95 protein-coding genes and 1 pseudogene (2 of these 96 only partly in view) are annotated in these 114,435 nt (G+C 66.5%); 64 read left to right on the top strand and 32 right to left on the bottom strand.

Going from position 1 to position 114,435, the window contains the following annotated elements; genetic code table 11:
- Positions 1-3,087 carry the beginning of a DUF4347 domain-containing protein gene (locus ACSVDO_RS25700; protein ID WP_489597890.1) on the bottom strand. 4,221 nt of this gene lie to the left of the window's left edge, so only the first 3,087 of its 7,308 coding nucleotides appear in the window; it begins with the start codon at positions 3,085-3,087; its stop codon lies beyond the left edge, outside the window.
- 469 nt (positions 3,088-3,556) lie between these two features.
- Between ACSVDO_RS25700 and ACSVDO_RS25695 the strand changes: the two genes are divergently transcribed.
- The 3 genes from ACSVDO_RS25695 to ACSVDO_RS25685 are packed head-to-tail and all read left to right on the top strand — an operon-like array spanning position 3,557 to position 6,081.
- Complete coding sequence (locus tag ACSVDO_RS25695; RefSeq protein ID WP_489597889.1) at positions 3,557-4,621, top strand: Rieske 2Fe-2S domain-containing protein; 1,065 nt, start codon at positions 3,557-3,559, stop codon at positions 4,619-4,621.
- Positions 4,618-5,577, top strand: coding sequence for a PDR/VanB family oxidoreductase (locus tag ACSVDO_RS25690; RefSeq protein WP_489597888.1), 960 nt, complete (start codon positions 4,618-4,620; stop codon positions 5,575-5,577). Before ACSVDO_RS25695 ends, ACSVDO_RS25690 begins: the two co-directional genes overlap by 4 nt.
- Entirely contained in the window at positions 5,578-6,081 is a 504-nt protein-coding gene (locus ACSVDO_RS25685; protein ID WP_332537160.1) for a MarR family winged helix-turn-helix transcriptional regulator, read from the top strand.
- Positions 6,082-6,084: 3 nt separating this feature from the next.
- On the opposite strand, the gene ACSVDO_RS25680 is transcribed toward ACSVDO_RS25685, so the two are convergent.
- On the bottom strand, positions 6,085-6,603 hold the full coding sequence (locus ACSVDO_RS25680) for a MarR family winged helix-turn-helix transcriptional regulator (protein WP_489597887.1): 519 nt from the start codon (positions 6,601-6,603) through the stop codon (positions 6,085-6,087).
- Positions 6,604-6,697: 94 nt separating this feature from the next.
- Here ACSVDO_RS25680 and ACSVDO_RS25675 point away from each other — a divergent pair, with 94 nt between their 5' ends.
- The 13 genes from ACSVDO_RS25675 to ACSVDO_RS25615 all read left to right on the top strand — a co-directional run bounded on the left by ACSVDO_RS25675 (position 6,698) and on the right by ACSVDO_RS25615 (position 23,020).
- A complete protein-coding gene (locus tag ACSVDO_RS25675; RefSeq protein ID WP_489597886.1) occupies positions 6,698-7,834 on the top strand; it encodes an ABC transporter substrate-binding protein in 1,137 nt (378 codons plus the stop codon).
- 30 nt (positions 7,835-7,864) lie between these two features.
- Positions 7,865-8,902 carry a branched-chain amino acid ABC transporter permease gene (locus ACSVDO_RS25670; protein WP_489597885.1) on the top strand — a complete coding sequence of 346 codons (1,038 nt, stop codon included), beginning with the start codon at positions 7,865-7,867 and terminating at the stop codon, positions 8,900-8,902.
- Entirely contained in the window at positions 8,903-10,729 is a 1,827-nt protein-coding gene (locus ACSVDO_RS25665; RefSeq protein WP_489597884.1) for a branched-chain amino acid ABC transporter ATP-binding protein/permease, read from the top strand.
- The gene (locus tag ACSVDO_RS25660) at positions 10,726-11,484 is read left to right on the top strand and encodes an ABC transporter ATP-binding protein (protein WP_489597883.1); all 759 of its coding nucleotides are present in this window, start codon (positions 10,726-10,728) and stop codon (positions 11,482-11,484) included. The genes ACSVDO_RS25665 and ACSVDO_RS25660 overlap by 4 nt, the downstream gene beginning before the upstream one ends.
- A 23-nt stretch (positions 11,485-11,507) precedes the next feature.
- Positions 11,508-12,302, top strand: a complete 795-nt coding sequence (locus ACSVDO_RS25655) for a crotonase/enoyl-CoA hydratase family protein (RefSeq protein WP_332537150.1) — start codon at positions 11,508-11,510, stop codon at positions 12,300-12,302.
- 33 nt (positions 12,303-12,335) lie between these two features.
- A complete protein-coding gene (locus ACSVDO_RS25650; RefSeq protein WP_489597882.1) occupies positions 12,336-14,483 on the top strand; it encodes an acetate--CoA ligase family protein in 2,148 nt (715 codons plus the stop codon).
- 30 nt (positions 14,484-14,513) lie between these two features.
- Complete coding sequence (locus ACSVDO_RS25645; RefSeq protein WP_332537146.1) at positions 14,514-15,281, top strand: SDR family NAD(P)-dependent oxidoreductase; 768 nt, start codon at positions 14,514-14,516, stop codon at positions 15,279-15,281.
- 5 nt (positions 15,282-15,286) lie between these two features.
- Positions 15,287-17,041, top strand: coding sequence for an acyl-CoA dehydrogenase (locus ACSVDO_RS25640; protein ID WP_489597881.1), 1,755 nt, complete (start codon positions 15,287-15,289; stop codon positions 17,039-17,041).
- Between the two features lie 17 nt (positions 17,042-17,058).
- A complete protein-coding gene (locus tag ACSVDO_RS25635; protein ID WP_489597880.1) occupies positions 17,059-18,246 on the top strand; it encodes a thiolase domain-containing protein in 1,188 nt (395 codons plus the stop codon).
- Between the two features lie 2 nt (positions 18,247-18,248).
- Positions 18,249-18,635: a Zn-ribbon domain-containing OB-fold protein gene (locus ACSVDO_RS25630; protein WP_489597879.1), complete on the top strand. Its 387-nt coding sequence runs from the start codon at positions 18,249-18,251 to the stop codon at positions 18,633-18,635.
- 44 nt (positions 18,636-18,679) lie between these two features.
- The gene (locus ACSVDO_RS25625) at positions 18,680-19,990 is read left to right on the top strand and encodes a LysR family transcriptional regulator (RefSeq protein ID WP_489597878.1); all 1,311 of its coding nucleotides are present in this window, start codon (positions 18,680-18,682) and stop codon (positions 19,988-19,990) included.
- A 135-nt stretch (positions 19,991-20,125) separates the two neighbouring features.
- Complete coding sequence (locus ACSVDO_RS25620) at positions 20,126-21,808, top strand: tannase/feruloyl esterase family alpha/beta hydrolase (protein ID WP_489597877.1); 1,683 nt, start codon at positions 20,126-20,128, stop codon at positions 21,806-21,808.
- Positions 21,809-21,988: 180 nt separating this feature from the next.
- Positions 21,989-23,020 carry a porin gene (locus tag ACSVDO_RS25615; RefSeq protein WP_489597876.1) on the top strand — a complete coding sequence of 344 codons (1,032 nt, stop codon included), beginning with the start codon at positions 21,989-21,991 and terminating at the stop codon, positions 23,018-23,020.
- A gap of 45 nt (positions 23,021-23,065) precedes the next feature.
- Here the strand turns inward: ACSVDO_RS25615 and ACSVDO_RS25610 are convergent, their stop codons facing one another.
- Positions 23,066-23,758, bottom strand: coding sequence for a GntR family transcriptional regulator (locus ACSVDO_RS25610; RefSeq protein ID WP_489597875.1), 693 nt, complete (start codon positions 23,756-23,758; stop codon positions 23,066-23,068).
- A 214-nt stretch (positions 23,759-23,972) separates the two neighbouring features.
- Between ACSVDO_RS25610 and ACSVDO_RS25605 the strand changes: the two genes are divergently transcribed.
- The 4 genes from ACSVDO_RS25605 to ACSVDO_RS25590 are packed head-to-tail and all read left to right on the top strand — an operon-like array spanning position 23,973 to position 28,163.
- Positions 23,973-24,947 carry a PDR/VanB family oxidoreductase gene (locus ACSVDO_RS25605; protein WP_489597874.1) on the top strand — a complete coding sequence of 325 codons (975 nt, stop codon included), beginning with the start codon at positions 23,973-23,975 and terminating at the stop codon, positions 24,945-24,947.
- A 20-nt stretch (positions 24,948-24,967) separates the two neighbouring features.
- Complete coding sequence (locus ACSVDO_RS25600; protein WP_332549630.1) at positions 24,968-26,068, top strand: aromatic ring-hydroxylating dioxygenase subunit alpha; 1,101 nt, start codon at positions 24,968-24,970, stop codon at positions 26,066-26,068.
- A 39-nt stretch (positions 26,069-26,107) separates the two neighbouring features.
- Entirely contained in the window at positions 26,108-27,169 is a 1,062-nt protein-coding gene (locus ACSVDO_RS25595; protein ID WP_489597873.1) for an aromatic ring-hydroxylating dioxygenase subunit alpha, read from the top strand.
- 10 nt (positions 27,170-27,179) lie between these two features.
- Positions 27,180-28,163: a PDR/VanB family oxidoreductase gene (locus ACSVDO_RS25590; RefSeq protein WP_489597872.1), complete on the top strand. Its 984-nt coding sequence runs from the start codon at positions 27,180-27,182 to the stop codon at positions 28,161-28,163.
- 34 nt (positions 28,164-28,197) lie between these two features.
- Here the strand turns inward: ACSVDO_RS25590 and ACSVDO_RS25585 are convergent, their stop codons facing one another.
- Positions 28,198-28,515 carry a DUF4148 domain-containing protein gene (locus ACSVDO_RS25585; RefSeq protein ID WP_489597871.1) on the bottom strand — a complete coding sequence of 106 codons (318 nt, stop codon included), beginning with the start codon at positions 28,513-28,515 and terminating at the stop codon, positions 28,198-28,200.
- 141 nt (positions 28,516-28,656) lie between these two features.
- Entirely contained in the window at positions 28,657-30,117 is a 1,461-nt protein-coding gene (locus tag ACSVDO_RS25580; RefSeq protein ID WP_489597870.1) for an efflux transporter outer membrane subunit, read from the bottom strand.
- A gap of 90 nt (positions 30,118-30,207) precedes the next feature.
- Between ACSVDO_RS25580 and ACSVDO_RS25575 the strand changes: the two genes are divergently transcribed.
- The 3 genes from ACSVDO_RS25575 (at position 30,208) to ACSVDO_RS25565 (ending at position 35,112) form a co-directional block, all read left to right on the top strand.
- Entirely contained in the window at positions 30,208-30,825 is a 618-nt protein-coding gene (locus ACSVDO_RS25575; protein WP_489597869.1) for a TetR/AcrR family transcriptional regulator, read from the top strand.
- A gap of 74 nt (positions 30,826-30,899) precedes the next feature.
- Entirely contained in the window at positions 30,900-32,012 is a 1,113-nt protein-coding gene (locus ACSVDO_RS25570; RefSeq protein ID WP_489597868.1) for an efflux RND transporter periplasmic adaptor subunit, read from the top strand.
- Positions 32,005-35,112 (top strand): efflux RND transporter permease subunit, encoded by a 3,108-nt coding sequence (locus tag ACSVDO_RS25565; RefSeq protein ID WP_489597867.1) that lies wholly within the window; start codon positions 32,005-32,007, stop codon positions 35,110-35,112. Before ACSVDO_RS25570 ends, ACSVDO_RS25565 begins: the two co-directional genes overlap by 8 nt.
- A 97-nt stretch (positions 35,113-35,209) precedes the next feature.
- Here the strand turns inward: ACSVDO_RS25565 and ACSVDO_RS25560 are convergent, their stop codons facing one another.
- The 4 genes from ACSVDO_RS25560 to ACSVDO_RS25545 form a co-directional block, all read right to left on the bottom strand.
- On the bottom strand, positions 35,210-36,181 hold the full coding sequence (locus ACSVDO_RS25560) for a Bug family tripartite tricarboxylate transporter substrate binding protein (protein ID WP_489597866.1): 972 nt from the start codon (positions 36,179-36,181) through the stop codon (positions 35,210-35,212).
- 40 nt (positions 36,182-36,221) lie between these two features.
- Positions 36,222-37,211 carry a Bug family tripartite tricarboxylate transporter substrate binding protein gene (locus tag ACSVDO_RS25555; protein WP_489597865.1) on the bottom strand — a complete coding sequence of 330 codons (990 nt, stop codon included), beginning with the start codon at positions 37,209-37,211 and terminating at the stop codon, positions 36,222-36,224.
- 76 nt (positions 37,212-37,287) lie between these two features.
- Positions 37,288-38,970 (bottom strand): bifunctional 3-(3-hydroxy-phenyl)propionate/3-hydroxycinnamic acid hydroxylase, encoded by a 1,683-nt coding sequence (locus ACSVDO_RS25550; RefSeq protein ID WP_489597864.1) that lies wholly within the window; start codon positions 38,968-38,970, stop codon positions 37,288-37,290.
- A 49-nt stretch (positions 38,971-39,019) separates the two neighbouring features.
- Complete coding sequence (locus ACSVDO_RS25545; RefSeq protein ID WP_489597863.1) at positions 39,020-39,571, bottom strand: VOC family protein; 552 nt, start codon at positions 39,569-39,571, stop codon at positions 39,020-39,022.
- A gap of 250 nt (positions 39,572-39,821) precedes the next feature.
- On the opposite strand from ACSVDO_RS25545, the gene ACSVDO_RS25540 reads away from it, so the two are divergent.
- Positions 39,822-40,625, top strand: a complete 804-nt coding sequence (locus ACSVDO_RS25540; protein WP_489597862.1) for an IclR family transcriptional regulator — start codon at positions 39,822-39,824, stop codon at positions 40,623-40,625.
- A gap of 23 nt (positions 40,626-40,648) precedes the next feature.
- Here the strand turns inward: ACSVDO_RS25540 and ACSVDO_RS25535 are convergent, their stop codons facing one another.
- From ACSVDO_RS25535 to ACSVDO_RS25525, 3 genes are read right to left on the bottom strand one after another with little or no spacing between them, the layout of a single operon-like run.
- Positions 40,649-42,433: an FAD-dependent monooxygenase gene (locus ACSVDO_RS25535; protein WP_489597861.1), complete on the bottom strand. Its 1,785-nt coding sequence runs from the start codon at positions 42,431-42,433 to the stop codon at positions 40,649-40,651.
- A gap of 21 nt (positions 42,434-42,454) precedes the next feature.
- On the bottom strand, positions 42,455-43,414 hold the full coding sequence (locus tag ACSVDO_RS25530) for a PDR/VanB family oxidoreductase (protein ID WP_489597860.1): 960 nt from the start codon (positions 43,412-43,414) through the stop codon (positions 42,455-42,457).
- Positions 43,415-43,419: 5 nt separating this feature from the next.
- Positions 43,420-44,475 carry a Rieske 2Fe-2S domain-containing protein gene (locus ACSVDO_RS25525; RefSeq protein WP_489597859.1) on the bottom strand — a complete coding sequence of 352 codons (1,056 nt, stop codon included), beginning with the start codon at positions 44,473-44,475 and terminating at the stop codon, positions 43,420-43,422.
- Between the two features lie 617 nt (positions 44,476-45,092).
- Between ACSVDO_RS25525 and ACSVDO_RS25520 the strand changes: the two genes are divergently transcribed.
- The 13 genes from ACSVDO_RS25520 to ACSVDO_RS25460 all read left to right on the top strand — a co-directional run bounded on the left by ACSVDO_RS25520 (position 45,093) and on the right by ACSVDO_RS25460 (position 58,745).
- Positions 45,093-45,965, top strand: coding sequence for a VOC family protein (locus ACSVDO_RS25520; RefSeq protein ID WP_489597858.1), 873 nt, complete (start codon positions 45,093-45,095; stop codon positions 45,963-45,965).
- Entirely contained in the window at positions 45,962-47,392 is a 1,431-nt protein-coding gene (locus ACSVDO_RS25515) for an aldehyde dehydrogenase family protein (RefSeq protein WP_489597857.1), read from the top strand. Before ACSVDO_RS25520 ends, ACSVDO_RS25515 begins: the two co-directional genes overlap by 4 nt.
- Before the next feature lie 27 nt (positions 47,393-47,419).
- The gene (locus ACSVDO_RS25510; RefSeq protein WP_489597856.1) at positions 47,420-48,283 is read left to right on the top strand and encodes an alpha/beta hydrolase; all 864 of its coding nucleotides are present in this window, start codon (positions 47,420-47,422) and stop codon (positions 48,281-48,283) included.
- A 65-nt stretch (positions 48,284-48,348) separates the two neighbouring features.
- The gene (locus tag ACSVDO_RS25505) at positions 48,349-49,614 is read left to right on the top strand and encodes an FAD-dependent monooxygenase (protein ID WP_489597855.1); all 1,266 of its coding nucleotides are present in this window, start codon (positions 48,349-48,351) and stop codon (positions 49,612-49,614) included.
- A gap of 62 nt (positions 49,615-49,676) precedes the next feature.
- On the top strand, positions 49,677-50,603 hold the full coding sequence (locus tag ACSVDO_RS25500; protein ID WP_489597854.1) for a LysR family transcriptional regulator: 927 nt from the start codon (positions 49,677-49,679) through the stop codon (positions 50,601-50,603).
- Between the two features lie 363 nt (positions 50,604-50,966).
- Positions 50,967-51,920 (top strand): SphA family protein, encoded by a 954-nt coding sequence (locus tag ACSVDO_RS25495; RefSeq protein ID WP_489597853.1) that lies wholly within the window; start codon positions 50,967-50,969, stop codon positions 51,918-51,920.
- 69 nt (positions 51,921-51,989) lie between these two features.
- Complete coding sequence (locus ACSVDO_RS25490; protein ID WP_489597852.1) at positions 51,990-53,180, top strand: MFS transporter; 1,191 nt, start codon at positions 51,990-51,992, stop codon at positions 53,178-53,180.
- Positions 53,181-53,224: 44 nt separating this feature from the next.
- Positions 53,225-53,953, top strand: coding sequence for a dienelactone hydrolase family protein (locus ACSVDO_RS25485; protein WP_489597851.1), 729 nt, complete (start codon positions 53,225-53,227; stop codon positions 53,951-53,953).
- A 38-nt stretch (positions 53,954-53,991) separates the two neighbouring features.
- On the top strand, positions 53,992-54,906 hold the full coding sequence (locus ACSVDO_RS25480) for a cupin domain-containing protein (protein WP_489597850.1): 915 nt from the start codon (positions 53,992-53,994) through the stop codon (positions 54,904-54,906).
- A 21-nt stretch (positions 54,907-54,927) separates the two neighbouring features.
- On the top strand, positions 54,928-55,710 hold the full coding sequence (locus ACSVDO_RS25475; RefSeq protein WP_489597849.1) for an SDR family oxidoreductase: 783 nt from the start codon (positions 54,928-54,930) through the stop codon (positions 55,708-55,710).
- Positions 55,710-56,108: a nuclear transport factor 2 family protein gene (locus ACSVDO_RS25470; RefSeq protein WP_489597848.1), complete on the top strand. Its 399-nt coding sequence runs from the start codon at positions 55,710-55,712 to the stop codon at positions 56,106-56,108. Before ACSVDO_RS25475 ends, ACSVDO_RS25470 begins: the two co-directional genes overlap by 1 nt.
- A gap of 20 nt (positions 56,109-56,128) precedes the next feature.
- Positions 56,129-56,974: a fumarylacetoacetate hydrolase family protein gene (locus tag ACSVDO_RS25465; RefSeq protein ID WP_489597847.1), complete on the top strand. Its 846-nt coding sequence runs from the start codon at positions 56,129-56,131 to the stop codon at positions 56,972-56,974.
- Positions 56,975-57,125: 151 nt separating this feature from the next.
- Positions 57,126-58,745, top strand: a complete 1,620-nt coding sequence (locus ACSVDO_RS25460) for a methyl-accepting chemotaxis protein (protein WP_489597846.1) — start codon at positions 57,126-57,128, stop codon at positions 58,743-58,745.
- A 146-nt stretch (positions 58,746-58,891) separates the two neighbouring features.
- Here the strand turns inward: ACSVDO_RS25460 and ACSVDO_RS25455 are convergent, their stop codons facing one another.
- A complete protein-coding gene (locus tag ACSVDO_RS25455) occupies positions 58,892-59,833 on the bottom strand; it encodes a helix-turn-helix domain-containing protein (protein ID WP_489597845.1) in 942 nt (313 codons plus the stop codon).
- A 156-nt stretch (positions 59,834-59,989) separates the two neighbouring features.
- Between ACSVDO_RS25455 and ACSVDO_RS25450 the strand changes: the two genes are divergently transcribed.
- The 4 genes from ACSVDO_RS25450 to ACSVDO_RS25435 are packed head-to-tail and all read left to right on the top strand — an operon-like array spanning position 59,990 to position 63,943.
- Positions 59,990-60,820, top strand: a complete 831-nt coding sequence (locus ACSVDO_RS25450) for an SDR family NAD(P)-dependent oxidoreductase (protein ID WP_489597844.1) — start codon at positions 59,990-59,992, stop codon at positions 60,818-60,820.
- A gap of 20 nt (positions 60,821-60,840) precedes the next feature.
- On the top strand, positions 60,841-62,571 hold the full coding sequence (locus ACSVDO_RS25445; protein WP_489597843.1) for an FAD-dependent oxidoreductase: 1,731 nt from the start codon (positions 60,841-60,843) through the stop codon (positions 62,569-62,571).
- On the top strand, positions 62,568-62,903 hold the full coding sequence (locus ACSVDO_RS25440; protein WP_332538264.1) for an NIPSNAP family protein: 336 nt from the start codon (positions 62,568-62,570) through the stop codon (positions 62,901-62,903). The genes ACSVDO_RS25445 and ACSVDO_RS25440 overlap by 4 nt, the downstream gene beginning before the upstream one ends.
- A 44-nt stretch (positions 62,904-62,947) precedes the next feature.
- Positions 62,948-63,943: a Bug family tripartite tricarboxylate transporter substrate binding protein gene (locus ACSVDO_RS25435; RefSeq protein ID WP_489597842.1), complete on the top strand. Its 996-nt coding sequence runs from the start codon at positions 62,948-62,950 to the stop codon at positions 63,941-63,943.
- A gap of 17 nt (positions 63,944-63,960) precedes the next feature.
- Here ACSVDO_RS25435 and ACSVDO_RS25430 read toward each other — a convergent pair whose 3' ends face one another.
- Positions 63,961-64,905, bottom strand: a complete 945-nt coding sequence (locus tag ACSVDO_RS25430) for a LysR family transcriptional regulator (RefSeq protein WP_489597841.1) — start codon at positions 64,903-64,905, stop codon at positions 63,961-63,963.
- A gap of 94 nt (positions 64,906-64,999) precedes the next feature.
- Here ACSVDO_RS25430 and ACSVDO_RS25425 point away from each other — a divergent pair, with 94 nt between their 5' ends.
- From ACSVDO_RS25425 to ACSVDO_RS25405, 5 genes are all read left to right on the top strand, one after another.
- Positions 65,000-65,524 (top strand): carboxymuconolactone decarboxylase family protein, encoded by a 525-nt coding sequence (locus ACSVDO_RS25425; protein ID WP_489597840.1) that lies wholly within the window; start codon positions 65,000-65,002, stop codon positions 65,522-65,524.
- A gap of 91 nt (positions 65,525-65,615) precedes the next feature.
- Positions 65,616-66,578: a Bug family tripartite tricarboxylate transporter substrate binding protein gene (locus ACSVDO_RS25420; RefSeq protein WP_332548473.1), complete on the top strand. Its 963-nt coding sequence runs from the start codon at positions 65,616-65,618 to the stop codon at positions 66,576-66,578.
- Positions 66,579-66,772: 194 nt separating this feature from the next.
- Positions 66,773-68,542 carry a DEAD/DEAH box helicase gene (locus ACSVDO_RS25415; RefSeq protein ID WP_489597897.1) on the top strand — a complete coding sequence of 590 codons (1,770 nt, stop codon included), beginning with the start codon at positions 66,773-66,775 and terminating at the stop codon, positions 68,540-68,542.
- A 312-nt stretch (positions 68,543-68,854) separates the two neighbouring features.
- Positions 68,855-69,322: an RDD family protein gene (locus tag ACSVDO_RS25410; RefSeq protein WP_489597839.1), complete on the top strand. Its 468-nt coding sequence runs from the start codon at positions 68,855-68,857 to the stop codon at positions 69,320-69,322.
- Positions 69,323-69,523: 201 nt separating this feature from the next.
- A complete protein-coding gene (locus ACSVDO_RS25405) occupies positions 69,524-69,931 on the top strand; it encodes a GFA family protein (RefSeq protein WP_489597838.1) in 408 nt (135 codons plus the stop codon).
- Positions 69,932-70,043: 112 nt separating this feature from the next.
- Here the strand turns inward: ACSVDO_RS25405 and ACSVDO_RS25400 are convergent, their stop codons facing one another.
- The 5 genes from ACSVDO_RS25400 to ACSVDO_RS25380 form a co-directional block, all read right to left on the bottom strand.
- Positions 70,044-71,333 (bottom strand): DUF3526 domain-containing protein, encoded by a 1,290-nt coding sequence (locus tag ACSVDO_RS25400; RefSeq protein ID WP_489597837.1) that lies wholly within the window; start codon positions 71,331-71,333, stop codon positions 70,044-70,046.
- Entirely contained in the window at positions 71,330-72,742 is a 1,413-nt protein-coding gene (locus ACSVDO_RS25395; RefSeq protein ID WP_489597836.1) for a DUF3526 domain-containing protein, read from the bottom strand. Before ACSVDO_RS25395 ends, ACSVDO_RS25400 begins: the two co-directional genes overlap by 4 nt.
- Positions 72,739-73,476 (bottom strand): ABC transporter ATP-binding protein, encoded by a 738-nt coding sequence (locus tag ACSVDO_RS25390; protein WP_489597835.1) that lies wholly within the window; start codon positions 73,474-73,476, stop codon positions 72,739-72,741. The genes ACSVDO_RS25395 and ACSVDO_RS25390 overlap by 4 nt, the downstream gene beginning before the upstream one ends.
- A complete protein-coding gene (locus tag ACSVDO_RS25385) occupies positions 73,476-75,587 on the bottom strand; it encodes a TonB-dependent receptor (protein WP_489597834.1) in 2,112 nt (703 codons plus the stop codon). The genes ACSVDO_RS25390 and ACSVDO_RS25385 overlap by 1 nt, the downstream gene beginning before the upstream one ends.
- A 120-nt stretch (positions 75,588-75,707) precedes the next feature.
- Positions 75,708-76,058: a DUF2946 family protein gene (locus ACSVDO_RS25380; RefSeq protein ID WP_489597833.1), complete on the bottom strand. Its 351-nt coding sequence runs from the start codon at positions 76,056-76,058 to the stop codon at positions 75,708-75,710.
- 246 nt (positions 76,059-76,304) lie between these two features.
- On the opposite strand from ACSVDO_RS25380, the gene ACSVDO_RS25375 reads away from it, so the two are divergent.
- The 4 genes from ACSVDO_RS25375 to ACSVDO_RS25360 all read left to right on the top strand — a co-directional run bounded on the left by ACSVDO_RS25375 (position 76,305) and on the right by ACSVDO_RS25360 (position 81,907).
- On the top strand, positions 76,305-76,775 hold the full coding sequence (locus tag ACSVDO_RS25375; RefSeq protein WP_489597832.1) for a cupin domain-containing protein: 471 nt from the start codon (positions 76,305-76,307) through the stop codon (positions 76,773-76,775).
- Between the two features lie 504 nt (positions 76,776-77,279).
- The gene (locus ACSVDO_RS25370; RefSeq protein ID WP_489597831.1) at positions 77,280-78,479 is read left to right on the top strand and encodes an efflux RND transporter periplasmic adaptor subunit; all 1,200 of its coding nucleotides are present in this window, start codon (positions 77,280-77,282) and stop codon (positions 78,477-78,479) included.
- Between the two features lie 41 nt (positions 78,480-78,520).
- Entirely contained in the window at positions 78,521-80,500 is a 1,980-nt protein-coding gene (locus ACSVDO_RS25365; protein ID WP_489597830.1) for a MacB family efflux pump subunit, read from the top strand.
- Positions 80,501-80,512: 12 nt separating this feature from the next.
- A complete protein-coding gene (locus tag ACSVDO_RS25360) occupies positions 80,513-81,907 on the top strand; it encodes an efflux transporter outer membrane subunit (protein ID WP_489597829.1) in 1,395 nt (464 codons plus the stop codon).
- 74 nt (positions 81,908-81,981) lie between these two features.
- Here the strand turns inward: ACSVDO_RS25360 and ACSVDO_RS25355 are convergent, their stop codons facing one another.
- Positions 81,982-83,559 (bottom strand): Fic family protein, encoded by a 1,578-nt coding sequence (locus tag ACSVDO_RS25355; protein ID WP_489597828.1) that lies wholly within the window; start codon positions 83,557-83,559, stop codon positions 81,982-81,984.
- Between the two features lie 116 nt (positions 83,560-83,675).
- A complete protein-coding gene (locus tag ACSVDO_RS25350) occupies positions 83,676-84,281 on the bottom strand; it encodes a TetR/AcrR family transcriptional regulator (protein ID WP_489597827.1) in 606 nt (201 codons plus the stop codon).
- Positions 84,282-84,420: 139 nt separating this feature from the next.
- On the opposite strand from ACSVDO_RS25350, the gene ACSVDO_RS25345 reads away from it, so the two are divergent.
- Both ACSVDO_RS25345 and ACSVDO_RS25340 read left to right on the top strand, forming a co-directional pair.
- Complete coding sequence (locus ACSVDO_RS25345) at positions 84,421-85,461, top strand: MBL fold metallo-hydrolase (RefSeq protein WP_489597826.1); 1,041 nt, start codon at positions 84,421-84,423, stop codon at positions 85,459-85,461.
- Between the two features lie 114 nt (positions 85,462-85,575).
- Complete coding sequence (locus tag ACSVDO_RS25340) at positions 85,576-86,439, top strand: EamA family transporter (RefSeq protein WP_332548458.1); 864 nt, start codon at positions 85,576-85,578, stop codon at positions 86,437-86,439.
- 87 nt (positions 86,440-86,526) lie between these two features.
- Here ACSVDO_RS25340 and ACSVDO_RS25335 read toward each other — a convergent pair whose 3' ends face one another.
- Positions 86,527-87,030 (bottom strand): hypothetical protein, encoded by a 504-nt coding sequence (locus ACSVDO_RS25335; RefSeq protein ID WP_489597825.1) that lies wholly within the window; start codon positions 87,028-87,030, stop codon positions 86,527-86,529.
- A 2-nt stretch (positions 87,031-87,032) separates the two neighbouring features.
- The gene (locus ACSVDO_RS25330) at positions 87,033-87,758 is read right to left on the bottom strand and encodes a putative Ig domain-containing protein (RefSeq protein WP_489597824.1); all 726 of its coding nucleotides are present in this window, start codon (positions 87,756-87,758) and stop codon (positions 87,033-87,035) included.
- A gap of 116 nt (positions 87,759-87,874) precedes the next feature.
- On the opposite strand from ACSVDO_RS25330, the gene ACSVDO_RS25325 reads away from it, so the two are divergent.
- Both ACSVDO_RS25325 and ACSVDO_RS25320 read left to right on the top strand, forming a co-directional pair.
- Complete coding sequence (locus tag ACSVDO_RS25325) at positions 87,875-88,861, top strand: Bug family tripartite tricarboxylate transporter substrate binding protein (RefSeq protein WP_489597823.1); 987 nt, start codon at positions 87,875-87,877, stop codon at positions 88,859-88,861.
- 134 nt (positions 88,862-88,995) lie between these two features.
- Positions 88,996-90,282, top strand: coding sequence for a lytic murein transglycosylase (locus ACSVDO_RS25320; RefSeq protein ID WP_489597822.1), 1,287 nt, complete (start codon positions 88,996-88,998; stop codon positions 90,280-90,282).
- A gap of 55 nt (positions 90,283-90,337) precedes the next feature.
- Here the strand turns inward: ACSVDO_RS25320 and ACSVDO_RS25315 are convergent, their stop codons facing one another.
- The gene (locus ACSVDO_RS25315; protein ID WP_489597821.1) at positions 90,338-91,609 is read right to left on the bottom strand and encodes a type II toxin-antitoxin system HipA family toxin; all 1,272 of its coding nucleotides are present in this window, start codon (positions 91,607-91,609) and stop codon (positions 90,338-90,340) included.
- Positions 91,606-92,211, bottom strand: coding sequence for a helix-turn-helix transcriptional regulator (locus tag ACSVDO_RS25310; RefSeq protein ID WP_489597820.1), 606 nt, complete (start codon positions 92,209-92,211; stop codon positions 91,606-91,608). The genes ACSVDO_RS25315 and ACSVDO_RS25310 overlap by 4 nt, the downstream gene beginning before the upstream one ends.
- A gap of 467 nt (positions 92,212-92,678) precedes the next feature.
- Between ACSVDO_RS25310 and ACSVDO_RS25305 the strand changes: the two are divergent.
- Positions 92,679-93,026 (top strand): annotated as a pseudogene (locus ACSVDO_RS25305) (adenylyl-sulfate kinase); the annotation flags it as partial.
- Between the two features lie 216 nt (positions 93,027-93,242).
- Here the strand turns inward: ACSVDO_RS25305 and ACSVDO_RS25300 are convergent.
- From ACSVDO_RS25300 to ACSVDO_RS25285, 4 genes are all read right to left on the bottom strand, one after another.
- The gene (locus ACSVDO_RS25300; protein ID WP_489597819.1) at positions 93,243-98,822 is read right to left on the bottom strand and encodes a DUF4347 domain-containing protein; all 5,580 of its coding nucleotides are present in this window, start codon (positions 98,820-98,822) and stop codon (positions 93,243-93,245) included.
- A gap of 443 nt (positions 98,823-99,265) precedes the next feature.
- Positions 99,266-101,425 (bottom strand): bifunctional 2',3'-cyclic-nucleotide 2'-phosphodiesterase/3'-nucleotidase, encoded by a 2,160-nt coding sequence (locus ACSVDO_RS25295; protein ID WP_489597818.1) that lies wholly within the window; start codon positions 101,423-101,425, stop codon positions 99,266-99,268.
- Positions 101,426-101,624: 199 nt separating this feature from the next.
- Positions 101,625-102,230, bottom strand: coding sequence for a glutathione S-transferase family protein (locus ACSVDO_RS25290; RefSeq protein ID WP_489597817.1), 606 nt, complete (start codon positions 102,228-102,230; stop codon positions 101,625-101,627).
- Between the two features lie 47 nt (positions 102,231-102,277).
- The gene (locus tag ACSVDO_RS25285; RefSeq protein ID WP_489597816.1) at positions 102,278-103,516 is read right to left on the bottom strand and encodes a CaiB/BaiF CoA transferase family protein; all 1,239 of its coding nucleotides are present in this window, start codon (positions 103,514-103,516) and stop codon (positions 102,278-102,280) included.
- Between the two features lie 175 nt (positions 103,517-103,691).
- Between ACSVDO_RS25285 and ACSVDO_RS25280 the strand changes: the two genes are divergently transcribed.
- The 7 genes from ACSVDO_RS25280 (at position 103,692) to ACSVDO_RS25250 (ending at position 110,152) form a co-directional block, all read left to right on the top strand.
- Positions 103,692-104,660, top strand: a complete 969-nt coding sequence (locus ACSVDO_RS25280; protein WP_489597815.1) for a Bug family tripartite tricarboxylate transporter substrate binding protein — start codon at positions 103,692-103,694, stop codon at positions 104,658-104,660.
- Positions 104,661-104,673: 13 nt separating this feature from the next.
- On the top strand, positions 104,674-105,741 hold the full coding sequence (locus ACSVDO_RS25275) for a mandelate racemase/muconate lactonizing enzyme family protein (protein WP_489597814.1): 1,068 nt from the start codon (positions 104,674-104,676) through the stop codon (positions 105,739-105,741).
- Positions 105,742-105,800: 59 nt separating this feature from the next.
- On the top strand, positions 105,801-106,829 hold the full coding sequence (locus ACSVDO_RS25270) for a Bug family tripartite tricarboxylate transporter substrate binding protein (protein ID WP_489597813.1): 1,029 nt from the start codon (positions 105,801-105,803) through the stop codon (positions 106,827-106,829).
- A gap of 10 nt (positions 106,830-106,839) precedes the next feature.
- The gene (locus ACSVDO_RS25265; protein WP_489597812.1) at positions 106,840-107,649 is read left to right on the top strand and encodes an alpha/beta fold hydrolase; all 810 of its coding nucleotides are present in this window, start codon (positions 106,840-106,842) and stop codon (positions 107,647-107,649) included.
- A 54-nt stretch (positions 107,650-107,703) separates the two neighbouring features.
- The gene (locus ACSVDO_RS25260; protein ID WP_489597811.1) at positions 107,704-108,672 is read left to right on the top strand and encodes a LysR family transcriptional regulator; all 969 of its coding nucleotides are present in this window, start codon (positions 107,704-107,706) and stop codon (positions 108,670-108,672) included.
- A 77-nt stretch (positions 108,673-108,749) separates the two neighbouring features.
- On the top strand, positions 108,750-109,325 hold the full coding sequence (locus ACSVDO_RS25255; RefSeq protein ID WP_489597810.1) for a carboxymuconolactone decarboxylase family protein: 576 nt from the start codon (positions 108,750-108,752) through the stop codon (positions 109,323-109,325).
- Entirely contained in the window at positions 109,322-110,152 is an 831-nt protein-coding gene (locus ACSVDO_RS25250) for an amidohydrolase family protein (protein WP_489597809.1), read from the top strand. The genes ACSVDO_RS25255 and ACSVDO_RS25250 overlap by 4 nt, the downstream gene beginning before the upstream one ends.
- A 33-nt stretch (positions 110,153-110,185) precedes the next feature.
- Here the strand turns inward: ACSVDO_RS25250 and ACSVDO_RS25245 are convergent, their stop codons facing one another.
- On the bottom strand, positions 110,186-110,971 hold the full coding sequence (locus ACSVDO_RS25245; RefSeq protein WP_489597808.1) for an enoyl-CoA hydratase/isomerase family protein: 786 nt from the start codon (positions 110,969-110,971) through the stop codon (positions 110,186-110,188).
- Positions 110,972-111,228: 257 nt separating this feature from the next.
- Between ACSVDO_RS25245 and ACSVDO_RS25240 the strand changes: the two genes are divergently transcribed.
- Positions 111,229-112,212 carry a Bug family tripartite tricarboxylate transporter substrate binding protein gene (locus ACSVDO_RS25240; protein ID WP_489597807.1) on the top strand — a complete coding sequence of 328 codons (984 nt, stop codon included), beginning with the start codon at positions 111,229-111,231 and terminating at the stop codon, positions 112,210-112,212.
- A gap of 27 nt (positions 112,213-112,239) precedes the next feature.
- Here ACSVDO_RS25240 and ACSVDO_RS25235 read toward each other — a convergent pair whose 3' ends face one another.
- Together ACSVDO_RS25235 and ACSVDO_RS25230 are read right to left on the bottom strand one after the other, a co-directional pair.
- Entirely contained in the window at positions 112,240-113,901 is a 1,662-nt protein-coding gene (locus ACSVDO_RS25235; RefSeq protein WP_489597806.1) for an FMN-binding glutamate synthase family protein, read from the bottom strand.
- The gene (locus ACSVDO_RS25230; protein ID WP_489597805.1) at positions 113,898-114,098 is read right to left on the bottom strand and encodes a hypothetical protein; all 201 of its coding nucleotides are present in this window, start codon (positions 114,096-114,098) and stop codon (positions 113,898-113,900) included. Before ACSVDO_RS25230 ends, ACSVDO_RS25235 begins: the two co-directional genes overlap by 4 nt.
- A gap of 179 nt (positions 114,099-114,277) precedes the next feature.
- Here ACSVDO_RS25230 and ACSVDO_RS25225 point away from each other — a divergent pair, with 179 nt between their 5' ends.
- Positions 114,278-114,435, top strand: partial view of a GNAT family N-acetyltransferase gene (locus ACSVDO_RS25225; RefSeq protein ID WP_489597804.1) — the beginning only. 307 nt of this gene lie beyond the right edge of the window; only the first 158 of its 465 coding nucleotides appear in the window; it begins with the start codon at positions 114,278-114,280; its stop codon lies off the right edge, out of view.

The raw sequence follows: 114,435 nt of genomic DNA, 5'->3' as shown, positions 1-114,435 counted from the left end.
GACGTTCTCGCCGTTGACTGCGTCCGGCAGGTAGCGGACCTGGGTCTCGGTTGTCAGCAGCAGAGCGCTGGTATTGGAGACGGTGCCGAAATCGGTCCAGATAGTGCCATCGGCGGAGTACTGCCAGATGCCGCGACCGGTGGTTGCGGTCACGGCGATGCCGGCAAGCGCGCCGGTATCGACGTCGCCATGGCTGAGGCCGCCGAGCAACGTGCTCACCTGGTAGCCCGGGGTGGCGGTGTCTTCATTGACGCTGGCCATCGAGAACGGGCCGCCGCTGAGGGTCGGTGCATCGTTGACCGAGATGACGCTCACGGTGCTGGTGATGCCCGGACTGGCCATCCCGTTGCCGCCGTAGTCAACGCCGCCGCTGTCGCGCAAGCCGATCAGGGTGACCACTCGCGCCGATCCCGACGGTCCTTCGCTGTCGTTGCGGTAGGCGGTGTTGTTGACGATGGTCTGCGCCGCGAGCGCCGACAGGCCGGCATGCGCCAGCGTCACGATGGCGGTGTTGCCGGCGACCGAGACCGAGACGGTCGCGCTGTTGCCGGCGGTGACCACAAAGGAGCTGTTGGTCAGGGTCACAGTGCTGCCGTCGATCACCAGCTTTTCGGCAGCGCCGTCGGCCAGGTTGGTGACGGTGTAGGTCATCATGTTCACCGTCTGCCCTGACTCGATGGTATTGATCGAGGTGCCGGTGAACAGTGCGACCGCGCTGGCGTTTTCGGTGTAGGTCGGGTTGGTGCCGGTGCTGCTGACCACGGGCGCATCGTTGACGGCCAGAACATTCACGTGGACCAAGGCCGCTGCGCTGGTGCCGCCGGCGCCGTCTGACAGGCTGATGGAAACTTCGCGCTGCGTGGTGGACGGGTCGGCCGTGTTGCTGTTGCGATAGGCCAGGTTCTGCAGCACCGCGGACACGGTGGTCGGCGTCGCATTGGCCGTCAGTGTCAGTTCCAGCGAATTGCCGTTGCTGCCGCCTGTGAATGTGCCAATGACCAGTCCGTTGTACATGACCGAGGCCCCGCTGACAGTCACCAGATTGGCGCCCGCACCCTGGTCGCGTATCAGCAGAATATCTTCGGCGGAGTTGCCGCCATTGGCGATCTGAACGGTCAGCTTGCCACCACCGAAGTTCGCGGAGTCGAGGTCGGTGACGACGGCATTGCCGCCCGCGTCGATCAGCACCAGCGGGCTGTCCTCGAGGTAGCTGACGGTATCGGTGTTGAGGTTGCCGATGACGGGTGGCTGCACGCTCGAGGTGGTGAAGTTCAGCGTGGTGTTGTCGCTGATTCCAGCGAAGACCTTGCCGTCGGCATTGGCGAAAGTCTTGCTGTCGATACGCAGCGCATAGGACTTGCCCTGTTCCAGATCGGCCGGAGCATCGATCGTCCAGGTGGTGCCCGAGCCGGTGACCGATGCGCTGCCCACGGCAATGGTCTGCACCACGGCATTGTCCGAAGTGCTCACGATATAGATATTGCCCGTGCCTTTGCTGACCCCCTGGTCGAATGTCAGCACGATGTTGGCGGTGGGGGCGACATTCAGGCTGTTGTCGGCAGGAGTGGCGCTGAGCAGTTTGGGCCGGCTGCCGCTTTGCAAGTAGACGGTGCCCTGGCTGCCTGCGGTCGCGAAGAAGATGTCGATATTGCCATCACCGTTGAAATCGCCTGTGCGGTAATTTGTGCCGGTGTGGTCCGGAAGTGTCACTCCGTAAAAAGGCGACGACGCTTTGTTCAAGTAGGTGAAGCTGCCATCGCCGTTGCTTTGTGCGTAGGCAAAGGCGCTGCCGTTGCTGCCTGTCTGGTAGAGGATGTCGGCGTCGCCATCGCTGTCGAAGTCGCCTACCAGCATGCGGCCGGCGGCCGCGTTTACAGGGAAAGTCGCATTGTTTGCGACACTGAAGCTGCTGCCGTCGTTGCGCAGGAATGTGCCGGCTTGGTTGTTGATTGCGGCGAGGATGTCCTGGTCGCCATCGCCATCGAAATCTGCTACGTAGTAGTTTGTGCCTGTATGGTCCGGTAGTGTGAGGCCCGCAAATGGCGAGCTGCTTAATGCCATGTTGGTGAAACCGCCATTGCCTTCGCTGCGGGCATAGGCCCAAGCCGAACCGTTGGCTGCTGTCTGGTACAGGATGTCGGTGTCGCCATCTCCATCGAAGTCGCCGACGACCATTCGCGCTCCCTGGCCCGGGGCTGGGAAAGCACTGTTGGGGACCAAGGTGAAAGACGCGTTGTCGTTGCGCAAGTAGTTGCCTGATGTGGAGTCGATTCCCACCAGCACATCCTTGTCGCCGTCACCATCGAAATCCCCAACGAAATAATTGCTGCCGCTGTGGTTGGGGAGCGCAAGCCCGGCGAAAGGCGAGCCACTCTGGTCCGAAGCGCTGAAAGTGCCATCTCCATTGCTGCGCGCATAGGCCCAGGCGCTGCCATTGCCGCCGGTCTGGTAAAGAATGTCGGTGTCGCCATCGTTGTCGAAATCGCCCACGGTTACACGGCCTGCGCCAGCGATGGGTGTAACAAACGGCGTATAGGCCTGACTCCAGGGATCCAGCAGCAGGCCCTGGTAGGCTTCAACGGATAATGCGGCCGCCGCGATCTCCCCGCTGCTTTGCTCCAGCGCCCAATTGCCACCCAGAGCCAGCGTACCGGTCGCGTCCGTCGAGGCCGCCACGTCGGCGCCCGTGAGCGCCGCTAACTGGTCAATAAAGGCCTGGCCCTCTCCATCCGCTCCCGTGCTGCAGCCATACAGCAGCAGATCGCCGTCTTCACCCAGCGCCGCGCCTATGCGTTGCAAGGCGGCCTGGTGTTCCGCCAAGTTGGCGCTGCTGAGCCAGGTATTGCCCACCTGCACCGTGCCCGGCGCGCCATGCGACAGCAGGTGGATGGCCTGCAGTCCGTCGCGGCCCTGCAGGTAATCGGCCATTTGCTGCAGGCCGTCCTGGGTTTCGTCGAGCAGCACCACTTGCATGTCGGGCGGCAGGCCCTGCAGAAGGCCGGAAAGATCGGCAAGGCCGGCATTCACGAAAACGACTTGGCGTGAGGAATCCGGCGCAGCGGCGGCAGCAGTGGTGGAGCGGTCCATGAAAAGTACCTTTGAATAGGAATCAGCCACTGGTGTGGTCGGTGACAGCGGCTGTTTTTGCTTGCAGTTGCAACCGTGCAGCCGTGCTGCGCTTGTGGAAAAGCCCCGCGGCGGAAGGGGCTCATAAAGGTTGCGGCTTCGATGAAACCCAATAGAAACCGATGGCCAGAGCATTTAATGCTGGCTGTGTAAACTAAAGAAAATTATACAAAAAACACAAATTCACACAACTGGATGCAAGTGACTTTTACGCATAAGAAGCCACCTGCAATGGGCTGAAGTCCCGGACCGCCACGGGGGCTGCGGCAGCGCTACGGCAATCCACAGAAACCGGTGAATAGTTTCTTCCATAGATGTCAATAGGGAAATCCGCAGGCTTTGACGCCTTCAATTTTGGCTGTTCATTCAGTACACTGAATCATATTCAGCACACTCAATGAGCTGACCCATAAAGACAAGGAGCCTCACGATGTTTCCCAAGAATGCCTGGTATGTGGCGTGCATGTCCGACGAAGTGGGCGCCAAGCCGCTGGGGCGCAAGATCTGCAACGAGCCCATGGTGATCTACCGCAATGCCGCGGGCGCGGCGGTGGCGCTGGAGGACTTCTGCCCGCACCGCGGCGCGCCGCTGTCGCTGGGCACGGTGGTCGACGGCAAGCTGGTCTGCGGCTACCACGGGCTGGAAATGGGCTGCGACGGCAAGACGGTTTCCATGCCGGGCCAGCGCGTGCGCGGCTTTCCGCCGGTGCGCGCGTTTGCCGCGATCGAGCGCTATGGCTTCATCTGGGTCTGGCCGGGCACGGGCGTGCCCACGCCGCTGCACCATCTGGAATGGGCCGAAAGCCCCGACTGGGCCTACGGCGGCGGCCGTTATCACATCCATTGCGACTACCGGCTGATGGTCGACAACCTGATGGACCTGACGCACGAGACCTATGTGCACGCCAGCAGCATCGGCCAGAAGGAGATCGACGAGGCGCCGGTCAATACCAAGGTCGTGGGCGACGAGGTCGTCACCAGCCGCTTCATGGAGAAGATCCATGCGCCGCCGTTCTGGCGCATGGCGCTGCGCGGCAACGGCCTGCCCGACGACCAGCTGGTCGACCGCTGGCAGATCTGCCGCTTCACGCCGCCCAGCCACGTGATGATCGAAGTCGGTGTGGCGCTCGAAGGCAAGGGCGGCTACGACGCGCTGCCCGAGCACAAGGTCTCGAGCATCGTGGTCGACTTCATCACGCCCGAGACCGACACTTCGCACCATTACTTCTGGGGCATGGCGCGCAACTTCAAGCCCCAGGACCAGGCGCTCACGGACACCATACGCGAAGGCCAGGGCAAGATCTTCGCGGAAGACATGGAAATGCTCGAGCGCCAGCAGCAGAACCTGTTGCGCTACCCCGAGCGCAAGCTGCTGATGCTCAACATCGACTCCGGCGGCGTGCAGTCGCGCCGCGTGATCGACCGCTGGCTGCAGGCCGAACGCAATGCGCCCGGTGTCGTTGCCGCGATCGCGACCGCGGGAGCCGCGGCATGAGCGCTGAACTGCTCACCGTGCGCGTGGCGCGCAAGACGCTGGAAACCGAGACCATCTGCCGGCTCGAGCTGGTGGCCGAGCGTGATCAGCCGCTGCCCGCATTCACCGCGGGCGCGCATATCGATGTGCACGCGCCCGGCGGCTTTGTGCGCCAGTACTCGCTGAGCAACCCTCCTGCCGAGACCGGCAGGTATGTGATCGGCGTGCTGCGCGAGAGCGCCTCGCGCGGCGGCTCGGTCGCCATGCACGACGCCGTGGCCGAAGGCGATGTGCTGCAGATCAGCGCGCCGCGAAACCATTTCGAGCTCGCCCAGACCGCGCAGCAGCATCTGCTGTTCGCGGGCGGCATAGGCGTGACGCCCATCCTGAGCATGGCGCGCCACCTGGGCAGCACAGGCCAGGACTTCCGGCTGCACTACTGCACGCGTTCGCGCGCGCACACCGCGTTTGCCGATGCGCTGGCCGCGCCCGAACTCGCGCCCCATGTGGCGCATTATTTTGCCGACGCCGGGCCGGCGCTCGATCCGCTCGCGGCGTTCGGCCCGGTGCGCGCCGGCGTGCATATCTATGCCTGCGGGCCCAAGGGCTTCATGGACTGGGTGCTGGACAGTGCGCGCCAGGCGGGCTGGCCCGAATCTCAACTGCATTGGGAGTTCTTCGCGGGCGAGGCGGTGGACCTGTCGGACGCAGGAAGTTTCGCCGTGAAGATCGCGAGCACCGGCCAGGTGATACCGATCAGTGCGCAGCAGACCGTGACCCAGGCGCTGGCGCTGTGCGGCATAGAGATCCAGATGTCGTGCGAGCAAGGGGTCTGCGGCACCTGCCTGACGCGCGTGCTCGAAGGCATTCCCGAACACAAGGACATGTACCTGACCGAGGAGGAGCAGGCCTTGAACGACCAGTTCACTCCCTGCTGCTCGCGTTCGCGCTCGCCGCTGCTGGTGCTGGACCTGTAGATGGCGGTGCAACCGGCCATGTTCCAGGACCCGGGCGCGGCCCTGGCGCTGGACGACCAGCCCGGGCACCTGATACGGCGCGCGCACCAGATCGCGGTGTCGGTGTTCCACAGCACCATGGGCGGCGACATCACGCCGGTGCAGTACGCGATTCTCAAATGCCTGCAGGCCCAGCCCGGCATAGACCAGGTGACCTTGGCGCAGGAAGTGGCGCTGGACACCTCGTCGGCCGCGCTCACCGCCGTGCGCCTGGAGACCAAGGGCTGGATCGCGCGCCAGCTCGCGCCCAAGCGCCAGCGCTGCCTGTTCCTGACCGCGCAGGGCAGCGACATGCTGCGGCAGATCGACTCCCGCATGCATGCCATGCAGAAGACGTTGCTTGACGATTTCAGCCCGCACGACCAACGCGAATTTCTGCGCCTCCTGCGGCATTTCACCGCGAGCAAGAACGCCATGAGCCGGGCACCTTACCGTCCCCAGGCACGCGAACAGAGCCGGGCGTGACGCCTATGTGGATGGTTTGTCGGACAGCGCCACGCGGTCGAGCAGCGAGATCAGCAAGGCGCGCTCGTCAGGGCTCAGGTCTTGCGCAATGCGCACTTCGTAGCGGCGCGTCTTCTCGTACAGGCTGAGCAGCTCCTGGCGGCCCTTCTCGGTCAGCCGCAGCGAGTAGCTGCGCCGGTCGCCCGGGATGGAGCAGCGCTCGACCAGTTCCAGCGCCTCGAGGTTGTCTATCACCTTGACGATGCTGGCGCGCGTGATGCGCAGCTGCTCGGCGAGCGCGGACTGGTTGGTGCCGGGTTGGGTGCCGATGATCGACAGCGCGGTCATGCGCGCGGGCGAGATGGTGTCCTCGCCATAGGCGGCGAACAGCATTTCGTAGGTGCGGACCTTGGCCCGCTGTATCGCATAGCCCAGCGAATCATGAAGTATGTCGGGCACGTCGCCGGAGGCCGGATTCTTCTGGGCTGCAGCCAGGCTGTTGTCGGCGTTTGGTTTTGCGGCTACGGGATGCGCAGTTTTCAAGGGTTACCTCTAGTTTTTGATCTCAGGCTTTAGATTAGCATGAACTAACTGTTTGCTAGGTAAACAGATTTGCAGGCTAACAAAAGGAGATGACATGAAGTTCACGACCGCGTTGAAACTGTCGCTGGGTGGCCTGGTGCTGGTCAGCCAGGCCACCTGGGCCGATATCCGCATAGGCATCAGCACTTCGTTGACCGGCCCCGGCGCTTCGCTGGGCATTCCGGTGCGCAATGCCTTCGCGATGTGGCCGCAGGAGATGGGCGGGCAAAAGCTGGTGCTGCAGGTGCTCGACGACGCCGGCGACCCGACCATCGCGACCAAGAACGCGCGCCGCTTCTTGGAGGAAAAGGTCGACGTGATCATCGGCGCGGCCAACACGCCGGCGACCATCGCCATCGCCCAGGTGGCCAACGAAGCCGGCGTGCTGCATCTCGCGCCCAACCCGGTCGAGCTGCCGCCGGGCCGCGACACCTGGACGTTCCGCTCGACCATGGATTCGGGCTTCTTCACCGAGGGCCTGCTGGCGCACATGAAGCGCGCGGGCGTCAAGACCGTGGGCTTTCTGGGACTGTCGGATGCCTACGGCGAGGTCTATCTGAAGTCGCTGAACCAGCAGGCCGAGCAGGCCGGCGTGAAGGTGGTGGCGGTGGAGCGCTTCACGCGCGCCGACACCAGCGTCGCCGGACAGACGCTCAAGGTGCTGGCCGCGCGGCCGGACGCGGTGCTGGTGGTGGCCGTGGGCGGTGGTGCGGCCTTGCCGCAAAAAGCCCTGGCCGAGCGCCGCTACAAGGGCAAGGTCTACCACACGCCGGCTTCGGTCTCGGGCGATTTCCTGCGCCTGTCGGGCAAGGATGCCGAAGGCGCGCTGGTCATCTCCGGCCCCGAGCAGGTTCCCGAGCAGCTGCCGGCGTCGCACCCGGGCCGCAAGATCGCCCAGGCGTTCGTCGATGAGTACGAGACCAAGTACGGCGCGGGCTCGCGCACCCAGTTCGCGGCCCATGTCTATGACATCGGCCTGGTGCTGGAAAAGATCATTCCCGTGGCGCTGAAGAAGGCCCAGCCCGGATCGCCGGCCTTTCGCGAGGCCTTGAAGGATGCGCTGGAACACACCGACGGCATCCCGGTGACCAAGGGCGTGCTGCGCTACACGGCGACCAACCACTGGGGCCATGGTCCGGACGCGCGCGCGCTGCTGCGCGTCGACAAGGGCCAGTGGACGCTGATTCCCTGATCTGCGCGCTGCTGCAAAGGAGTCAGATCCATGAATTCGTTTGAGCTGGGCGCGCTGCTGGTGCAGGACGGCGTCACGACCGGCGCCATCTATGCGCTGCTGGGCGTGGCGCTGGTGCTGGTGTTCTCCGTGACGCGCATCATATTTTTCGGCCAGGGTGAGTTCGTCACTTTCGGCGCCTTGACGCTGGCCTGGCTGCAGGCGGGCCAGATGCCCGGCACGGTCTGGCTGCTGCTGGCGATGGCGCTGATCGCCGGCGCGCTCGAGGCTGCAGCCGCGCTGCGCGAAGGCCAGCCGCGCCGGCTGGCGCGCATTGCGCTGTACTACCTGGTGGCACCGGGCGCGCTCAGCGCGCTGATGGTCTGGGCCGCGCCGCGCGGCCTGCCGCTGCTGCTGCAGTGCCTGCTGAGCGTGGCCATCGTCACGCCGCTGGGGCCGCTGCTGTACCGCCTGATCTACCGGCCCATGGCCAATGCCAGCGTGTTGGTGCTGCTGATCACCTCGGTGGGCGTGCATTTCGTGCTCGCCGGCATTGGGCTGTGGCTGTTCGGCGTCGAAGGCTACCGCACGCCTGCGCTGTGGGACGGCGATCTGCTGCTGGGCAATTGGGCGATCAACGGCCAGGGCGTGATCGTGCTTGCTGCGGCTGTTGCGCTGATCGTGCTGCTGGCGCTGGTGTTCGGCTACACCCTGTCCGGCAAGGCCTTGCGCGCCGCCGCCTCCAATGCCACGGGCGCCAAGCTGCTGGGCATCTCGGTCGCGTTCTCGGGGCAGATGTCGTTTGCCATCGCGGCCTTCATCGGCGCGCTGTGCGGCATCCTGATCGCGCCCATCGTGACCATCTACTACGACTCGGGTCTGTTGATCGGACTCAAGGGCTTCGTCGCCGCGATTTTCGGCGGCATGGCCAGCTACGGCTTCACCCTGCTGGGCGCGGTCACCATCGGCATCGTCGAGGCGTTCTCGTCCTTTCTGGCCAGCGCCTACAAGGAAAGCATCGTGTTCCTGCTGGTGATTCCGGTGCTGTGGTGGCTGTCCAGGCGCGGCGGCGCAACCGAGGAGCATTGAATGAAACCCGATTCCTTTTCCCCGGCTGGAGCTGCTGCCGTGGCCGCGGCCCCCGGGCCACGCGCCGGCAGCGTCCGACTGCTCGCGGGCGCGCTGGTGCTGCTGGCTGCGGCCCTGCCGCTGGCGCCCGTGCCCGATCTGTTCATCACCCAGGCCAACTACGTGGGGCTGTACGCGCTGGTGGTGCTGGGCCTGGTGCTGCTGACCGGCATCGCCGGCCTGACTTCGTTCGGCCAGGCGGCGTTCGTGGGCATAGGCGCCTACGCGACCGCCTACTGCACGCTGACGTTCGGCTGGTCGCCCTGGATCACGCTGTTCGTCGGTCTGGGCGCGACCGGCGTCAGCGCCTGGCTCATAGGCACGATCACCATGCGCATGTCGGGCCACTACCTGCCGCTGGCGACCATTGCCTGGAGCATTGCGCTGTATTACCTGTTCGGCAGCGTAGAGGCGCTGGGCAAGTATGACGGTCTGTCCGATCTGCCCAGCATAGGCCTGTTCGGCTGGGACCTGGGTGGCTCGCGCGCCATGTATGCGCTGATCTGGCTCAGTGTCGCGCTGTCGGCCTGGGGCGCACTCAATCTGCTGGACTCGCGGCCCGGGCGCGCCATCCGCGCGCTGCACGGCGGCGTGCAGATGGCCGAGGCCATGGGCGTGGACACCGCGCGCCTCAAGGTCACGGTGTTCGTCCTTGCCGCGCTGCTGGCTTCGGTCTCGGGCTGGCTGTTCGCCCACCTGCAGCGCGCGGTCAACCCCACGCCTTTCGGCCTCGAAGCCAGCCTCAAGTACGTGATCATGCTGGTCGCGGGCGGCATGTCGCACGTGGGCGGCGCGGTGCTGGGCTCCTCTGTCATGACGCTGCTGCAGGACCAGTTGCAGGTGCTGCTGCCGCGCGTGTTCGGTAGCGCGGGCAACTTCGAGGTCATCGTCTTCGGCCTGGTGCTGGTGCTGCTGCTGCGCTTCGCGCCCGGCGGCATGTGGCCCGGCCTGGGCCGCTGGCTGCCCGCGCGCCGCATCGCCGTGGTGCCGGGCGCGCAGGCGCTGGCGCGGCGCACGCCCGTGCCCGCGGGCGAGGCGCTGCTGCAGGTGCGCGGCGTGCAAAAGCGCTTTGGCGGATTGCTGGCGGTCGACGGCGTAGACCTCACGGTCAAGGCCGGCGAGATCGTCGGCCTGATCGGGCCGAACGGCGCGGGCAAGTCGACGACCTTCAATCTGGTCACCGGCGTGCTGCCGCCCAGCGGCGGCGAAGTGCATCTGCGCGGACTGCGCATAGACGGCCGGGCCGCGCGCGAGATCTCGCGCCTGGGGCTGGCGCGCACCTTCCAGCATGTGAAGCTGGTCGCCGACATGAGCGTGCTGGAGAACGTCGCGCTGGGCGCCTACCAGCGCGCCCGGGTGGGCGTGGTCGCGGCCGTGCTGCGGCGCGACCGGCGCATCGAGGCCGCGATGCTGCAGGAGGCCGAGCGCGCGCTGCGCCGCGTCGGTCTGGCCGAGCTGATGCACCGCCCCGCGGGCAGCCTGGCCCTGGGCCAGCAGCGGCTGGTGGAGATCGCGCGCGCGCTGTGCTGCGACCCCGCCGTGCTGCTGCTCGACGAGCCCGCGGCCGGCCTGCGCGCTTTCGAGAAACAGGCCCTGGCCGTGCTGCTGTCGGAGCTGCGCGACGAGGGCATGGGCATTCTGCTGGTGGAGCATGACATGGAATTCGTGATGAAGCTCACCGACCACATCGTGGTGATGGTGTTCGGCCGCAAGATCGCCGAAGGCGCGCCGCAGGTCATACAGACCCACCCGGCCGTGCTCGAAGCCTACCTGGGAGCCGCGCCATGACCGCACCGCTGTTCCAGATCAAGAACTTCGGCGTCTGCTACGGCCAGGTCAGCGCGCTGCAGGACGCCGACCTGGTGCTGGCCGCGGGCAGCGTGGTCACCGTCATCGGTCCCAACGGCGCCGGCAAGTCGACGCTGCTCAACGGGCTGATGGGCCTGCTGCCCAGCACGGGCGAAGTGATCTTCGACGGCCGGCCGCTGGCCGGCATGGGCACCGAGGAGCGCGTGCTGGCCGGCATTTCTCTGGTGCCCGAGCGCCGCGAGCTGTTTGCCGACATGCCCGTGATCGACAACCTGCTACTGGGCAGTTTTCGCCGCCACCGCCTGCGCGACAAGGCGCCGGCCGACCAGCTTGACTGGGTCTACGACCTGTTCCCGCGCCTCAAGGAGCGCTCCAGCCAGCTGGCCGGAACGCTGTCGGGCGGCGAGCGCCAGATGCTGGCCGTGGGCCGGGCCCTGATGGGCAAGCCGCGGCTGCTGATGCTCGACGAGCCCAGCCTGGGCCTGGCGCCGCGCATCGTGCAGGAAATGCTCGATGTGATCGGCGGCCTGCGCGCCCACGGCGTGTCCACGCTGCTGGTCGAGCAGAACGCGCGCGCCGCGCTGGCCCTGGCCGACTACGGCTATGTGCTGGAGAACGGCCGCATCGCGCTGCAGGGGCCGGCCGGCGAACTCGCCAACAACCCGCGCATCGCGCAGAGCTACATGGGCATGACGACCAGCGACGCCGTCGCGCCGGCCGCCGTGCCGAACTGAAACCCCATCGGAGCAAACCAAGCATGAACACCAATACCCTGCAAGAACCGCGTCTGGTCACCCTGGAAATCGACGGCGCCGTCGCCACCATCACGCTCAACCGCCCCGAGAAGCGCAATGCGCTGAGCCTGCGCGTGATCGAGCAGCTGCGCGATTGCTTCGCTGCGCTGCCGGCCACGGTGAGCGTGGCCATCCTGGCCGGCGCCGGCACCCATTTCAGCGCCGGGCTCGATCTGTCCGAGCTGTCCGAGGCCACCGCGGCCGAAGGCATGCAGCATTCGCTGGCCTGGTACGACGCGTTCTCCAAGATCCAGTTCGGCCGCGTGCCGGTGATCGGCGTGCTGCAGGGCGCGGTCGTCGGCGGCGGGCTGGAGCTCGCGTCGTGCCTGCATGTGCGCGTGGCGGAAGAGAGCGCCTACTTCGGCCTGCCCGAAGGCCAGCGCGGCATTTTCCTGGGCGGCGGCGGCTCGGTGCGCGTGAGCAAGCTGATCGGCTTCTCACGCGTCGCAGAAATGATGCTCACCGGCCATGTGGTCAACGCGCAGGAAGGCCATGCCATCGGCCTGGCGCACTACGTGACCCCGGCCGGCGAAGGCATGCGCAAGGCGCGTGAACTGGCCGAGCGCATTGCCGGCAACGCGCCGCTGTCGAACTTCGCCATCCTCAACGCGCTGCCGCTGATCGCCGAGCAGCCCATGTCGCACGGCCTGATGACCGAGGCGCTGATGGCCACCGTCACGCAAAGCGCGCCCGAGGCCAAGCAGCGCGTGGCCGCCTTCCTGGAAAAGCGCGCCGCCAAGGTCGTAAGCCCCGACTGAGCCCATCCCTTCCTTTTCATCGAGTCCCTTGCCATGACCCAACTTCCTCCTTCCATTGGCGGCGCTGCGCGCCTGTCTCTCGATCCCATTTTCCGGCCGCGCTCGGTGGCCATCATCGGCATGTCCGCCAAGCCCGGCTCGGCCGGCCAGGTGGTGCTGGGCAACATGCTCCAAGGCGGCTTCACCGGCACCGTGCACCTGGTGGGGCGCAGCGGCGGCGAGATCATGGGCCGTCCGGTGCTCACCGACGTGGCGCAGCTGCCCGAAGGCGTGGACCTGGCCATCCTGATGCTGCCGTCCGAAGCCGTGCTGGCCAACATCGAGGCCTGCGTGGCGCGCGGCGTGCGCGGCGCGGTCTGCTTTGCGTCCGGCTTTGCCGAGATGGGCGACGCCGGCCGCGAACAGCAGCGGCGCATAGGCGAAGTCGCGCGCGCCGGCGGCCTGGCGCTGCTGGGCCCGAACACCGTGGGCTACTTCAACTATGTGGACGCGTTCACCGTCTTCATGGTCGAGCAGAACATTCCGCCGCCGCTGGACCGCGACGCGGGCCAGGCGGTGGCCGTGGTCGCGCAAAGCGGCGGCATAGGCGCGCACCTCGCGGCCTCGCTGCGCATGCGCGGCGTGCCGCTGTCGTACATGATGACCACCGGCAACGAGGCCCAGCAAGGCCTGGCCGAAATGATCGACTTCTTCGTCGCTGACCCGTACACCGGCGTGATCGTGGTCTATGCCGAGCAGATCCGCAGCGCGCCCGACTTCCTGGCCGCCGCCGGCCGCGCGCGCCAGGCCGGCAAGCCCGTGGTGCTGCTGCACCCCGGGCGCAGCGAGCGCTCGCAGGCCGCGGCCCAGTCGCATACCGGTGCGCTGGCCGGCAACCACGCAGCCATGCACCTGATGGTCGAGCATGCGGGCGTGGTCAACGTCGATACGCTGGAAGAGGCCATCGATCTGGGCCAGCTGCTGCTGCGCTATCCGCAGGCGCCCACGGGCGGCCTGGGCCTGGTCACGGCCTCGGGCGCGCTGTGCGGCATCACCCAGGACTATGTGGAGCCGCTGGGCCTGGACCTGCCCGCGCTGTCGGCCGAGCAGACCGAACGCCTGCGCGAGCATCTGCCCGACTTCACGCCGCCGCGCAACCCGCTGGACCTGGGCACGCTGGTTGCGTGGAAGCCCGAACTGATCTCGCTGGGCACGGCGTCGCTGCTGGCCGACGCGGACCTGGGCAGCGTGCTGGTGTCCCTGCCCATGCCGGGCCCCGAGACCGCCGTGGTCTGGCTGCGCCACTACCTGCAAGGCATCAGCGCCAGCGCCAAGCCCGCGATCCTGGTGATGCAAAGCGAGGACGAGCCGCTGCCGCCGGCGTTCATCGAGGAGGCGCAGCGCAGCGGCGCCATCGTCATGCGTTCGCCCGAACGCGCGCTGCGCGCACTGTCGCGCATCACGCGTTTCGGCCGCGCGCGCGCCGCCCAGGCCGCGCCCGATACCGCGCCCGCGCTGCGCCTCGACGGCCCGCTGGGTCTGGGCAGCGGCACGCAGGCCGAATGGGTGGGCAAGCAGCTGCTGGGCCGGCTGGGCCTGCGCGTGCCTGCGGGCGCGCTGGCGACCACGCCCGATGAAGCCGTGCGCATTGCGGCCGACATCGGCTACCCCGTGGTGCTCAAGGCCCAGGCCGCGACGCTGGCGCACAAGAGCGAGGTCGGCGGCGTGCTGCTGAACATCGCCGACGCGGCCGCGCTGCGCGCCGCCTGGCAGCGCCTGCATGACAACGTGCGCCGCGCCGAGCCGCAGCTGGTGCTCGATGGCGCGCTGGTCGAGAAGATGGGCGAGCGCGGCCTGGAGCTGGTCGTGGGCGCGAGCCGCGACCCCAACTGGGGACCGATCCTGATGGTCGGCCTGGGCGGCATCTGGGTCGAGGCGCTGGGCGATGTGCAGCTGCTCGCGCCCGATCTGCCGCGCAGCGCCATCGTCCAACGCCTGCGCAGCCTCAAGGCCGCCAAGCTGCTCGACGGCTTTCGCGGCGCGCCCGCGGTCGATCTGGACGCGGTCGCCGAGGTGGTCGCGCTGCTGGGCCAACTGATGCTGCAGCACCCCGAGATCACCGAAGTCGACATCAACCCGCTGGTCGCCTACGGCAAGGGCCAGGGCGTCGTGGCGCTGGATGCGCTGATCGTCACGCAGTGAGCGGCGAGCAATCTACAAAGGACTGACAACATGGAACTCCAAGGAACTCCCGTTCTGGTGACGGGCGGCGCGCAAGGCCTGGGCGAGGCCACGGCCGTGCACTTGGCTTCGCTGGGCGCGCGCGTCACGGTGCTCGACATCCAGCTGGAACGCGCCCAGGCCGTGGCCGAGCGCATAGGCGGGCTGGCGCTGCACTGCGACGTCACCGACGCCGACAGCGCCCAGGCGGCGATCGCCGCGGCGCGCGCACGCCACGGCGTGGCGCGCCTGCTGGTGAACTGCGCGGGCGGCGGCGCGGCGCGCCGCGTCGTGGGCAAGGACGGCCCCATGCCCATGGCCGACTTCATCAAGGTGGTGAACCTGAACCTGTTTGGCGCGTTCAACATGACGCGCCTGGCCGCGGCCGAAATGATGGCCGCCGAGCCCGCAGACGCTGTAAATGGCGAGCGCGGCCTGGTGCTGTTCACCGCTTCGGTCGCGGCCTTCGAAGGCCAGGTCGGCCAGGCGGCCTATACCGCGTCCAAGGGTGCGCTCGCGGCGCTGACGATACAGCTGGCGCGCGAGTTCGCGCCGCAGGGCGTGCGCGCCATGGCGGTGGCGCCGGGCATTTTCCACACGCCGCTGCTCGAGACCCTGCCGCTGCCGGCCCAGCAGGCGCTGGCCGACAGCATTCCGTTTCCACGCCGCCTGGGCCGCCCCGAGGAGTTCGCGCAGCTGGTGGCCGACATCGCGCGCAACAGCTACCTCAACGGCGAGGTGATACGCATCGACGGCGCGGTGCGCCTGGCGCCGCGCTGAGCACTATGCTGCACTACACGCCCCCCCTGCGCGAGCTGCGCTTCGTGCTGCACGAAGTGCTGGACGCCGCCCGCCAGCTGCAGGCCCTGCCGGACCACGCCGCGATCGACACCGCGACGCTGGACGCGCTGGCCGAGGAAGCGGGCCGCTTTGCCGCGCAGCGCATCCTGCCGGTCAATGCCGCGGCCGATGCCGCGGGCTGCCGCTGGGCCGACGGTGAAGTGACCATGCCTGCGGGCTTTGCCGACGCCTACCGCGCCTACTGCGAACTGGGCTGGCCGGCGATCTGCGCCGACGCCCGCGTGGGCGGCCAGGCCTTGCCCACGCTGGTGTTCAGCGTCGTCAACGAACTCGTGGCCTCGGCCAGCCATGCGTTCGTGATGATTGCCGCCATCAACCACTGCGCCGCCGCCTGCCTGCGCCATTCGGCCAGCGCCGCGCTGCAGGCGCAATGGCTGCCGGGCCTGGCCAGCGGACGCGTGCTGGCGTCGATGTGCATGACCGAGCCCCAGGCCGGCTCGGACATAGGCCTGCTCACCACGCGCGCCGTGCCGGGCGACCAGGGCAGCTACCGCGTCAGCGGCAGCAAGATCTTCGCCAGCGGCGCCGAGCATGACCTCAGCGACAACATCGTGCATCTGGTGCTGGCGCGCACGCCGGGCGCGCCCGCGGGTTCGCGCGGCATCAGCCTGTTTCTCGTGCCCAAGCGCCTGGAAGGCGGCGAGCGCAACGGCGTGCACTGCGATGGCATAGAGCACAAGATGGGTCTGCATGGCAGCCCGACCTGCGCGCTGCGTTTCGAGCACGCGCGCGGCTGGCTGGTCGGCGAGCTGAATGCGGGCCTGCCCGCGATGTTTCCGATGATGAACGAGGCCAGGCTGCTGTCGGGCCTGCAGGCCGTGGGCCTGAGCGAGCTGGCGCTGCAGAACGCCCGGGGCTATGCGCTCGAGCGCCGCCAGGGCCGCTCGCCCGCGGGCCGCCAGCCCTGCGCGCTGGTCGAGCACCCCGACGTGCAGCGCATGCTGCTGACGCAAAAGGCCTGGACCGAAGGCGGGCGCGCGCTGGTGCACTGGGCGGCGCTGCTGATCGACCAGGCGCGAAGCCATCCCGATGCCGACCAGGCGCGCGCCGCCGGCGAGCTGCTGGGTCTGCTCACTCCCATCATCAAGGGCTTTCTGAGCGAGAACGCGCAGCAGTCCATCAGCCTGGCGCTGCAGACCTTCGGCGGCCACGGCTACATGCGCGACACCGGCATCGAGCAGCTGGTGCGCGATGCGCGCGTGATCACGCTCTACGAAGGAACGACCGGCATCCAGGGCCAGGACCTGCTGCTGCGCAAGGTGCTGGGCGATGGCGGCCGGCGGCTGGAGCTGCTGCAGGCGCAGGTGCGCGATTGGCTCGCGGGCCCCGGCAGCAGCGCCGCCATGGCTGAGTTCGCCGCGCCGCTGGCGCGCCTGCGGGACGAGCTGCAGTCGCTGACCGCGACCCTGGGCGCGCGCGAGCGCGAAACCCCGGGCGCCGCGCTGGCCGCGAGCACGGTCTTCCTGCGCCTGGCCGGCCACCTGGTGCTGGCCTGGCTGTGGGCGCGCATGGCGCAGGCCAGCCTGGAGGGCGCGGGCCGGGGCGATGCCTGGTACGCGCTCAAGCTCGAAACCGCGCGCTTTTATTTCACCCAGATGCTGCCCGAGACGCAGGCGCTGCGCGCCGCGGCGCTGGCACCGGCGACCGACACCGGCGCGCTGCTTGCGGCATCGCACTGACAGGAAAACTCCCCACCATGCAACTCAAAGGACAAGCCTACATCGTGGGCGCTTATGAACACCCGACCCGGCATGCGCTGGACCGCTCGCTGGGCCAGCTGCACGTGGACGTCGCGGCCGGCGCGCTGGCCGACGCCGGCCTGACGTGGGCGGATGTCGATGGCTACTTCTGCGCCGGCGATGTGCCCGGCTGGGAAGCCCAGGGCGCGGGTCCGCTGTCCATGGTCGAGTACCTGGGACTGAACCTGCGCCATCTGGACACCACCGAAAGCTGGGGCTCGGCCTATCTGAACCATGTGGCACATGCGGTCCAGGCGATTGCCGCGGGCAAGTGCCGCGTGGCGCTGATCACCCAGGCGGGCCGGCCACGTGCGGAGAAGTTCTCGCCCGAGGCCAGCCACCGCCTGCAGGCCCAGTCGGCGGCCGAGTCGCCGTTCGAGGCGCCCTATGGTCCGGTGGTGACCAATGTCTACGGCATGTGCGCACAACGCCACATGTACGAGCATGGCACCACCTCCGAACAGCTGGCCTGGATCAAGGTCGCGGCCTCGCACCATGCCCAGCACAACCCGCATGCCATGCTGCGCCAACCGGTGACGGTGCAGGATGTGCTCGATTCGCCCATCGTCGCCACGCCGCTGCACCGGCTCGACTGCTGCGTCATCAGCGACGGCGGCGGCGCGCTGGTCGTGGCCCACCCCGAAGTGGCGCGAAGTCTCAAGCGCCCGCTGGTCACGCCCATAGGCGCGGGCTTTGCGGTCAAGCACCTCAACGGCGGCCATTTCGACATCCTCGCCTCGGGCGGCGTGCAGACCGGGCGCGAGGCCTTTGCCCAGGCGGGCGTGGGCCCGGCCGACATCCAGTACGCCTCGCTCTACGACAGCTTCACCATCACGGTGCTGATGCAGCTGGAGAACCTGGGCTTTTGCGCGCCCGGCAAAGGCGGGCGCTTCGTCGCCGACGGCGGGCTGATCAGCGGCGTCGGCCGCCTGCCCGTCAACACCGACGGCGGCGGCCTGTGCAGCAACCACCCGGGCAACCGCGGCGGCATGACCAAGGTGATAGAGGCCGTGCGCCAGCTGCGCGGCGAAGCCCATCCCCAAGTGCAGGTGCGCGATTGCCGGCTCGCGCTGGCGCACGGCACCGGCGGCCAACTTGGCGCGCGCCACGGCAGCGCCACCCTGATCCTGGAACGAGAGGCCTGAACATGCAAGACCGCATCCCCCCATCGCCGCAAATCTGGCCCGAGACCGCCGCCTATTGGGACGCGGCCAATGAAGGCCGGCTAATGCTGCGCCGCTGCCTCGACACCGGCCGCGCCTACCACTATCCGCGCCCGCACAGTCCGTTCACCGGCAGCGACAACACCGAATGGATGCCGGCCAGCGGCAAGGGCACGGTGTATTCGCTCAGCGTGCTGCCGCGCGCCCAGCCGCCGTACTGCATCGCCTATGTTGCGCTGGCCGAGGGTCCTATCATGCTGAGCAATCTCCTGGCCGATGACCTGTCGAGCCTGCGCATAGGCCAGCCGGTGCAGGTGCGCTTCGTGGCCAGCGCCGACGGCCAGATGGTTCCCATGTTCGAGCCCTGCTGAAAGGGCGCGCCATGCTTGCCAGCGTCACTTCTTTGCGCCCCGCGATGCCGGCCCCGCCCGCCCTGGCGCGGGTCACGCCAACTGCCGACGACGACGGCGCCTGCGCGCCCGGTTGGCTGCCGCACTTTCGCGGCCTGCGCGCCATGGTGGCCGTGGCCGAGCAGGGCACGGTGGTGCGCGCGGCCGAAGTGCTGCACCTGTCGCAACCCGCGGTCACGCGCGCGCTGCGCGGTCTGGAAGATGTGCTGGGCTTTGCGCTGTTCGAGCGCTGCGCGCGCGGCATGCTGCCCACGCCGGCCGGGCGCATCCTGACCGAGCGCGCGCGCCGTGCATTCTCCGAGCTGGAGCAGGCCAGCGCCGCGATCACCATGCTCGCCGGTGCGGGCCGCAAGGCCCAGGGCCAGCGCTTCGCCGCCATGGTGGCGCCGCATCTGCTCGACAGCCTGGTGGCCGTGGCCGAGCAGGGCAGCGGGCCGCAGGCAGGCCACAAGCTGGGCCGCAGCCAGCCCACGGTGCACCGCAATCTGGCCGAGCTGGAACACCTGGCCGGCGTGGTGCTGTTCAATCGCACGGCGTTCGGCACGCGGCTGACCGAGGCCGGCGAGACCCTGCTGTGCGGCGTCAAGCGCGCGCTGGCCTCGCTGGCCGTGGCGCACGAGGAACTCGCGCCCTTCGGCGGCCGGCCCACGGCCCAGGTGCGCATCGGGGCCCTGCCATTGTCCATAGGCGTGCTGGTCCCGCAGGCCGTGGACCGCCTGCTGAGTGCCTGTCCGCACCTTCAGGTGACCATCGTCGACGGCACCTATGACGCGCTGGTGCAGCAGCTGCGCCGCGCCGAGATCGACCTGATCGTCGGTGCGCTGCGGCCTCTGGGGGCGCCGCGCGACCTGGTGCAGGAGCCGCTGTTCCAGGACCGGCTGATGCTGGTCGCGCGTGCCGGCCATCCTTGCCTCTCCCAGCCGCCGCGTTGCCTGGCCGAGTTGATGGGCCACGCCTGGATCGTGCCGTTGCCGCAGACACCGGCGCGGCTGGTGTTCGAGCGCCTGTTCCGGAGCGCCGACCTGCCGCTGCCGGCCGCGCGCCTGCAGGTCAACAGCCCGGCCCTGGTGCGCACGCTGCTGCTGGGCAGCGACCGCCTGGCGCTGCTGTCGCCGCTGCAGATCGAGGCCGAACTGCGCAGCGGCCAGCTGGCCGTCGTGCCGCTGCCCGGCCTCGATGCCAGCCGCACCATAGGTGCGTCCACACGCCTGGGGGGCAGCCTCTCACCCGCGGTGCTGGCCTTGCTGGACGAGCTGCGCGCGGTGGCCGGGCAGTTTGCCGCGACCCTGACCGATACGCGCCTGCCCGCGGCCTGATGCCCGCCCCGGCGGCTGTCCGGGTCATTGCGGATATCGGCAATAAGCATGGCGCGCGGGTCGAATCGCATTGGCCGTCCCTGGGGTGAACTGAGATGCTGCGATGCATCACAGCCCCAAGAGGAGACCGCTTCCATGAACCTGCCCCGCCACTTTCTTTGCAGCGCCGCGGCGCTTCCCCTGCTGCTGAGCGCCTGCGGCGGCGACGGCGCACCGCAGGCGAGCGCGCCGCCGCCCCAGTTATCGAAGGCCCAGGGCGGCGCGCTGCAGGCCTGCGCCACGCTCAGTGCCGTATCCCTGCCCAACACGCGTTTCACTTCCGCCGCTGTCGTTCCGGCCGGCGCGTTGGCCGGCCAGCAGGCGCCTGAGCACTGCCTGGTGCAGGGCCTGATGCACGAACGCACGGGCGTCAACGGCAACTACGCGATAGGCTTCGAGATGCGCCTGCCCAAGGCCTGGAACGGGCGCTTCTTCTACCAGGCCAACGGCGGCGGCGACGGCGTGGTGGCCACGGCCGTGGGCGCGTCCGGCCCAGGCACGGACACCACGGCGCTGTCCATGGGTTTTGCCGTGCTCAGCTCGGACGCGGGCCACAACGGCGCGCAGAACAATGCAGGCCCCGGGCATTTCGGGCTGGACCCGCAGGCGCGGCTGGACTACGGCTACCAGGCCGTGGCCAAGCTCACGCCCATGGGCCGCAAGGTGGTGAACGCGGCCTATGGCAAGGAGCCGGACCGCATGTACCTGGGCGGCTGCTCCAACGGCGGGCGCCACGCCATGGTTGCGGCCAGTCGCTATGCCGCGCAATATGACGGCATTCTGGCCGGCAACCCGGGCTTCAACCTGCCCAAGTCGGCGGTGCAGGGCGCCTGGGACACGCAGTGGCTCAACACCGTGGCCGATTCCACGGCCGCGCTGTCCAGCGCTTTCACGTCCGCCGAACTGAACCTCGTGGCCGACCGCGTGCTGGCGCGCTGCGACGCGCTCGACGGCCTCAAGGACGGCATGGTGCTCGACGTGCAGGCCTGCCAGACCACGTTCAAGCTGGACCTGGACGTGCCCACCTGCAGCGGCGCGCGCGACGGCAGCTGCCTGAGCGCGGCGCAGAAAACCGCGATGGGCAAGATCTTCGGCGGCGCCAAGAATGTCGCAGGCACGGCGCTGCATGCAAGTTTCCCCTATGACCCGGGAATGCGCAGCGGCGGCTGGTCGGTCTGGAAGTACTTCATCAACACCACGCTGGGCGCGGGCTCGCTGCCCTACATCTTCACCACGCCGCCCAACGCGCTGGCGCCGACGGCGCTCGTGGACGGCCTGCTGAACTACAGCATGGACAAGGACGCGCCCAAGATCGGTACCACGGGCGGCCTGTTCACCGAATCGGCGCTGGCGTTCATGACGCCGCCCGACGCCGACCGGCTGTTCACGCTGCGCGAGCGCGGCGCCAAGCTCATGGTCTACCACGGCACGGCCGACCCGGCGTTTTCGTCGGACGACACGGCCAACTGGTACACGGCGCTGCGCAAGACCCATGGCGAGGACACGCCCAACTTCGCGCGCTACTACCCCGTGGCCGGCATGAACCACTGCTCGGGCGGGGTCGCCACCGACCGCTTTGACATGCTCACGGCGCTCGTCGACTGGGTCGAGGACGGCCGTGCGCCCGACCGCATCACAGCGTCCGTGCGTCCGGCCAATGCCGATCTGGCCGCGACCGGCTGGTCCAGCGCCCGCACCCGGCCGCTGTGCCCTTTCCCCAAGGTCGCGCGCTACCAGGGCGGCAATACCGAATCGGCCGCGAGCTTCGCCTGCGAATGACGCCCGCCACCGGCCCGGGGCATGGGCCGGTGATTGGGGTTAGTCCGGGGCTATCGACAAAACGAATGGGTCGCGATGCGAATGGCATTGGTCGCGCAGCCGGCTTGCTGAGAAGCTGACGGCAGTGCCAATGAGCACCTATTCCTACGAATCCATACTTATATTTCAGGAGACAAAAACATGGCATTGCGCAAACTCACCCTCATCGCCGCGGCTTCGCTGGGCGCGCTGGCCAGCCTGGGCGTGCAGGCCCAGACCGCCGCGTCTAGCTCGTCGGTGACCATCTGGGGCGTGGTCGACGCCTTTGCGGGACGCCAGCAGCTGTCGGGGCGCGACGCAACCACGGTCGTGGGCTCGGGCGGCCTGACGACTTCGCGCGTGGCTTTCCTCGGATCCGAGGACCTGGGCGGGGGCCTGCGCGCGAACTTCAACCTGCAGATGTTCCTGCGCCCCGATTCGGGCGACCTGGGCCGCTTTCCCGGCGATGTCGCGTTTGCGGGCCGCTCCACCGTGGGCCTGAGCGGCAACTTCGGCGAGTTCAACATGGGGCGCATGAATTCGCCGCTGTTCTTCACGCTGATGCGCCAGGACGTGTTCGGCCTGGCCGCGCTGGGCCCTATGTTCCAGCACATGTTCCCCGGCGGCCAGCCGATTGCGGCGCCGCAGGCCGTGACCGACAGCACCATCAACAACGGCCTGCAGTACGCCACGCCCAACTTCGGCGGCTTTCGCGGCGCCGTGCATTACGGCATGTCCGAGACCAGCCCGCACAGGGGCCGCTCCGGCTACAGCCTGAGCTATATCAACCAGGGCCTGGACGTGGCGATCGCGGGCGACCACATCAAGGCCGGTCCGCTGGTCGCGGGCGAGTCCAAGCAGACTTCGCAGCTGGTCAGCGCGTCCTATGACTTCGGCAGCTTCAAGCTGGTGGGCATCGCCCAGCGCCAGAAGCAGGAAGTGCTGCGCAACACCTACAAGATCTACAACCTGGGCGCGAGCATTCCGGTGATGGGCGCGCACAAGGTGCTGGTGTCGTACTCGCATACCGACCTGGACGCCGTGGTCGGCGACCGCACGCGCAAGACCCTGGCCCTGTCCTATAACCACTATCTGTCCAAGCGCACCGACCTCTACGTGCTCGCGAGCTCGGACAAGGTCAGCGACCTCAAGCGCGGCACGACGCTGGTCGGCGGCATCCGCCACCGTTTCTGAACGGTGGGGCCCGTGTCCGGTCTTGCGCCAGGCCGACGCGGGCGTTCAAAGGTTCATGCTGTGGCGCTGGATGGTCGCGTGTTCGCGCAGCAGCATCTCGGCGCGTGACGATTCCCTGCGCTCCAGTGCCTCGACGATGTAGTGGTGCTGGCGATGCGCATAGACCAGGTCCGCGAGCGCGACCGCATCGGGCGCGTCGCCTGACGGCGCGTCGCCAAACGCAATCGTCGCCGGCGAGACGAACGGCACCACGGCGCAGCGCTCCACGAGTTCGGAAATCAGCGGCCGGTCCGCGGCCTGCAGCAGCAGCCGGTGGAAGCGGGCATTCATTTCGCCATACGCGTAGTTCGATGCCGAGATGTCGTCTCTGTCGGCCAGGATGGCATCGCCCTGGGTCAGGCAGGCATGGAACTCGGCCTGGATGTCCGCGCGCAGGCCGCGCTCGGCCGCGATCTTTGCCGCCATCCCTTCAAGCGTTCCCCGGGTTTCGAGCGCCGTGAGACTTTCTTCGTGGGTGAACGCGCGCACGGCGAAGCCGCGCTTGCCCACCGGCGTCAGCAGCCCGTCCTTTTCCAGCGCGGGCAGTGCCTGGCGCACCGGCGTTCTCGACAGCCCCAGCATTTCGGACAGCGCGGCCTCGGTGATGCGCGTGCCCGGCGCCAGCCGTCCCTGAAGAATCAGTTCGCGGATCTTGATCGCGGCATTGAGGTGCAGCTTCTGCAGGCTGGCCTGGGTCATGGGTCGCAGTGGATGTGATTTGGGATTCCAAGTGTAGCCAAGTTGTGTTGCGGCGCGCAGCCTTGGTGGAATTTGGAGTCCCAAAGCATTGAATCTTGCCAATATTTCCCGGGTTTTTACCTATTTGGAATCCCAAATGGCCTAATAACAATACAGGAAACCCAAAAAATCGTTGTTTGGGATTCCAAATGCCAAAGACCCACGGAGAATCGAATTGAATCCCACCACCATGACCGTCGAGGTCGCCGGTGTGCGCGAGCTCACGCCCCGGGTGCGCGAATACCAGCTGGTCGCAGCGCCCGGCCAGGCCCTGGCACGCTATGACCCGGGCGCGCATATCGCGCTGCATCTGACGTCGCCCGAACTCGGCGCGTTCGTGCGCCACTACTCCCTGGTGGGCGGGCCTGCCGACGGTGTGGCGTGCTATCGCATTGCCGTGCAGCGCGAGGACCGCGCCCAGGGCTCGGATTTCATCCATCGCACTTTCGCCCAAGGCACGCGGCTGCAGATTTCCGCGCCGCGCAACAACTTCCTGCTGGGGCGCAACGACGCGCGCAGCCTGCTGATTGCCGGCGGCATAGGCATCACGCCCATCTACGCCATGCTGGCCAGCGTGGTGCGGCGCAACAAGGACTTTGCGTTCGTCTACAGCGGCCGCACGGCCGAGCAGCTCGCCTACCGCGACGAGGCCATGCAGCTGGCGGGCGCGCGCGGCCGGCTGCACCTGAGCGGCGAAGACGGCGCGAACCTGCTGGACCTGCGCGCCTTGCTGGCCGCGCAAGGCCCCGACACCACGGTCTATGTCTGCGGCCCCGCCGGCATGGTGCAGGCCACCCACGAGACCGCGGCCGCACTCGGCTGGGAGGCGGGCCGCGTGCGCAGCGAGTTCTTCGGCGTGGCCGGCAGCCCGCACGACGTGGCGTTCGAGGTGCACCTGGCGAAGTCGGGCCGCTGCATCTCCGTGGGCAGGAACAGCTCCATCCTGGAAGCGCTCACGGCCGCGGGCGTCGAGCTGCTCTACGACTGCCGGCGCGGCGAGTGCGGGCTGTGCCCGCTGACCGTGCTTGCAGCCGACGGGCCCATAGAGCACCGCGACCGCTACCTGAGCGCCGAGGAGCGCGCCGCCGGCAACACGCTATGCCTTTGCGTATCCCGCATCCAGGGCCAATCCCTGACCCTGGACGCCTGAGCCCCGTTGGAGAAAAATTCATGAGCAATATTCACGCCCTCAAGTCCGCGGGCGACGTCGCCGCACTGCGTCCCGGCTACGCGGATCAGGACACGCCGCTGGTGCGCAACTGCTGGTATGTGGCCGGGCGCAGCAGCGAAATCGGCCGCGAACTGCTGCAGCGCCGGATTCTCGGCGTCGACGTGGCGCTGTACCGCACGCTCGCGGGCGCGCCGGTCGCCGTGCGCAACCGCTGCCCGCACCGCTCCTTTCCGCTGGCCAAGGGCAAGCTCGAAGGCGACATCCTGGTCTGCGGCTACCACGGCATGCAGTTCGATGCCTCGGGGCGCTGCGCCAAGATGCCCTCCATGCCGATCTCGCCGAGCAATGCCAACGTGCGCAGCTTTGCGCTGGTGGAACGCTTTCCGCTGGTGTGGATCTGGATGGGCGAGCCCGATCTGGCCGACGAGTCGCTGGTGCCCGATACCTCCTGGCTGTCGGACCCCGCGCAGCGCAGCGTGACCGGCGCCTTCTTCATGCGCTCGGACTATGTGGCCATGCACGAGAACCTGCTGGACCAGACGCATTTTCCCTTCCTGCATCCGGGCACGGTCGGCACCCCCGAGTACGCGCGCTCCAAGCTCGATGTGCGCGAAGACGGCGAGCAGATCGTCATTGACCGCGCGCTGCGCAATTCGCCGCCTCCCGGCATCTATGGCGTGCCGGCCGGCATCATGCACAAGCGCGTGGACCGGCTCTCCGAAGCACGCTTCATCTCGCCGGCCATGCACGTGGCCTTCGCGCAGATCCTGGACCATGCGCCCGACGGCGACGCGCCGGGCCGCTACCGCTTCAACATCACCCACCTGATCACACCCGAGACCCAGCACACCATCCACTACTGGTGGTTCAACACGCGCGACTTCAAGCTGGACGACGCCCAGGCCGACCACCACCTGCAGACCGCCTCGGAGCAGGCCTATCTCGAGGACGTGGATGCGCTCGAATGGATTTCGGAGGTGGTGCGCAAGGACGCCGAGCCGCAGTTCGACCTCAACTTCGCACCCGACAAGCCGGGTCTGCTGATGCGCAGAAACCTGTATCGCATGGCGGCGCGGGAAGCAGCTGCGGCGCTGCGCTGAACGCGCGACACGATGAATGCCCACCCACAGGATTTGACCATGAACACCGATGCCGCCACCTTTCCCCAGAACGCCTGGTATGTCGCCGGCTGGGACGCCGAGATAGGCCGGAACCTGCTGGCCAGAACCATCTGCGACCATGACATGGTGTTGTACCGCAAGCTCGACGGCCAGGCCGTGGCGCTGGCCGACAGCTGCTGGCACCGCCTGCTGCCGCTGTCGCAAGGCCGGCTCGCGGGCGACGAGCTGGTCTGCGGCTACCACGGCCTGCGCTTCAACGCGACCGGGCGCTGCACGCACATGCCTTCGCAGGAGACCATCAACCCGTCGGCCTGCGTGCGCTCCTACCCGGTGGTCGAGCGCCACCGCTTTGTCTGGGTCTGGCCCGGCGACCCGGCCCAGGCCGACCCGGCGCTGGTTCCCGATCTGGGCTGGTTCGACGATCCCGCATGGGTGGGCGACGGCCGCATGACGCCGGTGCAGGCCGACTACCGGCTGGTCATAGACAACCTCATGGACCTGACGCATGAAACCTTCGTGCATGCCTCCAGCATAGGCAACGAGGCCTTGACCGAAGCGCCGTTCGAGGCCTTCCACGGCGAGCGCACCGCGACCGTGGAGCGCTGGATACTCGACCAGGAGGCGCCGCCTTTCTGGGCCGCCCAGCTCGGCCGGCCCGGACCCGTGGACCGCTGGCAATACATCTACTTCCTGTCGCCCGCGGTGGTGGTGCTCGACGTGGGCGTGGCCGTCGCGGGAACGGGCGCGCCCCAGGGCGATCGCAGCCAGGGCGTGGGCATGTGGGTGGTGCACATTCCCACGCCTTCGACGCGCAACAGCTGCTACTACTTCTGGTGCCATCTGCGCAACTACCAGCTGCACGACCAGGGCCTCACGCGCCGCATCATGGAGGCCGCGTCTGCCATCCTCAAGGAGGACGAGGACGTGATCGAGGCGCAGCAGCGCGCGCTGGCGCGCAACCCGCAGCGCGGCTTCAACAACCTCAACATCGACGCCGGATCGCTGTGGGCGCGCCGGCGCATAGACCAGATGATCGCCCAGGAACAGCCGCGCGCGATCCGTCTCGTCACGGCCGCGTGAAGGAGTGGCCATGCACAAGCTCGCTACCTGGCTGCCAGTGCGCGTCGATGCAATGCGTGATCTCACGCCGTCGATACGCGAGTTCAAGATCGTCGGACTGCCACCCGCAACCTGCACACCCGGCGCACATGTCAATGTGCGCGTGCTGATCGGCGGTGCGCCCGACCACCGCTCGTACTCGGTGACGCGCCAGCTGCCGGACGGCAGCTTCTTCATCGCGGTCAAGCGCGCGCCGCAAAGCCGTGGCGGCTCGGCCTACATGTGGGCGCTGGAAGTGGGCAGCCCGCTGCAGATCACGCCGCCGGCCTGCGATTTCGCGCTCCAGTATGGGCAGGCGCACTACCTGCTGATTGCGGGCGGCATAGGCATCACGCCCATCTACAGCATGGCGCTGGCACTGGCCGCGCGCGGCGCCGTGGTGCGCCTGCTCTATGCCGCGCGCAGCGCCGAGGAGTTTGCATTCCGCCAGGAACTCCAGGCCGCGCTGGGCAGCGGCGTGGAGTTCGTGTGCGCCGCCGCGGGCCAGCGCCTGGACATCGCCGCCGAGGTGAACGCGCTGCCGGCTGGCGCCGGACTCTATGTCTGCGGTCCCATCGGGCTGATGGACGCGGTCAGGGAGGTCTGGGCCGCAAGCCGGCGCGCGCCCACGCAGCTGCACTTCGAGACCTTTGGCGCCGGTGGTCGCCACGCCACGCAGGCGTTCACGGTCCATGTGCCGCGTCTGGGCCTGCGTCTGCAGGTGCCCGGCACCCAATCAATGCTGGATGCGCTGACGCAAGCCGGTGTGCCGCTGCTGTCGGACTGCCGGCGCGGCGAATGCGGACTGTGCGCCGTCGACATCCTCGAGCTGCACGGCGAACTCGATCACCGCGATGTGTTCTTCAGCGCGCAGGAGCAGCGCAGCGCGCGCCGCATGTGCGCCTGCGTCTCGCGCCTGGCGGGCGGCGAAGTCAGCATAGAGGCGGCCTGGCGCCCGGACCCGGTGCTGCGCTAGCGCCTGCGCGGCGTCGGCCCCGGGCCGCACAGCCTCAATCCTGCAGCGCCTTGCGCACTTCGATCTGGAACTGCTCGCTGCTGCGCAGGCGCTGGTATTCGCGGTAGGCGGCGCGGTACGCCGGGGTCTCCAGGCCGTGCGAGGTCGCCAGGACTTCGTAGCGGTCCAGGCCGGCGCGCCGCCAGAGCACCAGATCAGCGACCACTTCGGCGCGCGACAGGCCCGCAGGTTCCGGCGTCGCCGGACGGTCCGCAGGGGCTGCGGCGCTGGCCGCGAACGAGGCCAGCAATGCCGCGGCGCAGGCAATGGATGCAAGGCCACGCAGGGCGGTATGGGGATGGGAGTTCAACATGGTGTTCCGGTAAAAATGAGGGAAGGGAAACGGCCTGGGGCCGGCGGAGAAAGCACGGGAAAGAGCGGGGTGGTTCACAACCTCCTTGTTGGCGAGGTGACGGGCAGCGATGCCGGCTGCGCCGGCGCCATTGGCGGGCAATTAGAGGGGGGGCGGCGGTGGCGGTGTCCAGCCGCCGCCCAGCGCCTTGAAGAGGGCCACGGCCGCGCGCGCCGACTCGGTACGGGCCTGGGCCTGCGCATCGCGCACGCTCAGCAGGCCTTCATCGGCCTGCAGCACTTCGATCAGGCTGACCACGCCCTTGTCATAGGCCGCGCCAGAAGCTTCGCGTGCGCGTGTCAATGAATGCAGGCCTTGCGCCAGCACCGTCTCCAGTTCTTGCCGGCGCGCGCGCGCCAGCAGGGCGTTTTCCACATCCTCCGTGGCGCGCAGCAACGCTTGCCGGTAGGCGGCAAGCGCCTGCGCTTCCTGCGCCTGGGCCTGGTCTATCTGGGCGTTGATGCGGCCGAAGTCAAACAGCCGCCAGCGCAGCCCGGCCACGGCAGCGGCCTGGGTCGCGCCGCCGCTGAAAAGCTGGCCGCTGCCCATCGATGTCGCACTGCCTATCAGGCCGCTGAGCGAAAGCTTGGGGTAATACTCCGCCATCGCCACGCCAATGCGCGCATTCGAAGCCGCCAGCCGCCGCTCGGCCGCAATGATGTCCGGGCGGCGGCGCAGCAGCTCACCCGGCGCGCCGCCGGGCAGCATGGCGGGCAGCGCGGGCAAGGCCTGACCGCCGGCAAGTTGCGCCCTGTGGGTGCCGGGCATCTCGCCCAGCAGCACATCCATGGCGTTCATTGCCGTTTCGAGCGCGGCTTCGAGCATGGGGAGAGTGGCCTGGGCGCGTGACAGCGCGGCTTCGACCTGCCTGACCTGCAGTTCGGCGGCCAGCCCCTTGTCCCAGCGCAGCGCGATGGTGGAGCGCAACTGCTGCTGGGTGCGCACCTGCTGGCGTGCGATTTCCAGCCGGTTTTGCAGCCCGCGGATGTGGAAGAAAGTGTCTGCGGTCTGCGCAGCCACCGCGAGCCGCACGGCCACGGCAGCGGCGGCCGTGGCCTGGTAGTCGGCCTGCGCTGCCTGCCTGGCGCGCTTCAAGCCACCAAACACATCGATTTCCCAGCCCACGGCCAGATTGGCTTCGTGGGCATTGCCGTAGCGGGCGAAGTCCGGCGTCGCGCCGAGCACCTGCCCCAGGGGCGTCTGCAGCGAGTGGTAGGCACGCGACGTCTGGGCGCTGACGCTGCCCGAAGGCAGCAGCGCGGCGCCGGCGGCGTCCAGCCCGGCCCGGGCCTCGCTCACCCTGGCCGACGCCTGGGCGAGATCCAGGTTCTGCGCCAGGGCCAGGGCCACGAGATGCGTGAGCTGCGGGTCGCCGAAAGTCGTCCACCATGCCGAAAGCGCGCTGTCGGTCGCGAAGCTGGACGCCGTTTCCTCGCCCGCTGCCGGGCCTCTGGTGAAAGCCTGGGGCGTGGGCGCTGCGGGCGGCCGGTAGTCGGGGCCGACCGCACAGGCCGCGCAGAGGCTGGAAACGATCAGGGCGCAAAGCAGGGGAAGACGGGGCATGGTCAATGAAAGCAAGGAAATGACGCTGTGACTATATTATGATTTGGTCACTCGTTGTAGGTTTTTTTTGCCCGGGGTAAGCTTGTGACCATGAATACCCCCAACGTCTATCCCGTTTCGGCGCGCGGACCCGTCGAACACGATGTGCGTGCGCAGATCGTCACTGCAGCCAAAGAGCACTTCAGCCGCTACGGCTATGAAAAGACGACGGTTTCCGACCTGGCCAAGTCGATTGGTTTTTCCAAGGCCTACATCTACAAGTTCTTCGAATCAAAGCAGGTGATAGGCGAGTTGATCTGCTCCAACTGCCTGATCGAAATGGAAGCCGAAATCCGCCAGGCCGTGGCCGACGCCGGGCGCCCGCCCGAGCAGCTGCGCCGCATGTTCAAGGCGATAGTGACAGTGACACTGCGGCTTTTTTCCGAGGATAGAAAGCTCTACGAGATCGCCACCTCGGCGTCCGCCGAGCGCTGGCAGGCAACGGTTGCCTATGAAAGAAACATGCACCAGCTGCTGCTGGAAATTCTTGAAGCCGGCCGGCAGTCGGGCGACTTCGAGCGCAAGACGCCGCTGGACGAGGCGGGCGAGGCGATCTTCCTGATCATGCGTCCCTTCCTCAATCCCCTGCTGCTGCAGCACAGCCTCGAGCATGCGGAACAGGCGCCGGCGCAGCTTGCGGGACTGGCATTGCGCAGCCTGTCGCCTTGAATTTTTCTTTGTGACTATTGACAAAATTAGTCACTAGTCAAAAAATCGGGTCCTGCTCAATTCTCGGGACTCCCATGCTTAGGCACCGCCATCTGTCTGTCGCAGCGCTCTGCACGCTGCCGCTTGCACTCATCGCCTGCGGAAAAACCACCGCCCCCGATCCCCGCACCGGCATTCCCCTGGTGCGCACCGTCGAGGTCGCGCCCGGCGCCTCCTCCGAGCGGGCCTTTACCGGCATCATTGCCGCGCGGGTGCAAAGCGATCTGGGCTTTCGCGTCTCCGGCAAGGTCCTGGAGCGTCTGGTGGATGCCGGACAGTCCGTGAAACGCGGCCAGCCCCTGCTGCGCATCGATCCCGTGGACCTGCAGCTGGCCGCCCAGGCGCAGGACGACGCCGTGGCCGCCGCCACGGCCCGGGCACTGCAGGCCGGCGAGGAAGAGGCACGCTTTCGCGACCTGCGCGGCACGGGCGCCATCTCGGCCTCGGCCTACGACCAGGTCAAGGCGGCGGCGGACAGCGCCACGGCACAGCTCAGGGCGGCGCAAGCCCAGGCACAGGCGGCACGCAACGCCAGTGGCTACGCGGAACTGCGCGCCGACGCCGACGGCGTGGTAGTCGAAACCCTGGTCGAGCCTGGCCAGGTGGTCAGCGCCGGCCAGGTGGTGGTGCGGCTGGCACAGGCGGGCCGGCGGGAAGCGGTGGTCCAGCTGCCGGAGACGCTTCGCCCGCCCTTGGGCTCGCCGGCCCTGGCCAGCGTCTACGGCAAGGAGGACGCCGCCGTTCCCGCCAGGCTGCGTCAGCTCGCCGATGTCGCCGACCGGGCGACGCGCACCTTCGAGGCGCGCTATGTGCTGGAAGGCGGCGGCGCCCATGCTCCGCTGGGAAGCACGGTCACGGTGAGAATCGCCGGCCGGCCGCAGTCGGGCGAAGCCGCCTTGCAGGTGCCGCTGAGCGCGCTGCTCGACGACGGAAACGGCCCCGCGGTCTGGTTGCTCAAGGGCACGCAGGTGGAGCGCCAGCGCGTGGCGATCGCGCGCATGGACGCAGACACAGCGCATGTCACGGGCGCGCTGCGGCCAGGCGACACCATCGTCGCCCTGGGCGCGCATCTGCTCAAGGATGGCGCCACGGTGCGCGTTGCTGCACCAGCGCCGGCAGCGCCGGCCACGGGAGGCCGCAGTGAGTAAGGGCCGTTTCAATCTCTCCGCGCTGGCGGTGCGCGAGCGCTCCGTCACGCTGTTCCTGATCCTGCTGATCTCTGTTGCGGGAGTGATCTCTTTCCTGCAGCTGGGGCGCGCCGAAGACCCGGCCTTTACTGTCAAGGTGATGACCGTCGTCACCGCCTGGCCCGGCGCGACCGCGCAGGAGATGCAGGACCAGGTGGCCGAGAAGCTGGAAAAGCGCCTGCAGGAGCTGCGCTGGTACGACCGCGCGGAAACCTTCGTCAGGCCGGGCATGGCGTTCACCACGCTCACGCTGCAGGACTCCACCCCGCCGGCCGAAGTGCAGGGGGAGTTCTACCAGGCGCGCAAGAAGCTCGGCGACGAGGCGGCAAACCTTCCCGCCGGGGTGATGGGGCCGATGGTGAACGACGAGTATGCGGACGTCACCTTTGCTCTTTATGCGCTCAAGGCCCGCGGCGCGCCGCAGCGCGCGCTGGTGCGCGATGCCGAGGCGCTGCGCCAGCGTCTGCTGCATGTGCCCGGGGTGAAGAAAGTCAACATCGTGGGCGAGCAGTCCGAGCGCATCCATGTGGAGTTCTCGCATGAACGTCTGGCGACGCTGGGAATCGGTCCGCAGGAAGTGTTCTCGGCCCTGAACCAGCAAAACGCCTTGACGCCCGCGGGTTCGGTGGAAACCGCGGGCCCGCGGGTTTTCATCCGCATCGACGGCGCCTTCGACGAACTGCAGAAGATCCGCGACATGCCCATCGTGGCCCAGGGCCGCACGCTCAAGCTGTCCGATGTCGCCAGCGTCACCCGCGGCTACGAGGACCCGGCGACCTTCATCGTGCGCAATGCCGGCGAGCCCGCGCTGCTGCTGGGGGTCATCATGCGCGACGGCTGGAACGGGCTCGATCTGGGCCGTTCCCTGGACCGGGAAGTCGCGGCCATCAATGCCGACATGCCGCTGGGCATGGGCCTGGCCAAGGTGACGGACCAGTCCGAAAACATCAGCGCCTCGGTCGATGAGTTCATGGTCAAGTTCTTCGCGGCGCTGGTGGTGGTGCTGGTGGTGTGCTTCGTCAGCATGGGCTGGCGCGTGGGCGTGGTGGTGGCGGCCGCCGTGCCGCTGACGCTGGCCGCGGTGTTCGTCATCATGGCGGCCACGGGCAAGAATTTTGACCGCATCACGCTGGGCTCGCTGATCCTGGCACTGGGCCTGCTGGTGGATGACGCCATCATCGCCATCGAGATGATGGTGGTGAAGATGGAGCAGGGCTACGACCGCGTGGCGGCCTCGGCCTACGCCTGGAGCCGTACCGCCGCACCCATGCTGTCGGGCACGCTGGTGACGGCCGTGGGCTTCATGCCCAACGGCTTTGCCCGCTCCACCGCGGGCGAGTACACCAGCAACATGTTCTGGATCGTGGGCATCGCGCTCATCGTTTCCTGGGTGGTGGCGGTGGTGTTCACGCCGTATCTCGGCGTCCGGCTCCTGCCGGAAATCAAGAAGGTCGAAGGCGGACATGCGGCCATGTACGGCACGCCGCGCTACCAACGTTTTCGCCGCATGCTGGGCAGCGTGATCGCGCGCAAGTGGCTGGTGGCCGGCGCGGTGGCTGCCCTCATGGCCGCAGCCGTTCTGGGCATGGCCCTCGTGAAAAAGCAGTTCTTCCCCATCTCCGATCGACCGGAAGTGCTGGTCGAGGTGCAGATGCCCTATGGAACGTCGATGGCGCGCACCGACGCGGCCACGGCCAAGGTCGAGGCCTGGCTGGCGCAGCAGGCGGAAGCGAAGATCGTCACCGCCTATGTGGGCCAGGGCGCGCCCCGGTTCTACCTGGCCATCTCGCCCGAGCTGCCCGACCCCGCGTTTGCCAAGATCGTCGTGCGCACCGACAGCCAGCAGCAGCGCGAAGCGCTCAAGGCGCGGCTGCGCGAGGCCATAGAGCAAGGGCTGGCGCCCGAGGCGCGGCTGCGTGTCACCCAGCTGGTGTTCGGGCCCTACTCGCCGTTCCCCGTCGCCTACCGCATCTCGGGCCCGGACCCGGACAAGCTGCGCGAGATCGCCGCCCAGGTGCAGCAGGTGATGGCCGCCAGCCCGCTGATGCGCACGGTCAACGCCGACTGGGGCGTGCGCACGCCGGTGATGCACTTCACCTTGCAGCAGGATCGCCTGCAGGCGGCCGGGCTGAGCTCGACGGCGGTGGCGCAGCAGCTGCAGTTCCTGCTCAGCGGCATTCCCGTGACCAGCGTGCGCGAAGACATACGCACGGTGCAGGTCACGGCGCGCTCTGCGGGTGGCAACCGCCTTGATCCGGCAAAGATCGCCGATTTCACCCTGACCACCGCCAGCGGCCAACGCATACCGCTGTCGCAGGTGGGAGAAACCAGCATCCGCATGGAAGAGCCCGTCATGCGGCGCCGCGACCGCGTGCCCACCATCACGGTCCAGGGCGATATCGCCGAAGAACTTCAGCCCCCCGATGTCTCCGCCGCCATCTCCGCGCAGCTGCTGCCGATCAAGAATGCGCTGCCCGCGGGCTACCGCATCGACCAGGCCGGCGCGATCGAGGAGTCGGGCAAGGCGATGACGGCGATGCTGCCGCTGTTCCCCATCATGATTGCCATCACCCTTTTGATCATCATCCTGCAGGTGCGCTCGATGTCGGCAATGGTCATGGTGTTTCTCACCAGCCCCCTGGGCCTGATAGGCGTGGTGCCGACCCTGATCCTGTTCCAGCAGCCTTTCGGCATCAATGCCCTGGTCGGGCTGATCGCGCTCTCTGGCATTCTGATGCGCAATACGCTGATTCTGATCGGGCAGATCCAGCAGAACGAGCAGGAGGGGCTGGACGCGTTCCAGGCCGTGGTGGAGGCCACGGTGCAACGCGCCCGTCCGGTGATCCTCACCGCCCTGGCGGCGATCCTGGCGTTCATTCCCCTGACCCATTCGGTGTTCTGGGGGACGCTGGCGTATACGCTGATCGGCGGCACGCTGGCCGGCACGGTTCTGACGCTGGTGTTTCTGCCGGCCATGTATGCCATCTGGTTTCGCACCCAGCCGGTCAGGCAGGCTGACCCGGCAGAACCGCGCACAGCCGTCCCCGCGCCGCTCGCATAGGCTGCGCGCGCATCCCTGCCGGCGCCGCTTGCGCCTGGTTCGGGCGCCCGAACCCAGGCCGTGGAATCGATGGCCGGCGTTGCTGTGGCGCGGCGAGCTATTCGGGGCGCAGGTCGACGGCCCTGGCCAGCGGGTCGTAGGCCGCGCGCCCCTGGCGTGCCATTTCTGCCTGCTTTTGCGGCGTGCTGCCAATCTGCACAAAGCCGTTGGACTGCAGCCAGCTCGCGTTGTCTTGGCTGTCCATGGCCAGGAGCAGTGCCCTGTTGAGGGCGGCGACAACCGGCTGCGGCGTGCCGCTCGGCGCCCAGAAGCCAAACCAGTCGGGCGCCAGCGTGATGCCTGGGACAGCTTCATAGATGGTGGGCACGTTGGCAAAGCGCTGGTTGCGCTGAGGGCTGAGCACGGCCAGGGGGCGCAGCTGGCCTTGCTGCAGGAACTGGCCAATGCCCGCCAGCGAGCCGAAGCCGCAGTCCAGGCGTCCACCGATCACGTCCTGGATCGCGGCCAGCGTGCCCTTATAGGGGACATGGGTGAGGCCCATCTGCGCCGACTGCGACATCGACTGCGCCGTCAGATGAAACGGCGAGCCCACCCCGCTGGTGCCGAACGTCAGCCCGTCCTTGCGCGACCGGGCCAGGGCGATGAATTCCTCCATGTTTTTCGCTTGCAATTGGGGTGAGCACACCAGGAACATCTGCGGCTCGATGGCGGCCATCACGGGCACGAAGTCGGCGGTGCCGAAGCGCGATGTGGGACTCAGATGCTTGACGGCCAGGATCTCGGCCACCGAGGTGAACAGCAGCGTGTAGCCGTCGGGCGCGGCGGCAAGCACGGTGCGCGCGCCAATGATGCCGTTGCCCCCGGGCTTGTTTTCCACCACCACCGGCTGACCGAGGCTTGCGCCCAGGCGCGGCGCCATGCGGCGCAGCCAGACATCGGGGCCGGTGCCGGCAGGCGTGGGCAAAACCATTCTGATGGGCTGTGCGGGCCAGGCTTTTGCGGGGGCGGCCCGGGGCAGCAGCCACAGTGCGGCCAGAGATGCGCCAAGAAAGCGCGAACGTGTCAGCATGTGCGTCTCCTGCGGCCTGTGGTCATGGAGGCTTGCGTGCTCACTGATTGGTGATGCCGCGCGCCTTGATGATCGGACCCCAGCGGTCCTGCTCCTGGCGCACATAGGTGCTCATTGCTTCCGGTGTGCCGGGAATGGCTTCCATGCCCAGTTCCGCGAGCTTGCGCACCACATCGGCATTGGCCAGCGAAGCCTGCAGGGCTTTGGAGATCAGGCGCACGCGCTCGGCGGCGGTGTCCCTGGGCACCACCAGCCCTTGCCAGGCATAGACGGCGTGCTGCGCCAGGTTCAGCTCTTTGAGCGTGGGCACCTGGGGCAGTTGCGCCAGGCGCTTGTCGCCCGTGACGGCCAGGGGCACGAGCTTGCCTTCCTTCACGAAGGGCAGGGACAGCGACGGTGCCAGCGCCGCCACCTTGATCTGTCCGCCGGCAAGGTCCTGCAAGGCGGGGGCATCGCCCTTGTAGGGCACGTGATCGGCCTGCGTTCCCGTGGTGCCGAGCAGCATCTCCATGGCGAGGTGGTGCGGCGTGCCCACGCCTGCCGTGCCGTAGCCCATGCTGCCTTTGCGGATCTGCTCCATGAGCTCGTCCATGTTCTTGATGCCGCTTTGGGGGGAGGCGGCAATCAGGATGGGAAAGCGGCCCATCAGCCCGACGCTGGCAAAGCTCTTTTGCGCGTCATAGCGGATGCGCGGGTAGATCGCCGGATTGAACGCGAGGATGGCGACATCGGCGGTCAGCAGGTTGTAGCCGTCGGGCGCGGCGTGCGAGACGGCTTCGGCGGCAATCATGCCGGCCGCGCCCGCACGGTTGTCGATGACGACCTGCTGCTTGAGCTGCCTGGCGAGTTCCACCCCGACGGTGCGCGCCAGCACATCGGTGCCGCCGCCGGCGGGAAAGCCCACCGTCCATTTGATGGGCTTGGTCGGAAAGGCTTCGGCCTGGGCCGCGAAGCAAGGCGCAGCGGCTGCCATTGCCAGGCTGCAGATCAGGGCGCGGCGGGAGAGGGCGGGGAAAAATCGTGCGTACATGTCTTGTCTCCTGATGGTGGTTCTGGGGGAGGGCGGCGGGGGCCGCCGCTGCCAAGGCGATGGGCGTGGTCCGGAATCAGGCCGATACCTGTGCCAGCGCGGCGCGCGCATCCTGCACGCCATGGCCCAGGTCGTCGGCCGGGCCCGGCGGCGCGAACAGATCCTTGGCCGCGCCTTCGATCAGCGTCTTGAGTTCCTGCAGCGAGTGCGCGACGCCGTAGACATAGCGGTCCGGGCGCACCAGCACGGCCAGGCCGCGGTACTGCCTGAGCCATTGCGTGAACAGCTGCTCCTGCTCCTCGACATGCAGCACTTGCGCATCCGCATTGCCGGGCGCGGTGAAGGCGCTGTCATGGACGACCACCGTGCGTCCGTTCATTCGCCGCCATGCGGGCAACTGGCTCCACTCTTGCGTGGGCAGCTCGGGCGTGGTCGCAATCCAGAAGCCGCAGGGCATGACGTCGTCCATGCGCGTCCAGCCTTCGCCCTGGCGCACCCAGGGCTGCACGAACAGGTCGCCCGCGCCGGTCAGCAGCGAGCCGTCCGCGTTGCGCGCCAGTGCGCCGGTTTCCAGGCCGGGAATGAACTTCTGGCGAACGGTCTGCGCCTGGCCCGAACGCAGCAGCGCGCCCAGTTCCTCGTCGCGCTGGCGCGCCCTGGCCGCGTCGAGTTCGCCGATGATCAGGCCGAACGCCTTGGCATGGCCGACGACGCTGCGCACATGCTTTTTGCGCTCGTGACCGTAGGTGTCCAGAATGCGCGGGCTGTAGCCGCGGCGTTCCACCCCGTCGATCTTCCAGGCCAGGTTGACTGCGTCGCGCACCGCGGCGCACAGGCCCTGGCCGAGAAATGGCGGCATCTGGTGCGCGCTGTCGCCCAGCAGGAAGACGCGGTCGAAGCGCCAGTCGTCGACCACCACGGCGTGGAAGCGGTAGACGGCAATGCGGCACAGCTCCAGATGCGTGGTGTCGACAAACGACGACAGCGCATTCATCACCAGCGCCGGGTTCTTCATGAACTCCTCGGGGTCCTCGCCGGGCAGCATCTTCATTTCCCAGCGGCGCAGGTTGTCCGGGCCGACGATGTAGGTGCCGGGGCGCGAGGGGCGGCAATACTGCACGCAGCGTTCGGGCAGCTCGACCGGGCCGCGAATCCACAGATCGACCACGATCCACCATTCGTCGAAAGCCAGGTCTTCCACGCTGGCGTTCTCGCGCAGCCGTATGGGGCTGTTGGCGCCCTCGCACGAGAGCAGGTAGCGGCCGGTCAGGTGCAGCGTCTGCTGATCGGACAGACGCTGGAGCTCGACCTGCACGCCGTCGCCGCGCTTTTCGTGGCGCAGGAGCCTGTGGCCGAGCAGTTCGGTGACGTTGCCAAAGCGCGCCACGCCCCGGCGCAGCGTGGCTTCGAGCTCGGGCTGGACAAACATCCAGGTAGGCTCCCAGGCGAGCTGGTTGGGCGGAGGCGCGGGGTAAAAGCGCTTGATCACCTGGCCGTCCATGCCAACGAAGTCGGTGCCCGGGTGGGGGGTGCTGCGCGCGTTGATTTCGTCGGCCAGGCCGATCTCCTGGAACACGCGCATCACTTCCTGGTCGGCGGTGATGGCGCGCGGCTTGTCGAAGATGGCGTCAAACTGGTCGATGACGGCCACGCGGTAGCCGCGCTGGCCCATGAGGTTCGCCATGGTCGCGCCCGCGGGCCCGTAGCCGGAAATGATGATGTCGTAGTCGCCCGCGTGGACGCCGATTTTTTCGCTCATGTGCTCTTTCTTTGTGCTCTGTAGGGTACTGAAGGCGCAGGCCTGCCGATCAGCCGCGCTGGTAGCCGCTGGCCGCGCCAAAGACCTTTTCGCGCTGCGACCAGTCATGCGTCTGGGCCCACAGGTCGAGCACCGCGGGTGCTTCCTTCTCGAATTCGGGATAGCGCGCCGGGTCGCAGGTGCGGGCCGTGAGCTCCAGGCGGTGGCCGGACGGATCGAAGAAGTAGATCGACTGGATGAAGTCGTCGTGGTTGGTTTCGCCCAGCACGTTCAGCCCCTTGGCTTGCAGATCCTTCTTGGCCTGCCTCAGTGCGTCGAGGCTTTCCACTTCGAAGGCGAAGTGCTGCACCCAGCCGGGGGTATGCGGGTCGCGGCCCGAAGGCTCACCTGCGTCCTGCGGGCATTCGAAGAAGGCAATGTTGCTGCCGTCTTGCATCTCGAAAAAGATGTGGATGTGCGGGCTGTATTTGCCGGTGGAGGGCACATGGTCCTCGCCCATGGCGTGGGCGAATTTGAGTCCCAGCACCTCGGTGTAGAAGCGCGTGGTCTCCACTGCGTCCTTGCAGCGAAAGGCGGCGTGATGAAGTTTCTTGCACAGCATGTCGTTTTCCTTCGGTTGTTGTTTGGCTTCGGCGGCGCCCGCCTTGCGGGAGCCAGGGCGCCGGCCTGCTCGCATGCGCATGGAATGTCCACCTATCGGACATTGCTGTGGACGCATGACTTGATTGTTTTCTAATAGGCTCACAGACAAAAGGCATGTGTCCGATAAACGAACGTGAAATTGCCCGCCGGGGCAGGTTCGCTGAGTTGATTACTGCGGCGCTTGCCGATAACACCCATGGGTCCATCCAATGAACTCGAAAATCACCACCGACGCCGGCTCTCTCAAGCGCGGCGTGGCCTTGCTCAAAATCCTGGCGACCGCCGGCAGCCGCGGACGGGCGCTGACGGAGGTGGCCGAGAAGGCGGGGATTCCGCATCCCACGGCGCACCGCATCCTCAAGCAGCTCATTGCCGAAGGCCTGGCCATCCAGCATTTCGAGACGCACCGCTACAAGCTCGGGCCGCTGGTGTTCGAGCTCGGCCTGGCCGGATCGAGCCTGCATGACATCCGCGATCTGTGCGAGCCGTCGATGCGCGATCTGGCGCAGGCCACCGAGGACACGGTCTATCTGGTGCTGCGCAGCGGTTTCGAGGCCGTTTGCATGCACCGCTGCGAGGGGCCTTTCCCCATCCGCGCCCTGGTGCTGGAGGTCGGCAGCCGCAGGCCGCTGGGCGTGGGCGCGGGCGGGCTGGCGATTCTCGCGGCCATAGAGCCGCACGAGCGCAGCGCCATCATCGAACGCGTGGAGCCCTCCTTGGCCGACTTCGGCAACATGAACCCCGACCTGCTGATGCAGGCCTGCGACCAGACGGTTGCCGACGGCATGTCGCTGGTGCAGAACAAGGTGAGCATGGGCGTGACCGCGGTGGGCATGGCGTTTCGCAACTCGGTGGGCACCTCCATTGGTGCGATCAGCGTGGCGGCGCTGACCCAGCGCATGCCCAACTCGCGCATCCAGAAGATTGCGGCCCAGCTGCGGCGCGAGGCGGCCAACATCGAGGCGCGCCTGCGCAAAAGCAATTGGAGCCAGGCCAACGCGCAGCGGACCTGAGCCGCCGGTGCGCGGGCCTGGCATCAGGCCCAAGCCAGGACTTCCTGCAAGGCCTGGTCCAGTGCCGCGCGCGCATTGCTGCTGGCGCCCATCGAGCGCCAGGCAATGAAGCGGTCGGGACGCACCAAAATGGCACCGCCAGGGCCGAACTCGCGCTTCTTGCTCCACTCGCCGCTGAGGTCGAAATGCTCGCCCCTGTCGATGCCTATGGTGCAGGCATGCAGCGGTATGCCGCGCTGACGGGCAATGGCGCGTGCGGCATCGCACCAGTCGCCGGCGTCTTCGCCGGCAATCAGCACGAAATGGCCCGCAGCGGTGAGGTCGTAGATGGAGTAGCGGCCCCCGGTGTTCTCCAGCCAGGCGTGGGGCAGGGAGTGGCCGGGCTTGGTGCTGGGCCGGAAATCGCAGATGGCGTCAAGCGGCGCGGGCGCGGGCAGATCGTCCGCCAGCAGCGCGCCTTGCGCGTAGACATAGCCGAAGTTGGCCTGCAGGTGTTTGTATGTGGTGCGGGCAATGCCCATGCCCGCGGTCGCCCGCCGGCGTGCGGCGTCGGCGTCGGCGCCTTCGGCCCACAGGCGGCGCAGTGCGGCCCAGTTCTCCTGCGGGCCTTGCCCGGGTGAGAAACCGAACGCCGCGGCGATCTTCCAGGCGTTCTGCCAGTTTTCGTAGGCGGAAGAGACGATCATCTGCGCTACCGGCCGGCGCTCGTGCTCGTAGGTGTCGAGCAAGGCATCGCCGGCTGCGCCGCGCAGCACGGCGGCGAGTTTCCAGCACAGGTTGTAGCTGTCCTGCACGGCGCTGTTCAGGCCATGGGCGCCTGCGGGCGGCATGCGGTGCGCGGCATCGCCCAGAATGAAGGCGCGGCCGATGCGGTACTTCGAGGCCACCGTGGCGTTGAGCGCCCAGCGCGAGATCTGCAGCACCTCGATGTGCTCGCGTGGAATACCTAGAATCGCACAGGTGCGGCGCGCGACTTCCTCGTCGGTATACGGCTTGTGCTCGCCGGGCGCGGCGATCATGTTGAACACCCAGTGCGGTGAATGCACGCCCCAGGTGGTCGGCCCCATGGGCACGAGCACGCCGGGTTCGCCCACATCGGGGTTCAGAATGGTGCGGTTGAGCACGTCGCTGGTCTCGCCCGCGGGGAAGTAGCGGCTCAGGTCGGCCGCGAAGTGCACGGAGATGGTGGTCGCCACCGCATCGTGGCCCTGCATCTCGATGCCCAGCTGGGCGCCCACGGTCTGGCCGCCGTCGCAGGCCAGCAGGTATTTGGCGCGCACGGTGTAGGTGGTGCCGCTGTCGCGATCGAGCACCTGTGCCTGCACGCCTTGCGCGTCTTGCTTGAACGACTGGAACTGGTGATGGAAGCGTATGCCGCCGGGCGCGAGTTCCTCGGCGCGCGCGCGCAGCAGCGGCTCGAGCTGGGCCTGGGCGAGATTGGTGTAGCTGTTGTCGCTGGCCGCGCGCCAGTCGTTGTCGAGGCCGCCGCGGCCGAAGGCGCCCAGGCGCGCGATTTCGCGGCCATGGTCTGGCGTGGGCCCGGCCAGGCCTGCGTACCAGCCGACATAGCGCATGTTTTCATCCGGACAGGCCACGGCGCGTATCGCGTCCTCGACGCCGATTTCGCGGAAGATTTCCATGGTCTTGATGGACAGAAGATGCGCCTTGGGCAGCGCCGATGTCGCCGGGTATTTGCTGACCACGCAGTTGGCGATGCCGTATTGCGACAGCAGCATAGAGGCGCAAAGACCTGTTGCGCCGCCGCCCACGATCAGCACGTCGGTTTCGATATCGAGAGGGTGTTTCATGATGAGGGGAAAATCGCGGAGTTAAAGATCGAGCACCAGCCGCTGGCTCTTGCAGCCCGAGACGCAAATCAGCATGCGCTGGTTGGCCTGGCGTTCGGCGTCCGAGAGCACGCTGTCGCGGTGATCGGGAATGCCTTCGAGCACCAGCGTTTCGCAGGCGCCGCACAGGCCTTCTTCGCAGCTTGTGAGCGGCTGCACGCCGCATTGGCGAATGGCCTGCAGCAGCGATTGGCCGCGCTGGACTTCGAGCGTCTTGCGGCTGCGCTGCAGCACCACGGTGTACCGGGACTGCGCGTCCTGCGCCGCGGCCACGGCCACGGCGTTGAAGCGCTCGATGTGGCTGCGCTCGCCATGGCCCAGCCGTTCGCAGCAGGCCGTGAAGTGGTCCAGCATCACGGCCGGACCGCAGGCGTAGTAGTGCGTGCCGGGCTGGTTGCGCGCGGCCAGCAGCGCCTGCAGATCGGCCGGGCCGGCGTTTTCGTCATCGAAGTGCAGATGCAGCGCAATTCCCAGCGCCTGGAGTTCGTCGACGAACGCCGCGCTGTGCGCGCTGCGCGCGAGGTAGATCACCTCTACCGATGCGCCGATGCCGGCCAGGCGCTTGGCCATGCTCAGCAGCGGCGTGATGCCTATGCCACCGGCGACCAGCACGGAATGCGGCGCATCTTCATGCAGCGCAAACGCGTTGCGCGGCGCGCTGATGGCAAGCGGCATGCCGACGCGCAGGGTTTCGTGCACGCAGCGCGAGCCGCCACGGCTGGCGCGATCCTTGAGCACGCCGATCACATAGCGCTGGGCGTCGTCCGGACGGTTCTTCAGCGAGTAGCTGCGCACCATGCCGTTGGGCAGATGCAGGTCGATGTGGGCGCCCGCGGTGAACGCCGGAAAAGTCTCGCCGGCGACGGGACGCAGGTCCAGGCTGACGATGTCCTGCGCCTCGCAGGACATGGTGTGGATGAAGGCGTTGAGTGGTCGGGACATGGCGCTCAGGCTGCGGCGCTGGCCGGTTCTGTCTGTGCCTGCTGCTCCTGCTGGATCATGGCTTCGAGCATGCGGCGTGCACGGTTGGAGCCGCTGTCGGGGCCCAGATGCACGGGTTTGAGGCTCCAGAATTCATGGCCTTGCACCGATTTGGCTGCGGCTTCGATCAAGGGCAGGTCTTCGATCTCGAACGCGTAGTCGAGCATGCGGCGCAGGCGCTCGTCCTCGCCGTCGGACTCGAGGTTGATGCCGCGCGCCACGCCCCAGAAATAATGGCATTCGTTCTCGGACACGGGCGTGACCATGTGCGCCAGCAACTGTTCCATGCCTTGCTCGCGCCTTGCGCCCACGGGCGTTTCGCCGATCTTGAGCATCACGTTGCCGGGCGCATTCCAGCGCGTGTCTATCCACATGTCGACGCGCTCCCAGGGAATGCTTTCGTAGATAGGGATGGGCTGCTGCGGCACATCGGCGAACCACCAGTTGTTCCAGAGCTCCTGCTCGTTCTGTTGGAGCGACTGCTTGCCTTGCTGCACCAGGCCGTTGCCGCCAAAGGTCTTGCGGTGCGTCCACTCGATGTGGCTCACGTCCATCAGGTTGTCCACCACGTATTCGTAGTTGGCCTTCACGCTGATACGTCCGCACACCGTGCGATTGGTGGCGCTGTCCACGAGGAAGGCGTAATCGGGAATCAGCGCCTCGTCGGCCAGCGCCTGGTCGCCGAGCCAGATCCAGACGACCGAGTGCTTGGCCAGCACCTTGTACGAAGGAATCCTGCAGCCTGCGGGAATGCGCTCGGAGAACGGATTCTTCACGCAGTCGCCCCGGGCGTTGAACTCCAGGCCGTGATAGGGGCAGACCACATTGCCGTTGACCACGTCACCCAGGCTCAGCGGCGCGAAGCGGTGCGGGCAGCGGTCCTGCACCGCGCCCAGCTGACCGTCTGCGGTCCGGAAAACGACGATCGCCGTCTCGGCCACCACGCGTGCGAACTTGCCGTCGTTCGCGAGTTCGTTTTCCCAGCCAATCATGTACCAGGTGTTCTTCAGCAAACGCTTCATCGCCAGTCTCCTCAATGTGGGTTATGTATAAAAAAATTGGACGGAACCGGTTTCCTTGGAAATCCAATCACGAATCATTTATTTGATGGATTCGATGCGGTTGGCAGGTTATCTGGATTGAATTTCTTGCGTAACTCAGTGTTTACCCTTGAGGAAAGAAAATACCCCGTGCCAGTGCAATTGGCTGATGGGATAGGGCTTTTTCAACGCATTTTTTTATAGATGACGCAAGGCTGGGTCGTTCCTGTTGGCATCCTGACTCAGGGTTTCCACGGGGCTAAAACTGTTCAATTGGTGGAATTCATGGCGAGCCGAGTGCCACTACTTGGCACAGTTCAATCTCATGCAAGATGCATGGCCTCCCGTGCGCATTGAACAAAAACATGGCGGGATGTTTTCAGGAATCGCCTGGAGCAAGGGTTAACACCCACTTTCCATAAAATTATTGATGGATGTTATAAAAAATGTGCTTTATTTGATTAGGTCTTCGTTGTTTTGAAAAATAGACTTCAGGCTGATTTCAACGGGAGACATAAATGGGTGTAGTGAATATTCAGCACTTTGCTTTGCAAGTGCCGGAGCTGAGCATTGCCAAGGCTTTTTATGATGATTTCGGTTTGAAGACTGATTATGAAAATGGCAAGCTGATTTGCCGCTGCGAAGGCCGCGATCAAATCCAGGTGGTGCTTTCCGAAGGCAAGCGCAAGCGCCTGCACTACGTGAGCTTCGGCACCACGGCCGCCCACCTCGAAGGCATGCGCCAGCGTCTGGCGGCGCGCGGCGTGGCGTTCACCAGCACGGTGGAAGGCAGCGACATCGAAGGCCTGTGGTTCAAGGACTTCGACGGCATGCTGACCAATGTGCAGGTGGCCGACGAGGCGCCCTGGGACGAGGCCGCGCGCGTGGCGTTCAACGCCGCCGAGATGCGCCGCGTGCGCCGCGGCCGCACCGCGCTGATGGATGAAAAGCCGATCAAGCCGCGCCGCCTGGGCCATGTGGTGCTGTTCTCCACCGATCCGGGCAGGAAAGTCGAGTTCTACAACGATGTGTTCCAGCTGCGGCTGAGCGACACCGTGGCCTCGTTCCTGAGCTTTCTGCACAGCGGCGGCGGCAGCGATCACCACATCGTGGCGTTCGGCAAGTCCACTTCCTATGGCCTGCACCACGCGGGCTTCGACGTGGCGACCACCGACGAAGTCGGCGCCGCGGCGCGCCAGATGGTCAACAAGGGCTATATCGCGGGCTGGGGCCCGGGCCGTCACTTCGTGGGATCGAACACTTTCGCCTATGTGCGCGACCCCTGGAACAGCATGCACGAGTACTTCTCGGACATGGATTTCATCCATGACGGCGAGCACTGGGAGCCGCAGGATTGGGTGCATCTGGGCACGCGCAGCATCTGGGGCGATTCGGAGCCGCCGGATTTCGCGAAGAACTTCGAAACGCCCGAACTCAGCCCAGCGTCCATGACCCACGCAGACAAGCCATGACCACGAACACTCCATTGGTGCACAACGTGCTGGGCAGCGCCCTGGTCAAGGAGGTGCGCAATCCTTCGACCGGACAGGTGATAGGCGAGCTGCATTGCGCCCAGGCGCAGGATGTGGACGCCATCATCGCCAAGGCGGACCGCGCGTTCGCCAGCTGGCGCAAGGTGCCGGCGCGCGAGCGCGCACGCCTGCTGCTGCAGCTGGCCGCGCTGTTCGAGCGCGACAAGGAGCATCTGGCCTACCTCGAGGCGATAGACAACGGCAAGCCCGTCGGCTTTGCGCTGATGGCCGACATGGCCAACCTGATCGACACGGCGCGCTATGTGGCCGGCCTGGCCGACAAGCTCGAAGGCCGCAACGTCAATGTGCCGCCCATGCAAGGCCAGCGCGCCGTGGCCTCCACGAGCTGGCAGCCGCTGGGCGTGATCGCCGCGATTGCCGCCAGCAATGCGCCCAACATGTACGTGGGCTGGAAGGCGCTGCCGGCGATTGCGGCGGGCAATACCGTGGTCTACAAACCCGCCGAAGAGGCGTCGCTGGCCACGCTGTACATCGCCGGGCTGTTTGCCGAAGCCGGTTTTCCCGAAGGCGTGTTCAACGTCATTCCCGGCGAGGGCCGGGTGATAGGCGATCTGCTCACGCTCGATGCGCGCGTGAGGAAGGTCTCGTTCACGGGCGGCGAACAGGTCGGGGCGCATATCGCCACACTCGCCGCGCGCCAGGCCAAGCCGGTGACGCTGGAGCTCGGCGGCAAGGCCGCGCAGATCATCACCGAGAACGCCGATTTCGCGCGCGCCATCAAGATTGCCGCGCTGGGCTTCATGGCCAACCAGGGCCAGATCTGCGCCGCGGGCACCCGCCTGCTGGTGCCGCGCGCGCAAGTGGAGCGCGTCGTCGAAGGTCTGCGCGCCGAGATCGCGGCGCAGAACATCGGCGAGGCCACGCTTGTGCAGACCAGCTACGGCCCGCTGGGCAGCGCCAAGGCCCTGCAGCGCGTGTCCGCCTATGTCGAGCAGGCGCGCCGGGAAGGCGACCAGGCGCTGATCGGCGGCCAGCGGATAGCGCGCGATGGCTTCTTCTTCGAGCCCACGCTGTTTCTGTGCACGCCCGCATCCACGCTGGTGCAGGAAGAGGTGTTCGGCCCCGTGGCGGCCGTGCTCGCCTACGACAGCATCGACGAAGCCGTGCAGCTGGCCAACAGCAGCAAGTACGGACTGAGCTCGGGCGTCTTCACGCAGGACCTCGACGAGGCGCTGCGCATCGCCGACGCGCTCGATGTGGGCAATGTGTGGGTCAACGGCTTCGGCCTGATCGATCCCTGCCTGCCATGGGGCGGCATCAAGGCCAGCGGTTACGGCCGCGAGAACGGCATCGATGCGCTCAAGCCCATGTGCTACGAGAAGGCGCTGACCATCCAGTTCAACTGAACGGCGCACCAGAAAACCAGGATTCACATGCAATACGAAATCACTTTTCCCTCCGACGGTCTGACGCTCTCGGGCGTGGTGCACCGGCCCGACGGCATGGCCGGCAAGCGTCCCGCCGTGATCGTCACGCATGGCTTCGGCGGAACCAAGGGCGCAACGCACGAGAAGGAAGCCGATCTCTACGAAGCCTGGGGCTACGTGGTGCTGCGCTTCGACTACCGCGGCTGCGGCGACAGCCAGGGCCGGCGCGGCCACATCCTCTGCACCGATCAGGTCGCGGACACGCGCAACGCCATTTCCTGGATGGCCGCGCAGGAGTTCGTCGACGCCGACCGCATCATGCTGAGCGGCCAGAGCTTTGGCGCCGCAGTGAACGTGTATACAGGCGCGGTCGATGCACGCGTCAAGGCCGTGGTGTCCATAGGCGGCTGGGGCGACGGCCTCGAGAAGTCCAGGGACCAGCATGCTTCGCCCGCGCAATGGGCGGCGTTCACCGGCAAGATCGCCGAAGGCCGCGCCCACCGCGAGAAGACCGGCGAGAGCTTCATGGTCAAGCGCTGGGACATAGTGCCGATTCCCGAGCACATGCGCGGCCACCTGCCCGCGGGCGCGGTGATGGACTTCACGTCCCAGACCATGGAGAGCATCTGCGCCTTCCGCCCCAACGAAGTGGTGGCGCTGATGGCGCCGCGTCCCCTGCTGCTGGTGCACTCGGCCAACGACAGCGTGACGCCCACGCGCCAGGCCATAGAGCTGTTCCAGAAGGCAGGCAAGGGCTGCGAGCTGCATCTGCTCAGCGAAATCGACCATTTCCCCTTTGCCGACGGCGACAGCATGTTCATCGAAATCCTCGCCTACTGGCTGCAGCGCAACTTTCCCGCGAGCGCCTGAGCGGCACGCAGCGCCGAACGAGCATCCAAAAACCACCTCACATTTCAGCTCACAGGAGACAAACCATGAAAAAGAAGATCGCCATCATCGGCGCCGGCCTGGGCGGCCTCACCACGGCCCTGCAACTGCATGCGCTGGGTTTTGCGCCCATCGTGTTCGAAGCCGCGCGGGAAATCCGTCCGCTGGGCGTGGGCATCGTGTCGCAAACCTATGCGACCAAGGAAATCACCGCGCTGGGTCTGCTCGACGAGCTCAACGCCAACTCGGTGGACGCGACCGAGTCGCTGTATTACAACCAGTACGGCCAGGAAATCTACGGCGAGCGCTGCGGCACGCACATGGGCTATGCGCATGCGATGCGCTACATCCACCGCGGCACGGCGCAGATGATGCTCTACAAGGCCGTGATCGAACGCCTGGGCAAGGACGCCGTGGTGTCGGGCATGCGCTGCACGGGCTTCACGCAGGATGCGGATTCGGCCACGGCGCTGTTCAAGGACGAGGCGGGCAACGTGAGCGAATACCGCTGCGACGCCATCGTCGCCGCCGACGGCATCAAGTCCGCCGTGCGCCGCCAGCTCTATCCCGCGTCGCACGAGCCGCATTACTCGGGCATCACGCTGTGGCGCGGGGTCACCAAGATGAAGCCGTTCAAGGGCGGCGGCACCATCTTGCACATCGGCGCGCCCAGCCAGGGCAGCCTGATCGTCTATCCGATTGCCGACAACATCGATGCCGACGGCAATACGCTGGTCAACTGGGTGGTCGAGCAAAACGGCCGCCCCGCAGGCGTGGAAGACTGGAACGCCAAAGCCGATGTGAAGGAGATCGCGCACATGTTCGACGAGTGCGAACTGGACTTCATCGACGCGGGCAAGCTGCTGCGCGACGCGTCGGAAGTCTATGTCTTCCCGCTGATCGACCACGATCCGTTGCAAAAGTGGAGCTTCGGGCGCGTGACGCTGATCGGCGACGCGGCCCATGCCATGTACCCGCGCGGCGGCAACGGTGCCTGCCAGGCCTTTGTCGATGCGCGCGTGGTCGCGGAATGCCTGTCCATCCACGACTCGGTCGAGGAGGCATTCCTGCAATACGAAACGCAGCGCCTGCCCATCGCCAACAAGATCGTGATGGCCAACCGCGGCGATGGTCCTGAAGTCGTGCGCCGCATCGTCGAGGAACGCACCGGCGGCCAGCGCTTCGACGACATTGAAAAAGTCTTGCCGTTCGAGGAGGCCGACTCGATTTTCAAGCAGTACCATCGGCTGGCCGGCATGAAGCGCCCGAACGACAGCGCGCCCAGCGGCTTCCGCTCGGTCTTTGCCGAGTAAACAGACCACAGTCCAGGAGACACGATGAGCATGGCTTATGACCGCGCGGGGCCCTTGCCCCTATGAACGTCGATCCCAAGCACATCATCCAGCTGCACATGATCGTGGAGCTGGGCTCCTACAGCCGGGCGGCGGAGAAGCTCAACATCACCCAGCCGGGGCTCACGCGCAATATCCGGGTGCTGGAGGAGAGGCTGGGCGTCAAGCTGCTGCGCCGGGGGAAGACCGGAGCGCGGCCCACGGACGAAGGCAAGATGATCGCGTCCTATGGGAAAAAGCTGTTCGAGATCAACCAGCGCGTGTCGGGCTACTTCGACGGCCTGCGCGTGGGGGACTTCGGCAAGATTCGCCTGGGCCTGGCCTACACGCTGTCCAACGCCTATCTGGCCAAGCCCATTCATGAGTATCTCGAAGAAAAGACCCATTCGGTGATACAGGTGAGTTCAGGCTCGACGCTGGAGCTGGTCGAGCAACTGCAGGCCGAGAAGATCGATGTGGTGCTCGGCGGCGTGCAAATCAGCAAGGCGGGCGACGACTATGTGTTCGAGGCCCTGACCAAGAACTATCTCATGGTCGTGGGGCGCAAGGGACATCCGCTGGTCAGCAAGGTGCAGGTCGGCAACAAGGATCTGGAGGCCTTCCGCTGGATCATTTCCGCCGAGTTCGACCCGATTCGCAAGGATGTGGATTCGTTCCTGAGCGCGCTGGGCATCAAGAAGAACATGATTTCGCTCGAGGTCTCCTCGACGAGTCTGATCATCGAGACGCTGCTGATCTCCGACTATCTGGTCGCGCTGCCTTCGGTGATCGCGCAGAAGCTGATCGATGTGGGGCTGGTGTCCGAAGTGAAGATCGCCGAGGTCCACAACCTGCGGCCCATTGGCGTCGCCTACCGGCGCAACAGCCTGAACGAATCCTTCGTGCAGTCGTTCGTCACGCACATCAAGCGCTGGTTTGCCAGCCACCATGGTCCCATGGAAGACGCCTGATTTTCTGCGGCGGGCAGGGGTTTTCTCTGCGGGACCATCGCGCCCGCAGTGCGCAGTTGGTGCTTTCTCGAATCAATGACGTTGGATATTAATCGTCCAATTTTTTTATTGATATTTTTGATTTTTCTATGAATCGCCCGATATTGCCGGCGAGGGCGCAGCCTGGCTGTAATTCATGGTGAAGTAAATATCTCATGTCATGTTCATCTATCGAAATATCGCCGTGGGATGGGGATAAATTTCGCCATCATTCGTGTTCTCAGCTGCGGAATGTTGTCAAGTTGAATAAAGAGATTTATTGGCCTGAATGCATATCCTGGGCCGAGCTTGGTTGGGTTTGATATCAATAAAAGGAGACAAGAAATGCAAAAGAAATGGATGGCCCACGCCGTCATGGCATGCATCGCTGCCACCGGTGCGGCGCAGGCCTCGGTACACCAGCCCCAGGGTTTGAATCTGGGCGGAACCAGCTTCATGGATGGTTTTGGTTCCAACGATCCGGGCTGGGCGTATATCCAGCTGTTTCGCGTCAATCGCATCAACAAGACCACGGATTCCAGCGGCGAGCCCAATCCGCTGCTCAAGGACCCGCGCATCAAGAGCGAGCTGTCGCTGCACCAGATTCTGTACAACACCGATGTGACCATAGGCGGCGGACGACTGGGCTTTACTGCCATTCTTCCGCTGGTGCGCCTGGGCGCGAAGACGGCCGCAGACAGTCCCGTGCAGCTGCATTCGAGCAGCGGCATAGGCCTGGGTGATCTGACGCTGGGCGCCTACCTGCAGATGCGCCCCGTCATGCAGGACGGCCGGCCGGTATTTTCCCAGCGCTTCGAGCTCGATATTCTTGCGCCCACGGGCCAGTACGATGCCAAATATTCGGCCAATCGCGGCACGAATTACTGGTCTATCAACCCCAGCTGGGCCATGACCTGGCTGCCCAGCAAGAAACTGGAGTTGAGCACCCGGCTGCATTATCTCTACAACGCAAAGAACAGCGAGCCTGACGGTGTTGCCCCTTTTATAACGAACTATCAATCGGGTCAGGCGGTCTGGGCCAACTTTGCTGCCAGCTACGCCATCAATGAACAGTGGCGGGCGGGCATCAGCGGCTATTACTTCAAGCAGCTGAGCGAAGACAAGGCAAATGGCGAGAAACTGACGGGAAGCAAGACCACGGGCTTGGCGATGGGCCCTGGAGTGATGTGGAGAATGGATCCGCACAATATTTTCATGGCCAATTTCTATCTGCCGGTGGTCAATAAAAACAACCTGTCTGGCAAAACCCTGAACATCCGCTGGGTCCACCCCTTCTGATGAATATCTGAAAACAAAAAAGGAGACATTATGGCCGCCAGTATAAAAACTGTCGTATTTCGAATCGCAGTGATCTACCTGCTGGGTGTGCTGGCCGCCATGACGGTGGGCTCCGCAGTGCCAGAGATTTCATTCATCGCGCGCGAGTTCCGCCCCGAAGACAAGTCCATCCTGGGCCTGGTGGTGTCCATGCCGTCGCTGGTGGTGGCGCTGGGCGCACTGATTGCCGGCTATTTTGTCGACAAGCTGGGCGACAAGAAAATGCTGTTCGTCGGCACGGCGCTGATGGTGGCCGGCGATGGCCTGGTGATTGCCTCGTCCAGCATCAACATGCTGCTGGCCGGGCGCTTCATCTCGGGGCTGGGCTACGTGCTGGTGGCGGTGTCCGCGATCACCATGCTGGTGCGCCTGACGCCTATCGAGCATCGCACCATGGCGTTGGCCGTGTGGTCCACGTTTGTGCCGCTGAGCTTCATCATCCCGTTCCTGACTTCCGGCTGGCTGCGCGATCTGGGCGACTGGCGCGGTGCGTTCTGGGCGCATGCGGGCGCGAGCATCCTGCTGCTCGTGATCTGTCTGACGACCCTGCCGTCGCGCGACAAGGAAGGTGAGCAGGTTTCACGCACCCGTGGCGTGCGCGGCGTGCTCAAGTCGCCCTGGCCTTACCTGCTGGGCCTGGGCATAGGCGGCGACGCGTTCCTGCACGTGGGCATCATGACGGTGCTCGGTCCTTATCTGGCCCAGAAGTACGGCGCCGACCCGGCCGTGATCAATGTCTGGAACATAGGCGCCATGGTGCTGAACATGCTGGGCTGCCTGCTGTTCGGCAAGCTGCTGGACAAGGGCGTTTCGCCGCTCAAGGTCAACATCGTCGCCATCGTTCTCACGGGCGTGCCGGCGCTGGCGATCTTTGCGTTCCCGATAGGCATAGAAGCGTCCATCGCCTGCTCGTGGCTCTTCATGTTCTTCAGCGGTCTGCTGACCGGAATGATCATCTTCACGCCTTCGGTCGCACCGACGCGCGACAGCATGGGCGCGACCAGCGGCCTGGTCACGCAGCTCACGCTGCTGGGCGTGCTGCTGGGCGCACCGGTGTTCTTCGGCGCCATGGCCGCGCCCACACCGCAGCCCATGCTGATTGCCATTGGCGCCGGTCTGCTGGTGTGTCTGTTCCGCATTCCCATCCTGTCGCGCATCGATCACCCGCAGCACGCCGACGCCGCACAGCCGAAGCGCACACCGCCGCGCGCTGCGACCTGAGCCAGCACCATCGCCCGATTTTCCCCCTTCAACACGCAAGTCCCATGACCGAGCTGCAGAGCAACCCCCTAGAGTATTCCTTTGGCGCGCAAAAGCTGAAGGGCTTTCTGGCCCAGCCGAAAACCCCCGTCGCGCGCGCCGGCGTGGTACTCCTCCATGACGCCTTCGGCGTCGGCGACTTCGTGCGCGAGCAGGCGCTGCGCCTGGGCGCCGAAGGCTATGCGGTGCTGGCCGCGGACCTCTGGGGCGATGGCCGCCAGCTGCGCGCCGAAGCGGAGATCGGGCCGACGATAGGCCGCCTGGCGAGCGACCGCGTGCAGTGGATGGGCCGCATACGCGCGGCGGTCGAGACGCTGGCGCAGCATGCGGACCTCGAGGTCGCGCGCATCGCGCTTGCGGGCTACTGTTTCGGTGGCGCGTCGGCACTGGAGTTCCTGCGCACGCAGCGCGATGTGGCGGGTGTGGTGAGTTTGCACGGCGGCCTGGATCTGGTGGGACAGGACTGGCGTGCGGCGCGCACATCTTCCAGGGCGCTGGTGCTGACAGGGGCCCAGGACCCGATGGCCAGCGAATCCTCGCTCGCATTCCTGCAGCGCGGCCTCACGCAGTCGGGCGTGGACTGGGAGGTGAATCTCTACGGCCATGTCAGGCACGGCTTCACGCGTCCCGATGCGGACCGCGCCAATCAGCCCCAGGCCATCGCCTACAGCGAGCCGGCCGCGCGCCGCGCCTGGCTGGCGATGAACCGGTTCCTGCAGGAAACGCTTGCCTGATCCGGCACCTGCAACCCATATCCCAAGGAGACAATGTCATGAACGCACTTGATGCGGGAATCGCGCCGGTGCGCACGGCGCAGGAATTCGATGCACTGCGCCAGGGCTGGCGCGCCCTGAAGACCGAGACCCGGTTCGTCACACGCGCCGGCCGCCCCGTGGTCGACGCCCCGGGCGGACCCATCTACATCCTGCTGCGCGGCGAGGAGACCGCCGGCCAGGTCGGTCTCTACGACCAGACGGCAGTCGCTGGTTCCTCCGTGCCGCTGCACCATCAGACCACCGAAGACGAGACGTTCTATGTGCTTGAAGGCCGTTGGCGCTTTCAGGCCGGCGCCGTGGTGCAGGAAGCCGGACCCGGCACGCTGATCCACGCCCCGGCGCACACCGCCCACGCCTTCGGCGCGCTCGAAGGACCGAACGACATTGCGCGCGTGCTCAGCTGGAACGCGCCCGCAGGGCATGAGCGCTTTTATATCGGCATGGGCGATTCGGCGGCCAGGGGCGAGCGCCCGGACATCGTGGCCGCGCCGCGCTATCGCACGATCTTCTCGCCGCAAGAAGCACCCATCCCATTGGCGCCGGGAAGCGAGGGCGGGGCGTTGGCACCCGCCAGCGCGCTGTTCACGGACTATGCGCAGGCGCCGCAGACCGCGATGGACGGCTTCACCGTGGCCACGCTGCTCGGCACCGCCCAGTCCAGCCAGCGCCAGCTGGTGCGCGAAGTGCATTGCGCCGCGGGCGCGGCGTTCTGCGATTTCGCCGATTTCGGCCTGGGCCCGCGCTACTTCTACGTGACCGCCGGGGAGTGGGACATCACCGTGGGCGACACCACCCGGCGCTGCGCCGCGCATACGGCTGTGATGGCGGACCGCGCTGCGCCGCTGCAGGCGCGTGTGGTGGGAGCCGCACAGGGGCGGCTGCTGGAACTCAATTTCGGCCAGTCTGCATAAGTTTTACTTCGAGAGTCAAAAATGGATCTGGGAATCAAGGGACGCCACGCGTTCATCTGCGCCTCGTCGCAGGGTCTGGGTTTTGCCTGCGCGCAGGCACTGGCACGCGAGGGCGTGCATGTCACCCTCAACGGCCGCGATGCCGCGAAGCTGGAGACGGCGGCCCAGGAGTTGCGCGCCGGCGTTGCGGGTGCACAGGTGGACTGCATCGCCGCGGACCTGACCACGGCCGACGGCCGCGCGCTGATCGTGCAGCGGCTGGCGCATGTGGACATTCTGGTGAACAACAACGCGGGCCCGCCGCCCGGCGCGCTTGATGATTGGACGGAGCAGGCCTTGCTGGGCGCGATGCAGGCCAACATGATTCCGGGCGTGCAACTGATGCGCGCCTATGTGCCCGGCATGCGTGCGCGCAAGTTCGGCCGCATCATCAACATCACCTCCGCGATGGTGAAGACGCCGCATTACATGATGGGGCTGTCGACTTCGGCGCGCACCGCGCTGACCGCGATCAGCAAGGCCATCAGCGCCGAGGTGGTGGTCGACAACGTGACCATCAACAACCTGCTGCCCGAGCGCATAGACACGCCGCGCCAGGAGTTCATGGCCCAGCGCATGATGGCCGCGGACGGCATCACGCACGAAGAGGCGCGCCGCCGCATCGCCGCTTCCATCAATGCCGGGCGCATGGGCCGGCCCGAGGAGTTTGGCGCGGCCTGCGCCTTCCTGTGCAGCGCGCTCGCGGGCTACATCTCGGGTCAGAACCTGCAGCTCGACGGCGGATCGTACGAGGGCCTGGTCTGATGTCAGCACAAGCCATCTCGCGCGTGGCCGAGGTTCGCGCCGCATGCCTCGATCTGGAGCGCCGCCGCCAGGCGGCCCTGCTGGCGGTCGATCTGCCGGCGCTCGCGCAGATGTTTGCCGAGGATCTGGTGCACATCCACAGCGTGGGCCTGGTGCACGACAAGGCCGGCCTGCTGGCGCATATCGAGGCCAGGCGCGGCTTTGCGGCCATAGAGCGCGGGCCCCTGGAGATCCGGGTGCTGGGCGCCGACGCGGCCGTGATGACGGGCGCCATCCGCAACTGCATGCGCGCGCCCGATGCCAGCCTGAGCGATCTGCGCGGCATGGTCACGCAGATCGTGCGCCGCAGCGCGGACGGCTGGCAGTTCATGCACTTCCAGCTCACGCCACTCCCCTAGAAAACACACAGGAAAAAACAATGAAATTGGTTCGATTCACCCAGGCGGGCAAGACCCGCATAGGCAAGCTGGTGGCGGGGCAGGTGGTTGACCTGTCCGCGGTCACCGGCGCAAGCGACTCGATGCGCGCCGTGCTGGCGCAATGGAACGCGCTGCGCGCCAGGCTGGAAGCGGTGACTGCGCCCGGCTTCGCGCTCGACCAGGTGCGCCTCGAGGCACCGATCAACGACCCGCAGAAATACCTGGCCATAGGCCTGAACTACAAGGAGCATGCCGAGGAAGCCAGGGCTGCCGGCGTGCCGATTCCCACGAGCCAGCTGTGGTTCAACAAGCAGGTCTCGTGCATCAGCGGCCCGTTCGACGCCATCGAGTTTCCGCCCGAGTGCAAGGTGCTCGACTATGAGATCGAGCTGGGCGTGGTCATCGGCCAGCGCTGCCGGCGCGTGCGCGCCGCCGACGCGCGCAGCGTGATCGCCGGCTATCTGGTCACCAACGACGTGACGGCGCGCGACTGGCAGACGCGCTCGCCCACCTTCACGCTCGGCAAGTCCTTCGACACCCATGGGCCCCTAGGCCCCTGGCTGACCACGGACGACGAAATCGCCGACCCCATGCAGCTGGACATGACGCTCACGGTCAACGGCGAAGTCCGCCAGAAGATGCCTACGGCCGACATGGTCCACGACATCTGGGCACAGATCGAATACCTCTCCACCGTCATGACGCTGGAGCCCGGCGACGTGATCGCGACGGGCACGCCGTCGGGTGTGGGCGTGGCGATCAACAGGACGCTGCAGGTAGGCGATGTCGTCAGGGCGGAGATCGAGCAGCTGGGTGCCATCGAGAACCGAGTGATTGCGGGCTGATCGCCGGTCCGGGGCAGGGGTGGCCGCTGTCGATGGCATGGCGCATGACCATGCAGCCAAAGGGCCGTCCCCGCTTGCGCCCCTCGATGCCGCATGACTCGACTGCTTGCCGCAGCGGCAGCGGTTGCAATTCCAAAACCAGACAAGCACCATGCGACCCAAAGACCTCAAGATCCGTACCCGACTCATGGCTGGCTTTCTGCTCATTCTCGTGCTGGTTTTCGTGCAGGGGCTCTACAGCATCGCGCAAACCAGTCGCGTCAATGCCCAGTCCACGTTGATGACCGCGCATTGGATGCCCGCCATGCGCTTGTGTGCCGGGGTGGCCGAAATGAGTGCCCGCATCCGCGCCGTCCAGTCTGACCACTTGCTCAGCAGGAGCAGCCAGCAAAAGGAACAGTTGGGCGCGCTGCTGGAGGTGTTTCTGACCGATGGCGAGCGGCAACTGCATGAACTCAGCAAGCTCGACCTTGGCGCCAGCGAAAAAAAGCAGTTGGGAGTCGTGCAGGCCCTATGGAAAACCTATCGCGGCCAGGCGCAGGAGCTGTTGAAGCATTCCAACGGCTTTGAGCACGACGCAGCCGCAGCCCTGCTGGGCGGTGCGGGCCGGCAGACCGTCACCCAGCTCGGCGACAGCCTGCATGAACTGGCCGAACTTGCGTCCCAGGGCGGCCGGCAGGCCAGCGAGCGCGCGGGCGCGCTCTATGCGCAGGTGCAATGGACGCTCATCCTGCTGCTTATGGGCATTACCATCATCGGCCTGCTGGTTGGCTGGAGCCTGAGCCAATCGATCAGCCGAGGTCTGGCGGAGGCGGTCCGGGTCACCAGGGAGGTGGCGCGCGGGCGCCTGGATTGTCAAGTTCCAGCCAGCGGCAAGGACGAGATCGGCCAACTGCTGGCTAATCTGGCGCAGATGCGGACCAGCCTGGTCCAGGTGGTCACGCGCGTACGACAGGGGAGTGACTCGGTCTGCGTGGCCAGCGGCGAAATTGCCCTGGGCAATCAGGACCTGTCTGCACGCACGGAAAGACAGGCCAGTGCGCTGCAGGAAGCGGCAGCCTCCATGGCCGAACTCAGCTTGGCCGTGACGCAGAACTCCGCACATGCCCGTCAGGCGAGCGAGTCGGCGCAGCAAGCGTTGGCCGTGGCCATCAAGGGCGGGGTTGTGGTCGGGCAGGTGGTGGACACCATGCGCGGGATCAACCAGGCGAGCCGGAAGATTGCCGAGATCATCGCTGTCATCGACGGCATCGCATTTCAGACCAATATCCTGGCGCTGAATGCCGCCGTGGAGGCGGCCAGGGCCGGAGCGCAGGGCTTGGGCTTTGCCGTCGTGGCCAGCGAAGTTCGCGGCCTGGCCGTACGCAGCGCTCAGGCTGCCAAGGAAATCAAGGACTTGATCGGCGACAGCGTGAGCCGCGTCGACAGCGGCACCACCCTCGCGCAAGCGGCTGGCCATACGATGGACGAAGTGGTTGCCGCCATCCAGCGCGTGAACGCCACCATGAACGAGATTCGATCCGCCAGCGAGGAGCAAAGCCAGGGTGTGGCCCAGGTCAGCGAGACGGTGCAGCAGATGGACCAGGTCACCCAGCAGAATGCAGCGCTGGTGGAGGAGATGGCGGCAGCAGCCACCAGCTTGAACCACCAGACCGCGGAGCTGGTCGGTGCCGTGGGGTTCTTCGAGCTGGCAGGCGTTCGTGGATCGAAGGTGTTCGTCAGACCGCCGGGAGCCTTGCCAAGGCAGCTGGCACAGATTGCGGCGGCGTGAGGGAATGCCATGTTCCCCATTGACTAGAACCATCATCACTTCAGGCCATTGCCCACTCCGAGAGTCAGTGGCGTGAAAGGCTGGTCCGCAATCGACGCGCTCTTGCTCCTATGGCTGGCTGCGGCCTCATGGGCCAGCACCCGAAGTCAAGGCACCCACAAGTACTGAGACAGGCGTTCGAGTTCCTGCACCCGATAGGCATGCGGACTCACACCCATGTGCTTGCGGAAGAACCGGCCGAAGTAGCTTTCGTCCTCGAAGCCCAGGCTGTCGGCGATCTGCTTGATGCTGCCGTTGGTATAGACGAGCTCGCGCTGCGCCTCGAAGAGCACGCGCTCGTTGATCATGTCTATGCTGGACTTGCCCAGGCTCTCGCGCGTGAGCCTGGACAATTGGCCGGCACTGATGCCCAGTTGTTCGGCGTACTGCGCCACGGTCCAGCGGCGGCGCATGTGCTCGTCGATCAGGCTTCTGAATTTCTCCAGTTGCAGCGACCTGCGCGACAGTGCGGGCCAGACGGCGGGTTCCAGCGTTTCGCTGAGCCTGGCCACCTGGACCAGCAAGGCCGTGATGAGCGACAGCCCCGCCGCGACCTGGCCCATCGCGGCCAACCGCCATTCGCGCTCTATGCTCAGATACAGCGGCATCAGTCCCGCGGTATAGCGGCCTTGCTCAGGCAGATTGATGGCCAGCGGCTTGCGCAAAGTGTGCAGCAGCTCCGGCATCACGATCTTCACCATCGCTTCCAGCGGTTTTTGCGCCGCCGTCACGACCACGCCGTTGACCTGCGGGTTGAATTCGAATCCGTGCACCCGCCTTGCGGGCACCACGACGAGAGCCGGTGCGTGCAGGGGACGGCGCTCATCATCGAGCAGGGCGTGGCCCTGGCCATGCGTCATGTACAGGATCTGGAACAGGGATTGATGCTCGTGTGGATCGATCTCCCAGCCGTACAGCGAGGAACGCTCCGGAATCCACTCGAAATTGAACATATTGCTGCCGCCCGCGGGAGCGTTGTCGCCGTACATGGCGTAGTTGGGGATGCGGCGCTGGCGCTTGCCGGGAAGCTGGGGCGGTGACTGAGGCATGCAGGAAATGTCCTGCCTGATGCAACGTATGGCCCATAGGGATAACCCGCTGTGCCTTGTTTATGCACGAAATGTCCGATCACTGGCTTGAATTGTCAAAGGACACCATGGACCCGCGCTCGCAGAATTCGGACCTTCGGATTCAAGGGAGTTGCAATGGCGATGGAAAAAGTTCAGACCGGCTGGCTGCAGTTGCAGGACCGGGTGTGCGTGGTGACGGGTGCGGCCAGCGGCATTGGCCTGGCCGTGGCCCAGGCGCTGGCAGCGCAGGGCGCGCGCCTGGCGCTGATCGACAAGAACGCCGCGGCCTTGCAGGCGGTGGTGCGGCAGTTCGAGGCAGGCGCGCGACCGGTGATCGCGCTGGCCTGTGACACGTCGAGCGAGGCGCAGCTGCAGGCGGCCGCGCAGCAGGTGGAGCGCACCTGGGGCGCTGCGCGCACGCTGGTGAACAACGCCGGCGTGCTGCGCGCTGGCTCGCTCGATGCGCTGACGCTGGCCGATTGGAATCTCGTGCTGTCCGTGGACCTGACGGGCTACTGGCTGGCCGCCAAGGCCTTTGGTGCGCAGCTGCGCTCCCACAGGGAAGACGGCGGCGCCAGCATGGTGCATGTGGCCTCGATTGCCGGGCATTTTCCGCAAAGCCACAGCGGCGCGTACAGCGCGGCCAAGGCGGGGGTCTGTCTGCTGTCGCGCCAGTTCGCGGTGGAGTGGGGCGCGGATGCGGTGCGCAGCAATGTCGTCTGTCCGGGAATGATACGCACGCCGCTGTCTGCGGACTTCTATGCCCAGCCGGGCGTGGAGCAGGCGCGCTGCGCGGCCACGGCCAGCGGCAGGGTGGGCGAGGCCGACGACATCGCCCACACCGTGGCTTTTTTGGCCAGCCCACGCGCAGGCTATGTGAACGCCACCGAAATCATGGTCGATGGCGGCATGTCGGCGAAGCTGATGGATATGGTTCCGCGTCCTGGCTTCAGCCAGGCGAGCTGATGTTGCGGGAGACCGATGCAATGCTGAAACAGGAAAATCCGAGATCCATCGAATGCGATGTGGTGATCGTGGGCAGCGGTGCGGCCGGGCTTGCGGCCGCGGTGACAGCGCGCAAGCGCGGGCTCGACGTGGTGGTGCTGGAGAAGGAGCCGGTGTTTGGCGGCACCACGGCGCTGTCCGGCGGCGTGCTGTGGATTCCCCTCAGCGGCCAGGGCCGCGGGCAGAACCCGGCCGACACGGTACAGGCCGTGCACCGCTACCTCATGGGCGAGACCGGCAGCTACTACGACGCGGCCGCGGTGAGCGTGTTCGTCGAGCAGGGGCCCAAGATGGTGGAATTCTTCGAGCGCGAGACGGCGATGCAGTTCGTGCCGACACGCTATCCCGACTACCACCCCGATGCGCCGGGGGGTGTCGACATCGGCCGCTCCATCCTGGCCAAGCCCTATGACATCCGCGGCCTGGGCAAGAACATGTCCCGGCTCAAGCGGCCGCTGAAGACCATCACTTTCATGGGCATGATGTTCAATTCGTCGAATGCCGACCTGCAGCACTTCTTCCGCGCCACCAAGTCTCTGACATCGTTCCTGTATGTCGCGCGGCGCCTGGCTACGCACATGAAGGAGCTGTTGGTGTACCGGCGCGGCATCAACGTGACCAGCGGAAACGCACTGGCCGCGCGCATGGCGCAGTCGGCGCTGGACCTGGACGTTCCCATACTGACGAGCACCCGTGCCAGCCAGGTGCTGATGGACGGCGGCCGCGCCGTGGGCCTGCTGGCGGTGGACGCGGGCGGCGAGTTGCGCATCAACGCGCGCCAGGCGGTGGTGCTGGCCGCGGGCGGATTTCCGCACGATGTCAAGCGCATCGCCCAGGCCTATCCGCATCTGCGGCGCGGCCATGCGCATCTGTCGCCCACGCCGCTGGGCAACACGGGTGACGGCGTCAATATGGCCGAGGAAGCGGGCGCGGCGGTGGACATCCGCCTCAAGGATGCGGCTGCCTGGATGCCCGTGAGCCGGGTCGATCTCGGCGCTGGCGAAGTCGGCGTGTTTCCGCATCTGCTGGACCGCTACAAGCCGGGTGTGATCGGCGTGCTGGAGAATGGCCTGCGCTTCACCAACGAATCCAATTCGTACCACGATGTGGGGGCGGCCATGGTCGCGGCCTGCGCGGGATTCGCGCAGACGGCCATGTGGCTGGTCTGCGACAAGTCCACGCTTTCCAAATATGGACTGGGCTATGTGAAGCCTTCGCCCATGCCCATAGGCCGTTTTTTGCGCAACGGCTATCTGCTCGAGGGCCGAACGCTGGCCGAACTGGCGCAAAAGGCGGGCATAGATCCGGCGGGATTGGAGGCTACGGTGCAGGCTTTCAACCGCACTGCCGTGCATGGCCAGGACCCGGCGTTCGGCCGCGGCAGCACGGCATTCAACCGTTACCTTGCGGACGCCGAGCATCAGCCCAATCCCTGCGTGGGTCCGCTCCAGCACGGACCGTTCTATGCGGTCAAGGTGGTGATGGGCGATCTGGGCACCTTTGATGGCGTGCGCACCAGCGTCACGGGCGCCGTGCTGCGGCATGACGGCTCGGCCATCGACGGCCTGTACGCTGTCGGCAACGACCGCGCGAGCATCATGGGAGGCAACTACCCCGGCGCCGGCATCACCCATGGGCCGAACATGACTTTTGGCTACGTCACGGCCAACCATATCGCCGACCTGGCGCGCCAAGGCAGGGCCGGCGCATGAACGGCAAAGCCTTGATAGACCATCGCGTCTACACCATTGCGCTGCGCCGCATGCCCGAGTTCACCGAGGTGTTCAACCGGCTGGCCATGCCGGTGCTGCTGCAGACGCTGGGTCAGCCGCTGGGCTTTTTCACCAGCATGGTGGGGCCGCAGAACCAGTTCGTGCATCTGTGGGCTTACGACGACCTGGCGGATTACGAGCGCCGCAGCCGCGCACGCGACCTGCATCCTGATTTTCCTGCCTATCTGGCGGCGTCGGCACATTTGATCACCGCGCAGGAAACGCGGCTGATACGCAGGGCCGAGATGCCTGGCTGGACTCCCGGCCCGTGACGCCGCCAACGTTGCCATTCCTATTCAAACGACGCAGACAAGCCATGACCCATTCCTTTTGCATTCTTCCTTCCCGACGCGGCTTGCTGCGCGCCGCGGCGCTGGCGCTGAGCCTGCAGGCCGGCGGCGCGGCGCTGGCCCAGACCCCGTGGCCTGCCAAACCCATACGGCTGGTGGTGGGTTTCCCGGCTGGCGGCTCGACCGATGTGATGGCGCGCGTGGTCGGCGCCGCCGTGGGCAAATCGCTGGGCCAGCCGGTGGTAGTGGACAACCGGCCCGGCGCCAGCGGCAACATTGCCGCCGCAGAAACCATCAAGTCTGCGCCCGACGGATACACCTTCATGGTGGCGCCGATCTCGGTGCAGACCGCCAATCCTTTCCTGTTCAGGCCTGCGTTGAATCCCGAGCGCGATCTGCGCCCCGTTGCCAGCCTGGGCCATGCACAACTCTATCTGGTGGTCAAGAAGGATTTGCGCGCCAGGACGGCCACGGAACTGGTGGCCATGGCCCAGGCCGCGCCGGGCAAGCTCAGCTATGGCTCAGGCGGTGCGGGCACGCAGATGCACCTGGTGGGCGAGCTGTTCAAGCAGCAGGCGCATGTCGACGTGGTGCATGTTCCCTACAAGGGCGCGGCGCCGGCGCTGCAGGATGTGCTGGCCGGCCAGATCGACTACTACTTCGATCCCGCCAGCGGAATCGCCCATATCCGCGAAGGCCGCGCCCGTCTGCTTGCCGTCACCGGCGCCAAGCGCTCGCCGTTCTTCCCCGATGCGCCCACGCTGACAGAGCTGGGAATCAAAGGGGTGGAGCTGGGCAACTGGTTCGGCGTCTTTGCCCCGGCCGCCGTGCCCGCCGAGATCACCGCCAGGCTGGAAAAGGAGATTGCCAAGGCCATGCTCCAGCCCGACGTGCGGCTGCGTTTTGCCGACCTGGGCACCGAGCCCATCGTGCAGGATGCCGAGACCTTCCGCAAGACGATAGCCGCGGAAACCCGCCTGCTTTCGGCGCTGATCAAGGAGCGCAATCTCGTCGTCGACTGAGGTGCAGGCGCCTGCCGTCAGCCGCTTCTGGCAGGCAAGGGCGGCAGAATCCAGCCCGGGTTCTGCTGGATCAGCGTCTGGCTGACGGCCTGCACTTGCCGCATCGCGGTGGTGGCGATGGCCGTGGCCGTGCCCAGGCGGCGCGTCACTATGCCTACCGAGCGCAGCGGCCCGTCGGAGATTTCCGAGATCCGGAGTTCGTTGATGCTGGGAATGGTCTTGCTGCCCAGGTAGGGCAGCACGGCCACGCCTATCTCTTTCTTCACCAGCGCGACCACGGTCGCCATCTGCTCCACCTGCATCTTCGGCCGGTACTCGATGCCGCGGTTCAGGTAGGCCGCGCTCATGTAGCGCATCGCCGTGCTGGCGTCCGTGAGCGTGATCAGCGGCAGGTGCATCAGCTGCTCCAGCGCAATACGGTGGGGCACTTGTTCACGCCATTTGCCGTGGCTCAGCACCACAAACCGGTCGCGCAGCAGTTCCTGGTATTGCAGGTCCGGATGCGAGGGCGCGACCGATGCCAGCGCAAAGTCCACTTCATGGTTCAGCAGACGTTCTATGCACAGGCTGTTGGCGCAGTCATGCACGGTGATCCTTGGTGCATTGATGGCCTGCTCCAGTGCCGCGCACACTTCGGGCAAAACCACCTGGGCCAGCGAGGGCCAGGCCGCGATCGACAGCTGTACGGCAGCCTGCTGCGCCGACGACTGCATGCGCTGCAGGCCGGCTTCGTACTCGCCGACGATGGTGCGCGCAATCGTCGCCAGTTGCGCGCCGCCCGCGGTGAGCCGGACGCTGCGCGTGGTGCGCTCGAACAACGCCAGGCCCAGCGTCGCCTCGAGATCGCGTATCACCTTGCTCAGTGAAGGCTGCGTCATGAACAGCTGCTCGGCCGACTTGCTGAAGTTGAGCGACTCGCTCAGCGCCAGGAACATGCGCAATTGCCTGGGGGAGATATTCATTCTTTTTAAATATAAATCAATAGATAGAAAGAATTTCAGAAATATATGCGAAGTGCCTAGCATCCAGGCAGTCCCAAGCACCAGGAGCAGGCAAGTGGCACGTATCCCTTACGCAGATTGCAACAACGAAGCAGTGCGCCCTTTGGCCGAGCGCATCGTCGCCGAGCGCGGCGCAATCCTGCATCTGTACCAGATGCTGATGCACAGCGCGCCGCTGGCCGAAGGCTGGCTCAACTACCTCACGGCCGTGCGCCAGAAAACAGCGCTGTCGGGCGCCTTGCGCGAGCTCATCATCATGCGCGTGGCCCTGCTGAACAACGCGCCGTATGAAGCCGATCAGCATGCGCCCATCGCGCTGCGGGAAGGGGTTTCCCAGGCCAAGCTCGACGCGCTGGGCGAATGGCGCAACTGCGCGCTGTTCGATGCCAACGAGCAGGCCGTGCTGGCCTACACCGACGCGATGACGCGCCAGATCCAGGTGCCCGACGCGGTGTTCGACGCCGTCAAGGCGCTGTATGCGCCCGCGCAGCTGGTGGAAATCACCGCCACCGTGGCGGCCTACAACATGGTTTCACGCTTTCTCGAAGCGTTCCAGATCCATTCCCACGACGCGCGTTGACGGGGCAGCGCGCAAGGAGCGCCCAAAGAGGCGTCGCCGCGCCAGGTTTTTTTGCACGCGCCTACAAGACTACCAACGAGGAGACAACATCATGATCAGGAAACTGGCCTGGGCTGCGGCCCTGCTTTTGCCGATGGCGGCCGGCGCACAAGATGCCTGGCCTGCCAAGGCCATCACTTTCATCGTGCCATACCCGCCGGGCGGCCCCACCGACTTGATGGCGCGCCTGATTGCCACGCCGCTATCGCAAAAGCTCAACGTGCCCGTCATTGTCGAGAACAAGGCCGGGGCCAGCGGAAACATAGGCACGTCCCAGGTAGTCAAGGCCAAACCGGACGGCTACACCATTTTGCTGGCCGCCAGCGGCAACCTTACGGCCAACCAGTATCTGTACAAGAAGCTCGATTTCGACCCCATCAAGGATCTCGCGCCGGTCATTCAGATCTCCAAGTTCCCGCTGGTGCTGGAGGTTTCCGAGAAAAGCCCCATCAAGTCCTTTCAGGACTATGTGAAGTTCGCCAAGAACCCGGACAACCGCGCCACGTTCGGCTCGGCGAGCAACGGCTCGCCGCAGCACCTGGGCGCGGAACTGTTCAAGGATACGGCCAAGGTGGATCTTTCCCATGTGCCCTACAAGGGCGCGGGCCCGGCGCTGATCGATCTCATGGGCGGCCAGATCACCAGCATGTTCGACATCCTGGGCAGCTCCATCTCGCACATCAAGTCGGGCAAGCTCAGGCCGCTGGCCGTGACCACCAAGGAGCGTTCACCGCTGCTGCCCAACGTGCCTTCGATTGCCGAGCTGGGTTACCCGCAGTTCGAGTACTACGCCTGGCACGGCATATCGACGACCGCCGGCACGCCCAAGCCCGTCATCAAACGGCTGAACACTGAACTGCGCAGTATTTTTGCCGACCCTGGCTTCAAGGCGAAATGGCTGGAAATCGGCTCGGAACCGGTCGCGGGCACGCCCGAGGAATTTGCCGCTTTCATTCAATCGGAGGCGCGAAAAATGGGGCCGCTGATCAAGGCGCTGGATATTCAGCTGGACTGACCTGGCCCGACAATGGATTTACGCCAAAATCCATTGCCGGGTGGGTGACCATAAGCTCAATCGCGCGCAATATTCCGAAATAATCGCCCATCCGACCCAATACCGGCAAATGCTTGAGTTATCCTCGATTGCACCAAGAGGAGAACATAAAAGTGGCAGTACTGATTCCTGCAATGGGAACCTGCGCTGGCCGTATGACGTCGGGCGAGCGCCGCCTGGCCGAGCGGCTGGAGCAAAAGCTCGATGAAGACTACATGCTTTGGTATGACGTTCCCATTGGTCCCAAGCAAACACACCCTGATTTTGTCGTTATCCATGCGCGCCGCGGCATTCTGATTCTCGAAACCAAGGATTGGCGGCTGGATACGATTCAGCAGGCTACCAGGCAGGCGTGGACACTGACCGTCGAGGGCCGTCCCAAAGTCGTCATGAGCCCGGCGGCCCAGGCCAGGCACTGCGCCATTCAGGTCGTCAATGCGCTGGAGCGTGATCCGCAACTGATACAGACAGATGGGCCGCATACGGGAAAGCTGTCATTCCCCTGGGGCAGTGGCGTCGTCTTTACCAATATCACGCGCAAGCAGTTTGACGATTCGGGACTGAACCAGGCGATTGATGGCCATCTCGTCATCTGCAAGGACGAGATGCTGGAGTCCGTTGATGCGGAGGTGTTTCAGCAGCGGTTGTGGAACATGTTCCCTCACGCATTCGGCAAGGTCATTTCGGTGCCGCAAATGGAGCGCGTGCGCTGGATCATGTTTCCCCAGGTACGGGTTCCCGTGCAAGGCAGCCTTCTGCCGGATGACGCGGATGAGCTGCCGGACATCATGCGCGTCATGGATCTGCAGCAGGAGCAGCTCGCGCGCAGCCTGGGCGATGGGCATCGTGTCATCCATGGGGTTGCCGGTTCCGGCAAGACAATGATCCTCGGCTATCGTGCCGAGCACCTGGCCAAGGCGCCGTCAGCCAAGCCCATTCTCGTGCTTTGCTACAACGAACCCTTGGCGGTGAAGTTGAATGCCTGGTGCACGGCCAAGGGCCTGGCCGACCGCGTGCACGCGCGCAACTTCCACAAGTGGTGTCGCCAGCAATTGGTGGCTTACGGGCAGGCGCTGCCCGCGCAGGGAGCGGGCATGTTCGATCAGATGGTCGAGTATGTGATCCGCGGCGTCGATCGCCAACAGATTCCGTCCGGGCAGTACCAAGCGGTCATGGTGGATGAAGGCCACGATTTTCAACCCGCATGGCTCAAGCTGGTCACCCAGATGGTCGATCCTGAGACCAACAGCTTGCTGGTCCTGTACGACAGCGCGCAGAACATCTACGGCAAAAGCAAGGCGCGTGGATTCAGTTTCAAGAGCGTGGGAATCCAGGCTTCGGGCCGGACCACCATTCTGAAGATCAACTATCGCAATACCCGACAAATCCTCAAAGTGGCCAATCGTGTGGCTGCGGAGTTCCTGCAGCCCGATGCCCAGGACGATGACGGCGTTCCTATGGTGCAGCCCATCAGTTGCGGCCGCGATGGACAGGAGCCGCTGATCGTGCGCCTGCCGACGCCAAGAGACGAACCTGCCAAGATTGCCGAGCTTCTTGCCGCTGCGCACCAGGAAGGCCACGCCTGGGGCGACATGGCCATTCTGTGCCGCGATCATGAGTCGATGAATCAATGCGCCGCCGCGTTGAGCCAGCGCAAGATGCCCCATCGCGTGCGCCATCGCTCGGGAGACTTCGACCCACTGGCCGACACCATCAAGGTAATGACCATGCACGCGAGCAAGGGACTGGAATTTCCCGTGGTGGCCGTCGCAGGAGTCGGCCAAATGCCGCGTCACGGCGAAGAGCCTGCGGACGAGGCCAAGCTGTTCTACGTGGCTGCCACCCGCGCCACGCAGAAGCTGGTGCTTACCGTGGCAGGGACTGGGGCCTTTGCGCAGGCGCTCTTTGCCCCACCGTCCATCTGACTTGCGGGGACAGCAGGGCTCGCGAACTTGGGGCAGGCCGCTTTAAATTGGCCGATAGTGCCAGCCGCTATCGGCCAATGAAGCGATTCCAGCGCGGCAGCCAGCAACCAGCGCTATGCACGCGCAAATCAGCGGCATTTCACCGGATCGCACATTAATCCAGGGTTACACTAATTATTACCAAGAGCTCGATGAATGCACGCGATTGGCAGGCTATGCCTGCTTGGTTTTTGCGAGCCAATGCGCCGTGGATTGAAACGACCCGGGTCGCCCCATAAAAAATCACAACAGGTCTTAATCAGAGGAGTTTCAATGGAAGCGGAAGAGTTGGAGTACGTGGGTTTCTGGGCGCGCGTCGGCGCGTCACTGATAGATACCATACTGATCGGAATCGTCATCTGGCCGCTGCTGACGGCTTTCTATGGCGATGCCTATTGGGAGGGTGCAAGCATGGTCAAAGGTCCCATGGACTTTTTGCTTTCCTGGGTCTTCCCCATGGTCGCAGTGCTTGTTTTCTGGGTGGTAAAACAAGCCACTCCGGGGAAAATGGCAATATCGGCAAGAATCGTAGATGCCAAGACGGGTGCGGCGCCATCCACGGGACAGTTCATCGGCCGCTATCTGGCTTATTTCCTCTCAGGTTTGCCATTGGGTCTGGGAATTTTCTGGGTCGCTTTTGACGGCCGCAAGCAAGGCTGGCATGACAAGCTCGCCGGCACAGTGGTGGTTCGCCAGAAAAACCGCAAGCCGCGGCCGGTCACATTCGATCAAAGTCACTGAAACCACATCATCGGCGCAGGCAGCAAAGCAATCGTGCCTGCGGCCCGCATGAAACCACGACCGCGTGGTCTGCCGGTCTGCGCAGGCAGCGCTTTGCGGCTGCGTGTGACTGCAATGCAGAGTGAGTCGGCCGCCAGCAGCCATGGGGGTACCATCGGCCAGAAGCGGCCCTGGGGCCAGACCGGTGAACCGAGGAACCATATGAAAGTAGAAGGCCAATGCCAATGCGGCGCGATTGAATTCGAGGCGCAGGTTCAACCAGGCAGCGTGACGATCTGTCATTGCCTCGACTGCCAGACGCACTCGGGCTCGGCATTCAGAGCCAATATCTCGGCCCCTGCGGCCGGGTTCAAGCTGTTGAAAGGCGCGCCTCGCACCTTTGTAAAGACCGCCGCCAGCGGCAACCAGCGGCTTCTTGCATTCTGTGAAAACTGTGGCAGCCCGCTTTATGCCTGCGCCGTGGAAAATCCGCAGGCCTACTCCCTGCGCACCGGCGTTCTGAAACAACGCGCCGAACTGGGCACGCCACAGCGGGAGATTTGGACGATACGGCGTCGGCCATGGGTGGCGCTTGCCGGGGTCGACGAGGCCTACGACGGCCAACCGTGATGCAAAAGCCATGTGCGGCCAGCCCTGATCGGGCAGGGCGGCGCGCAGATGGGGCAGCGGTGCCGGTCCAGCTGTGACGGCAAGAAGAATTGGCGGGAACAAGGGACAGCCATCAAGGCGCGGCCACGGGTCCTGGGCGTGGCAGCGCGGCCAGCTGCGCGGCGCTCAGACCCTGGCGTGCCATCACCGCGGGCAGCAGAAAGTCGCGCCAGCGCTGCTCGAAAGCCTGGACCTGCGCCAGATAGCGCACATGGCTGTGGACATCGGTTCCCGCAAGTGCCTCGCCAATCAGCACCAGCGCCAGCCCGGGCGACAGCCATGACCATCGGGACAGCAATTCAGCCTGTGCGATACGGCTTGCGGCCCGCTGCACGCTCAGCGGCTCCAGGGCCAGATCCTGGTCGAGCGCGCGGACCGCAAAGCTTGCCGGCCAGACCGCGGGCAGCTGCGCCGCGATTTCGGGATGGGCCGCATACCAGGCCTGCGCCAGCGCCTGCTCGCGGTCTTCGCTGTCGTGCTGCGCCGCGCGTATGGCCACAATCGATTGCAGCCGCGACGGCGTGGGCGCCTGCTGCTCGGCGAGCAGCAGCAGTCCGGCGGGCACGGCAAACGTCAGCGCCAGCCACAGTCCCAGCGCGGCCAGCATGGCCGTGGCGCCCGAACCCGGCAGGCAGCTGTGCAAGCCGCCCAGCAGCACCCACGGCGCGCAGAACGCGGCCAGCGCGCCCAGCCATTGCAGGGCCACCGCCAGGCTCGCCCCCGGGTCCAGCGCCAGCGCAGGCAGGGTTGCGGCCGCGGTCACGGCCCACAGGCCCAGCAGGCGCCAGCCCAGCGCCGCGATCAGCAGCGGCGCCATGCCGTGGGTCGACTGCACGCGCAGCAGGCCCAGGCGGCGCTGTTCACGCTCCTCCTGCAGCCAGCCTGCGCACAGCAGCAAGGCCACCAGCGGCACCAGCAGCGCGACCATGGCCGGCAGGCCGGGCAGGCCGCTTTCGGTCAGCAGCGGATTCCTCAGCGGCCCCGGATCGCGCGCGTCCACATGCCGGCTGTCTAGCGAAGCCTTGAGGCGCGCGGGCAGCACGTCGAGGCGCTGCACGCCCAGCGCCAGGCCGGCGCGCACCGGCATGCGCGTGCTGCCGAGTTCGCCGCGCCCCAGCTGGTAGGTGGCGATGGCATTGGCCGGGCCGGGCGGCTGCAGGCGCTGCGCGGCCTGCGCCCGTTGCGCCGTGAAGACCGCCGCGTCCTGCGCCGCGGCCGCACGCCAGGCGCGCGCGTCCAGTCCGACCGCGATCGCCGACGCCAGCAGCACCAGAAACAAGGTGCCGAATGCCAGCCAGGCCAGAGGCTGGCGGCGCAGCCGCAGGCCTTCGGCCTGCCAATGGTGGCGGCGCGGCCAGCTCATGGCGTGAGCCTGCGTGCGCTCCAGCACAGCGCAGCCAGCGCCAGCACCAGCCAGGCCGAAAGAATGCCCCAGTCGGCAACGCTGTTGCGCAGCGCAAATTCCACGCCGGGCGCGGCATAGCGCCACTGCGGCATGGTCTGCCACTGGGCATTGCCGCCATACCGGCTTTCAAAAGAAGTCACTCCGCGGGTGGCGTTCATATCCCATTCGTCCATGAGGGTGGTGTATTGCTGGCGGTATTGCTCGGCAGCTTCCTCGAAATGCCGGCGGTGCGCCAGGTCGGTGCCGGCCAGCGCACTGCTGATCGCGCGCATCGCCGCATAGGGCGTGATGGCGCCGGTCCAGCGCAGCCGGCGCTGCTGGGCCAGTTGGTCTTCCCACAGCTGCGCGAAATGCAGGGCGTGCACGCGCGTGGAGTAGGCGTCGCGGAACAGCCGCCGCCGGGCGTTGGCGCCAAACGGCAGGTCTTCGAGGCGCGCCACGCCGTTGTGTGCCAGCAGCTGTGCGTCGAAAGCCTGCAGGCGCTGGGCCGCGCTGCCGTCGCCGGGCAGGCCGTGCTCCATGTCATGGTGGATGCGCGACCAGAACTGTTCGCCCGTGGGCAACGCGGCGCGCTGCGCGACGCTTGACGCCGCCAGGCGCGGCACGATGAACACCGCGCCCACCCACAGCGCCAGCAGCACCAGCAGCGCGGCGCGGGAGCTGCGGCTCAGCGCCGACACCAGCACCGTGATCGCGGCCCACAGTGCGTAATAAAGCAGCAGCGCCAGCAGCAGCAAGCCGGCTTGCAGCGCGCCCAGGTCGGCGGCCAGCAGCCAGCCGCCGGCCAGCAGCACGGGCAACAGCACCAGCAGCACGCCAACGCCCAGCGCCAGCCATTTTCCCAGCAGCAAGGTGCTGGCTGGCAGGCCGCAGGCCTGCAGCATGCGCAAGGTGCCGAGTTCGTGCTCCTGCGTGACGCTGCCATGGCCCAGCACCAGCACCAGCAGCGGCACCAGGGCGTACAGCACGAATGCCGGGTTGAAGTCGCCCAGGCCGATGGAGGGCGCGGCGTCGGCGACCGGCGCGAACATTGCCAGATTGCGCCTGTGCGGCTCCAGCCACAGCGCCTGGCCGGCCTGGGCATCGATGCCGGCGTCCACGCCCGACAGCGCCGAGCGCGGCTTGAACGCATAGAGCCCGAAATGCGCGGCGCGGTGCGGGTTTCTGTCGCCCTGGTGGTCCCATTGCTGGCGCGCCGTGGTTTCAACCGCACGCCGCTCCTGCTCGGCCTGCTGGCGCTGGTGCGCGCCCGCGGCCAGCACCGCCAGCAGCAACAAGGCCAGCAGCGTGCCCAGCCCCCAGAGCCGGCCGTCGCGCAGCAGCGCGCGCAGTTCCTTGGCGGCGATAGCGGTGATTGCGGCAATCATGCAGCGCCTCCCTGCACGGGAGCACGCGCGTGCTGGAGATAGATGCGCTCGAGTTCGCCCTGGTCCACATCCCGGGCATCGAACTCGGCCACGAGGCGGCCTTCCTTGAGAATGCCGATGCGGTCCGCGGCCTGCAGCGCGTTGAACAGGTCGTGCGTGGCCATGAGCACGCCCATGCCCGCGCGCTTGGCCAGCAGCAGGCTTTGCGTGAATTCATGGGCTGCGGCAGGGTCCAGCCCTGAAGTCGGTTCGTCGAGCAGCATGGCGCTGGCTTGGCGCGCCTGGGCAATCGCCAGACCCACCTTCTGGCGCATGCCCTTGGAGTAGCCGGCCACGCGCCGGTCATGCGCGGGCGCGGCCAGCCCGGCGGCGGCCAGCAGCGCGCGCGCCTGGGCGGCGCCCAGCGCGATGTCCGACAGCTTGCAGAAATAGCGCAGGTTCTCGGCGCCCGACATGTACGGGTACAGCGCCACGTTTTCGGGCAGATAGGCCAGGCGCGTGCGCGCCTGCTGCGGCTGGCGCGAGGCATCGATGCCATCGACCAGCGCCTGGCCCGATGCCGCGGGCACGAAGCCCAGCAGCGCGTTCAGCGTGGTGGTCTTGCCCGCGCCATTGCCCCCCAGCAGCGCATACACGCTGCCACGGGGCACGGCCAGGTCCAGTGCGTCCAGCGTCACCCGGGCGCCACGGCGAATGGTGAGGCGGCGCGCCTGCAGGGCAGGGGTGGCGGGCATCAGAAGAAATAGCGCAGGCTGGCGCCCACGGTGGTGCGCGGCACGGGCGAGACCATCAGGCCCGCGGCGCTGCCATAGGCGATCTCCGTGCCATGGCGCTGCGGCTGGAACGTGGCATACAGCGACAGCTGCGTCTGGCCCCAGTCATAGGTGCCGCGCAGGTCGTAGCGCGTGTACAGCGGCATGCGGCGTTCCTGGCTGGCAGGCGTGCCGACATAGTAGGGAATGTCCGAGATCAGATAGGCATCGGCATTGAGCGTGAGCTGCCCCGCGCCCAGGCGCAGCTTGTGCTGGACGCCGGCCTTGAGCTGCGTGGCCGGAATCGACAGCTTGGCCCCCGCGTTGGCCCCGGGATTGTTGACCTTGGCCTGCAGGATCTTGCCCAGGCTCGCGTAGATGCTGGTTGCCGGCGTGGCACGCCAGCGCGTCTCCAGCTCGAAGCCCTTGCGCGTGGTGTCGCCCACGGACTTGAACGAGCCGTCGGCCTGGCCCACGATCTCGTCCGAGTTGAGGATGTAGTAGGCCGCGCCCGAGACCGTCCAGCCCGGCGCGGGCGCGGAGGTGAAGCCCAGGTCATAGGAGCGCACCTTGCTTGGCGCCACCTGGCTGATGACGCCGCCGCGCGCGCCCAGCGGGCCGGTGGCGCCGCTGCTGCTGATCTGCTCGGCCGAGGGCGAGCGCATGCCTTCGGCGACATTGGCAAACAGTTCGAGCTGCGGCATCAGCGACCATGACGCGCCGAGCTTGGGCGTGAACACGCCCTTGCTGTACGCGGTGCTCGCGTCCGGCAGTTTCAGGTTCTGGATGTCGTAGTCGAAGCGGTCATAGCGCGCGCCGGCGCTGAGCTTCACGGTCTCGCCGGCCCGCCACTGGCTCTGGGCAAACAGGCCATAGGTCAGCAGGTCCAGTTCCTGGGCATTGACATAGTTGGCCGTGGGCACGCGGTTTGTGAACATGCGGCGCGAAGCGTCGCCCCGGTCCTGGCGCAGCTCGGCGCCCAGCGCCAGCGAGGCCTGGCCAAAGGTGCTGTTGTGCAGCACGCGCGCGCCGAAGATATTGCGGTCGTCCGCGCCCACGGTGTGCTGCGTGGCGTTGGCCGTGATGGCGCGCGTGCGCTCGAGGCTTTCCGCATAGCCGGTCGCGAACCAGCCCTGCTCGCCTTCGGCGGGCGTGCGGTTGAAGACAATGCTGCTGCGGCGTGCGCTGCCGAAGCCCGGGTTGCCGGCCTGGGTCGAGCGCGGGTCCAGACCGGCCTCGATCTGCGGCAGCAGCAGATAGCCGGCGGCCTCGAAGTCGGCGACATAGCGTGTCACGCGCAGGCTGTAGCGCGCGTCGGCGTGCGTGGTCGACAGCTTCCAGGAGAAGCTGTCGCGCTGGGTATGCGAGGCGAAGCGGTAGCCGTCGTTGCGGTAGATGTCGGCAACGAAGAACGAATCGATGGCGGCGAAGCGGTTCGACAGCACCAGCGAAGTGCGGCGCAGGCCGTAGCGCTCGGCACCCACGCTGATGCTCGAAGGCGTGGCGCTGCCGCCGTCCCTGGTGCGGATATCGACCGCGCCGGCGCGGTTCTGGTCGCCATAAAGCGCCGAGATCGGACCCTTGATGATGTCGATGCCGTCGATCATCTCGGCATGGAGCCACTCGAGGAACACCGGGCCGTGGCCCGCGCCGCCCTGGCTCGAAGGAATGTTCTGCGGCACGCCGTCGACATACACCGCGGTATCGGCGCCATGCGTGCCCTGGGTCGCGAAGCCGCGCATGCGAAAGCCGTTGCCGGTCTCGCCCTGGTCGATGTTGTTGGCCAGCACGCCCGGCACACGGCGAAAGACGTTGGAGATGTCGCGGCCCACATTGGTGCTGGCGATGTCTTCCTGGTTGAGCTGCTGCACGGTGGCCGGCAGCGCTTTGGGGGCCAGCGTGATGGCCGCGCGCTCGCCCGGCGTGCGCGTGGCCGGGCCCGTGGTTTCGCGCACTTCGATGGCGTCCAGCGTGGCGGAGGCCTGGGCCTGGGCCGGGCCGATCAGCGTGATCGCCAGCGCGCAGGCGCTCAGCGGGGCGGCGGGCAGCCGGCAGGCAGCGGCGCCGCGCAGGTAAATGGGCAGGGAGGTCATGGTGATTTTATGAAGGGGCAAGGCGATCGGGCGGGGCGGCGCGCGCAGGCGCGGCCCGGCCCATGCCAAATGCAGGGCGCGGCACGGCGTCAGCGCAGAAAAAGGACAGGTCAGCGCGGCTCAGGCCGGCGGTGGGCCGCGCGGATTGGCGGCCAGCGAACAGTGGCGCTGCGGCAAGCCCGAAGACAAGCGGATGGGCGGCGTATCGGCTTCGGCATGCCAACGCAATCCGGGAGGCGTGCCGCCCGGCGCCAGATGCTGCGCATGGAACTGGCACCAGAGACAGGCATCGGCGGCCGCCGCCGGCGCCTCATGGCCCGGTGGCGCCGATCCCGCCCCTGTGCCCGCCTGCGCCGCGGCGCGGGCCGGCTCGCTCGCATGCTGCGCCTGATGCAACGGCCAGGCGAGCAGCAGGCTTGCCATGGCGATGGCCAGCATCCAGCGCAGGGCAGGGGGACCGGGACGTGGCATCGGCAGGCGGGCTTCTATGAATTGTGATGATATAACATCCGAATTATAGCGCCGACAACGACGCGGCTTGTCGGCTGACGCCCGCGCCGATCCGCGTATGTTCCGATGGCTTCTGGAAAACCCTAATGAATTGTTCGGCCATTCGCGTTTCTTGACCAAAGCACGGTCGACGCACATATTCGCATCAGGTCCCCGGGCCCCAGCCGGCCGGTTCATCCACGTTGAATCTCTGCAAAGGCCACCGTCATGACTGCACGCAGCGAAGAAGCCACCCTTTTTTCCCACGTCAAGGCGGGTGAGAATCCGTGGCGTTCCGATGGTCTGAGAGATTTCTTTCTCTACCGCGACCTGGGGGTGGCCGACGCCACCCATGGCCGCGTGATCGCGCACCTGGTCAAGGCCAACAAGCCGCCCGAGGAAGGCACGGGCTGGCACCGGCATGTCGCCGACTTCCAGATCGTGCTCATGACCAAGGGCTGGGCGAAGTTCATGTACGAAGACCAGGTGACGCTGGTGGCGGCCGGCGACTGCGTGCACCAGCGCCCGGGCATACGCCACTACCTGTTCGACTATTCGCCGGACATGGAATACCTGGAGATCGTGGGCCCGGCGCTGTTCGGCACGGTGGAGACCGACGCGCCCTGCGAGGTGCCCAAGCCTGCCGCCTGGCCTGCCGAAGAGGTCGCGGCTGCGACGCAGCGCGACAGCAAGACCTGAACGCCAAGCCGATCGCCGCAGGCGAACCCGTATCGGCAGCGAGCCTGGCGAAGGCCGGCTGTCCATGCTCACATCGGCGGCCAGCTCCGACAGGCGCTTGCCTTGCCGGCGTGCAAGCAACAGCTGCCGGCCAGCATGCTGGGCCAGGCCGACAAAGCGGTTGACCAGGGCTTGCACGGGCGCGGACGCAAACACGCTGGCGCACTGGCCGGGAGCGAGCGACTTCGAGCCGCTGGTGTGCGCCTTCGAGCGCCGTGAAGCTCAGCCAGTCCCGTTCAGGGTAAACGCGTAACTGCCCTAGAATCAGTGCAGCCCGGTGCGCGCCCTGCGTGCACCAGCCCCCACACAAGCGCTTCACCATGGATGACCTCCATGGCGCAGGCTGCATGCCACTGACTGCGCAACAAGTTCGGGCACGCTTTCCGGTCAACCGCCCGTGCACGGCCTGCTGCAGGCACGGGCTTCGTCGCGTGGCGCCAGCCGCCACCATGAACCGCACTTCCCATGCCCATTTCCAAGAAAACAAGCAAGCGCATAGTGATCGCCCTGGTGCTGTGCGCGGCCGCCGCGGCGTTCGCGAAATGGCAGTTCTTTCCCGCCAAGCCGCCGAGCAATTTCATCACCGCGGCCGCCGTCACCGGTGACCTGGAGGACACGGTGCTGGCCAGCGGCACGCTGCAGGCCTTCAAGCAGGTGAGCGTGGGCGCGCAGGTGTCGGGCCAGATCAAGTCGCTCAAGGTGGCGCTGGGCGACAACGTCAAGGCCGGCCAGCTGATTGCCGAGATCGACTCGCTGACCCAGCAGAACACCGTGCGCAATGCCGAGGCGGCGCTGGCCACGGCGCGCGCCAATCTGCGCGCGCGCCAGGCGTCGCTGTCGCAGGTGGAGCAGGCCTACCGCCGCCAGCAGCAGCTGCGCGCGGCCGACGCCGGCCCGCAGGCCGACCTGGAAAGCGCCGAGGCGACCTATCGCGCGACGCTGGCGGAAATCGACGCGCTGCAGGCGCAGCTGCGCCAGGCGGAAATCGCCGCCGACACCGCCAAGGTGAACCTGGGCTATACGCGCATCCTCGCGCCCATGGACGGCCAGGTCGTGGCCCTGGTGACCCAGGAAGGCCAGACCGTCAACGCCAACCAGGCGGCGCCGACCATCATCAAGCTGGCCAGGGTCGACTCGATGACCGTCAAGGCGCAGATCTCCGAGGCCGATGTGACGCGCGTCAAGCCCGGCCAGAAGGTGTCCTTCACCATCCTGGGCGAGCCCAACCAGCGCTACCAGGCGACGCTGCGCGCGGTCGAGCCGGCGCCGGATTCCATCCTCACCGAGACCACGGCGGCCAGCACCGCCGCCAGCACCGCCGCGGCCACGGCCATCTACTACAACGGCTTGTTCGACGTGCCCAACCCCGACGGCAAGCTGCGCATCTCGATGACGGCCCAGGTCTACATCGTGCGCGCCGAGGCCGTGGGCGTGGTCACCATTCCTTCTGCCGCGCTGGGCGCACGCAACGCCGACGGCACGACGGCGCTGCGCGTGCTTGATGCCGCGGGCAGCGCCCAGCCGCGCGCGGTCAAGGTCGGGCTGAACAACAATGTGACGGCCGAGATCACCGAAGGCCTGGCCGCGGGCGAGCAGGTGGTGCTGGGCGACGGCGCGGCCGCACCGGCCAAGGGCGGCATGCGCGGCGGCCCGCCACCGCAATGACGGCCACCGTAATGACGCAAACGCCTGCTATGCCCAACGACATGAATCTCCCGGACGCGGGCCAGCCGCTGCTGGAAATCCGCGGCGTCACGCGCGAGTTTCCCGCGGGCGACCAGATGCTCGCGGTGCTCAAGAACATCGACCTGGCTATCCATTCGGGCGAAATGGTCGCCATCGTCGGCCAGTCGGGCTCGGGCAAGTCGACGCTGATGAACATTCTGGGCTGCCTGGACACGCCCACGCGCGGCAGCTACCGCGTGGCCGGGCGCGAAACCGGCCAGCTCACTCCCGACGAACTCGCCGAGCTGCGGCGCGAGCATTTCGGCTTCATCTTCCAGCGTTACCACCTGCTGTCAGATCTCACGGCCCAGGGTAATGTCGAAGTGCCGGCCGTCTATGCGGGGCGCACGCGCGCCCAGCGCCATGCGCGCTCCACCGAACTGCTCGATCGCCTGGGCCTGGCCGAGCGCATGCACCACACGCCGGGCAAGCTCTCGGGCGGCCAGCAGCAGCGGGTGTCGATCGCGCGCGCGCTGATGAACGGCGGACGCGTGATCCTGGCCGACGAGCCCACGGGCGCGCTGGACACGCAGTCGGGCGCGGAAGTCATGAAGATCCTGGGCGAGCTGCATGCCGAAGGCCATACGGTGATCATCGTCACGCACGACATGGGCGTGGCCGCGCACGCCGAGCGCGTGATCGAGATCCGCGACGGCGTGATTGTCGGCGATACGCGCCGCGCTGAAGCGCCCACGCCCGCGGGCCGCGCCGCGCCGGCGGTGGGCGCCGCTCCCACGGGCTTGACGGCGCGCGTGTCGGCGTTTGGCGACCGCTTTCGCGAGGCCTTCCACATGGCGCTGCTGGCCATGAACGCCCACCGGCTGCGCACTTTCCTGACCATGCTGGGCATCATCATCGGCATTGCCTCGGTGGTCTCGGTGGTGGCACTGGGCTCGGGCGCGCAGAAGAAGGTGCTCGAAGACATCAGCGCCATAGGCACCAACACCATAGAAGTGTTCTCGGGCGCGGGCTTCGGCGACGTGCGCGCGGCCGCGGTGCGCACCCTGGTGCCCAGCGACGCCGATGCGCTCGCCGCCCAGCCCTACGTCGACAGCGTCACGCCCAACGTCAGCACGGCGGCGCGCTTTCGCTGGCGCAATGTGGAGCTCACCGGCACCGTGAACGGGGTAGGGGAGCAGTACTTCCGCGTCAAGGGCGTGAAGTTCGCGCAGGGCGTGGCCTTTGCGCACACGGCGGTGCAGGAACTGCAGCAGGTCGCGGTGATCGACGACAACACGCGCGCCAAGCTGTTTCCCAACCTGGCCAATCCCGTGGGCGAGGTGCTGCTGCTGGGCAGCGTGCCGGTGCGCGTGATCGGCGTGGTCGCCAAGAGCGAAAACGCGTTCGGCAATTCCGAGGCGCTCAACGTCTGGGTGCCCTACACCACGGCCATGGGCCGCATCGTCGGGCAGAACTATCTGCGCAGCATCACGGTGCGCGTGTCCGACAGCGCGCCCATGGCCGCGGCCGAGCAGGGCATCAACCAGCTGCTCAAGACGCGCCACGGCCGCGAGGACTTCTATGTGCTCAACACCGACAGCATCCGCCAGACCATAGAGAACACCACCCGCACGCTGACACTGCTGATCGCCTCGATTGCGGTGATCTCGCTGATGGTCGGCGGCATAGGCGTGATGAACATCATGCTGGTGTCGGTGACCGAGCGCACGCGCGAGATCGGCGTGCGCATGGCCGTGGGCGCGCGCCAGGGCGATATCCAGCAGCAGTTCCTGATCGAGGCGGTGCTGGTCTGCCTGATAGGCGGCGCGCTGGGCATAGGCATTGCCGTGGGCCTGGGCGCGCTGATCATGCATTTCGTGCCGGTCGTGCCGCTGGCGTTCTCCACCAGCTCCATGGTCTGGGCCTTTGCCTGTTCCACGCTGATCGGCGTGGTGTTCGGCTTCCTGCCGGCGCGCAGCGCGGCCCGCCTCAACCCCATTGACGCGCTGGCGCGCGAGTGACAAGCGATGACCATGAACCGACTTTCCGCGCTGACGCTGCTGGCCCTGCTCGCGGGCTGCGCCGGCACGCGCTCCGACTACCAGACTCCGGCCGTGGCTCTGCCCACCACCTGGCAGCAGGCGGCGACAGCCACCGCAGCGGCGCAGCTGCCCGAGCGCTGGTGGCGCCAGTTCAACGATCCCGCGCTGGACCAGCTGATCGAATCGGCGCTGGCGCGCAGCAATGATCTCGCGGCCGCGGCCTGGCGCGTGCGCCAGGCGCAGCTGCAGGCCGGCATCGCCGCGACGGCGCTGGCCCCCACGGTGGCCGGGCGCGTGAGCAGCAATGCCTCGCGCCGCTTGGAGGGCGATGGCAACGCCACCGCGCGCAGCAGCGGCGCGGCGCTGTCGGCAAGCTATGAAGTCGATCTGTGGGGCCGCGTGGCCCGTACGCGCGATGCGGCCGAGTGGGCGGCGCGCGCCACGCAGCAGGACCTCGAAGCCGCGGCCCAGGCGCTGGCCGGCACGGCCGCGGGCCTGTACTGGCAGCTGGCCCTTGTGCAGCAGCGCCTGGCCAGCGGCCAGGACAGCCTGGCCTACGCGCTGCGCACGCAGGAGCTGGTGCGCGTGCAGTACGCGGTGGGGGCGGTGTCGGCGCTGGAGCTGCGCGAAGCCGAGCAGACCGTCGCCAGCCAGCGCGCGGCGCTGGTGCTGCTCGCGCAGCAGCGCGTGCAGACGCGCAATGCGATCGCGATACTGGTCGATGCGCCGCCTGGCGACGCCACGCTTGCGCAACTGCTGCCCAACGCGCCCGAACGCCTGCCCGGGACCGCGCTGCCGGCCGTGGCCGCGGGCGTGCCGGCCGAGCTGCTCGCGCGCCGGCCCGATCTGCGCGCCGCCGAGGCCAGGCTGCGCAATGTGCTGGCCAGCGGCGACGCGACGCGCGCCAGCTACTACCCCGCGCTCACGCTGACCGGCGAGCTCGGAACGTCCAGCAGCGCGCTGCTGAACCTGTTGTCCAACCCCGTGGCGGCGCTGGGCGCGGGATTGACGTTGCCTTTTCTGCGCGCGCGCGAAATGCAGCTGTCGGGCGAGCTGGCGCAGGCGCAGTATGCCGAAGCGGTGGTGAACTTTCGCCAGACGCTGTATACCGCGCTGGCCGATGTCGAGAACGCGCTGTCGGCGCGCACACAGTATGCCGAGCAGGGCCAGCAGCTCGAACTGCAGCTGGCCGCGGCGCGCGAAGCCGAGCGCTTGTACGAAGTGCGCTACCGCACCGGCTCTTCGGCGCTGCGCCTGTGGCTGGACGCCCAGGAGCGGCGCCGCAGCGCGGAACTCGCGCTGCAGGCCAACCGGCTCGACCAGCTCAATGCGCTGGCCACGCTGTACCGCGTGCTGGGCGGCGGCATGCCGGCCGAGCGCGGGTAAACCGCGTGCGCCGGCGCTGAAAACGGCAATATTCCTTTAGCGCGGCGTTTTATTCGCTAGGAATTGCGTGATTTTCAGAAAAAATCGGAGTTTTCCGCGCCGTTGTGCGCTGTGAAAGCCTGCTTGACGGCCTTCACTATACGGTCCTGCAGGTGCTGCAGGCGGCCGTCGGGAGCGAACAGGGCCGGCAGGTCGCGGCGCAGCTTGCCGCTGACCGTCCAGCCATTGGTGCGCAGCGACGCGATGATGCGGTCGGCATCGGCGTCGGGCAGCTCGACCAACTGCTTGATGGCCTGGCGCGCGGCATCGTTGTCGCGCAAGGTCGAGGCCTCCTGCGCCATTTCATGCTCCACCGTGGCCTGCAACAACGCGTTGACATAGTGCACATGCTGGGTCAAATCCAGGTAGCGCCAGGCATGCAGCGCGTCCTGGTCGGCAGTGAAGTGGAAGTCGCTGGGAACGCCATCGGGGTAGACCTGCGTGCTGCCAAAGTGATAGCTGCCTTCATAGCGGCGCATCAAGGGTCGGGAGAAGGATTCGAGCACGCGGTCATATTCGGCGCGCCCCGCGGGCGAGCCGGCAATCGTGGCGGACACCGGGATGATGATGCTGGCGGGCACCAGGCCATCCGCCGCCAGCAGGTGGTTGAGCAAAAAGCGGTGCACCCGCCCGTTGCCGTCGGAAAGCGGGTGGAGATAGACAAAGGCAAAAGAAAGCGCTGCCGTGCGCGCCACCGTGTCCAGGCCGCGCGTGCGCTGCTCGAAGTCGCGCAGGCCTTGCAGCATGTCCTCGACGGCGGTGGGCGGCGGCGCGATGTAGTGCACCACCTGCCCATGCAAGCTTGACTGGCCGACGAACACCGGCGACTGGCGAATGCCCAGGCGCAGTACCGCCGCTCCCAGGATGGCGTTTTGCAGGCTGGCCAGGCCCTCGTGCGACAACGGCGCTTCCATGCGACCGCTCAGCTCGCCTATCGCTGCCGCAAAGCGTTTCACGCGGTCGTTCTGGTCCTGCTCGTGTTCTATGGCAAAGCTGGCGCGCGATTCCTTCAGGGTCAGCCACACCGCGCTGCGCCGCAGCAGATCCATGCCGTAGGTGCTGTTCAGGCGCTCCACGCCGGCGCGCACGTCGTACACCCAGCCGCGCTCTTTCTTCGGGCCGAGGTATACGAGAGGGCAATAGCTGCGCGTGCCGGGCAGGTTTTGCCGCACTTTCCAGCGTTTGCTGTTTTCCGGCCGCGCGCAGGTCAGATACAGCGCGGCATCCAACGCATCGACATAGCCCACATTGGCGGCGGTATCAGGCAGGTCCAGCGTGGTGCCGGTGAACCATTCATAGAAAAATGCCGTGCGCCGCGCATACGTGCCCGTGGGCGCGTCCCTGACCCAGGCAATGATCTCCTGGGGATCGACCTGTGCGAAAACCCGCGAGAAGAATTCAAAGTTCAGGCGCTCGTACTTGAGGCCGAACTCGAAATGTCCTCGAAAGCTGTCGTCAGGCATGTACTGCGCGGTCCAGGTCCGGATCTGCGCCGCCATGTGCGTTTCGGTGCGCGTCTGGGATCCCAGGTGACTGCGCGTGAACAGCGGCTGGACCAGCACGATGCCCAGCATTTCAGCCACGCGTGTAAAACCCAAGGAAATGGCAGTCATCGGTATTTTTTGAATCGCAACCTTGTTATTTTCGTAGGAAACAGCGTTTTTCCAAATAAAAATATAAGTTTTACGGAGGCAAGGGCCGGTGTCGGGTACGCGCCACCAGCGCAACCCTAGGCCGCGTAGCGCGCCAGTATCAGTTCGGCGGTATCGGCCGCGAGCTGCTGTTGCGCCTGGGTTTCCAGCCGCGGCTGGCCCAGAGTGACCTGGGGCCAGAAAGCGCTGCCCTTCACCAGGCTTTCCATTTGCTGGACCACCTGCAGCGGATCGGCGGGTTTCAGGCGCCCGTCGGTCTGCGCCGCGCGCACCCAGGTGAGCAGCGCGTTTTCCTTTTGCGCCAGCCGCAGCAGCATGTCCTGCGCGCGCTGCGGTGAGTGGATGGTGGCCGTGATCGCCACGCGCGCCAGGTCGATGAAGTCTTCGCCCGAGACCATCGCCACTTTCTGCAGCAGCAACGCCGACAGCTGTTCCTGCAGCGGCCTGTCGGAGCGGTAGGCCAGGTCCAGCAGGGCCACGCTGCGCTCCCACAGCTGCACCAGGATCTGCGCGAACAGCGCCTCCTTGCTGGCGAAGTGGTTGTACAGCGTGCGCTTGGACACTTCAGCCGCGGCCGCCACCTGGTCCATGCTCGTGGCCTCGTAGCCATGGGCGCGGAACTGCGCCACCGCGGCCTGCACGATGGCCGCGCGTTTGCGGTCTGTGAGTCGCTGGGTCGTCATGGCGCAAATTATCACACCGATGGGTTTACTTTTTCCAGGATGAAAACTACACTTGCCAGTGTACTTTTTGCCCGCGCCAGCGCGCGTGCCTTCCATGCGTTCGCCCTCTCTTACCTTTCTTGCAGGAGCCCTCATCACCATGGCCTGTCTCTCATTTACCGCCTGCAGCGTTCCTGCCCAGCACAGCGCTTCGCCGCAAATGGAGCAGGGGCGTTTTCGCAATGCGGTCCAGGCCGCTGCGCCCAGCTGGCGCAAGACCCTGGCGATCACCTGGCGCTTTCTGTTCGACAAGCCCGCCGACACCGTGCCCTCGGTGCCGGTTCCCGTGGTGGCGCTCACGGCCGCGCAGCTGCAGGCCGCGCCCGATGGCAGCCTGTACCGGCTGGGCCACTCGACCTTGCTGATGAAGCTGCAGGGCGGGTTCTGGCTCACCGATCCGGTGTTCTCCGAGCGCGCCTCGCCTGTGCAATGGATGGGCCCCAAGCGCTTTCATGCGCCGCCGATTGCGCTTGCTGACCTTCCGCCGATCGAAGGCGTAATCCTGTCGCACGACCATTACGACCACTTGGACCATGCCGCCATCCTGGCGCTCGCGCCCAAGGTGCGCCATTTCATCACTCCGCTGGGCGTGGGCGACCGGCTGATCGAATGGGGCATCGATGCCGCCAAGGTGCAGCAGCGCGACTGGTGGCAGTCGGTGGAAATCGGCGGCGTGCAGCTGGTGGCCACGCCGGCCCAGCATTTCTCGGGCCGCTCGCTCAGCGACCGCAACCGCACGCTGTGGGCTTCGTGGGTGATTCTGTCCGGCGATCTGCGGCTGTTCTTCAGCGGCGACACCGGTTACCACGCGGGTTTTCGCGCCATCGGCGAGCGTTATGGTCCGTTCGATGTGACCATGGTCGAGACCGGTGCCTACGACCCGCAATGGCCCGACGTGCACATGCAGCCCGAGCAAACGCTGCAGGCGCATCTGGACCTGCGCGGGCGCAATCTGCTGCCCATACACAACGGCACGTTCGACCTGGCACTGCATGCCTGGAACGATCCGTTCGAGCGCATCGTGCAGCTGGCCCAGGCGCGGGCGGTGCCTGTCGTCACGCCCGCGATGGGCGAGGCCGTGCAGCTCGCCCGGCCGCAGCCTACGGCCCGCTGGTGGCGGACGGCTGCCGCGGGCGGCTGACGCGGCAGCACTTCATAGGGGCTGGTGCGCGCAGTCCGGGCCCCAGAGGTTCACGCTCAGACCGATGTTGGCGCCGTCCGGCCCCCGCTGGTTGCGAAATCCTATGATTCGGCCATGAAGAATGATTCAAATCCTGGCCACGCATGGGCCGGTGTGGCCGCGGTTCTGGCCTCGCTGGTCGTGCAGAACATGGGCGCCGCGTTCGCCAAGCAGCTTTTCTCCGCCGTGGGGCCGGCGGGCATGACCGCGTTGCGCATCGGTATCGCCGCTGTTCTGTTGATCGTCATGCGCCAGGCGTGGAAGAAAATGCCCCAGCGCCGGCACCTTCGCGTGCTGCTGGTCTACGGCGCGACGCTGGGCCTGATGAATGCCGCCATCTATCAGGCGTTCGCGCGCATTCCCATCGGGGTTGCCATTGCGATCGAAGTGCTGGGGCCGCTGAGCGTCGCGCTGATGGGCGCCAGGCGGCTGCTGGATCTGGCGTGGCTGGCCGCGGCCGGCCTGGGGCTTTGGCTGCTGCTGCCTGTGGGGGACGCATCGTCGGCGCTTGACCCGCTGGGCGTCGCCTTTGCCCTGGGCGCGGCCGCCGCCTGGGCGTTGTACATCCTGTTCGGCAAGCGTGCCGCGCATTTCCCGGATGTGGATGTGCTCGCCTGGGGCATGGCCTTCGCGGCCTTGCTCACGGTGCCCTTCGGCGCAGGGTCGGCCGGCCCCGCGCTGCTCGCGCCTTCGATCCTGGCCATAGGGCTGGCGGTCGCGGTGCTGTCCAGCGCCGTGCCCTACACCTTGGAAATGTGGGCGCTGCGCCGCCTGCCCATCAGCCTGTTCGGTGTGCTCGCCGGTTCATCGCCCGCGGTGGCGGCGCTGGCCGCCTATGCCATCCTGGGGGAGCAACTGTCCACCGTTCAATGGACGGCAATTGCCGCGATTTCGGGGGCGGTCATGGGCAGCACGTTGACTGCGCACAGGAGGGCGTGAGCGTCTGCAGTCGCCGGGCCGCGCATTGCCTGGCCTGTGCCATGCGGGGGCGCAGGATGCCCCGCGCCCGCTCTGCGTTCAACCTGCTCAGGCGAACTCGATTCCCGCAGCCGACAGGCCTACGAGATCGATGCGCGTGGCGGTGAGGTCCAGATGGCTGGCCAGCAGCGCGAGCTCGCCGCCCGTCACGCCCTGGGCCATCATGTTGATGAACGGCTGCAGCGGCGCTGGCGTTGCGGCGCTGCCCACGACATTGGTCCACAGCAGCTGCGTCACCTGACCCGGCGTGGACGCGCCCAGCAATCGCAGGCCCAGTTGCGCCAGGCTTTGCGCGCTGATGCCCGCGTCCAGCGCGCGAATCACTTCGCCCACCAGCGGCTTGTTGTCCAGGAACGCGGCGCCGGTGATGCGCACCGCGCCGACCACGGCCAGGAAGTCGACGTTGTCCACCTGGACGTTGCTGCCTTCGGGCAGGGCGCGCGCGTCGAGGATCACGGCCTGCATGCCATCGCCGGCAAGGGCGTTGCCGCTGATCACGAACGGCACGCCGGGGTTGAAGCCTGGGCCTGCAGTGGCGGTGATGGTCTGCATGGTCAGAGGTAGCGTGTGGTCCAGCGTGGCCAGGAAGATCTGGCCGAGGATCGCCTCCGGCCGAGCGCTCTATGCGCAGGCCCAGTTCGGCCAGCGCGGCATTGCCCGTCACTGGATCGGGCAGGCCCTGGACCTGCAGCCCTAGGCCCACAGGCACGCTGACCTGCAGGATGGCGTGCCCGTCCCTGCCCTTGACCAGCGGAATGTCGGCCAGATCGTTGCTGGGCGAGTTCGGATCGTCGGGGCGCGAGGGAGTGACCACCGGAATGGTGATGATGGTCGTGCCGCCGTCGCCGGGGGGAGGTCACGGGCACGCCATCGACGGGCACCGGGACTGGATCCGTGGGAGTCACGGGTGGCACAGGGCGAGTGACCACCAGACTGAAGGTATCGGTCACCGTGACGCCATTGCCGTCCTCGGCGGTGACGTCGATGCTGAACGTACCTATGTCAGCGGTGACAGGTGTGCCGCTGAAGGTGCGCGTGGCCGCATCGAAGCTCAGCCAGGCGGGCAGGGCGTTGCCGGTCAACTTCGCGCTGTAGCTGAGCGTGTCGCCTGCATCCACATCGGCAAAGGTATTGGCATTGGACTGGAAGCTGAACGCTGCATCCTCGGTGGCGTTCTGGGCGGCGATGACATTGGCCAGCGTGGGCGCGTCATTGGTGTTGGCCACCACGAGATTGAAAGTGTCGGTGACCGTGGCGCCGTCGCCGTCTTCGGCCGTCACCTCGGGAAAGTCCCTTGTGCAGGACCCCGTCCATGTGCGCTCGACAGCCCTGCCGGGCGCATCGGCAACTGCTAGGATCAGAGCGCGCTTTCTGCAACGCCTTCTTTGGGAAACAAATGAAACCACCTCGCTTTTTCCGCAGTGCGGCCACCGGCCTGCTGGTGGCATTTGCCGCCTTGCTGAACCCGGCGCATGCTGCCTGGCCCGACAAACCTATCCGGTTGGTCGTTCCATTTCCGCCTGGGCAAGCCACGGATATCTTCGCGCGCGCCGTCGCCGAGCAGCTCGGAAAACGTCTGGGCCAAAGCGTCATCGTGGACAACAAGGCCGGCGCCGGCAGCAATATCGGCTCCGAACTGGTGGTGCGTGCCGCGCCCGACGGCTACACCTTGCTGGTGGCGGGCAGCGCGATGGCAGTCAACCAGACGCTGTACCGCAAGGTCAGCTTTGATCCCACCCGGGACCTGGTCGGCATCTCGCTCATCGCCAAGGTGCCGCTGATCTTCCTGGCCACGCCGGGCTCGGGCATCACCTCCATCGCAGACCTGGTGACCAAGGCCAGGGCCGCGCCCGGCCAATTGAACTACGCCAGCGCCGGCATAGGCGGCACCCAGCATCTGTCCGGCGAAATGCTCAAGAACCAGGCGGGCGTGTTCATCACGCACATTCCTTACCGTGGCAGCGGGCCGGCACAGGCCGACTTTCTGGGTGCACAGGTGCCGCTGATGGTCGACTCGGTCACCGCCGCGCTGCCGCATGTCCAATCCGGACGCGCCGTGCCCCTGGCCGTGACTTCGGCCACGCGTTCCTCGCAACTGCCAGACGTGCCCACGGTCCGTGAAAGCGGGCTGCGCGCACTCAAGGACTTCGAAGCCGTGGGCTGGCTGGGACTGATGGCGCCCAAAGGCACGTCTGCGGACATCATCGGCCGGCTGAACCGCGAAGTCACGGACATCCTGAAAAGCGATGGCATGGCCCAGTTCATGCGCGACCGAGGGTCGGAGCCGGCACCGACCACGGGGCCCGAGTTTGATCGCTTCGTGGCCGGCGAGATCCAGAAATGGGGCCGTATCGTGAAGACATCGGGCGCCAGCGTGGAGTGAGGGCAGGCGGCGCCCCGCGCCTGGGCGCCGTGCGCCGGGAATCGGGACTCTGCATGGCACCGGCCTGAAAGCCCATTTGCGGCGCTGGTGGCTTTACCGGCACCGATGCCGTCAGAACGGCGAGAATCGAGCGGATGCAAACAACCTCTCATTTTCCAGCTTCGACCCGGCGCTGGCTGGTGCCCGGTCTGCTGGCGATACTCGCCGTCGCAGGCTGCACTTCCGCACCCCCGGTACAAACCCGTGCGCCTACGGTCGACACCCGCCCGCTTCTGTCCGAAGAGGCTGAACACGACCAGAAGTTCGCGCGCTGGGTGGCCGATTTCCGCGCCAGCGCGCGCGCCGCAGGCATAGACGAGGTCACGCTGCACTCCGCCTTCGACGGCGTGCGCTTCGTGCCGCGCGCCGTCGCGGCCGACCGCGCCCAGCCCGAGTTCACGCGCACCGTGTGGGCCTACCTCGACAGCGCGGTGTCGGCGCAGCGCGTCACGCGCGGCCAGGAAAAGCTGCGGCAACTGCGCCCCCAAGTCGACGCGCTGGTCGCGCGTTACGGCGTGCCCACCGAAATCCTGGTGGCGATCTGGGGCATGGAAAGCAATTACGGCAGCAACGTCGGCGATATTCCGACCATAGACGCGCTCGCCACGCTGGGCTTCGAGGGCCGGCGCGAGGAATGGGCGCGCGGCCAGTTGCTGGCGGCATTGAAGATCCTGCAAAACCGCGACATCGCGCGCGAACAGATGATTGGTTCATGGGCCGGGGCCATGGGGCAGACGCAGTTCCTGCCGTCGAACTTCCTGGCCTATGCGGTCGATGCCGATGGCGATGGCCGGCGCGACATCTGGGGCAGCGTTCCCGATGTGATGGCCTCGACAGCCAACTTCCTGGCTCGTTCCGGCTGGCAGGCCGGCCAGCCGTGGGCGATCGAAGTGCGCCTGCCGCCGGGATTCGACTACGCGCGCGCCGAAACCGACGTGCGCCAGTCCGGCGCCCAATGGGCGGGCGAGGGCCTGCAGTCCATGGACGGCGCGCCGCTGCCCGCGCTGCCGGACGCCTCGGTGCTGCTGCCGGCCAGTGCCCGCGGACCGGCCTTCCTGGTCGGGCAGAACTTTCGCACCATCCTGCGCTACAACAACTCGAGCAGCTATGCGCTCGCGGTCGGTCTGCTGGCGCAAAAGCTGACAGATGGTCCCGGAGTGCAGACGCCCTGGCCGCGCGATCTGCAGCCGCTGAGCAGCAGCCAGGTCAAGGCCTTGCAGACGGCGCTGAATGCGCGCGGCTTCGACACCGGCACGCCCGACGGCACCATGGGCCCGGCCACGCGCCGCGGCGTGCGTGCCTTCCAGCGCAGCCTGGGCGTGCCGGCCGATGGCTATCCGACGCTGGAGCTGCTGCAGCGCTTGGGCAACCCTGCTCAGTGAATGTCCAAAGAGTGCCGCGGCACTGTTTGGGGTGTCGACGGCTCAAGCCCGCGTCTTAAAGAAATGCGCGTCTTTGCAGCCTGAGTGCATCGCGGTCTATGCTCGCGGCCAGCTGTTCCATGTCGTTCGGGCTGACGCCCAGTGCGCGGAAGTGCACCGTCCACTGATCGACGGCAGCGGCCACCTGTTGCAGCAGTTGCAAGGCACGCGGCATTCTGAGGCCGTACTCCTTGATCTGGCTGAGCGCGTTCTCCAGGGTGGACTCCGATCCTGCTGTACCTACGATGAGTGCCTGATAGCCCAGGTTTTGCAGGCTGGGCACGACGTCGTAGGCAGGTGACAGGTCATGGTAGCCGTCAGTGAGGTTGAGGCAGATGCTGTGGTTGCGCTCGTGGTCATCGGTGTTGTCGATGAGGATGTTGAAGACCATGCGCTTGAACAGTTCCTCGCGCATGGCGGTCTGCCGGTCCGGATGGCCCAGGCGCAGGAGTATGCTGGCCAGATTGCTGTAGCTTTGCTCCAGGCCCGCGGCGCGCAGTGCGGTATGCGCCGACTGGCAGTGCACGCGGTAGCGTCCCATGCGGTCGAAGCGCTCGATGGTGAGCGCATGTCGCGGCTTGCCATGGCGCTGGGGAAGCTGCAGCACGGCGGTATGGGCTACATACAGGCCCGCTTGGGCAGCCAGCGTCATGGTCGCGTGCTCGATGAGCGGCGTGTCCACGGGATCGTCGAGCTCGCTGAACTTGACCACGCAAGAGCCGTTATCGGTCTGCAGCAAGGCCTTGGGCCGCGCGCCGCCCAGGGTGACGCCTGGCTGGACAAGGCGCTGTATTTCTGCGGTGATCGGGGCCTGTGTCTGCACATCGTCGACCGCCGCTGCCAGTTGCGCCAGATCCGCCAACTTCGGATAGGGCCCGAGTCGGCGCGGAATATATTGCGCTGCCGAAGTTGAAACACCCAATGCGCCAAACCGGTCATCTCCCGCGAAAAGCAGCATCTCCAGGATGGACAGGCGCGCAGGCCTGTCGACATGGCGGATGATGCGCTCGCCCCAGCGGTCTGGGCGTGCGTCGTCGATCGCGCCAGGGGCGGTGCTTCTCTCGCCGGCGCTGAAGACCTGCCCCTGGATCAGTGGCAGGTCTTCGCTGAGTGCAAAGTTCCACCAGCCCGGCGCATAGCTGAAGGTGGCGCAGTCTGCGACCAGCCGTGAAAGGCTGACCTCGCCGACCAGCGTGGGCGCCTGGGGGTTGACCATGGCCCAAACATAGAGCCGGTCTTGCGGTACGTAGCTGCGCGGTGATACGGCATTGACGGCGGATTTGCTCATTTCTTGCGGGGATCTGAAGCGGCGAGCAGGGCCGCCAAACCCAAGGCCGCACTGGGCAATGCCGGATCAGGCCGCTGGCTTGTGCGTGCCAGAGACTTGCGGACCTCGTCCAAGGGATTGGTCGCCTGCCAAGCGGGCTCGGGCAGCTGTGGCGGATGTGCCAAAGGCGGCTGGCTGCGGGCGCGGGATGCAGGCGCTGAAGGGGTGCGCTTGCTTCTGCCTGCAAGATCAGAAGGTGCCGATGGGATATCCGGCTTTGGATGCGGGCGAATGGGTGCCTGCGGGCTCAACTTGCGTGGAGCGCGCACCTTGTCCACCTCTTTCTCCAGCGCCGCATGATCGTATTGCGGCGCAATCAGCTCGGCCAGACTTGCGCCCGGATGGATCAACCATATGCACATCACATAAGAGGCCATGGCGACCGACGGATCGCCGCGCTCGATGCGCGCCATGGTGGGCTGGGATATGCCCAGCTTCCGGGCCCACTGTGCCTGTGATTCGCCACGTCGCTTGCGCGCAATGGTGATGTTCTGTGCGAGCTGCTCGATCTGCTGGATTACAGCCTGGGGGTAGTCAGCAGACGAGGTATTTTTTCGTGGCATTCATAGATGATAGATAAATGGCTAAAACATGTAAATCTATGGATTTTTCCGAGAATAATTCGTTTTGGAAGCACTATCGCGCAGTACGAGCCTGTGTTTCATATGCATAGATGTAGTAATTTAATCTTTTTTTATTCATCTATGAATTTTTCAGCGAGCCAAGCGCACTGCCTGCCCGGCCGCCGCAACAACCCTGTATGTGGGGGAACGAAAAATGGGTGCCTCGTGGCACCCATTTTTTTCGCATGCGAACGGCTTTGAATGCTGTCGGCACACGCCCTTGCAACGCAGGTTCCTGATGCATTCGCCGCCCCTGGCTGAGTCGTAGCGCGAACAGTCGCGGTAAGTAACATCCGGCGGCCAAAAGTTCTGGCCAATTGTAAATAATAGCGAAAGTTCACGTGACATTCTGTAAAAATGCGCTCAACAGCGCTTTATGCCGCTCGCCACCGCACAAATCCACTCCCATGATCACAGACACCGCCACCACCTGGTGGCTTACAGGCTTGTCGGGTGCTGGAAAATCCACGTTGGCACAGGCATTGGCGAATGCCTTGCGCGAACGCGAAGAGTCGGTCTGCGTGATCGACGGGGATGAATTGCGCAGCGGCCTGTGCAATGACCTGGGCTTCGACGAGGCCAGCCGTGCGGAGAACGTGAGGCGCGCTGCGCACCTGGCGCAGATGCTCAACGCCAACGGCATTCATGCCGTCGTGGCCCTGGTGTCGCCATCGGCGTCGGCGCGTGCAGCGGCTTACCAGGTGATCGGGCCCCAGCGCTGCCGCGAGATCCATGTCAGCACGCCATTGGCGGTCTGCGAACAGCGCGACACCAAGGGCCTTTATGCACGCGCCCGTGCCAACCAGATGGCGCAGATGGTGTCGCCTGCCCGCTCGATGCCGATGTCGGCCATGACGGCTGCCTGGGCCGCGGCCTGCGGGTTCGGGGCCGGTTGCAGCAGCACCTTGCCGTTCGCCAGCCTGGCGAAGCCTGCTGCTGGTGAAGCCGTCCATGGCCCGGCTGTCGATCTGTCAGGCGAACTCGATTCCCGTGGCCGCCAGGCCCACCAGATCGATGCGCGTGGCGTTCAGATCCAGATTGCTGGCCAGCACCGCGAGCTCGCCGCCCGTCACGCCCTGGGCCAGCATGGCGACAAACGGCTGCAGCTGGGCAGGCGTCGCGGCGCTGCCCACGACGTTGGTCCACAGCAGCTGCGTCACCTGACCCGGGGTCTGCGCGCCCAGCAGCTGCAGGCCCAGTTGCGCCAGGCTTTGCGCGCTGATGCCCGCGTCCAGAGCGCGAATCACTTCGCCCACCAGCGGCTTGTTGTCCAGGAACGCGGCGCCGGCCACCGCGCCTATCAGTTTGGCGGCCTGGCCCGCGTGGCCGTCCAGGTCCAGGGCCAGCTTCGTGTCGCTCAGCGTGAGCCGCTCCACATTCATCAGCTCGAGCATCGCGCCGTCGGTCATGCGCTGCAGCGTATAGCCCTTGTCGCTGGCTTTGACGTGCATCTGCGCTAGGGTGGCGGGGAAGACGATGGTGTCGATTCCCGCGCCGCCGTCGACCGACCAGGCCAGGCCCGGTGTCGGGGTAAAGGTGTTGTCACCGGCATCGCCCGTGAACGCGGTTGCGCGCTCGGCATCCACGCGGATCGCGCCCGCGCTGTCCATGCCTTCGAGCAGCTGCTGCGCCGTCCTGCCACCGGCCTGCTGCGGGAACACCAGGGCAAACAGCTCGGCAACTTGCACGGCCGTCTTGCCTTGCAGCGTCTGGATCACCGCGCCTTCGGACGGCGTCGGTTCGCGCCCCATCCATTGCTGGAACAAAAAGGCTGCCGCTTCCTCGGCCTCGCTATGGGCCACCGTCAGACTCGGGCCGGTCGCAAAGCGCACCTGCTCCACATCGACCAGCCAGTCGGAGACGCCGCTTACGCCATGGGTCAGCTTGATGCCCGCGCCGTCGAGCGTGACCGTGTAGTCGCTGCGCTTGCCTTCCTGGAGGGCGACATCAAAGCCCGTGCCGCCGTTGAGGCGGTCGCTGCCCGCGCCGCCCGACAGCAGGTCGTTGCCCGCACCGCCGAATACGATGTCGTTGCCAGCGTCGCCGTAGACCTTGTCGTCTCCGCCCTTGCTGCCCACGGTGTCGTTGCCGCCGCCGCCATGGATGATGTCGTCATCGGCGCCCAGAACGATGTACTGCTGCGCGCCATCTCCGTAGACCACGTTCTGGCCGGCACCGCCCACCAGGCGCACATTGCCGACCACGGCAGCGAAGTCCACGTTGTTCAACTGCAGCGTGCTGCCGCCGGGCAGGCCGCGGGCGTCGAGAATGATGGCCTGCCTGCCGTCGCTGGCAGCGTCACTGCCGGAGATCGACAGCGCGTTGCCGGGGTCGAACCCGGCGCCCGCGGTCGGCTTGACCAGCTGCAGCGCCAACGGTTGGCCTGGCAACAGGCCGGCATGGAAGTCGCGCGCCGCCTGGAGCAGGTCGGCGTTGCCGCCGCCCAGACCCTCGATGCGCGCAATCAGCGCTTGCAGCGCCTGCGATCCGCTGAGGTTGGAGGAAAAACCGTCCGCTTGCAGACCCGTGCCTATGGGCAGGCTGGCAATCAGCAGCGGCTGGCCGGCTGCGCCCGTGACCAGCTGAATGTCGGCCAGCGCCGAAGGCGTGCCGGGCGTATCGGCGCGGCCGGGCGCGACCACGGCAACGGTCGTCAGGGTGGCGCCATCGGCGCCCAGGGTGGTGACCACGGGCACGCCGTCCACCGATACCGGCGTCGGCAGGGGCGGCGGCGCCGGAGGAGAGGGGGGCGCCGCCAGCGTCGTGAAGTTGTAGGTGGTTTTGTCGCTGACTGCCGTGGCAGCATTGCCTGCCAGGTCCTGCAGCGCACCGTCATCCCAGGTGACGTAGTAGGCCGTGGAATATTCCAGATTTGCGGCGGGCTGGATCAGCAGTTCGCCGTTGGCATTGAGCGTGATCGTGGTGGCCACCAGCGCACCGGTTGCCACATCCCTGAGGTAGACCTTGGTGAGGTCGCTGGATGCCGCGTCCAGTGGTTCGGAGAACCCCAGAACGATGGCATTGCTGACCGAGACTCCCGTGGCATCGTCGGCGGGGTCGGCAACTGCGGCGCTGGGCGCGGTGGTGTCCAGGACGTAGGCCTGGCTTGCTGCCGGTCCTGCATTCCCGGCAGCGTCCAGCACGCGTGCCTGCAGCGTATTGCTGGCGACCAGCGTCTGGTCTGCCAGCGACCAGGTGGCGCTGCCCGCGGACGCGTCGGCCTCCAGCCATGTGTCGCCGGCATCGAGCGACACTTGGACCCGTTCGCCTGCAGCCAGCGGGGCGCTGAGCGTGCCGCTGATGGTCTGCTGCGCAGTGCGGGTGACGAAATCAAGGCCGCTGGCGCCGGTGTCGGCGTTGAAGGCAAAACTGGCGACCGTCGTCGTGGGCGCCAGCGTGTCGAAGTTCAGCGTGAGCGGGCCGCCCGCAAGCCCGCCGTTGCCGGCCGTGTCGGCATAGGCGCCAGCGGCTACCGTGATGCTGGCCGTGCCGGCGGCGGTGGCAGGCGTGGGGGTGAAGAGCGCGCTGCGGGTAAGACCCGTGCCCGAGAGGGCGCCCAGCGTGCCGCCGCTGACCACCACATCGCCTATGCTGCCGTCCCAGGTAAAGCTCGCGCCAGGGTCCTCGCTGAAGGTAAAGGTGATGGTCGCGGTCTGGCCGCTGGCGAGCATCGTTGCGCTGGTGGTGATGGCCAGCGTTGGTGCCGTGGCGTCTATGGTCAATGCCAGTGTGGCGGACGCCGGGCCTGGGTTGCCCGCCGCATCGGCGGCCTTGGCGCTGAGCGTGTGCGAGCCTTGCGACAGAGGGACGCTGGTGATCGACCAGAATCCCGACGCATCGGCCTCGTCGGTGCCGAGTATCGTCTGGCCATCGGAGTCGTACAGCGTGACAGTGCTGTACGCCTCGGCCTGGCCGGTGATGGTGGGCGTGGTGTGCGCAGTGATGCGGTCCGTGTTGGAGACGCCGCTGTCCGAGGCTGCATGGAGCGCCAGCGAGACCGGGGCCTCGGGCGCGATGGCATCGACCAGCACCCCGCTGGTGGTGGCCACATTGTTGAGGGTGAGAAAGGCATTGTTGCCCGCTGCGTCGCGCAGCGTGGCGCCGTTGAGCTCCAGTGTGCTGCCCAGGCTGATGCCGTTGGCGTCCTGCCAGCCCGCGGCCACGACGACGCGAAAAGTGAGCTCTGAGCCGTCCGTGGACAGGTAGTCGGCGTATACCGTGCCGCCGGTGCCAAGGGTGATCGCGATGCGTGGCGTGCCGTCGCTGGTGTCGATCGTGACCGCTTCGCTGAAATGCACCTTGAAGTCCAGATGCTGGCCCGCGCCGTAGGCGCCGTCATGCGGCACCGCCACCGAGACAACCTCCGGCGATACGGTGTCGATGGTGTAAACCTCGCCCGCGGTGTAGCCTGGGGCGGGCGTGCCGATCGAGTCGCTGATTCCCGTGCCGCTGTCGATGAGGTCCAGCCGCAAAGTGCCCGCGCCGCTGACGCCGATCAAGGCAACTGTGTATTGGCTGCCGCTGCCCGCGAGGCTGGCAATGGTGCCCTCAGCGCTGCCGGTGGTCGTCAGCGTGAAATCTGAGACATCCACACCGGTCACGGCTTCGGAGAACGTGACCAAGTAGGTCAGGTTGCTGGCATTGGTGCTGTTCGGCCCCCCGCGGGCGATAGAACTCACCGCGGGTGCCGGATCGACCACACCGCTCACCACGATGCCGTTGCCCGTGGCGTCGGCCACCACCGCCGCTGCATCCGCGCCCCGCGCCCAGTCCTCGGCGGCGGCGAGGTTGTAGCCGGTGGCATCAATGGCGCTGCTGCCGTTCTTGTTCAGCAGCAGGTCGACACCTGCTTTGTCGCTGGCGCCTAGCGTGAGCGTGAACGAACTGCCATTGGTGACGTCCACGTCGCCGGTAGCAGTCAGCGTGTAGCTGCTGCCACCCTCGCCCTGCAGGGTGAACTTGGTGGCGTCGATGTCATTGGCGGCGCCATCCAGTGTTTTCAGGCCCGTTCCCGTGACCACCAGCACGCCCGTGCTGGCGTCGTAGGTGGAGCTGGTGATGGTGGGCACTGCCACATTGCTCACCGTGATGCCATTGCCCGAGACATCGGCGGTGGCGGCATGCGCGGCCACAAACCCTGCGGTGCCGGCCAGGTTGTAAGTGGTGCCACCCGTGGAGCTGGTGCTGTTCTTGTTGGCGATCAGATCCAGCGCCGCCCTGTCGCTGGCGCTCAGGGTCAGCGTGAAGCTGCTGGCGCTGCTGATTTCCACGTTGGCAGTATCGGTCAGCGTGTAGGTCGCACCGCCTTCACCGGTGAAAGTGAGCTTGTTGGCCACGACATCGTTGTCGGCGCCGTCTGTCGCTGCAAAGTTGCTGCCCGTGACCACCAGCACGCCGGTGCTGGCGTCATACGTGGCGCTGGTGATGGTGGGCGGGGGCAGGATCGCGGCCTCGAAATCCAGCGCATCAATGGCCACGATGGTGTCGGTGCCGGTGAAGCGAATCTCGTCGATGTTGTCCCAGTCGCTGTTGAAGGTGAGAGTGCCGCCACGGCTACCGAAAATAATGTTGTTGTTTAAATAGGTAACAGATCCCTCGGTGTCCGAAGTCGAGGTGATTATGGTGTCGCTGGCCACTTCATGGCCGTCCCGGTAGCCCGTGATGGTCAGGTTGGGGCTGGTGCCCAAGTCGGTCCCGGTATCCACCTCCATCGATGCGATACGGAACTCCGAACCATCCCATGACGAGATGCGCGCATCGACGGGTCCTAGTGGGAACCAGCCCATCTCATTCATATTGAAAAACAGCCCCAGATCATAGTAATAAGGTTTTAAGTAATCCGGCTGCGTGATGGAGAAGTCGTAGGAATCGACGGGGATCCTGCCTTGGCCATAGCCGGCGCCAGGCGTCATCGTGCGATACATGACGCCGTTGATGAAGTACGGCCCGATGAAGTCAACGGGTGGGGACTGCGGGTTGTCGAAGTCCGCATCTGCAATGGTCAGCGCATGCCCATAGGCATCCATCGCCGGGGCGCTCAGTGCCAGGCTGCTTTCCACAGGTCCGACCGCAGCTTCCAGCACCCAGTCGCCGCCCAGGCTCGCCGCACCGGTGCGATCGGTGGAGGCAGCGACGTCGGCCTGAGCGAGCGTGGCCCATTGGGCAATGAACGCGCCGCCCGCCTCACCGTCGGCCACGTCGCAGCCATAAAGCAGTATGTCGCCGTTGTCGCCCAGCGCGCTGCCGATCTGCGCGAGCGTGTCGGCGCGTGCGGCCAACGCCGCCGAATCCAGCGCCAGCGTGCCCAGTTGCACGCTGCCCGGCTGGCCGTGGCTCAGAATGTGGATGGCCTCTAGCCCCTGGCGACCCTGCAGGTCAGCGGCGATCTGCGCCAATCCATCCTGCGAGCCGTCGAGCACCACCAGCTGCACACCCGGACGAACCCCCGCTGCCAGTTGCTGCCAGTCGGGCAGATTGTCGAAGAGGAAGACCACCTGCTGCGCAGTGGGCGATACGCTCCTGGACTGGAGGTCTGAGAACTGGGTGGTCATGTCGGCGTTTCCTTGGAGGTGTGACCAGCGTTGTCGCAAGCAGGTTGTCGACGGTGCGCCGGGCGCCATGCGACGCCGTAGCAAGCCCGCACAGTTCAGAAAGCGCTGTTCATACCGCTGGAAAATTCGATTTGTACCAGAAAGAAACAAGTGCTACATAAAAATATTGACTTTGTCCTGTTTCTGGGCCCACTCCGCATCATTTCCGGCAGCCGTGTGCTTCCTCAAAGAGGCCCCTGCGGCGAGCGCGGCCCTGCCCATGGAAGCATTGCGCCACCAGCGCCTTGCCCAGACGCGTAATGTCGCGGCGCTGGACGGTTCCATAAGCAGCGGGAGAGGGGGGCCGCTCCTCAGCCCCATGAATGCCAAAGGGTGCCCCGGGGCACCCTTTGGCTTGCCGGCTGACCGCCAGAGATGGCGTCAGTGGCAACTTGCCTTTGACTTCACTGGTCCAGCGCGATGCGGTAGATGCCGTAGCTGCCGGTGCCGCCATTGACGCCGGTGTCGTCCGCCCGGTCCACGCTGATGTTGGCCAGGCCGGCGGCCTGGGCCACGGCCAGCTCGTTCGGCGCCGACTTGAACAGCACCTTGCCCGCGGTCGCGACCTTGGTGAAGCGCCAGCTGCTGGTGGCGCCGTTGGCGGCGCGGGTGATGGTCTTCTTGGCCTTGACGTAGTTCAGCACCACTTCGCGGTTGGCATCGGGCGCGGCCCAGACGATGTCGAAGGCCTTGCCCGTGCCCAGGATGAACGGCGCGCTGCTGTTGGCACGGTAGTTGTTGGTGGCGACGATGAACTGCTGCGCGTTGTCCATGGGCTGGCCCTTGTAGCGCAGGTTCCTGATGCGCTCGCCGCCCTTGGCCGGGTCGTTGACGTTGTACTTGGGCTGGGTCACGTCGATCTCGTAGCTGATGTCCGCCGTGGTGAACACATCGAAGTTGTAGCCGGGGAAGGACGCGCCGGGCTGCACGCCGGTCTTGCTGTCATTGATCAGCCACTGGTCTTCGGCTTTCTTCGGGTCGATCTGGTTGAAGCGGTTGGCCGCGTTCTCCAGCCACTGCTTGATCTGCGCGCCCGTGACCTTCACCGCATGGATGGTGTTGTTGTCGTACAGGTACAGATCGGCCGCCGCCGAGACGGTCATGGTGCCGGCCGCGACATTGGTGAAGTCATCGGCGCTGGAGTAACCGGCCTTGAAGGGCGCGGTCACCGACAGCACGGGAAGGCTGGCGTACTGGGGCAGACTGGTCTTCACGTAGTGGGCCACATACTCCTGCTGTGCCTGGTTGACGATCTGCAGCGCACCCACATTGCCCACGTCGGCGAACATCGAGCTCAGGCGGAAGTCGCTGGAGCCTATGGGCGAGGCAACGTAGGCGCGCGTCTTGTTGTGCACCTCATCGACGGCGGCGATCACGGCCGGGTCGGAGTCCACATAGACAGTCTTGCCGGCCGCATCCTTGGAGTCTATGGTGCGCACCTGCACGTCGGTCTTGGCGCTGTCCACCGACCATTTCTTGCCTGCGCCATCCCACTTGAGCGCGTAGTTGATGATGCCCAGGCCCTTGCCCCAGGAACTGGCCATGACTGCCGGCACGCCGTTGACCGTGCCCTTGGCGTTGTCCGCGCCCGCGAACTTGTAGGCCGGGCTCGCGCCGCGGTCGGGGAAGGTGTTGTGCTCGTGACCCATCACGATGCCGTCGATGCCCGGCACGTCCTTGGTGATGTAGTAGCCGGGGTTTTCCATGTTGGCGAAGTAGCCGCTGGCGCTCATGCCGCCGTGCAGCAGCACGAACACCAGGTCGGCGCCCTTGGCGCGCACTTCGGGCACATATTTGGCCGCGGTGTCGCGCCCGTCCTGCGTGCTGACCTTGCCTTCGAGCTTGTCCTTGTCCCAGTTCAGGATGCCGGGCGTGGTGATGCCGATCACGCCGATCTTGATCGGCAGCGTGACGGCCTTGCCGTCGGCCTGGGTCGCGCTGACATTGCGCTCGAGGATGACGTAGGGGTCGACCAGCGGCTTGTTGCTCTTGAGGCTGGTGACGTTGGCCGTCACGATGGGAAAGCCCGGTCCCTTGTCCTTGGTGCCGATCTTCGGGTCCACGCCCGCGACATCCAGCCCGCCGCCCAGGATCTGGCTCAGATAGGGCAGGCCAAAGTTGAACTCGTGGTTGCCGAGCACGCCCGCATCGTATTTGAGCGTGGCCATGGCCTTGTACATGGACAGCTGCTGCGTCGCGGGCAGCGGCGCGACTTGGGCCTCGTAGGTGCCCAGCACCGTGCCCTGGATGGTGTCGCCGTTGTCCACCAGCAGCGTGTTGGGGAATTCGCTGCGCGCCTTGCGGATCAGCGTGGCGGTGCGCTCCAGGCCCACGGCCTTGTCTTCCTTGTCCGAGTAGTAATTGAAGCTGCGCGCGTAGTAGTGCAGGTCGGTCGTCTCCAGCAGCGCCAGCTGGGCCGTGGCATTCTGTGCCACAGGCTCGGGTGTGGGCGCGGGAGTGTCGTTGTCGCTGCCGCCGCAGGCTGTCAGCGCGAGCGCGGCAGTCAGCGCCAGCAGCAACGGCAGACGGTACTGGTCGTGCGAACCCGGTACGTTAAGGGACATGGAAAGGCCTCGTGGATGGTAATGCAGGAAGGGGCGAAATCCATCGCAATGATGGCGCCCCACAGCGTGCCGGCCATGCCAGTCAACGCTGCATTCACATTCTTGCGACCTAGATTGACGGCCGTGTGACGGTACCGTGGCAGGCGCGTGTCCATGCAGGGCCCAGGCCGGCGCTGCTAGCCTGCGCGGGCCTGTGGTTTCAACCGTCCACCGGCTCGGTCGCTGCCACCGAGGGGCGTTGCTGCATCTGCGCAAACCATGCGGCCAGCCGGGGCACCATGTCGCGCCAGCCCAGGCTGTCGAAACGGTAGTCGAGGTAGCCCAGTGCGCAGACCAACGTCAGATGGCCGATGCCAAAGTTGCTGGATTCCAAGGCCGGTACCTCGCCTTCCAGCAGCTGCAGGCTGGCCCGGGTCTTGAGTTCGAATGCCGCCAGCAAGGCCGGCAGCGGCGCCGCGCGCTCGCGCTCGTTGCGCCACAGGATCAGCGCGTCGAGCAGGCCGTCACCGAGCGCATGCCAGCGCAGCGCCGCCCAGCGCGCTGGCGCTTCCTTGGGGAACAGCGCGCCGGCGGCCAGGCTGTCGAGGTATTCGCAGATGACCACCGAATCGAACAGCGTCTGTCCGTCATCGAGCACCAGCGTGGGAATCTTCGACAGCGGATTGGCGCGCATCAGCTCGGCATTGGGCTTGAGCATGGCGGCCACGGAGCGCACCAGTTCCAGCCGGGGCAGCAGTTCGAGCTCGTGGGCGCAGATCATGACTTTGCGCACATAGGGCGACTTGGGTGACCAGTGCAGTTGCATAGAGAAGATGGAAAGTGAAAACGGTAGGGGCCTGGATACGCCGGCGACTACAGCACGCCCGCGGCCTGGAGCTGATCGATGCGCTCGGCCGAGTAGCCCAGCTCCTCGAGCACCTGGCGCGAATGCTGGCCCAGCAGCGGCGGGGCGGCCAGGTCCTGCAGCGGCGTCTGGGCGAAACGCATGGGGCTGGACACCTGCGGCACCGGCACGCCGCAGGGATGCGGCACATATTTGAGCATGCCGCGCGCCAAGACCTGCGGGTCCTCGAACACTTCGGGCACCGAGTTGATCGCGCCGCAGGGAACGCCCGCGTCGTCGAGCGCGCCAATCAGGTCGGCGCGCGGGCGCTGGGCGAATTCGTGGCGCAGCAGCGCCGACAGCACCTGGATATTGCGCACGCGCTGGGCATTGGTCGCAAAGCGCTCGTCCAGCGCCCACTCTGGCCGGCCCAGCACCGCGCACAGCTTGGTGAACTGGCCGTCGTTGCCGACCACCAGAATGGCGTCGCCATCGGCGCAGGCGTAGACATCCTGCGGCTGGATGTTGGGGTGGGCGTTGCCGTTGCGCTGCGGCGCCTTGCCCGACACCAGGTAGTTCATCGCCTGGTTGGCCAGCATGGCCACCTGCACGTCGAGCATGGCGATGTCTATGCTGTCGCCCACGCCGCTCTGATCGCGCCTGGCCACGGCCGCGAGCACCGCGACCGCGGTGTACATGCCGGTCATCAGATCGACGATGGGCACGCCGACTTTCTGCGGGCCGCCGCCGGGCTGGCCGTCGCGTTCACCGGTGACGCTCATCAGCCCGCCCATGGCCTGGATCAGAAAGTCATACGCAGGCTGGTCGCGGCGCGGGCCGGTCTGGCCGAAGCCCGTGACCGAGCAGTAGATGAGCCGCGGATTGATCTTGCGCAGGCTGGCTTCGTCCAGGCCGTAGCGCGCCAGCGTGCCGGCCTTGTAGTTCTCCAGCACGATGTCGGACTCCAGCGCCAGATCGCGCACGATCTGCTGGCCTTCGGCGGTGTCCAGGCTCACGGTGATCGAGCGCTTGCCGCGGTTCACGGCGAGATAGTAGCCGGCTTCCCTGGTGTCCTGGCCCTGGGCATCCTTGAGGAAGGGCGGCCCCCAGGAGCGCGTGTCGTCGCCCGCGCCGGGGCGCTCGACCTTGGTGACCGTGGCGCCCAGATCGGCCAGGATCTGGCCCGCCCAGGGCGCCGCGAGAATGCGGCTCAGGTCCAGCACCCGCAGGTGCGACAAGGGGCCGGAAGCCACTTTGGCATTGGTCATCGGAAAGACTCCAGTCAGCTATGCAATGGCTGGACTTTAGGTCTGGCGCTGCGCAGCGCCTAGCCGTGGCGGCGGCAATTCTGAGATGCTCCGATGCGCATAGCAGGCTTGTGAATCGCAGGCCTTACTGCGGCGGGTGGCTCTGTCTAGACTGGCGCAAAAGGAGACAGAGACCATGCATAGACGTACTTTTGCCACCCTCATTGCCGTTGCCGGCCCCCTGCTCGCCAGCGGCGCCGCCCTGGCGGACAGCTGGCCGAGCAAGCCCCTGAAACTCATCGTGCCGTATTCCGCGGGCGGACCTACCGACGCCATCGCCCGGATGATAGGCACGCAGATGGGATCGGCGCTGGGCCAGGCGGTGGTGGTCGACAACCGGGCCGGTGCGGGCGGCACCATCGGTGTCGACGCGACCGCCAAGGCCCCGGCCGACGGCTACAACTTCGCGCTGGTCGCGCCCGGCCCGCTGGCCGGAATGCCCAATCTCACCAAGGTGCCCTATACGCTGGACCAGCTCGAGTTCCTCACGCTGGCGGCGCGCATTCCCAGCGTGATCGTGGTCAATCGCAAGTCGGGCATCACTTCGCTGGAGCAGCTGATCGCCAAGGCCAAGGCCGCGCCGGACACGCTCAACTACAGCTCCGCGGGCGCGGGCACCACGCCGCACATCGGCTTCGAGCTGTTCAAGCGCGAGACCGGCACGGCCATCATGCATGTACCGTACAAGGGCGCGGCGCCGGCGATCAGCGCCGTGCTGTCGGGCGAAGTGCAGATGACCATGGTCGACCTGCTGCCCATCCTGCCGTTTGCCGCCAACGGCAATCTGGTGGTGCTGGCCGTGGCCGGCAAGACGCGCGCGCCGCAGCTGCCCGACGTGCCGACCACGGTGGAGCTGGGCCTGCCGAACGTGCAGATGGAGACCACCTACGGTCTGCTTGCGCCCAAGGGCATTCCGGCCGCGGTGCAGACCAAGCTGCGCAATGCCGCGGTGGCGGCCATCAATTCGCCCGAGATGAAGGCGCAATTCCTCAAGCAGGGCGCGATTGCCTCCACCTCCACCAGCGCCGAGTACCGCAGCCTGATGCAGGCCGAGTCCGAGAAATGGCGCGGCGTGATCGCCAGCGCCAAGATCAGCATCGACTGAGGCAGGACTGCGCATGAAGATCACCCATGCCACCGTCCAGCCGTGCATTCAGGGCCTGGCCGATCCGCAATGGAAGTTCGCGCGCGCGCAGGTGCCGCGCCTTGAAGGCGCGGTGCTGCAGCTGCAGGACGAGGACGGCCACACCGGCCTGGGCTATGTGCACGCCATACCGGCGATCTCCACGCATGGCGCGGGCGCGCTGGCGGCGCTGGAGTTTCTCGCGCCGCGGCTGGTCGGGCGGCGCGCCGACGACATCGCGGCGGTGATGGAGGAGGTCGATGCGACGCTGGCCTTCCAGCCCACCGTCAAGGCCGGCATCGACATGGCGCTGCACGACCTGCTCGCGCGCCGCCTGGGCGTGGCCGTGCATGTGCTGCTGGGCGGCAGGATGCGCGACAGCGTGCCGCTGTCGCGCATCCTGCCCATCAAGTCGCCCGATGAGATGGCGGCGCTCGCTGCGCGGCTCGTGGGCGAAGGCTATTCTCAGCTCAAGCTCAAGCTCGCGGGCGACACCGCCACCGATATCGCGCGCATCGCCGCGGTGCGCGCGGCCGTGGGCCCTGACGTGGCGCTGACGCTGGACCCCAACCAGTCCTACCACGCCAAGCAGCTGATAGGCGCGTTCGCCAAGATGGAGCGCTACGACATTGCATTGATAGAGCAGCCCGTGCCCGCGGCCGACATCGCCGGGCTGGCGCTGCTGACACGCACGCTGCCCGTGGCGATCGAGGCCGACGAAAGCGCGCAAAGCGTGCGCGACGTGTTCCGGCTGGTGTCCGAGCGCGCGGTCGATGTGATCAACCTGAAGGTGACCAATCTCGGCGGCCTGCGCCACTTCATGGAAGCGGTACGCATCTGCGAGGCGGGCCAGGTCGCCTGCCGCGTGGGCGCGGCCTTCGGCCCGGCACTGATGCAGGCCATGGCGCTGCAGGCGGCCTGCATACCCAAGTCGCTGCCCTATGCCTGCGAGCTGTCTGAGCACCTGCACCTGCAGGACGACCCATTCACGGCCTTGCCGGTGCAAGCCGGCCGCCTGAGCCTGCCCAAAGGGCCGGGCTGCGGCGTAGGCTACCGCGACTGACGCGGCTCCAAGCCAAGCGGCCCGGGCCGCAGCCGATATCAATAACAAGGAGACAAGCCATGACATTTACCCCACGCCTGCGCGCAGGCATTTTTCAAGCCGCGCCCGCGAGCGGCCGTCGCCGCTGGACGCTGGCGCTGGCGACCGCGGCGCTCTGGGTGGCGGCGCCCGGCCTGGCCGGCGCTGCGGGTTTTCCCGACAAGCCGCTGCGCCTGGTCGTGCCTTTCCCTGCGGGCGGTGCGGCCGACATGATGGCGCGCGGCATGGCCCAGCGCCTGGGCACCGAGCTGGGCCAGCAGGTGGTCATTGAAAACCGCGGCGGCGCGGGCGGCACCACGGCGGCCGAGATCGTGGCGCGCGCGCCGGCCGACGGCTACACGCTGTTCTTCGCCACCATGGGCACGCATGCGATCAATCCGGCGCTGTATGCCAAGCTGCGCTACGACCCGGTGAAGGACTTCGCGCCGGTGGCGCTGACCCACACCACGCCGCGCGTGCTGGTGGTGGGCGCCGCGGTGCCGGCGCGCAACGTCAAGGAACTGATCGCGCTGGCCAGGCAGAAGCCCGGCGTGCTGAGCTATGGCTCGGCCGGCAATGGCAGCTCCAGCCATCTGTCGGGCGCGCTGTTCGACGCCCTGGCCGGCGTGGACATGATGCATGTGCCCTACAAGGGCAGCGCGCCGCTGCTCACCGACGTGCTCGCCGGCCGGGTCGACATGACCTTCGACTCCTATACCGTCTACGAGGAGCATATCCGCAGCGGGCGCGCGCGCGCGCTGGCCGTGACTTCGCGCAGCCGCCTGAGTTCGTTGCCCGACATTCCCACGCTGGCCGAGTCGGGGCTGGCGGGCTACGACGTCTCCAACTGGCTGGGCGTGATGGCGCCGGCGCAGACGCCCAAGGCCGTGATCGACACCTTGAACGCCGCCCTGGTGCGCGCCATGGCGACGCCCGAGCTGCGCAAGCAGCTGACCCAGCTGGGCATAGAGCCGGCCTCGAGCAGCCCGCAGGAGTTCGCCCAGCTGGTGCGCGCCGAGATTCCCAAGTGGAGCAAGATCGTCAAGCAGTCGGGCGCGACGCTGGATTGATGGGAAGACCATGACATTGCCTGAAGTGCAACGCCGCCGTGAATTGATCGCCGTGGAGGGCGGCGTCATCGATGTGCTGATCGACGCGCCCGGGAACGACCAGGGCCCGTGCCTGGTGCTGCTGCCGTCATCGCAGCGCGATTCGCTGGATTTCGACGCTCTGGCGCAGCAGCTCGCGCTGGGCGGCCTGCGCGTGCTGCGGCCGCAGCCGCGCGGCATGGGGCGCACCACGCTGCCTCTGGACCATCTCACGCTGCACGTCCTGGCCCGTGACGTGATCGCCACCGTGAACGCGCTGGGCGGCGGCCGCGCGGTGCTGGTGGGCCACGCTTTCGGCCATTTCATCGCGCGCGTCGCCGACCTGGACCACCCGCAGTGCGTGCGCGGCGTGGTCGTGGCCGGCGCCGCGGCGCGCGTGTTCCCGCCGGGCATGGCCGAGTCGCTGGACATCGCTGCCGACGCGCACCAGCCCCAGGCCCTGCGTCTGGCCCATCTGCAGCGCGCCTTTTTCGCGCCGGGCAACGAGCCCCGGGCCTGGCTCGAAGGCTGGCATCCCGAACTGCGCGCGATCTACCGCGCGGCCGGCGCCGTGCCGGCCAAGGACCGCTGGTGGACCACGGCGCATGCACCGCTGCTGGACCTGCAGGGCGCCAACGACCCCTGGCGGCCGCCGGCCAGCCGCGCCGAGCTGCAGGAACTGCTGGGCGCAGACCGCGTGCAGGTGGCGGTGATAGACCAGGCCAGCCATGCGCTGGTGGTGGAGCAGCCCGTCGCCGTGGCGGGCGCGATCGCGCGCTGGGTGGCCGAGCTGCCGCAGTGACCGGCGCGCATCGGGACTATCATGCCTTGTCCCGATGCGTCACCGTTTTTCCCCATGCACAGCGCCAAAGCCACCACCCTTCAGCTCGACATCGCCTCCAACCTGCAGAAATGGCGCACCTTTCTGGCGATTGCCGAGCTGGGCAGCCTGACGCGGGCGGCGCTGTTCCTCGACAGCAACCAGTCGCTGCTGAGCCGCCAGCTCAATGCGCTGGAGCGCGACTGCGGCGCGCGGCTGTTCAACCGCACCGGGCGCGGCATGACGCTGTCCGATGTGGGCGAGCGCATCTTTCCGCATGTGAAGAACCTGCTGGCCGATGCCGAGCAGCTCGAAGTGGAGATCCGCGGCGAGGCGCGCGAGCCCGCGGGCCGGGTCACGCTGGGCTCGCTGCCGTCGATCTCCTGGCCCATCGTCGGGCGGCTGTTCCAGCAGATCCGCGCCCAGCACCCGGGCATACACCTGAAAATCCTCGAAGGCTCCAGCGGCCAGGTCGAGGAATGGCTGGCCGACGCGCGCGTCGACATCGCCATCCTCTACCGCTACAGCCACACGCTGTCCGAGCAGGAACAGGCGCTGGCCAGCGTGGAAAGCTATCTGATAGGCCCCGCGGGCGACGCGCTGACGGCTGCCGCCGAAGTGCCGTTTTCCGCGCTGCATGAGCTGCCTTTCATTTTGCCGAGCGCGCCCAACGGCCTGCGCACCACGCTGGACGCGCTGGCGCGCCAGGAGCACATTCATCTGACGCCGGTGATCGAAGCCGATTCGCTGCCGCTGATGCGCTCGCTGGTGGCGCAGGAGCGGCTGTACACCGTGCTGCCCATCCACGCGGTCTGGAGCGAAGTGCAGGACGGCACGCTCAGCGCCGCGCGCATCGTCAATCCGCCGCTGCAGCGCATCGTGTCCATGGCCTTTGCGCGCAACAAGGGGCCGGGCCGCGCCGCCGCCGCGGTCGCGCGCCAGATCGCGCAGATCGTTGACGACCAGGCGCGCGCGGGCATGTGGCGCTCCACCTTGCAGACATAGCAGCTTTGCCGCCCTTGAGGGAGGCGCAGGCCGGCCGGCATGGTGAAATCCAGGGCCTGCACCAGCCAAGGAGAGCCATGCCCCGCATTTCATTACCCGCCCCCGAGGCGATGTCGCCCGCGCAGCGCCAGGTCTACGACAAGGTCGTGTCCGGCCCGCGCGGCAAGATCGAAGGCCCGCTGCGCGCCGCCTTGCACAACGCCGAGCTGGCCGACTGCTGGCAGGCGCTGGGCGCGCTGCTGCGCTACCGCACCGGCCTGACGCCGCGCCAGTCCGAGATCGCCATTCTGGTCACGGGACGCGCCTGCCAGTCGCCGTTCGAGTGGTATGCGCACCGGCGCGAGTCCGAAAAGATAGGCATCGAGACCGACATCCTCGAAGCCCTGCTGGCGCAGACGCCGCCGCCGTTTCGCGCGCCCGAAGAACAGCTGGTCTACCAGTTCGCGCTGGAACTCAACCAGCAGCGCTCGGTCTCGGACGCGACCTATGCCGCCACGCTGGCATTCTTTGGCGAGCGCGCGGTGGTCGAGCTCACCGCGCTGGTCGGCTACTACACCATGGTCGCGATGACGCTCAACGCCCATGAAATTCCGCTGCCCGAAGGCCAGCAGCCGGCCTTCCCCTTGCCCCAGCACCAGGGCCTGGCGCAATGAGCCGCGTCGTGAGCCCTGCCGTCACCGCGGGCTGGGACTGCCACGCCCACCTGTTCGGCCCCTACGATCGCTATTCGCTGGGCGCCGAGCGCAGCTATACGCCGCCTGAAGCACTGCAGGCCGACTATCTTGCGCTGCTGCAGACGCTGGGCCTGAGCCACGGCGTGCTGGTCCAGCCCAGCGCTTACGGCGAAGACCACGGCCTGCTGCTGGACACGCTGGCCGCCTTGCCGCAGTTGCGCGGCGTGGTGGTGCTGCGCGCCCAGGGCGCCGAGCGTCTGCGCGGGCTGCGCGCGCGCGGCGTGCGTGCCGCGCGCTTCAGCCAGCGCAGCGCCGCCGGCGGCAACTTCGCCGGCAGCTCCTCGCTGGACGATCTGGAAGCCATGGCCGGGGCGCTGGCCGACGAAGGCCTGCATGCCGAGCTGTGGACCGATTGTCAGGCGCTGCCCGGTATCGCGCCGCGCCTGCGCCAGCTGGCGCTGCCCATCGTCATCGACCACATGGGCGGCTTCGATGCCGCGGCCGGCGTGAACGATCCGGGCTTCAGGCTGCTGCTGTCGCTGCTCGAATCGGGCAATGTCTGGGTCAAGCTGTGCGCCTACCGCAATGTGCTGGGCGATGCCGATCTGGAGCGCGCCCGGCCTTTCCACGAGCTGATGCTGCAGGCCAACCCCGAGCAACTGGTGTGGGGCAGCGACTGGCCGCATCTGCGCGTCACGCCCGTGCCCGATGCGCAGCAGCTGCTGCAGACCTTCGAGCGCTGGGCGGGCAGCGAAGACCTGGTGCGCCAGGTGCTGCAGCACAATCCGGCGCGGCTTTACGGCTGATGGTGGGCGGCGTGCGAGGCACGCCGCGCCGCATCAACGCCCGGTGAAGACTGGTGCGCGTTTTTCCTTGAACGCCAGCTGGGCTTCCTTGGCGTCGTCGGTCTTGGCGATCTGCGCCGTCATGTCCTGCTCGTAGCGGTAGCCGTCGCGCAGGCTCATGTCCTCGATCACGTTCAAGGTGTGCTTGCCCATGCGCGTCGAGACCGGGCTCTTGGAGGCGATCGTCGCCGCCAGCGCCATGGCGCGCGGCATCAGTTCCTCGGGCGTGGTGCAGTCCAGCACGATGCCCAGGCGGTACAGCTCGGCGCCCGGCATGCGGTAGCCGGTGAGCATCATGTGGCGCAGCTGCGTATGGTTGAACAGACGCATCGCATGGCGGCCGCCGCCGAGCAGGCCCACATCGACTTCGGGCAGGCCCAGCGAAGCCTTGTCCGAGCACAGCAGGATGTCAGACGATGCGGCCATCGCCAGGCCCGAGCCCAGCGCCACGCCATTGAGCGCGCAGATCACCGGCTTGGCGCATTCGCGTATGGCGTGAAAGCATTCGCGCGTGCGCCGCGAGTGCGCCATCAGATCGCCCGGGCCTTTGATGGTCTCGGCCCGGCCCTTGAGATCCGCGCCCGCGCAGAACACCTTGCCCGCGCCCGTGAGCACCACCACGCGCACTTCGTCCATCTCGGACACCCGGTCCAGCGCCCAGGTGAGCTCGTCATTGAGCGTGCGGGTCAAGGCGTTCACTGGCGGGCTGTCGAGCGTCATCACGGCAATGTAGTCGCTGACTTCCACTCTGAGTTGCGTCAATTCGTTCCAGTCGCTCATGGATCTTCCCTTGGGTGATGACAAAGGTTCAGTCTATCCATGAGGGCTGGCCCGGAGCCAGGTCCGCAGCAGCACTTCTGCTATGTGGATTCGATAAATGGACGGCGCGCGCCAGCCGGCCATGGGTGGCCAGCCATGTCCCGCGGCGCATGCCAGCTTTGCCGCCGCTCGACTGGAACCCAGGCCCTGCGCTGCCTACACTTCATGCAACCAGGCACGGTTCAAGCCGGCCCCTTCATACAACGGAGACCTATCCCATGCAACGCATGCAATTCATTGCCGCGCTCGCGCTGGCTGCCGCGACAGTGACGGCCGCCCACGCCGGCGACGGCCCGGGCGGCTATCCCGTCAAGCCCGTGCGCCTCATCGTGCCGTTCCTCGCCGGCGGGGCCACCGATCTGATGGCGCGCGGCATGGCGCAGAAACTCGCCGAGGCTCTGGGCCAGCCCGTGGTCGTGGACAACCGCGCGGGCGCGGGCGGCAGCATCGGTGCCGAGGCCGTCGCCAACGCGCCCAGGGACGGCTATACGCTGCTGTATTCGACCATGGGGGTGCTGACCATCAATCCCAGCCTGTACGGCAATCTCAAGTACGACCCGGCAACCAGCTTCGCGCCCGTGGGCCTGACCCATGTCACCTCGAACCTGCTGGTCGTGCACCCGCAGCTGCCGGTGAAATCCGTGGCCGAGCTGGTGGTCCTGGCGCGTAAGAAGCCCGGCGGCCTGACCTTCAGCTCCGCGGGTAACGGCACCAGCAGCCATCTGTCGGGCGAGCTGTTCAAATCCATTGCGGGCGTAGACCTGCAGCATGTGCCCTACAAGGGCAGCGCTGCCGGGCTGACCGATTTGCTTGCCGGCCGCATTGACATGACCTTCGATACCGCGTCGAACTTCGTCGAATACGCCAGGAACGGCAAGCTGCGGCCCTTGGCCGTGACTTCGCGCGCGCGTCTGTCGGCCCTGCCCGCGGTGCCCGCCATGTCCGAAACGCCGGGTTTCTCGGACTACGACGTTTCGCTGTGGCTGGGCGTGCTGGCGCCGGCTGGCACCGCGCCAGACATCGTCGCCTACATTAATCGCGCCCTCGTCAGTGTCATGCGCGAGCCGTCCATGGAAGCAGCGCTCAAGCCCTACGGCATACAGCCCCTGCACAGCAGCCCGCAGGAGTTCGCCAAGGTCATAGACCAGGATCGCAGGAAGTGGCTGTCGGTGGTGAAGACGGCCAACGTCCAGCCCGACTGATCCTGGACGGCGCGCCACCGTCCCGATTCATGCGGGCTCGAAGATGTCCGCGGCGCAGAGCTTGTTCTGCGGCGAAGCGTCTTCGCTGTGCGGCTCGAAGCTGTCGGCGCGCGCGAGCTGCCACATGCGCGCGTAGAACTCGCCTTGCACCTCGCCGCTCAGCAGTTCGCCGGGCTTGAGGAACACATGCAGTTGCGAGAACAGCTTGACTTCCGACGCCGACATGCGCCGCACCAGATGCTTGGCCTGCAGCTGCTCAGGGTGGGTCAGGCCTGCGGCGGCCAGCATTTCGGCCAGCGCTCTGAGCGTGTTGCGGTGAAAGTTGAACACCCGCGCCGCCTTGTCGGGCACCACCAGCGCGCGCTGGCGCAAGGGGTCCTGGGTCGCGACGCCGGTCGGACACTTGTTGGTATGGCAGCTTTGTGACTGGATGCAGCCTATGGCAAACATGAAGCCGCGTGCCGAATTGCACCAGTCGGCGCCTATGGCCAGAACGCTGGCGATGTCGAACGCGCTGACGATCTTGCCGCTGGCGCCGAGCTTGATCTTGTCGCGCAGATTGAGCCCGACCAGCGTGTTGTGCACGAACAGCAGGCCTTCGCGCATGGGAACGCCCATGTGGTCGGTGAATTCCACCGGTGCGGCGCCCGTGCCGCCTTCCTTGCCGTCCACGACGATGAAGTCCGGCAGGATGCCGGTCTCCAGCATGGCCTTGGCGATGCCCATGAATTCCCAGGGATGGCCCAGGCAGAACTTGAAGCCCACGGGCTTGCCGCCGGACAAGGCGCGCAGCTGGGCAATGAACTGCACCATTTCCAGCGGCGTTGAAAACGCGCTGTGGCTGGAGGGCGAAATGCAGTCCTGGCCCATGGGGATGCCGCGGGTCTGGGCGATCTCCAGCGTCACCTTGTGCTTGGGCAGGATGCCGCCATGGCCGGGCTTGGCACCCTGGCTCATCTTGATCTCAATCATGCGCACCTGCGGCGCGCGCGCCTGCTCGGCAAAGCGCTGCGGATCGAAGCGGCCGTCATCGGTGCGGCAACCGAAATAGCCGCTGCCCAGCTCCCAGATCAGGTCGCCGCCATGCTCGCGGTGGTAGGGGCTGATGCTGCCTTCGCCGGTGTCATGCGCAAAGTTGCCGCGCTGCGCGCCCTGGTTGAGCGCCCGTATGGCGTTGGCGCTCAGGGAGCCGAAACTCATTGCCGAGATATTGAACACCGAGGCCGAGTAGGGCTGGGTGCACTGCGGCCCGCCTATGGTGACGCGAAAGCCGTCCGGGTCGCTCAGCGGCGCGGGGCGCATGGAGTGGCTGATGAATTCAAACCCCGGCTGGTAGACATCGACCAGCGTGCCGAACGGCTTGTCGGCGGTCTCGTTCTTGGCGCGCGAGTAGACCAGCGAACGCTGGGCGCGCGAAAAGGGCAGGGCGTCGCTGTCGGATTCAAGCAGGTACTGGCGTATCTCGGGCCGTATGCCTTCGACCATGTAGCGGATGTTGCCCAGGATGGGGTAGTTGCGACGCACCGCATGGTTGCTTTGCAGCAGATCGAACAGGCCCAGCAGGCTCAACAGGCTGGTGATCAGCGTGACGGGCCAGATATCGCTGGACAAGGCAAACGGCAGGCTGGCGAGGCTGAAGATTACACAGCCCGCAAAGAAGGCATAGCGGCTCAGAAGGGATAGGCTCACGGCATTCCTTGGGTTGGTTGCATCGCAAGGGTAATGTATTCGGCGCGATCCGGCTGTGCGCTGCCACGCAGGCATGCGGTGCCTCGGTTTGCGCGCCATGCCAGATGCGGACGCGCCAGCGCGACGGGTGGCTCGCACGTACTGGCGCTGTCGAACTGCCAGCCGTGGTAGGCGCAGCGGATTTCCTCGCCATCCACCCAGCCAGTGTGCTGCAGCCTGCGGCGTCGCGCTGCTATGCACGCTCCGGGCGCCACTCTTCAAGTGGATTCATGATTTGTCTTCTGCGCAAGAGATATACAAGCAGACTCGTCGCAGGCCTGCTGGCACAATGCGGCATTCGCCGGCCTGATGAAAAGTCTCCAGCACATTCCTTGCCATGTTCACCATTCGACAAGCAGTTTTCCCCACCGATCTTCAGGATGTCATTTCGATCTTCCGTGAATATGTGAGCAGCCCGACTGTCAGCCTCGATTTTCAGGAGTACGAAGCGGAGTTTGCCGATCTTCCCGGCAAGTACGCCGCCCCTGAAGGCCG

The organism is Comamonas sp. DB36 (assembly GCF_057914905.1).
The sequence above is the reverse complement of the archived record's forward strand: the minus strand, read 5'-3'. Positions and strand labels throughout refer to the sequence as shown.

Bases quoted from the DNA above. Each gene is read 5' to 3' on its own strand.
- ACSVDO_RS25350 (WP_489597827.1), bottom strand. From the start codon at position 84,281: ATGACGACCCAGCGACTCACAGACCGCAAACGCGCGGCCATCGTGCAG.
- ACSVDO_RS25570 (WP_489597868.1), top strand. From the start codon at position 30,900: ATGCTTAGGCACCGCCATCTGTCTGTCGCAGCGCTCTGCACGCTGCCG.
- ACSVDO_RS25240 (WP_489597807.1), top strand. From the start codon at position 111,229: ATGCAACGCATGCAATTCATTGCCGCGCTCGCGCTGGCTGCCGCGACA.
- ACSVDO_RS25530 (WP_489597860.1), bottom strand. From the start codon at position 43,414: ATGTCCCGACCACTCAACGCCTTCATCCACACCATGTCCTGCGAGGCG.
- ACSVDO_RS25510 (WP_489597856.1), top strand. From the start codon at position 47,420: ATGCAATACGAAATCACTTTTCCCTCCGACGGTCTGACGCTCTCGGGC.
- ACSVDO_RS25665 (WP_489597884.1), top strand. From the start codon at position 8,903: ATGAAACCCGATTCCTTTTCCCCGGCTGGAGCTGCTGCCGTGGCCGCG.
- ACSVDO_RS25460 (WP_489597846.1), top strand. From the start codon at position 57,126: ATGCGACCCAAAGACCTCAAGATCCGTACCCGACTCATGGCTGGCTTT.
- ACSVDO_RS25620 (WP_489597877.1), top strand. From the start codon at position 20,126: ATGAACCTGCCCCGCCACTTTCTTTGCAGCGCCGCGGCGCTTCCCCTG.
- ACSVDO_RS25675 (WP_489597886.1), top strand. From the start codon at position 6,698: ATGAAGTTCACGACCGCGTTGAAACTGTCGCTGGGTGGCCTGGTGCTG.
- ACSVDO_RS25380 (WP_489597833.1), bottom strand. From the start codon at position 76,058: ATGCCACGTCCCGGTCCCCCTGCCCTGCGCTGGATGCTGGCCATCGCC.
- ACSVDO_RS25255 (WP_489597810.1), top strand. From the start codon at position 108,750: ATGCCCCGCATTTCATTACCCGCCCCCGAGGCGATGTCGCCCGCGCAG.
- ACSVDO_RS25625 (WP_489597878.1), top strand. From the start codon at position 18,680: ATGCCGGCCCCGCCCGCCCTGGCGCGGGTCACGCCAACTGCCGACGAC.
- ACSVDO_RS25250 (WP_489597809.1), top strand. From the start codon at position 109,322: ATGAGCCGCGTCGTGAGCCCTGCCGTCACCGCGGGCTGGGACTGCCAC.
- ACSVDO_RS25480 (WP_489597850.1), top strand. From the start codon at position 53,992: ATGAACGCACTTGATGCGGGAATCGCGCCGGTGCGCACGGCGCAGGAA.
- ACSVDO_RS25495 (WP_489597853.1), top strand. From the start codon at position 50,967: ATGCAAAAGAAATGGATGGCCCACGCCGTCATGGCATGCATCGCTGCC.
- ACSVDO_RS25245 (WP_489597808.1), bottom strand. From the start codon at position 110,971: ATGAGCGACTGGAACGAATTGACGCAACTCAGAGTGGAAGTCAGCGAC.
- ACSVDO_RS25685 (WP_332537160.1), top strand. From the start codon at position 5,578: ATGGCGGTGCAACCGGCCATGTTCCAGGACCCGGGCGCGGCCCTGGCG.
- ACSVDO_RS25575 (WP_489597869.1), top strand. From the start codon at position 30,208: ATGAATACCCCCAACGTCTATCCCGTTTCGGCGCGCGGACCCGTCGAA.
- ACSVDO_RS25455 (WP_489597845.1), bottom strand. From the start codon at position 59,833: ATGCCTCAGTCACCGCCCCAGCTTCCCGGCAAGCGCCAGCGCCGCATC.
- ACSVDO_RS25405 (WP_489597838.1), top strand. From the start codon at position 69,524: ATGAAAGTAGAAGGCCAATGCCAATGCGGCGCGATTGAATTCGAGGCG.
- ACSVDO_RS25465 (WP_489597847.1), top strand. From the start codon at position 56,129: ATGAAATTGGTTCGATTCACCCAGGCGGGCAAGACCCGCATAGGCAAG.
- ACSVDO_RS25630 (WP_489597879.1), top strand. From the start codon at position 18,249: ATGCAAGACCGCATCCCCCCATCGCCGCAAATCTGGCCCGAGACCGCC.
- ACSVDO_RS25515 (WP_489597857.1), top strand. From the start codon at position 45,962: ATGACCACGAACACTCCATTGGTGCACAACGTGCTGGGCAGCGCCCTG.
- ACSVDO_RS25340 (WP_332548458.1), top strand. From the start codon at position 85,576: ATGAAGAATGATTCAAATCCTGGCCACGCATGGGCCGGTGTGGCCGCG.
- ACSVDO_RS25470 (WP_489597848.1), top strand. From the start codon at position 55,710: ATGTCAGCACAAGCCATCTCGCGCGTGGCCGAGGTTCGCGCCGCATGC.
- ACSVDO_RS25370 (WP_489597831.1), top strand. From the start codon at position 77,280: ATGCCCATTTCCAAGAAAACAAGCAAGCGCATAGTGATCGCCCTGGTG.
- ACSVDO_RS25525 (WP_489597859.1), bottom strand. From the start codon at position 44,475: ATGAAGCGTTTGCTGAAGAACACCTGGTACATGATTGGCTGGGAAAAC.
- ACSVDO_RS25385 (WP_489597834.1), bottom strand. From the start codon at position 75,587: ATGACCTCCCTGCCCATTTACCTGCGCGGCGCCGCTGCCTGCCGGCTG.
- ACSVDO_RS25290 (WP_489597817.1), bottom strand. From the start codon at position 102,230: ATGCAACTGCACTGGTCACCCAAGTCGCCCTATGTGCGCAAAGTCATG.
- ACSVDO_RS25440 (WP_332538264.1), top strand. From the start codon at position 62,568: ATGAACGGCAAAGCCTTGATAGACCATCGCGTCTACACCATTGCGCTG.
- ACSVDO_RS25415 (WP_489597897.1), top strand. From the start codon at position 66,773: ATGACGTCGGGCGAGCGCCGCCTGGCCGAGCGGCTGGAGCAAAAGCTC.
- ACSVDO_RS25595 (WP_489597873.1), top strand. From the start codon at position 26,108: ATGAACACCGATGCCGCCACCTTTCCCCAGAACGCCTGGTATGTCGCC.
- ACSVDO_RS25540 (WP_489597862.1), top strand. From the start codon at position 39,822: ATGAACTCGAAAATCACCACCGACGCCGGCTCTCTCAAGCGCGGCGTG.
- ACSVDO_RS25500 (WP_489597854.1), top strand. From the start codon at position 49,677: ATGAACGTCGATCCCAAGCACATCATCCAGCTGCACATGATCGTGGAG.
- ACSVDO_RS25445 (WP_489597843.1), top strand. From the start codon at position 60,841: ATGCTGAAACAGGAAAATCCGAGATCCATCGAATGCGATGTGGTGATC.
- ACSVDO_RS25615 (WP_489597876.1), top strand. From the start codon at position 21,989: ATGGCATTGCGCAAACTCACCCTCATCGCCGCGGCTTCGCTGGGCGCG.
- ACSVDO_RS25485 (WP_489597851.1), top strand. From the start codon at position 53,225: ATGACCGAGCTGCAGAGCAACCCCCTAGAGTATTCCTTTGGCGCGCAA.
- ACSVDO_RS25560 (WP_489597866.1), bottom strand. From the start codon at position 36,181: ATGCTGACACGTTCGCGCTTTCTTGGCGCATCTCTGGCCGCACTGTGG.
- ACSVDO_RS25690 (WP_489597888.1), top strand. From the start codon at position 4,618: ATGAGCGCTGAACTGCTCACCGTGCGCGTGGCGCGCAAGACGCTGGAA.
- ACSVDO_RS25555 (WP_489597865.1), bottom strand. From the start codon at position 37,211: ATGTACGCACGATTTTTCCCCGCCCTCTCCCGCCGCGCCCTGATCTGC.
- ACSVDO_RS25430 (WP_489597841.1), bottom strand. From the start codon at position 64,905: ATGAATATCTCCCCCAGGCAATTGCGCATGTTCCTGGCGCTGAGCGAG.
- ACSVDO_RS25400 (WP_489597837.1), bottom strand. From the start codon at position 71,333: ATGAGCTGGCCGCGCCGCCACCATTGGCAGGCCGAAGGCCTGCGGCTG.
- ACSVDO_RS25435 (WP_489597842.1), top strand. From the start codon at position 62,948: ATGACCCATTCCTTTTGCATTCTTCCTTCCCGACGCGGCTTGCTGCGC.
- ACSVDO_RS25320 (WP_489597822.1), top strand. From the start codon at position 88,996: ATGCAAACAACCTCTCATTTTCCAGCTTCGACCCGGCGCTGGCTGGTG.
- ACSVDO_RS25660 (WP_489597883.1), top strand. From the start codon at position 10,726: ATGACCGCACCGCTGTTCCAGATCAAGAACTTCGGCGTCTGCTACGGC.
- ACSVDO_RS25420 (WP_332548473.1), top strand. From the start codon at position 65,616: ATGATCAGGAAACTGGCCTGGGCTGCGGCCCTGCTTTTGCCGATGGCG.
- ACSVDO_RS25475 (WP_489597849.1), top strand. From the start codon at position 54,928: ATGGATCTGGGAATCAAGGGACGCCACGCGTTCATCTGCGCCTCGTCG.
- ACSVDO_RS25545 (WP_489597863.1), bottom strand. From the start codon at position 39,571: ATGCTGTGCAAGAAACTTCATCACGCCGCCTTTCGCTGCAAGGACGCA.
- ACSVDO_RS25365 (WP_489597830.1), top strand. From the start codon at position 78,521: ATGAATCTCCCGGACGCGGGCCAGCCGCTGCTGGAAATCCGCGGCGTC.
- ACSVDO_RS25645 (WP_332537146.1), top strand. From the start codon at position 14,514: ATGGAACTCCAAGGAACTCCCGTTCTGGTGACGGGCGGCGCGCAAGGC.
- ACSVDO_RS25360 (WP_489597829.1), top strand. From the start codon at position 80,513: ATGAACCGACTTTCCGCGCTGACGCTGCTGGCCCTGCTCGCGGGCTGC.
- ACSVDO_RS25390 (WP_489597835.1), bottom strand. From the start codon at position 73,476: ATGCCCGCCACCCCTGCCCTGCAGGCGCGCCGCCTCACCATTCGCCGT.
- ACSVDO_RS25640 (WP_489597881.1), top strand. From the start codon at position 15,287: ATGCTGCACTACACGCCCCCCCTGCGCGAGCTGCGCTTCGTGCTGCAC.
- ACSVDO_RS25670 (WP_489597885.1), top strand. From the start codon at position 7,865: ATGAATTCGTTTGAGCTGGGCGCGCTGCTGGTGCAGGACGGCGTCACG.
- ACSVDO_RS25450 (WP_489597844.1), top strand. From the start codon at position 59,990: ATGGCGATGGAAAAAGTTCAGACCGGCTGGCTGCAGTTGCAGGACCGG.
- ACSVDO_RS25325 (WP_489597823.1), top strand. From the start codon at position 87,875: ATGAAACCACCTCGCTTTTTCCGCAGTGCGGCCACCGGCCTGCTGGTG.
- ACSVDO_RS25650 (WP_489597882.1), top strand. From the start codon at position 12,336: ATGACCCAACTTCCTCCTTCCATTGGCGGCGCTGCGCGCCTGTCTCTC.
- ACSVDO_RS25375 (WP_489597832.1), top strand. From the start codon at position 76,305: ATGACTGCACGCAGCGAAGAAGCCACCCTTTTTTCCCACGTCAAGGCG.
- ACSVDO_RS25260 (WP_489597811.1), top strand. From the start codon at position 107,704: ATGCACAGCGCCAAAGCCACCACCCTTCAGCTCGACATCGCCTCCAAC.
- ACSVDO_RS25295 (WP_489597818.1), bottom strand. From the start codon at position 101,425: ATGTCCCTTAACGTACCGGGTTCGCACGACCAGTACCGTCTGCCGTTG.
- ACSVDO_RS25395 (WP_489597836.1), bottom strand. From the start codon at position 72,742: ATGATTGCCGCAATCACCGCTATCGCCGCCAAGGAACTGCGCGCGCTG.
- ACSVDO_RS25285 (WP_489597816.1), bottom strand. From the start codon at position 103,516: ATGACCAATGCCAAAGTGGCTTCCGGCCCCTTGTCGCACCTGCGGGTG.
- ACSVDO_RS25600 (WP_332549630.1), top strand. From the start codon at position 24,968: ATGAGCAATATTCACGCCCTCAAGTCCGCGGGCGACGTCGCCGCACTG.
- ACSVDO_RS25275 (WP_489597814.1), top strand. From the start codon at position 104,674: ATGAAGATCACCCATGCCACCGTCCAGCCGTGCATTCAGGGCCTGGCC.
- ACSVDO_RS25655 (WP_332537150.1), top strand. From the start codon at position 11,508: ATGAACACCAATACCCTGCAAGAACCGCGTCTGGTCACCCTGGAAATC.
- ACSVDO_RS25695 (WP_489597889.1), top strand. From the start codon at position 3,557: ATGTTTCCCAAGAATGCCTGGTATGTGGCGTGCATGTCCGACGAAGTG.
- ACSVDO_RS25410 (WP_489597839.1), top strand. From the start codon at position 68,855: ATGGAAGCGGAAGAGTTGGAGTACGTGGGTTTCTGGGCGCGCGTCGGC.
- ACSVDO_RS25270 (WP_489597813.1), top strand. From the start codon at position 105,801: ATGACATTTACCCCACGCCTGCGCGCAGGCATTTTTCAAGCCGCGCCC.
- ACSVDO_RS25585 (WP_489597871.1), bottom strand. From the start codon at position 28,515: ATGTTGAACTCCCATCCCCATACCGCCCTGCGTGGCCTTGCATCCATT.
- ACSVDO_RS25580 (WP_489597870.1), bottom strand. From the start codon at position 30,117: ATGCCCCGTCTTCCCCTGCTTTGCGCCCTGATCGTTTCCAGCCTCTGC.
- ACSVDO_RS25355 (WP_489597828.1), bottom strand. From the start codon at position 83,559: ATGACTGCCATTTCCTTGGGTTTTACACGCGTGGCTGAAATGCTGGGC.
- ACSVDO_RS25315 (WP_489597821.1), bottom strand. From the start codon at position 91,609: ATGAGCAAATCCGCCGTCAATGCCGTATCACCGCGCAGCTACGTACCG.
- ACSVDO_RS25310 (WP_489597820.1), bottom strand. From the start codon at position 92,211: ATGCCACGAAAAAATACCTCGTCTGCTGACTACCCCCAGGCTGTAATC.
- ACSVDO_RS25280 (WP_489597815.1), top strand. From the start codon at position 103,692: ATGCATAGACGTACTTTTGCCACCCTCATTGCCGTTGCCGGCCCCCTG.
- ACSVDO_RS25345 (WP_489597826.1), top strand. From the start codon at position 84,421: ATGGCCTGTCTCTCATTTACCGCCTGCAGCGTTCCTGCCCAGCACAGC.
- ACSVDO_RS25635 (WP_489597880.1), top strand. From the start codon at position 17,059: ATGCAACTCAAAGGACAAGCCTACATCGTGGGCGCTTATGAACACCCG.
- ACSVDO_RS25505 (WP_489597855.1), top strand. From the start codon at position 48,349: ATGAAAAAGAAGATCGCCATCATCGGCGCCGGCCTGGGCGGCCTCACC.
- ACSVDO_RS25535 (WP_489597861.1), bottom strand. From the start codon at position 42,433: ATGAAACACCCTCTCGATATCGAAACCGACGTGCTGATCGTGGGCGGC.
- ACSVDO_RS25550 (WP_489597864.1), bottom strand. From the start codon at position 38,970: ATGAGCGAAAAAATCGGCGTCCACGCGGGCGACTACGACATCATCATT.
- ACSVDO_RS25335 (WP_489597825.1), bottom strand. From the start codon at position 87,030: ATGCAGACCATCACCGCCACTGCAGGCCCAGGCTTCAACCCCGGCGTG.
- ACSVDO_RS25300 (WP_489597819.1), bottom strand. From the start codon at position 98,822: ATGACCACCCAGTTCTCAGACCTCCAGTCCAGGAGCGTATCGCCCACT.
- ACSVDO_RS25265 (WP_489597812.1), top strand. From the start codon at position 106,840: ATGACATTGCCTGAAGTGCAACGCCGCCGTGAATTGATCGCCGTGGAG.
- ACSVDO_RS25590 (WP_489597872.1), top strand. From the start codon at position 27,180: ATGCACAAGCTCGCTACCTGGCTGCCAGTGCGCGTCGATGCAATGCGT.
- ACSVDO_RS25610 (WP_489597875.1), bottom strand. From the start codon at position 23,758: ATGACCCAGGCCAGCCTGCAGAAGCTGCACCTCAATGCCGCGATCAAG.